This window comes from Burkholderia sp. SIMBA_062 (genome assembly GCF_046534765.1).
Taxonomy (GTDB): domain Bacteria; phylum Pseudomonadota; class Gammaproteobacteria; order Burkholderiales; family Burkholderiaceae; genus Burkholderia; species Burkholderia ambifaria.
This window is the reverse complement of record NZ_JAWRYD010000006.1, coordinates 1-114,139: the sequence shown is the minus strand read 5'-3', so window position 1 is coordinate 114,139 and position 114,139 is coordinate 1. Positions and strand designations below refer to the sequence as shown.

The 114,139-nt window shown below is 67.7% G+C and carries 107 protein-coding genes, 1 tRNA gene, 2 pseudogenes and 1 riboswitch (1 of these 111 cut by a window edge); of the genes and pseudogenes, 62 read left to right on the top strand and 48 right to left on the bottom strand.

All coding sequences use genetic code 11. The features are described 5' to 3' along the window. The 6 genes in view from SB786_RS08480 to SB786_RS08455 are tightly spaced (at most 60 nt apart) and all read right to left on the bottom strand, a layout consistent with a single transcriptional unit that may run on beyond the window. Positions 1-2,502 carry the 5' portion of a glycosyltransferase gene (locus SB786_RS08480; protein WP_410727084.1) on the bottom strand. 285 nt of this gene lie to the left of the window's left edge, so 2,502 of the gene's 2,787 nt are visible here — the first part of the coding sequence; it begins with the start codon at positions 2,500-2,502; its stop codon lies off the left edge, out of view. Beyond that, positions 2,499-3,707, bottom strand: a complete 1,209-nt coding sequence (rffA, locus tag SB786_RS08475) for a dTDP-4-amino-4,6-dideoxygalactose transaminase (protein ID WP_410727083.1) — start codon at positions 3,705-3,707, stop codon at positions 2,499-2,501. The genes SB786_RS08480 and rffA overlap by 4 nt, the downstream gene beginning before the upstream one ends. Before the next feature lie 60 nt (positions 3,708-3,767). Next, a complete protein-coding gene (locus SB786_RS08470) occupies positions 3,768-4,418 on the bottom strand; it encodes a class I SAM-dependent methyltransferase (protein ID WP_410727191.1) in 651 nt (216 codons plus the stop codon). Positions 4,419-4,426: 8 nt separating this feature from the next. Then, positions 4,427-5,134 (bottom strand): WbqC family protein, encoded by a 708-nt coding sequence (locus tag SB786_RS08465; RefSeq protein WP_410727082.1) that lies wholly within the window; start codon positions 5,132-5,134, stop codon positions 4,427-4,429. Between the two features lie 5 nt (positions 5,135-5,139). Beyond that, on the bottom strand, positions 5,140-6,525 hold the full coding sequence (locus SB786_RS08460; protein WP_410727081.1) for an NAD(P)/FAD-dependent oxidoreductase: 1,386 nt from the start codon (positions 6,523-6,525) through the stop codon (positions 5,140-5,142). Continuing rightward, positions 6,522-7,307 (bottom strand): class I SAM-dependent methyltransferase, encoded by a 786-nt coding sequence (locus tag SB786_RS08455; RefSeq protein WP_410727080.1) that lies wholly within the window; start codon positions 7,305-7,307, stop codon positions 6,522-6,524. The genes SB786_RS08460 and SB786_RS08455 overlap by 4 nt, the downstream gene beginning before the upstream one ends. 405 nt (positions 7,308-7,712) lie before the next feature. On the opposite strand from SB786_RS08455, the gene SB786_RS08450 reads away from it, so the two are divergent. The 6 genes from SB786_RS08450 to SB786_RS08425 are packed head-to-tail and all read left to right on the top strand — an operon-like array spanning position 7,713 to position 18,907. After that, the gene (locus SB786_RS08450) at positions 7,713-9,509 is read left to right on the top strand and encodes a tetratricopeptide repeat protein (RefSeq protein WP_410727079.1); all 1,797 of its coding nucleotides are present in this window, start codon (positions 7,713-7,715) and stop codon (positions 9,507-9,509) included. Beyond that, positions 9,506-10,447, top strand: a complete 942-nt coding sequence (locus SB786_RS08445) for a UDP-glucuronic acid decarboxylase family protein (protein WP_006760568.1) — start codon at positions 9,506-9,508, stop codon at positions 10,445-10,447. Before SB786_RS08450 ends, SB786_RS08445 begins: the two co-directional genes overlap by 4 nt. Next, entirely contained in the window at positions 10,444-11,649 is a 1,206-nt protein-coding gene (locus SB786_RS08440) for a class I SAM-dependent methyltransferase (RefSeq protein ID WP_410727078.1), read from the top strand. Before SB786_RS08445 ends, SB786_RS08440 begins: the two co-directional genes overlap by 4 nt. A 12-nt stretch (positions 11,650-11,661) precedes the next feature. After that, positions 11,662-14,163, top strand: a complete 2,502-nt coding sequence (locus SB786_RS08435) for a tetratricopeptide repeat protein (protein ID WP_410727077.1) — start codon at positions 11,662-11,664, stop codon at positions 14,161-14,163. Beyond that, entirely contained in the window at positions 14,160-16,646 is a 2,487-nt protein-coding gene (locus SB786_RS08430) for a tetratricopeptide repeat protein (RefSeq protein WP_410727076.1), read from the top strand. The genes SB786_RS08435 and SB786_RS08430 overlap by 4 nt, the downstream gene beginning before the upstream one ends. After that, positions 16,643-18,907: a tetratricopeptide repeat protein gene (locus SB786_RS08425; protein ID WP_410727075.1), complete on the top strand. Its 2,265-nt coding sequence runs from the start codon at positions 16,643-16,645 to the stop codon at positions 18,905-18,907. Before SB786_RS08430 ends, SB786_RS08425 begins: the two co-directional genes overlap by 4 nt. 147 nt (positions 18,908-19,054) lie before the next feature. Here the strand turns inward: SB786_RS08425 and SB786_RS08420 are convergent, their stop codons facing one another. The 3 genes from SB786_RS08420 to SB786_RS08410 form a co-directional block, all read right to left on the bottom strand. Then, positions 19,055-19,351, bottom strand: coding sequence for a flagellar protein FliT (locus SB786_RS08420; protein WP_006760451.1), 297 nt, complete (start codon positions 19,349-19,351; stop codon positions 19,055-19,057). Between the two features lie 35 nt (positions 19,352-19,386). After that, on the bottom strand, positions 19,387-20,808 hold the full coding sequence (gene fliD / locus SB786_RS08415; RefSeq protein ID WP_410727074.1) for a flagellar filament capping protein FliD: 1,422 nt from the start codon (positions 20,806-20,808) through the stop codon (positions 19,387-19,389). A 187-nt stretch (positions 20,809-20,995) separates the two neighbouring features. Next, entirely contained in the window at positions 20,996-21,820 is an 825-nt protein-coding gene (locus tag SB786_RS08410) for a flagellin domain-containing protein (protein WP_006760453.1), read from the bottom strand. Positions 21,821-22,360: 540 nt separating this feature from the next. On the opposite strand from SB786_RS08410, the gene rpsU reads away from it, so the two are divergent. After that, positions 22,361-22,573 (top strand): 30S ribosomal protein S21, encoded by a 213-nt coding sequence (rpsU, locus tag SB786_RS08405; protein WP_006401410.1) that lies wholly within the window; start codon positions 22,361-22,363, stop codon positions 22,571-22,573. Between the two features lie 98 nt (positions 22,574-22,671). On the opposite strand, the pseudogene SB786_RS08400 reads toward rpsU, so the two are convergent. Both SB786_RS08400 and SB786_RS08395 read right to left on the bottom strand, forming a co-directional pair. Beyond that, positions 22,672-22,884: pseudogene (locus SB786_RS08400) on the bottom strand (hypothetical protein); the annotation flags it as partial. A 5-nt stretch (positions 22,885-22,889) separates the two neighbouring features. Next, complete coding sequence (locus SB786_RS08395) at positions 22,890-23,495, bottom strand: DNA-3-methyladenine glycosylase I (RefSeq protein ID WP_410727073.1); 606 nt, start codon at positions 23,493-23,495, stop codon at positions 22,890-22,892. A 141-nt stretch (positions 23,496-23,636) separates the two neighbouring features. On the opposite strand from SB786_RS08395, the gene SB786_RS08390 reads away from it, so the two are divergent. Next, a complete protein-coding gene (locus tag SB786_RS08390) occupies positions 23,637-24,518 on the top strand; it encodes a BadF/BadG/BcrA/BcrD ATPase family protein (protein ID WP_410727072.1) in 882 nt (293 codons plus the stop codon). 272 nt (positions 24,519-24,790) lie between these two features. Further along, positions 24,791-25,624: a Cof-type HAD-IIB family hydrolase gene (locus SB786_RS08385; RefSeq protein WP_410727071.1), complete on the top strand. Its 834-nt coding sequence runs from the start codon at positions 24,791-24,793 to the stop codon at positions 25,622-25,624. 105 nt (positions 25,625-25,729) lie between these two features. On the opposite strand, the gene aqpZ is transcribed toward SB786_RS08385, so the two are convergent. Then, positions 25,730-26,470 (bottom strand): aquaporin Z, encoded by a 741-nt coding sequence (gene aqpZ, locus SB786_RS08380; RefSeq protein WP_006760459.1) that lies wholly within the window; start codon positions 26,468-26,470, stop codon positions 25,730-25,732. A gap of 298 nt (positions 26,471-26,768) precedes the next feature. Between aqpZ and SB786_RS08375 the strand changes: the two genes are divergently transcribed. Continuing rightward, positions 26,769-27,065: an H-NS histone family protein gene (locus SB786_RS08375; protein ID WP_410727190.1), complete on the top strand. Its 297-nt coding sequence runs from the start codon at positions 26,769-26,771 to the stop codon at positions 27,063-27,065. A 104-nt stretch (positions 27,066-27,169) separates the two neighbouring features. On the opposite strand, the gene SB786_RS08370 is transcribed toward SB786_RS08375, so the two are convergent. Next, positions 27,170-28,234, bottom strand: a complete 1,065-nt coding sequence (locus SB786_RS08370; RefSeq protein ID WP_410727070.1) for a glycosyltransferase family 4 protein — start codon at positions 28,232-28,234, stop codon at positions 27,170-27,172. A gap of 666 nt (positions 28,235-28,900) precedes the next feature. Here SB786_RS08370 and flhD point away from each other — a divergent pair. The 29 genes from flhD to metF all read left to right on the top strand — a co-directional run bounded on the left by flhD (position 28,901) and on the right by metF (position 56,865). Continuing rightward, positions 28,901-29,221 (top strand): flagellar transcriptional regulator FlhD, encoded by a 321-nt coding sequence (gene flhD, locus SB786_RS08365; RefSeq protein WP_006751074.1) that lies wholly within the window; start codon positions 28,901-28,903, stop codon positions 29,219-29,221. A gap of 94 nt (positions 29,222-29,315) precedes the next feature. Further along, entirely contained in the window at positions 29,316-29,870 is a 555-nt protein-coding gene (flhC, locus tag SB786_RS08360) for a flagellar transcriptional regulator FlhC (protein ID WP_006760462.1), read from the top strand. Between the two features lie 179 nt (positions 29,871-30,049). Continuing rightward, complete coding sequence (motA, locus tag SB786_RS08355; RefSeq protein ID WP_006755770.1) at positions 30,050-30,910, top strand: flagellar motor stator protein MotA; 861 nt, start codon at positions 30,050-30,052, stop codon at positions 30,908-30,910. A 13-nt stretch (positions 30,911-30,923) separates the two neighbouring features. Beyond that, complete coding sequence (gene motB / locus SB786_RS08350; RefSeq protein WP_006762547.1) at positions 30,924-31,943, top strand: flagellar motor protein MotB; 1,020 nt, start codon at positions 30,924-30,926, stop codon at positions 31,941-31,943. 179 nt (positions 31,944-32,122) lie between these two features. Continuing rightward, a complete protein-coding gene (locus SB786_RS08345; protein WP_006762548.1) occupies positions 32,123-32,500 on the top strand; it encodes a response regulator in 378 nt (125 codons plus the stop codon). A 33-nt stretch (positions 32,501-32,533) separates the two neighbouring features. Then, on the top strand, positions 32,534-34,765 hold the full coding sequence (gene cheA, locus SB786_RS08340; protein WP_410727069.1) for a chemotaxis protein CheA: 2,232 nt from the start codon (positions 32,534-32,536) through the stop codon (positions 34,763-34,765). Between the two features lie 48 nt (positions 34,766-34,813). Then, complete coding sequence (gene cheW, locus SB786_RS08335; RefSeq protein ID WP_410727068.1) at positions 34,814-35,329, top strand: chemotaxis protein CheW; 516 nt, start codon at positions 34,814-34,816, stop codon at positions 35,327-35,329. A 37-nt stretch (positions 35,330-35,366) separates the two neighbouring features. Beyond that, a complete protein-coding gene (locus SB786_RS08330) occupies positions 35,367-37,310 on the top strand; it encodes a methyl-accepting chemotaxis protein (protein WP_410727067.1) in 1,944 nt (647 codons plus the stop codon). A gap of 3 nt (positions 37,311-37,313) precedes the next feature. Beyond that, entirely contained in the window at positions 37,314-38,279 is a 966-nt protein-coding gene (locus tag SB786_RS08325) for a CheR family methyltransferase (protein WP_410727066.1), read from the top strand. Then, positions 38,276-39,034 carry a chemoreceptor glutamine deamidase CheD gene (gene cheD, locus SB786_RS08320; protein ID WP_410727065.1) on the top strand — a complete coding sequence of 253 codons (759 nt, stop codon included), beginning with the start codon at positions 38,276-38,278 and terminating at the stop codon, positions 39,032-39,034. Before SB786_RS08325 ends, cheD begins: the two co-directional genes overlap by 4 nt. After that, positions 39,031-40,122, top strand: a complete 1,092-nt coding sequence (locus tag SB786_RS08315) for a chemotaxis response regulator protein-glutamate methylesterase (RefSeq protein WP_006761752.1) — start codon at positions 39,031-39,033, stop codon at positions 40,120-40,122. The genes cheD and SB786_RS08315 overlap by 4 nt, the downstream gene beginning before the upstream one ends. Before the next feature lie 67 nt (positions 40,123-40,189). Further along, the gene (cheY, locus tag SB786_RS08310) at positions 40,190-40,585 is read left to right on the top strand and encodes a chemotaxis response regulator CheY (protein WP_006754880.1); all 396 of its coding nucleotides are present in this window, start codon (positions 40,190-40,192) and stop codon (positions 40,583-40,585) included. A gap of 1 nt (position 40,586) precedes the next feature. Next, positions 40,587-41,318: a protein phosphatase CheZ gene (cheZ, locus tag SB786_RS08305; RefSeq protein ID WP_410727064.1), complete on the top strand. Its 732-nt coding sequence runs from the start codon at positions 40,587-40,589 to the stop codon at positions 41,316-41,318. Between the two features lie 289 nt (positions 41,319-41,607). After that, positions 41,608-42,111 (top strand): DUF2844 domain-containing protein, encoded by a 504-nt coding sequence (locus SB786_RS08300; RefSeq protein ID WP_410727063.1) that lies wholly within the window; start codon positions 41,608-41,610, stop codon positions 42,109-42,111. 16 nt (positions 42,112-42,127) lie between these two features. Beyond that, positions 42,128-43,369: a DUF3443 domain-containing protein gene (locus SB786_RS08295; protein WP_410727062.1), complete on the top strand. Its 1,242-nt coding sequence runs from the start codon at positions 42,128-42,130 to the stop codon at positions 43,367-43,369. 202 nt (positions 43,370-43,571) lie between these two features. After that, a complete protein-coding gene (locus tag SB786_RS08290) occupies positions 43,572-43,817 on the top strand; it encodes a type II toxin-antitoxin system RelE family toxin (RefSeq protein ID WP_410727189.1) in 246 nt (81 codons plus the stop codon). Beyond that, the gene (locus tag SB786_RS08285) at positions 43,801-44,127 is read left to right on the top strand and encodes a helix-turn-helix domain-containing protein (protein WP_410727061.1); all 327 of its coding nucleotides are present in this window, start codon (positions 43,801-43,803) and stop codon (positions 44,125-44,127) included. Before SB786_RS08290 ends, SB786_RS08285 begins: the two co-directional genes overlap by 17 nt. A 17-nt stretch (positions 44,128-44,144) precedes the next feature. Continuing rightward, complete coding sequence (locus tag SB786_RS08280) at positions 44,145-45,230, top strand: acyltransferase family protein (protein ID WP_410727060.1); 1,086 nt, start codon at positions 44,145-44,147, stop codon at positions 45,228-45,230. 146 nt (positions 45,231-45,376) lie between these two features. Further along, positions 45,377-45,586, top strand: a complete 210-nt coding sequence (locus SB786_RS08275) for a recombinase family protein (RefSeq protein ID WP_410727059.1) — start codon at positions 45,377-45,379, stop codon at positions 45,584-45,586. Further along, entirely contained in the window at positions 45,567-45,869 is a 303-nt protein-coding gene (locus SB786_RS08270; protein ID WP_410727058.1) for a helix-turn-helix domain-containing protein, read from the top strand. Before SB786_RS08275 ends, SB786_RS08270 begins: the two co-directional genes overlap by 20 nt. A 159-nt stretch (positions 45,870-46,028) precedes the next feature. Beyond that, positions 46,029-46,526: a VOC family protein gene (locus SB786_RS08265; protein ID WP_410727057.1), complete on the top strand. Its 498-nt coding sequence runs from the start codon at positions 46,029-46,031 to the stop codon at positions 46,524-46,526. A 583-nt stretch (positions 46,527-47,109) separates the two neighbouring features. Beyond that, entirely contained in the window at positions 47,110-48,309 is a 1,200-nt protein-coding gene (gene flhB, locus SB786_RS08260) for a flagellar biosynthesis protein FlhB (RefSeq protein ID WP_410727056.1), read from the top strand. Continuing rightward, positions 48,306-50,408: a flagellar biosynthesis protein FlhA gene (gene flhA / locus SB786_RS08255; RefSeq protein ID WP_410727055.1), complete on the top strand. Its 2,103-nt coding sequence runs from the start codon at positions 48,306-48,308 to the stop codon at positions 50,406-50,408. The genes flhB and flhA overlap by 4 nt, the downstream gene beginning before the upstream one ends. Then, positions 50,405-52,177, top strand: coding sequence for a flagellar biosynthesis protein FlhF (flhF, locus tag SB786_RS08250; protein ID WP_410727054.1), 1,773 nt, complete (start codon positions 50,405-50,407; stop codon positions 52,175-52,177). Before flhA ends, flhF begins: the two co-directional genes overlap by 4 nt. Next, positions 52,170-52,988 (top strand): MinD/ParA family protein, encoded by an 819-nt coding sequence (locus SB786_RS08245; RefSeq protein ID WP_410727053.1) that lies wholly within the window; start codon positions 52,170-52,172, stop codon positions 52,986-52,988. The genes flhF and SB786_RS08245 overlap by 8 nt, the downstream gene beginning before the upstream one ends. 14 nt (positions 52,989-53,002) lie before the next feature. Beyond that, a complete protein-coding gene (locus SB786_RS08240; protein WP_006760814.1) occupies positions 53,003-53,737 on the top strand; it encodes an RNA polymerase sigma factor FliA in 735 nt (244 codons plus the stop codon). Between the two features lie 195 nt (positions 53,738-53,932). Next, positions 53,933-54,048, top strand: a riboswitch (S-adenosyl-L-homocysteine riboswitch). A gap of 34 nt (positions 54,049-54,082) precedes the next feature. Beyond that, positions 54,083-55,501, top strand: coding sequence for an adenosylhomocysteinase (gene ahcY, locus SB786_RS08235; RefSeq protein ID WP_166726097.1), 1,419 nt, complete (start codon positions 54,083-54,085; stop codon positions 55,499-55,501). Between the two features lie 155 nt (positions 55,502-55,656). Next, positions 55,657-56,010 carry a phage holin family protein gene (locus tag SB786_RS08230; protein ID WP_006477367.1) on the top strand — a complete coding sequence of 118 codons (354 nt, stop codon included), beginning with the start codon at positions 55,657-55,659 and terminating at the stop codon, positions 56,008-56,010. A 24-nt stretch (positions 56,011-56,034) separates the two neighbouring features. Beyond that, entirely contained in the window at positions 56,035-56,865 is an 831-nt protein-coding gene (gene metF, locus SB786_RS08225) for a methylenetetrahydrofolate reductase [NAD(P)H] (protein ID WP_006760812.1), read from the top strand. 96 nt (positions 56,866-56,961) lie between these two features. Here the strand turns inward: metF and SB786_RS08220 are convergent, their stop codons facing one another. Both SB786_RS08220 and SB786_RS08215 read right to left on the bottom strand, forming a co-directional pair. Further along, a complete protein-coding gene (locus SB786_RS08220) occupies positions 56,962-58,440 on the bottom strand; it encodes an amidase (RefSeq protein ID WP_410727052.1) in 1,479 nt (492 codons plus the stop codon). A gap of 81 nt (positions 58,441-58,521) precedes the next feature. After that, positions 58,522-59,214: a dienelactone hydrolase family protein gene (locus SB786_RS08215; RefSeq protein WP_410727051.1), complete on the bottom strand. Its 693-nt coding sequence runs from the start codon at positions 59,212-59,214 to the stop codon at positions 58,522-58,524. Between the two features lie 270 nt (positions 59,215-59,484). On the opposite strand from SB786_RS08215, the gene SB786_RS08210 reads away from it, so the two are divergent. Together SB786_RS08210 and SB786_RS08205 are read left to right on the top strand one after the other, a co-directional pair. Next, the gene (locus tag SB786_RS08210) at positions 59,485-60,564 is read left to right on the top strand and encodes an NAD(P)H-dependent flavin oxidoreductase (RefSeq protein WP_410727050.1); all 1,080 of its coding nucleotides are present in this window, start codon (positions 59,485-59,487) and stop codon (positions 60,562-60,564) included. Between the two features lie 450 nt (positions 60,565-61,014). Continuing rightward, on the top strand, positions 61,015-62,157 hold the full coding sequence (locus SB786_RS08205) for a branched-chain amino acid ABC transporter substrate-binding protein (protein WP_006760807.1): 1,143 nt from the start codon (positions 61,015-61,017) through the stop codon (positions 62,155-62,157). A 113-nt stretch (positions 62,158-62,270) separates the two neighbouring features. Here the strand turns inward: SB786_RS08205 and SB786_RS08200 are convergent, their stop codons facing one another. Together SB786_RS08200 and SB786_RS08195 are read right to left on the bottom strand one after the other, a co-directional pair. After that, positions 62,271-63,485 (bottom strand): MFS transporter, encoded by a 1,215-nt coding sequence (locus SB786_RS08200; protein WP_410727049.1) that lies wholly within the window; start codon positions 63,483-63,485, stop codon positions 62,271-62,273. A 70-nt stretch (positions 63,486-63,555) separates the two neighbouring features. Further along, positions 63,556-63,948, bottom strand: a complete 393-nt coding sequence (locus SB786_RS08195) for a hypothetical protein (protein WP_410727048.1) — start codon at positions 63,946-63,948, stop codon at positions 63,556-63,558. A 144-nt stretch (positions 63,949-64,092) separates the two neighbouring features. Between SB786_RS08195 and SB786_RS08190 the strand changes: the two genes are divergently transcribed. Beyond that, complete coding sequence (locus SB786_RS08190; protein WP_410727047.1) at positions 64,093-64,752, top strand: HugZ family protein; 660 nt, start codon at positions 64,093-64,095, stop codon at positions 64,750-64,752. A 355-nt stretch (positions 64,753-65,107) separates the two neighbouring features. Next, complete coding sequence (locus tag SB786_RS08185; protein WP_011655705.1) at positions 65,108-65,401, top strand: H-NS family nucleoid-associated regulatory protein; 294 nt, start codon at positions 65,108-65,110, stop codon at positions 65,399-65,401. Positions 65,402-65,409: 8 nt separating this feature from the next. Here the strand turns inward: SB786_RS08185 and SB786_RS08180 are convergent, their stop codons facing one another. Further along, on the bottom strand, positions 65,410-65,640 hold the full coding sequence (locus SB786_RS08180) for a hypothetical protein (RefSeq protein WP_410727046.1): 231 nt from the start codon (positions 65,638-65,640) through the stop codon (positions 65,410-65,412). Between SB786_RS08180 and SB786_RS08175 the strand changes: the two genes are divergently transcribed. Then, a complete protein-coding gene (locus SB786_RS08175) occupies positions 65,639-66,796 on the top strand; it encodes a cation diffusion facilitator family transporter (RefSeq protein WP_410727045.1) in 1,158 nt (385 codons plus the stop codon). The two genes, SB786_RS08180 and SB786_RS08175, sit on opposite strands and share 2 nt — an antisense overlap. A 27-nt stretch (positions 66,797-66,823) precedes the next feature. On the opposite strand, the gene SB786_RS08170 is transcribed toward SB786_RS08175, so the two are convergent. The 3 genes from SB786_RS08170 to SB786_RS08160 all read right to left on the bottom strand — a co-directional run bounded on the left by SB786_RS08170 (position 66,824) and on the right by SB786_RS08160 (position 68,674). Continuing rightward, complete coding sequence (locus SB786_RS08170) at positions 66,824-67,294, bottom strand: Lrp/AsnC family transcriptional regulator (RefSeq protein ID WP_006477376.1); 471 nt, start codon at positions 67,292-67,294, stop codon at positions 66,824-66,826. 79 nt (positions 67,295-67,373) lie between these two features. Further along, entirely contained in the window at positions 67,374-68,033 is a 660-nt protein-coding gene (locus SB786_RS08165) for an exonuclease (RefSeq protein WP_410727044.1), read from the bottom strand. After that, positions 68,030-68,674 (bottom strand): MBL fold metallo-hydrolase, encoded by a 645-nt coding sequence (locus SB786_RS08160; protein WP_006760443.1) that lies wholly within the window; start codon positions 68,672-68,674, stop codon positions 68,030-68,032. The genes SB786_RS08165 and SB786_RS08160 overlap by 4 nt, the downstream gene beginning before the upstream one ends. A 658-nt stretch (positions 68,675-69,332) precedes the next feature. On the opposite strand from SB786_RS08160, the gene SB786_RS08155 reads away from it, so the two are divergent. Continuing rightward, positions 69,333-69,944 carry a septal ring lytic transglycosylase RlpA family protein gene (locus tag SB786_RS08155; RefSeq protein WP_006760442.1) on the top strand — a complete coding sequence of 204 codons (612 nt, stop codon included), beginning with the start codon at positions 69,333-69,335 and terminating at the stop codon, positions 69,942-69,944. A gap of 96 nt (positions 69,945-70,040) precedes the next feature. Here the strand turns inward: SB786_RS08155 and rsmI are convergent, their stop codons facing one another. Continuing rightward, entirely contained in the window at positions 70,041-70,931 is an 891-nt protein-coding gene (gene rsmI / locus SB786_RS08150; RefSeq protein ID WP_410727043.1) for a 16S rRNA (cytidine(1402)-2'-O)-methyltransferase, read from the bottom strand. 46 nt (positions 70,932-70,977) lie between these two features. Between rsmI and SB786_RS08145 the strand changes: the two genes are divergently transcribed. The 5 genes from SB786_RS08145 (at position 70,978) to SB786_RS08125 (ending at position 73,431) form a co-directional block, all read left to right on the top strand. Next, on the top strand, positions 70,978-71,406 hold the full coding sequence (locus tag SB786_RS08145) for a YraN family protein (RefSeq protein ID WP_410727188.1): 429 nt from the start codon (positions 70,978-70,980) through the stop codon (positions 71,404-71,406). A 126-nt stretch (positions 71,407-71,532) separates the two neighbouring features. Continuing rightward, complete coding sequence (locus tag SB786_RS08140; RefSeq protein WP_105832030.1) at positions 71,533-72,117, top strand: SIS domain-containing protein; 585 nt, start codon at positions 71,533-71,535, stop codon at positions 72,115-72,117. A gap of 17 nt (positions 72,118-72,134) precedes the next feature. Further along, complete coding sequence (locus tag SB786_RS08135) at positions 72,135-72,932, top strand: BON domain-containing protein (RefSeq protein ID WP_166723906.1); 798 nt, start codon at positions 72,135-72,137, stop codon at positions 72,930-72,932. Then, a complete protein-coding gene (locus tag SB786_RS08130) occupies positions 72,929-73,288 on the top strand; it encodes a c-type cytochrome (RefSeq protein ID WP_410727042.1) in 360 nt (119 codons plus the stop codon). Before SB786_RS08135 ends, SB786_RS08130 begins: the two co-directional genes overlap by 4 nt. A gap of 67 nt (positions 73,289-73,355) precedes the next feature. Continuing rightward, a tRNA-Ala gene (locus tag SB786_RS08125) sits at positions 73,356-73,431 on the top strand. A 60-nt stretch (positions 73,432-73,491) separates the two neighbouring features. Here the strand turns inward: SB786_RS08125 and SB786_RS08120 are convergent. Further along, positions 73,492-74,172: a CGNR zinc finger domain-containing protein gene (locus SB786_RS08120; protein ID WP_410727041.1), complete on the bottom strand. Its 681-nt coding sequence runs from the start codon at positions 74,170-74,172 to the stop codon at positions 73,492-73,494. Positions 74,173-74,251: 79 nt separating this feature from the next. Here SB786_RS08120 and SB786_RS08115 point away from each other — a divergent pair, with 79 nt between their 5' ends. The 3 genes and pseudogenes from SB786_RS08115 (at position 74,252) to SB786_RS08105 (ending at position 76,291) form a co-directional block, all read left to right on the top strand. Then, positions 74,252-75,244 (top strand): arginase family protein, encoded by a 993-nt coding sequence (locus SB786_RS08115; protein WP_410727040.1) that lies wholly within the window; start codon positions 74,252-74,254, stop codon positions 75,242-75,244. 220 nt (positions 75,245-75,464) lie between these two features. Then, positions 75,465-75,869 carry a hypothetical protein gene (locus SB786_RS08110; protein WP_410727039.1) on the top strand — a complete coding sequence of 135 codons (405 nt, stop codon included), beginning with the start codon at positions 75,465-75,467 and terminating at the stop codon, positions 75,867-75,869. After that, positions 75,859-76,291 (top strand): annotated as a pseudogene (locus SB786_RS08105) (DUF4279 domain-containing protein). The gene SB786_RS08110 and the pseudogene SB786_RS08105 overlap by 11 nt, the downstream one beginning before the upstream one ends. Positions 76,292-76,395: 104 nt before the next feature. Here the strand turns inward: SB786_RS08105 and SB786_RS08100 are convergent. Then, positions 76,396-77,793 carry an enolase C-terminal domain-like protein gene (locus tag SB786_RS08100; RefSeq protein WP_410727038.1) on the bottom strand — a complete coding sequence of 466 codons (1,398 nt, stop codon included), beginning with the start codon at positions 77,791-77,793 and terminating at the stop codon, positions 76,396-76,398. A 67-nt stretch (positions 77,794-77,860) separates the two neighbouring features. After that, positions 77,861-79,201, bottom strand: coding sequence for an MFS transporter (locus SB786_RS08095; protein ID WP_410727037.1), 1,341 nt, complete (start codon positions 79,199-79,201; stop codon positions 77,861-77,863). Positions 79,202-79,492: 291 nt separating this feature from the next. Between SB786_RS08095 and SB786_RS08090 the strand changes: the two genes are divergently transcribed. Together SB786_RS08090 and SB786_RS08085 are read left to right on the top strand one after the other, a co-directional pair. Beyond that, on the top strand, positions 79,493-80,119 hold the full coding sequence (locus tag SB786_RS08090) for a DUF2239 family protein (RefSeq protein ID WP_410727036.1): 627 nt from the start codon (positions 79,493-79,495) through the stop codon (positions 80,117-80,119). Between the two features lie 15 nt (positions 80,120-80,134). After that, entirely contained in the window at positions 80,135-81,472 is a 1,338-nt protein-coding gene (locus SB786_RS08085) for a carotenoid oxygenase family protein (protein WP_410727035.1), read from the top strand. Positions 81,473-81,485: 13 nt separating this feature from the next. On the opposite strand, the gene SB786_RS08080 is transcribed toward SB786_RS08085, so the two are convergent. Genes SB786_RS08080 through SB786_RS08065 form a run of 4 tightly spaced genes read right to left on the bottom strand, consistent with a single transcriptional unit; the run spans position 81,486 to position 85,748 of the window. Next, entirely contained in the window at positions 81,486-82,652 is a 1,167-nt protein-coding gene (locus tag SB786_RS08080) for an ABC transporter permease (protein WP_410727034.1), read from the bottom strand. Positions 82,653-82,660: 8 nt separating this feature from the next. Continuing rightward, positions 82,661-83,815, bottom strand: a complete 1,155-nt coding sequence (locus tag SB786_RS08075) for an ABC transporter permease (RefSeq protein ID WP_410727033.1) — start codon at positions 83,813-83,815, stop codon at positions 82,661-82,663. Positions 83,816-83,833: 18 nt separating this feature from the next. Continuing rightward, on the bottom strand, positions 83,834-84,532 hold the full coding sequence (locus SB786_RS08070) for an ABC transporter ATP-binding protein (RefSeq protein ID WP_410727032.1): 699 nt from the start codon (positions 84,530-84,532) through the stop codon (positions 83,834-83,836). A gap of 10 nt (positions 84,533-84,542) precedes the next feature. Beyond that, the gene (locus SB786_RS08065) at positions 84,543-85,748 is read right to left on the bottom strand and encodes an efflux RND transporter periplasmic adaptor subunit (protein ID WP_410727031.1); all 1,206 of its coding nucleotides are present in this window, start codon (positions 85,746-85,748) and stop codon (positions 84,543-84,545) included. A gap of 369 nt (positions 85,749-86,117) precedes the next feature. On the opposite strand from SB786_RS08065, the gene SB786_RS08060 reads away from it, so the two are divergent. Further along, positions 86,118-86,357, top strand: a complete 240-nt coding sequence (locus SB786_RS08060; protein WP_006757901.1) for a hypothetical protein — start codon at positions 86,118-86,120, stop codon at positions 86,355-86,357. 75 nt (positions 86,358-86,432) lie between these two features. On the opposite strand, the gene SB786_RS08055 is transcribed toward SB786_RS08060, so the two are convergent. Continuing rightward, positions 86,433-87,200: a Mut7-C RNAse domain-containing protein gene (locus SB786_RS08055; protein WP_410727030.1), complete on the bottom strand. Its 768-nt coding sequence runs from the start codon at positions 87,198-87,200 to the stop codon at positions 86,433-86,435. Between SB786_RS08055 and SB786_RS08050 the strand changes: the two genes are divergently transcribed. Both SB786_RS08050 and SB786_RS08045 read left to right on the top strand, forming a co-directional pair. Further along, on the top strand, positions 87,090-88,166 hold the full coding sequence (locus SB786_RS08050) for an NAD(P)-dependent oxidoreductase (protein WP_410727029.1): 1,077 nt from the start codon (positions 87,090-87,092) through the stop codon (positions 88,164-88,166). The genes SB786_RS08055 and SB786_RS08050 overlap by 111 nt on opposite strands. Before the next feature lie 71 nt (positions 88,167-88,237). Then, a complete protein-coding gene (locus SB786_RS08045) occupies positions 88,238-88,873 on the top strand; it encodes a LysE family translocator (RefSeq protein WP_410727028.1) in 636 nt (211 codons plus the stop codon). A 443-nt stretch (positions 88,874-89,316) separates the two neighbouring features. On the opposite strand, the gene SB786_RS08040 is transcribed toward SB786_RS08045, so the two are convergent. The 7 genes from SB786_RS08040 to SB786_RS08010 all read right to left on the bottom strand — a co-directional run bounded on the left by SB786_RS08040 (position 89,317) and on the right by SB786_RS08010 (position 96,875). Further along, on the bottom strand, positions 89,317-90,150 hold the full coding sequence (locus tag SB786_RS08040; protein ID WP_410727027.1) for an OmpW/AlkL family protein: 834 nt from the start codon (positions 90,148-90,150) through the stop codon (positions 89,317-89,319). Between the two features lie 16 nt (positions 90,151-90,166). Then, positions 90,167-91,408, bottom strand: a complete 1,242-nt coding sequence (locus tag SB786_RS08035; protein WP_410727026.1) for a DUF2957 domain-containing protein — start codon at positions 91,406-91,408, stop codon at positions 90,167-90,169. Between the two features lie 155 nt (positions 91,409-91,563). Next, on the bottom strand, positions 91,564-92,997 hold the full coding sequence (locus tag SB786_RS08030) for a DUF2957 domain-containing protein (RefSeq protein ID WP_410727025.1): 1,434 nt from the start codon (positions 92,995-92,997) through the stop codon (positions 91,564-91,566). 427 nt (positions 92,998-93,424) lie between these two features. Next, positions 93,425-94,375, bottom strand: a complete 951-nt coding sequence (argC, locus tag SB786_RS08025) for an N-acetyl-gamma-glutamyl-phosphate reductase (RefSeq protein WP_410727024.1) — start codon at positions 94,373-94,375, stop codon at positions 93,425-93,427. A gap of 185 nt (positions 94,376-94,560) precedes the next feature. Continuing rightward, on the bottom strand, positions 94,561-95,133 hold the full coding sequence (locus SB786_RS08020) for a flavodoxin family protein (RefSeq protein WP_006757892.1): 573 nt from the start codon (positions 95,131-95,133) through the stop codon (positions 94,561-94,563). Positions 95,134-95,346: 213 nt separating this feature from the next. Continuing rightward, positions 95,347-95,949, bottom strand: coding sequence for a YbhB/YbcL family Raf kinase inhibitor-like protein (locus SB786_RS08015; protein WP_410727023.1), 603 nt, complete (start codon positions 95,947-95,949; stop codon positions 95,347-95,349). A gap of 239 nt (positions 95,950-96,188) precedes the next feature. After that, a complete protein-coding gene (locus tag SB786_RS08010; RefSeq protein WP_006752465.1) occupies positions 96,189-96,875 on the bottom strand; it encodes an orotate phosphoribosyltransferase in 687 nt (228 codons plus the stop codon). 459 nt (positions 96,876-97,334) lie between these two features. Here SB786_RS08010 and SB786_RS08005 point away from each other — a divergent pair, with 459 nt between their 5' ends. After that, positions 97,335-99,605: an NADP-dependent malic enzyme gene (locus SB786_RS08005; RefSeq protein ID WP_410727022.1), complete on the top strand. Its 2,271-nt coding sequence runs from the start codon at positions 97,335-97,337 to the stop codon at positions 99,603-99,605. A gap of 136 nt (positions 99,606-99,741) precedes the next feature. Here the strand turns inward: SB786_RS08005 and SB786_RS08000 are convergent, their stop codons facing one another. After that, positions 99,742-103,332, bottom strand: coding sequence for an indolepyruvate ferredoxin oxidoreductase family protein (locus SB786_RS08000; RefSeq protein ID WP_410727021.1), 3,591 nt, complete (start codon positions 103,330-103,332; stop codon positions 99,742-99,744). Positions 103,333-103,652: 320 nt separating this feature from the next. On the opposite strand from SB786_RS08000, the gene SB786_RS07995 reads away from it, so the two are divergent. Beyond that, complete coding sequence (locus SB786_RS07995; RefSeq protein ID WP_410727020.1) at positions 103,653-103,847, top strand: hypothetical protein; 195 nt, start codon at positions 103,653-103,655, stop codon at positions 103,845-103,847. A 114-nt stretch (positions 103,848-103,961) separates the two neighbouring features. Here the strand turns inward: SB786_RS07995 and hppD are convergent, their stop codons facing one another. Then, complete coding sequence (hppD, locus tag SB786_RS07990) at positions 103,962-105,059, bottom strand: 4-hydroxyphenylpyruvate dioxygenase (protein ID WP_006752461.1); 1,098 nt, start codon at positions 105,057-105,059, stop codon at positions 103,962-103,964. Positions 105,060-105,270: 211 nt separating this feature from the next. Between hppD and SB786_RS07985 the strand changes: the two genes are divergently transcribed. After that, complete coding sequence (locus SB786_RS07985) at positions 105,271-105,795, top strand: Lrp/AsnC family transcriptional regulator (protein WP_006757887.1); 525 nt, start codon at positions 105,271-105,273, stop codon at positions 105,793-105,795. A gap of 68 nt (positions 105,796-105,863) precedes the next feature. Here SB786_RS07985 and SB786_RS07980 read toward each other — a convergent pair whose 3' ends face one another. The 8 genes from SB786_RS07980 to paaA form a co-directional block, all read right to left on the bottom strand. After that, positions 105,864-106,511 carry a GNAT family N-acetyltransferase gene (locus tag SB786_RS07980; protein ID WP_410727019.1) on the bottom strand — a complete coding sequence of 216 codons (648 nt, stop codon included), beginning with the start codon at positions 106,509-106,511 and terminating at the stop codon, positions 105,864-105,866. A gap of 234 nt (positions 106,512-106,745) precedes the next feature. Beyond that, complete coding sequence (locus SB786_RS07975; protein ID WP_006757885.1) at positions 106,746-107,351, bottom strand: TetR/AcrR family transcriptional regulator; 606 nt, start codon at positions 107,349-107,351, stop codon at positions 106,746-106,748. 22 nt (positions 107,352-107,373) lie between these two features. Continuing rightward, positions 107,374-108,189, bottom strand: a complete 816-nt coding sequence (locus SB786_RS07970; RefSeq protein ID WP_410727018.1) for a DUF1835 domain-containing protein — start codon at positions 108,187-108,189, stop codon at positions 107,374-107,376. A 130-nt stretch (positions 108,190-108,319) separates the two neighbouring features. After that, a complete protein-coding gene (gene paaE / locus SB786_RS07965) occupies positions 108,320-109,408 on the bottom strand; it encodes a 1,2-phenylacetyl-CoA epoxidase subunit PaaE (protein WP_006757883.1) in 1,089 nt (362 codons plus the stop codon). Positions 109,409-109,410: 2 nt separating this feature from the next. Continuing rightward, positions 109,411-109,974, bottom strand: coding sequence for a 1,2-phenylacetyl-CoA epoxidase subunit PaaD (gene paaD / locus SB786_RS07960; RefSeq protein ID WP_410727017.1), 564 nt, complete (start codon positions 109,972-109,974; stop codon positions 109,411-109,413). Positions 109,975-109,999: 25 nt separating this feature from the next. Next, the gene (gene paaC / locus SB786_RS07955; protein WP_410727016.1) at positions 110,000-110,803 is read right to left on the bottom strand and encodes a 1,2-phenylacetyl-CoA epoxidase subunit PaaC; all 804 of its coding nucleotides are present in this window, start codon (positions 110,801-110,803) and stop codon (positions 110,000-110,002) included. A gap of 10 nt (positions 110,804-110,813) precedes the next feature. Next, positions 110,814-111,098, bottom strand: coding sequence for a 1,2-phenylacetyl-CoA epoxidase subunit PaaB (paaB, locus tag SB786_RS07950; RefSeq protein WP_410727015.1), 285 nt, complete (start codon positions 111,096-111,098; stop codon positions 110,814-110,816). 36 nt (positions 111,099-111,134) lie between these two features. After that, positions 111,135-112,133 carry a 1,2-phenylacetyl-CoA epoxidase subunit PaaA gene (gene paaA, locus SB786_RS07945; RefSeq protein WP_410727014.1) on the bottom strand — a complete coding sequence of 333 codons (999 nt, stop codon included), beginning with the start codon at positions 112,131-112,133 and terminating at the stop codon, positions 111,135-111,137. Positions 112,134-112,333: 200 nt separating this feature from the next. Here paaA and SB786_RS07940 point away from each other — a divergent pair, with 200 nt between their 5' ends. Next, positions 112,334-113,605, top strand: a complete 1,272-nt coding sequence (locus SB786_RS07940) for an SGNH/GDSL hydrolase family protein (protein ID WP_410727013.1) — start codon at positions 112,334-112,336, stop codon at positions 113,603-113,605. A gap of 186 nt (positions 113,606-113,791) precedes the next feature. On the opposite strand, the gene SB786_RS07935 is transcribed toward SB786_RS07940, so the two are convergent. Then, positions 113,792-114,139, bottom strand: a 348-nt coding sequence (locus SB786_RS07935; RefSeq protein ID WP_410727012.1) for a hypothetical protein, incomplete at its 5' end; no start/stop codon positions are given.

The following is a 114,139-nucleotide window of genomic DNA, read 5'->3' as shown; positions in this document are numbered from 1 at the left end:
GAGGATCAGCGCACCGGGAATCGGCGCATCCCGCGGCGGCAACCGCACGGCCGTGCCTTCGAGTTCGGCGCACATCCGGTAGATCTCGCGAACGAGCGGCAGGCGCGCCTGCAGCGCGTCGTGCTTGCGCACGCGTGCCTGCGCGGTACGCGCGATCCGCCGGCGCAGCGCCGGCTGCGTGACCACGCGCTCGAGCGCGTCGTCCCATGCGTGCGCGGTATCGGCGGCGAGCAATGCATCGTCGCCGTCGTTCAAGGTGATGCGCAGGGCCGGCCGGTCGCTCGCGACGACGGCGATGCCGGCGGCCGCGAATTCCTGCCGCTGGATCGCGCTGGCCGCGCCGTCGTCGGTATCGGCGAGCGGTATCAGCGCGACGTCCCAGTCGAGCGCGCGCAACTGCTGCGCGTAGGCGCGGTATCCGTCGGGCGCCGGCCGGAACTCGGCCGCCGGATGATGCGCCCAGCCGGCCGGCACCTGTGCGCCGAGGAACTGCACGGCGATGCGGCCGGCATGGCGCTCGCAGAGCGCGCGCAGCGCGGCGTCCACCCGCGCGAAATTGGCCGGCAACAGCGACGCGCCGGCGACGCCGATCGTCACGCGTGCGTCGCCGCGTGCCGGCACCGCGCGCAGGAACAGGTCGAGATCGACGCTGTCGGGCAGCACGAACACGTTCGGATTCCACGGCCGGTACTGGCGCGCGAGATCCGGCGTCGGGACGATGATCGCGTGCGCGTTGCCGAGCGTGAACGCGATGCCGGTCCACGTCGCGTCGGCCTGCGTCGTCGGCTGCGCGGCGAGCGGAAGATCGGTCGCGTAGATCACGGGCTTGTCGAACTCGAAGATCGCGCTCAGCGCCTTCAGCGGCAGCAGGCCCGGCGTGTGGCGATCGAGCAGCACGGCATCGGCCGTGGCGATCGCCGCGCTGTCGGCCAGGCCGCTGACGAGCGCCCAGTCGTCCTCGAGCCGCGCGAACGGCAGCGCGAGACGGCGCTGCACGGACGCACCGTCGACCGGATCGATCGCGTACGCGACGAGCCGCTTCTTCTGCCGCGCGCGCATCGCGGGCGGTTCGCCGGGTGCCGCAACCGCGGCGGCCGGCCGCCGGCCCTGTTCGGCGAGCCGCGCATACAGCGCGCCGTGGCGGGCGGGCTCGGCGTCGACGGGCAGCGCGTGTACCGCCGCATTCACGTGACGATACGTGGCGGCCATGGCGTCCGAGCGCACCACCAGCGCATCGGCGCGGCGGATCGCGTCGCGCATGGCGGCGAGCCGGCGCGCGCTGCTGGCGATGTGCGGATCGTCGAGCGAGAACGCATCGAGCGGGCGGTCGAGGTCGCAGACGACCGGCTTGCCCAGCGCGAACATCTGCTCGAGCGCGGCGCCCGACAGCAGGCTCGGCGTCGCGCCGTGCAGGACGATCAGGTCGGCCCGTTGCAGCACGTCGAGGTCGATGCCGTTCGCGCCGACGGGAAAGTCCACGGTCCATTCGCGGCGAGGCAGCGCGAACCGCGCCGCGATCTGCGCTTGCACGGCCGGCTCCGCGCACACGACGGCCATGCGTCGCGTCGCGGGCGCGGTCGGTCGCGCGGCGGCCGCACCGTTCGGGCCGGCGCGCACATCGAGCTCATCGGCGCGTGCCTGGGTCTTGTCGACGAACTGCCGCAATTGCCGCCAGAACGTCGTCTCTTCTTCCCGATACACGTCGCGCGCTGCGTGCACGGTCGCCTTCGCGTGCGCGATTTCATGCGGATCCAGCCCCCACGCGATGCCCTTGCCGCCCATCACCCAGCGTTCCGGGTTCGGCATCGACGCGTCGTTCAGGATGCAGACGACCGGGCAGCCGCACAGCAGCGCCTCGAAGGCCGCGGTGGACCACTCGTACAGGTACAGGCATTCGACGCGGCGAAACAGCTCGGCGAGCTCGTGCGCGGAGCGCGGCGCCACGCGGCCCGAGATCTCGATCGAGTCGGCCGTCGCCGGATGCAGGCTGCCGCCGCGGCGCAGATGCCGGTTCAGGAACACGGCCGTGCCGCTGCGGGCCGCATCGTCGACACCATCGCAGTGGAAGATGCGCGTATCGACGAGCGGCATTCTCAGCAGGTCGGCTTGCCATCCGTCGGGCACGATCGACGGCCCGAACGCGAATACGAGATCGGTCGGCGCGAGCGCGATCGGCTTCGCGTTGATGCGGCCCGGCTCCGCGAGCAGATAGCGCGCGACGCAGCGCGCGTTGAACGGGTTCTCGTCGACGATTTCCGGATAGACGGCGACCGGACTGCGACCCGCGGCGCCATGCGCGTGCGCGACTTCCGGGGTCAGCAACGGCGTGCGCAGCTCGCCGTGCACGACCGTCGTGTTGACATAGGCCTCGCAGCCGAGCAGGTTCAGCGCGTGGCACAGGTAGTGCATCGCGCGCACGCCGCCGGAGGTCTGCAGGTACGGCGGCGCGAAGACGTAGTACGGATGGCCGAGCGACGCGAAGATGCGGGGTGAGTCGTTCATGAAATGGAGGGCTCGAGGTGCGGCGAAGCAGGGCGGACGGCCGGTCGCGCGCCGCTCCGGTAGAAGTCGGATACCACCTGAACGACGCGGTCCTGCTCGGCGTCGCTCATCGCGTGGTACAGCGGCAGGCGCACGAGCCGCTCGGCGACGTCGTCGGTCACCCGCATGCCGGAGCCGCAGCGGCCGTAGCGGCGGCCTGCCGGCGAACTGTGCAGCGGCACGTAATGGAACACGGCGAACACGCCGGCTGCGCGGATCCGCTCGAGCAGCGCCGTGCGCTCGCCGAGGTCGCGCGCGAGGAAATAGAACAGATGGCCGTTGCCGGCTTCGCTCAGCGGCGTCGCGGGCAGCGTCAGGTGGCCGGCGTCGTGCAGCGGCCGCAGCGCATCCTCGTAGCGCTTCACGGTCGCGCGCCGCTGCGCGGTGATCACGTCCGCGTGCTCGAACTGCGCGTACAGGAACGCGGCGATCAATTCGCCGGGCAGATAGGACGAACCGAGGTCGACCCACGTGTACTTGTCGACCTGGCCGCGAAAGAACTGGCTGCGATTGGTGCCTTTCTCGCGGATGATCTCCGCGCGCTCGACGAGCCGCGCGTCGTTGACGAGCAGCGCACCGCCTTCGCCGGCGATCACGTTCTTGGTCTCGTGGAAGCTGAGACACGCGAGGTGGCCGAGGCTGCCGAGCGGCTTGCCTTTCCACGTCGACTGGATCGCCTGCGCGGCGTCCTCGACGACCCATAGCCGGTAGTCGTCGGCGAGGTGCGCGATCGTGTCCATGTCGCACGACACGCCTGCATAGTGGACCGGGACGATCGCGCGCGTGCGCTCGGTGATCGCGGCGGCAACCAGTTTCTCGTCGAGGTTCAGCGTATCGGGGCGGATGTCGACGAACACGGGCGTCGCGCCGCGCAGCGCGAACGCATTGGCGGTCGACACGAACGTATAGGACGGCATGATGACTTCGTCGCCCGGGCCGACGTCGGTGAGGATCGCCGCCATCTCCAGCGCGGCCGTGCACGAGTGCGTGAGCAGCGCGCGATGGCAGCCGATGCGCGCTTCCAGCCACTGATGGCACAGCTTCGTGAATGCCTGGTCGCCGGCGAGTCCGCCCTGTTCGACCGCCTTCGCGATGTAGTAAAGCTCCTTGCCGACGATGAACGGACGGCCGAACGGAATGCGGTCGAGATTGGGAGGAGCGAACATGACGGAACTCCGCGAAGGCGTGAAGAGGGGCAACGGGGCCGGCGGCTGGCGCGTGCGCGCTCAGCCATCCTTCCGGACGAGGATCGTGAATTCGTACAGCCCGTAGTCGTGCAGCAGCGCGACGTGGCGCGAATAGCGGCGCTTGCAGCGATCGAACAGCGCGCACGGATCGGCGTAATACAGCCGTTCGGGGCGCATGTGCGGCGGATCGGAATACGACGTCAGGCAGTTGAACGCGAAGCCGAGGCGGCTTGTCGCATGCAGCGTGTCGAGTGTTGCGTGGATGTAGTCGAGCCACGCGTCGTCGCCGTGGCCGCGATGCACGTTGAAGATGCCCGATGCGATGCCGTAGTCGGCGACCGACGGCGGCGTGTCGCCGACGTGGAACGACACGTCGCCGCGATCGCGATAGCGCTGCCGGGCCGCGTCGATCATCTCCGGCGACACGTCGTTGCCCGCATACGCATGGCGGCGCCCGGCCGCGTGCTCGTCGAGAAAATCCACCAGCGCGCCGTAGCCGCATCCGAGGTCGTTGACCGAGAAGCCGTCGGCGGCAGGCGCGACGATCTTCGTCAGCTGCGCGAACCGCAGCCGTTGGCCGTCCTCGCCGTTCCAGTCCACGCCGCGCGCGGTCTGCCCGTGCTCCGCCAGGCGCGCGCCGTAATAGGCGGCGACGTCTGCCAGCAGGCCCGAGTGTCGGGAATCATGCATCGTCATCCTCAGTTTCCGCCGGTCACGACATGCCGGCGCGCATCCGGCCCGCAATGAAACAGCACGTCGAGCACCGTCACGCCGTGCACGAACTCGCCCCACAGCTGCGCGTACGGCGGGTAGGCCGGATAGTCGAACCAGCGCACCGCGACCTGCGCGGCGGCGAACCGGCTTTCGTCGAGATAGTCGCGTGCGGCGGGGCCGGACAGGTATTCGGTCGCGCCGGCCTGCAGGCACAGGTTCAGCAGCTTGTCGGTGCGATCGCCTTCCAGCGTGTAGTCGGACGACGACGACATGCGCGTGGCGATGCCGAGCTGCCGGTTGACCCAGGTCAGCATCGCGAGATTCAGCGCGCTCAACGTGTCGTGACGGCCCTGCAGGTAGAGCGCTTCGAGCTCCGGCGCGTAGCGCGCGAAATGCGGCGCGCGCGCGTAGTTCTGGCGCAGCCGCGTCCAATGCTGTTCGGCCCAGTCCGTGCCGTCGATCTCGGTTTCGCGAATGCTCTGGTGATAGCGTCCCTTCACCCGGACCGGCACGGTCAGCCACTGCACGCCTTGCGGCGTCTTGATCTGGTTGCGGTTGCGCCAGTCGCGCCGCGTGTACTGCGCGTCGTCGTACAGGATGAATTCGTCGGTCGCGGCGATCAGGTCGAAGTAGCCCTTCCACGGGATGTAGTTCGACTGGACGATCGCGATGCGTTTGGGCTGCGCAGTCATGTCGCTCAGGCCGGAATGTGACCGTACCGGTACATGTCGACGAGCTCCGGCGGAATCCCCCAGTTGGTCGCGCCGAGCCGGTCGTGCAGCGCCTCGAGATCCGCGCGGATCGCGCGTTCGAGCTGCTCGACCATGCGGTTGCGCGCGGGCACGAAGTCGTGCTGGTAAGCGGCGTTGATCTGGTGGCGGACCGTCTTCGCGATCGCCGCGTCGCGCGACAGGTTGCGGATCAGCGGCCGCTCGGGCGCCAGCTGCGCATAGCGCGGATCGATCGGCAGCCCGCGCATCGCGGCGACGAGGTCGCGGCACAGCACCGGCGACAGGTGGAAACCGTCGCGCTTGGTGCCGCCGAGAATCCACAGGTCGCGCACGCTGGTTTCGCCGATCAGCGGATACAGGTCGGACGTCGTCGGCCGCCAGCCGACGTTCACGTTGACGAGATTCGCCCGCGAGAACCGCGAATTGATCTGGTCCATCGCGGATTTGAGCAGCGTGTACGCGCTGCCGGCGTGCCCGTGCTCGTGCGGCACCGGGCTGATGTAGTTGCTGGCGCCGACGAGCGTGCGGTCGGGGCCGTACGGCGCCGAATAGACGCCGCACGCGAGGCCGCGATTGGTCGTGCGCACGCAGTGCGTATGCACGTTCTCGCTGCTCTGCAGCTCGATCGACATGCCGATCCCGTAGAACAGCCGTTGCACCGGCAGCTCGGGCACGCTCGCCTGCAGCACGCGCGTCAGGTTCGCGCCGTTGCAGAGCACGAACCGGTCGGCGTCGAGCGTCGTGCCGTCGCTCAGGCGTGCACCGGCGACGCGCCCGCCCGCGACGTCGATGCGCTCCACTTCGGCCGACACGAACGTGACGTTGCCGGCCGCGGCCACGCTGGCCTGGAGCGCATCGAGAAACTGTTTCGGGTTCGCCCAGCCTTCGCGCTTCAGATACACCGCGTTCAGCGCGCGAAACTGCGGCAGCGGCTGGTAGTTCGGGATGCCGGCCGGATCGACGGCCTCGCACGGCTCCTCGAACTCGCGGCAAAAGCGCCGCATCGCCGCGAAGTTCTCGTCGTCGAGCGCGTCGGTCGCCGCGTTGTTGAGCACGTAGGTGCCGAAGCCGTGCGCGACCGCGCGATCCGGCGTGCAGATCTCTGCAAATACGTCGGGCCACGCGGCGGTCGCCGCGCGGCTCAGTTCGAACTTGAAGCGGTCGATCGGCGTGCCGAGCGAATCGCCTTCCAGTTCGGTAAACGAGTTGAGCATCGCGGCGGCCGCGCGCGTCGCCGACCCGGGGCGCTGCGCCGGGCCGACGACGACGAGCTCGATGCCCGGCTCGGCGCGTTGCCAGGCACGGGCCGTCATCAGCCCGAGGATGCCGTTGCCGAGGATCGCGATCTTCATGTGCGCACCCCGCCGCCTTCCGGGAAGCTCAGGTAGCAGAGCGACGGATACGACTTCGCCTTGTGGATCCGGTGCGGATGCTTGCCGAGCAGCTCGCGCACGTAGTGGATCCCCTCGGCCGGCGTCTGGCCGCCGCGCGTGAGCTGCCAGAACGCGACCACGCCGCCCGGCACGAGGCGCTTCATCACCGTCTCGAACGCCTGCCGGGTCGGGCCCGGCACGTTCAGGTCGAACCACGCGAGCGCGACCGGTTCGCCCGGATGCGCTTCCTCGTAGGCGGCCAGCGTGTCGCGGCAATCGCCTTCCCACACATGGTGCTTGCCGTTCACGTGGCCCATCGCGTTGTTGCGCTCGTGCAGCGACAGCAGGTTGCGCAGCAGGTCCGCATAGTCGCCGGCGAGCGAGTACGTGCCGTCGGAGAACAGCTTGCGGTCGCGCGAATCGCCGTCGGAGAAGCCCGCGTAGCCGGTGAACGTATCGAACGCGTGAATCCGGCGCTGGAAGTTCAGCGGCTCGAGGATCGCGCGGAAGTTTTCGCACAGCACGGCAGTCTGGCCGCGCCAGGTGCCGAGGTCGAGGATCGAACCCGGCAGCGGCACGATCTGCTGGTAGACCTCGAACGTCGCGAGCATCCGCGCGAGCAGCGAGCCGCGCACGAACAGGCCGAGCGAGCGTTCGAACTCCTCTTGCGTCGCGGGATAGGTCTGCATCAGGTCGAACAGTTCGCGTCGTGCGGCGAGCTGGTCGTCGTTCGAGTTGGAGATGATTGAGGACTCGTGCATACACATGGCTCCAGGCGCTGAGGGTGGCTTCGGGGCATCCCCAGCCGCGGGCCGGCAAGCGGCTTGCGCCCTGCGCGATCGTCCGCGCGGTGGACGCCTCCAAGTCTGTGACCGAGTCTAGCGACCCGCGCGCCAATCAAATGCCGGATTAGCGGGCCGTTTCCCCCCGCATTTCGTGGAATGCCGGCACACGCCGGGGGCCGGGGGCGAGCCGCGAACTCGATCGTCGTCAGGCCGCCGATCGCACCGTCACATGAAAAGCGACCAAATCCGCCACCTGCTCCGCCGATTGGAACGGCGAACCCCCGCCGAGAATGCTGGCATGTCGAGGGCCGTCCGCGCGTGTGCGATGCCGGCCTGCGCGCGGTTGCGCGCTCCGTACCGAACTCACGCTGGCTTACCACGATGACTGATCTCACGCTGTCCGACTCCCCCGTCGCCACGATCGAAGCGGCGCTGGCGCTCCACCAGGCCGACCGGCTCGAGGAAGCCGAGACGCTGTACCGCCGGATCCTCGACGCCGAGCCGCGGCACGCGGACGCGCTGCACCTGCTCGGCCTGATCGGTCACCAGTACGGGCGGTATCGCGAGGCGACGGAACTGATCATGGCGGCGATCGAGATCAAGCCCGACGCGACCTACTACTACAACCTCGGCAACGTGATGCAGGCGAACAACCGCCCGGCCGCCGCCGCCGAGTGTTTCCGCCTCGCGATCGAGCTGCGGCCCGGCTACGTCGACGCCTACAACAACCTCGGCAACGCGCAGCGGCTCGCGGGCCACGCACGCGAGGCCGTCGACGCGTTCTGCCAGGTGATCGCGCTGCAGCCCGACCACGGGCAGGCATACAACAACCTCGGCAACGCGCTGCTCGACCTGAACGAGATCCCGGCCGCGCTCGAGGCATACCAGCACGCGGTCGCGCTGCGTCCGGAGCTGCCGGAGCCGCGCAGCAACCTGCTGTTCGCGTATCACTACAGCGACGCGTTCGACCCGCACGCGTACCTCGACGAAGCCGCGCGCTTCGATGCGCTCGTCACGCAGCGCGCGCAGCCGTACTCGACGTGGCAAGTCGACCTGAGCGCGCGCATCGGGCGGCCGCTGCGGGTGGGCATCGTGTCGGGCGACCTGAAGGCGCACCCGGTCGGCTACTTCATCGAAGGGATGCTCGCGCACGTGAAGCGCGAGCGCGTCGAACTGCATGCGTATCCGACGCGCGAGATCGAGGACGACGTGACCGCGCGCATCAAGCCGCGCTTCGCGTCGTGGACGTGTGTCGCCGGCCTCGACGATGCGGCGGCTGCCGCGCGTATTCACGACGACGGCATCGACGTGCTGATCGACGCATCCGGCCACACGATCCACAACCGCCTGCCGCTGTTCGCGTGGAAGCCCGCGCCGTTGCAGGTGAGCTGGCCCGGTTACTTCGCGAGCACCGGCATGCGCGCGATCGACTACGTGCTCGGCGATCGCCACGTGATGCCGGCCGACGAGGCCGCGCATTTCGTCGAACGCGCGTGGCACCTGCCCGACAGCTATCTGTGCTTCACGCCGCCGGCCGTCGAACTCGACGGCGGCCCGCTGCCGATGCTCGCGAACGGTTATCCGACCTTCGGCTATTTCGGCAAGCTCGCGAAGCTCACCGATCGCGTGATCGATGTGTGGTCGCGCGTGCTGCGCGACGTGCCGAACGCACGACTGTTCGTGAAGGCGCCGCATCTCGACGACCCGCGCGAGCAGGACGCGCTCGCGGCCCGCTTCGCCGCGCACGGCATCGACGCGGCGCGCCTGCTGTTCGAAGGCCGCTCGCCGCGCGACGAATATCTGGCGGCCTACCGGCGCGTCGACCTGATGCTGAGCCCGTTCCCGTACCCCGGCGGCACGACGACGGCCGAGGCGCTGTGGATGGGCGTGCCGGTGCTCGGCCGGCACGGCGCGCGGTTCCTGTCGCATATCTGCGAAAGCCTGCTGCAGGCGGCGCGCCTGCCCGAATGGATCGCGGACGACGACGACACGTATGTCGCGAAGGCCGTCGCGTTCGCGCGCAATCCGGCCGAGCTCGCCGTGCTGCGCACGACGCTGCGTGCACAGGTGCTGGCGTCGCCGCTGTGCGACGCGCCCCGCTTCGCGCGTCATTTCGAGGAGGCGCTGCACGAAATGTGGGTGCGCCGCGTCGACGCCGCACCGGGAGCCGCAGCGTGAACGGCCAGTCCGTCCTCGTCACCGGCGGCGCGGGCTTTCTCGGCTCGCACCTCTGCGAGCGGCTCGTGCACGCCGGCTACGACGTGATGTGCGTCGACAACTTCCACACCGGCAGCAAGCGCAACATCGAACACCTGATCGGCCAGGTCAATTTCGAGGTGATCCGCCACGACGTGTGGCTGCCGCTCTACGTCGAAGCGGACCGCGTGTTCAACATGGCCTGCCCGGCGAGCCCCGTGCACTACCAGAGCGACCCGGTGTCGACGGTGAAGACGGCCGTGCTCGGCGCGATCAACATGCTCGGTCTCGCGAAGCGCTGCGGCGCGCGCATCCTGCAGGCGTCGACGAGCGAGGTATACGGCGACGCGCAGCAGCATCCGCAGCAGGAAAGCTACTGGGGCAACGTGAACCCGAACGGGCTGCGCGCGTGCTACGACGAAGGCAAGCGCTGCGCCGAGACGCTGTTCTTCGACTATCACCGCCAGCATGGCGTCGATATCCGCGTGGTGCGGATCTTCAATACCTACGGGCCGCGCATGCGCGCCGACGACGGGCGGGTCGTGTCGAACTTCATCATGCAGGCGCTGCGCGGCGAGCCGATCACGCTGTACGGCGACGGCAGCCAGACGCGCTCGTTCTGCTACGTCGACGATCTCGTCGAGGGCCTGTTGCGGATGATGGAGCAGGACGACGACACCGGCCCGATCAACCTCGGCAACCCGAGCGAGATCACGATCCGCGAGCTGGCCGAATGCGTGCTGCGGCTCACCGGTTCGAAAAGCCGCATCGAATATCGCCCGCTGCCGGCCGACGATCCGCTGCAGCGCCGTCCCGACATCGGCCGCGCGCGCCAGCGCCTGGACTGGCAGCCCGGCATCGCGCTCGAGGATGGCCTGAAGGAGACGATCGCCCATTTCCGCAAACAGGTGAATGCATGAGTCACGACCTGATCGACGCCCCCTGCCCCGTCTGTGCGCATACGGTTGCCGCGCCGTTCTTCCCGGCCGGCGAGCGCACGCTCGCGACGCTCGCCTGGCCCGCATCCGCCGAAGCGGCGCGCGGGCTGCCGCGCCATGCGCTCGACTTCGTCCAGTGCCCGCAGTGTTCGCATGTGTGGAACCACCGCTTCAGCTACGACGCGATTCCGTATCAGCGCAACCCGAACCGGATGTTCAACAGCGGCGGGATCTGGAAAGGCCATCTCGCGGCCACGCGCGACCTGCTGCTCGGCGCGCTGCCGGCCGAACCGACGGTCGTCGAGATCGGCTGCGGCGAAGGCCATTTCGTGCGCGGCCTCGCGCAGGCGAGCCGCGGCGGGCGTTTCGCCGGCTTCGATCCGAACGCGAGCGCGGGCACCGGCAACGGCATCGAATTCCACGCGCGGCTGTTCGAACCCTTGGCCGACATGCCAGCGTTCCGTCCCGATGCGATCGTGATCCGGCACGTGCTCGAACACCTGACCGAACCGGCGAAGCTCGTCGAGCAGCTCGCATGGGGCGCGTCGCGCCAGCCGAACGCATGCTGGCTGTTCGCGGAAGTGCCGTGCATCGACCGCGTGTTCGAGACCGATCGCCTCGCCGACTTCTTCTACGAGCACGTATCGCAGTTCACGACGGAATCGTTCCGCACGCTGATGGCGCGCGCCGGCGAGATCGTGACGCTTGCGCACGGCTACGACGGCGAAGTCGTCCATGCGCTGGTGCGGCTCGGCGTGCCCGCGCACGCGCGCACGCGCGCCGACGCATCGCTGCGGTTCGCGGCGCGCTCGGTCGAGAACCGCGCGGCGATCGCCGGGCAGCTCGCGGCGCTCGCCGGGTCGGGGCGGCGCGTCGCGATCTGGGGCGGCACGGGCAAGGCCGCCGCGTTCATCCATCACTTCGAGGCCGATGCCGCGCGCTTTCCGCTCGTCGTCGATTCCGATCCCGACAAGGTCGGCACCTATGTGCCGGGCACCGGCCAGAAGATCGAATTCCGCGACGCGCTGAAGGCGGCGCCGGCCGACGTGATCATCATTCCGACGCAATGGCGCGCACGCGACATCGTCGCCGAGATGTCGCGCGAAGGAATCGCGGCGGCGGCCGTGATGATCGAGCACGACGGCCGACTGATCGACTTCGGGCGCGAACCGCATCCGTATTGAGCGGCGCGCGCCATGGAGTCGATCGAACTGCAGCTGCGGGCGGCGCTCGCGCATCATGAGGCCGGGCGTCTCGGGGAAGCGAAGACGCTGTACGACGCGATCCTGCACGCGCAGCCCGGGCAGCCGGACGCGATGCACTTCCTCGGGCTGCTCGCATGCCAGTTGAAGCAGTACGACGCGGGCCTCGCGTTGATGGAGCGCTCGCTCGCTGCGCGGCCGGATGCGTCGTATTTCAACAACCTCGGCAACATGTTGCGCGAATGCGGGCGGCTCGACGACGCGATCGCGCACTACCGTCGCGCGGTGGCGTTGCGTCCCGACTACCCGGAAGCGCACAACAATCTCGGCAACGCGCTGCGCGACGCGCGCGATCCGGCTGAGGCGATGCAGAGCTGTTCGCGCGCGATCGAACTGCGCCCCGGCTACGCGGAGGCGTACAACAACCTCGGCAACGTGCTGCAGGACGTGGGCGAGCTGGATGCGGCCGCGGCGAGCTACGGCAAGGCGATCGCATTCCATTCCGCGTACGCGGAAGCACACAGCAACCTCGGCAACGTGCTGCGCGCACAGGAGCGGCACGCGGACGCGATCGTGCACTACCGTCGCGCGATCGAACTGACCCCCGCGCTGCCCGCTGCGTGTCACGGCCTTGGCCTGTCGCTGTGGGCGCTCGGCGAACTGAGCGAAGCCGTGAGCGCGCTGGGCGCCGCCGCGGCGGGTTCCAGCGACGCGAGCCTGCACAACAACTACGCGGGCGTGCTGCGCGACGCGGGCGACCTCGACGCCGCCGCGGCGCACTACGCCCGCGCGATCGCGCTCGATGCGTCGCTGGCCGTCGCGCATGCGAACTTGAGCGGCGTGCGCCGCCGTCAGGCGCGTTATGCGGAAGCACTCATGCATGCGCAGGAGGCGATCCGCATCGCGCCGGATCTGCCCGATGCACACAACCAGGCGGGCAACGCTCACCACGGCCTGGGCGATCTCGTCGCGGCGCAAGCGTGCTATCGCACCGCGCTCGAGCTGAATCCGGCCGACAGCGGCGCGTGTCACAACCTGTCGGTCGTGCTGCTCAAGCGCGAGCGGCACGCCGAGGCGCTCGCGTATTGCCGGCAGGCGCTGGCGGGCGGCTATCCGACCGTATCGAAGTACGTGAATCTTGGCGACATCCTGCGCGCGCAGGGCAACGTCGACGCGGCTGTGCCCGCGTATCGCGACGCGCTCGCGCTGGTGCGCGACGACGCGAGCGATGAGGCGGCGGAGGTGCTCGGCCGCCTGCTGTTCGCCGCCGCGGCATCGGCGAACGTATCCCCCGCCGACTATCTGAACGACGCGCGCCGCTACGGCCGTCACCTCGCGGCGCGTTCGACGCGCTATACGCATGACGTGCGCGCACGCGCGGCCGACGCGCTGCATCGCCCGCTGCGGGTCGGCTTCGTATCGGGCGACCTGCGGCAGCACCCGGTGGGAATCTTCGTCGAAAGCGTGTTCGCGCATCTCGATCGCACGCGCATTGCGCCGTACGTGTACACGACGTCGGACGAAGCGGACGCGATCACCGCGCGACTGAAGCCGCACGCGGCCGTCTGGCGTTCGATCGCCGGTTGCGATCCGCAGGCGGCCCCCCGCACGATTCACGACGACGGCATCGACGTGCTCGTCGACCTCGCCGGCCATACGCAGGCGAGCGGCCTCGCCGCATTCGGCTGGAAGCCGGCGCCCGTGCAGGCGAGCTGGCTCGGCTTCTTCGCGTCGACGGGCAGCGACGCGATCGACTATTTCATCGGCGACGCGCGGACGTTGCCGGCCGACGAGGCCCATCACTTCGTCGAGCAGCCGTGGCGGCTGCCCGACAGCTACCTGTGCTTCACGCCGCCGGCTTACGACGTCGCCGTCGGCCCGCTGCCGATGGCCGCGAACGGCCACGTCACGTTCGGCTGTTTCGGCAAGCTCGTGAAGCTCGGCGACGACGTCGTGCGCGTGTGGTCGCGCGTGCTGGATGCGCTGCCCGGCGCACGGTTGTTGCTGAAGGCGCGCGAACTCGAACAGGCGGCGGTGCGCGACGTGACCGCCGCGCGCTTCGCACGGCACGGGATCGACCCGAGCCGGCTGCTGTTCGACGGCGCATCGGCGCGCGCCGACTATTTCGCGGCGTACAACCGGATCGATGTCGCGCTGAGCCCGTTCCCGTACCCGGGCGGCACGACGACGGCCGAGGCGCTGTGGATGGGCGTGCCGGTGCTCGGGATGAAGGGCGGACGGTTCGTCACGCACATCTGCGAGAGCCTGCTGCACGCGGCCGGGATGCCCGACTGGATCGCCGGCGATGAGGACGACTATGTCGCGAAGGCGGTCGCGGCCGCGCAGGACGGCGCGCGGCTGGCGGCGTTGCGCGCGACGCTGCGCGAACGCACGCTCGCGTCGCCGCTGTGCGATGCGGCACGCTTCGCCCGCAATCTCGAAGATGCCTTCGTCGGCATGTGGACACGCTATACGGAAACGGCACAGACAGCATGAACGATATCCAGCAGGCGCTGCAAGAGGCACTCGCCCACCACCAGGCCGGGCGTCTCGGGGAAGCAAAGACGCTGTACGACGCGATCCTGCACGCGCAGCCCGGGCAGCCGGACGCGATGCACTTCCTCGGGTTGCTCGCATGCCAGTTGAAGCAGTACGACGCGGGCCTCGCGTTGATGGAGCGCTCGCTCGCCGCGCGGCCGGACGCGTCGTATTTCAACAACCTCGGCAACATGCTGCGCGAATGCGGGCGGCTCGACGACGCGATCGCGCACTACCGTCGCGCGGTGGCGCTGCGTCCCGACTACCCGGAAGCGCACAACAACCTCGGCAACGCGCTGCGCGACGCGCGTGACCTGGCCGAGGCGATGCAGAGCTGTTCGCGTGCGATCGAACTGCGCCCCGGTTATGCGGAGGCGTACAACAACCTCGGCAACGTGCTGCAGGACCTGGGCGAACTGGATGCGGCCGCGGCAAGCTACGGCAAGGCGATCGCATTCCATCCCGCGTACGCGGAAGCGCACAGCAACCTCGGCAACGTGCTGCGCGCGCAGGAGCGGCACGCGGACGCGATCGCGCACTACCGTCGCGCGCTCGAACTGAACCCTGCGCTGCGCGTCGCGCATCGCGGGCTCGCCATTGCGCTGCGGGCGACCGACGATTTCGACGGCGCGCTCGAGCATGCGCGCGCGGGGCTCGAGCCGGACGATGCGGAAGGCCACTGCGCGCTCGGGCGATCGCTGCGCAGCATGAACGACTTCGACGGCGCGGCGCGCTTGTTCGAGCGCGCATGCGAGATCGATCCCGGCTACGCGCCGGCATGGTGCCGGCTCGGCGAGCTGCGCTGCCAGCAGGGCGAATACGAGGAATCGCTGCGCCTGTGCCGGCACGCGATCGAACTCGATCCCGAGCTCGCGGATGCGTACAACTTCCTCGGTCTCGCGTATCACAACCTCGACCGGATGGCGGCGGCGGAGCTGAGCCATCGCCACGCGATCGACCTGAATCCGGACGACGCGGACGCGCACCACAATCTCGCGGCCGCGCTGTTCCGTCTCGACAAGCTCGACGAGGCGATGAGCGAATACCGGATCGCGCAGGAACTCGGCGTCGATCCGGTGAAGATCCAGCTGACGCTCGGCGACATCCTGTGGGCCAAGCGCGATTTCGCCGGTGCGGTCGCGGCGTTCCGCGAAGCCGTCGAACACGATCCGCACCGCGCTTACGCGCGACTGCTGTTCAACATGTCGAGCTCGCCGGCGTTCGCGCCCGAGGAGTGGGTCGTCGATGCGCAGCGCTATGGAGACTACCTGGCGCGCGACGCGCGGCTGCTGTCGCATGATCGCGAACAGCGTGCGCGGCAGGCGCGCGGCCGGCCGCTGCGCGTGGGCTTCGTGTCCGGCGACCTGCGTCAGCATCCGGTCGGGATTTTCCTCGAAAGCGTGCTCGCGCATCTCGATCGCAAGCGCATCGAGCCGCATGCATACGTGACCTTCGTGGTGGAGGACGACGTGACCGCGCGGCTGAAAACGGGCTTCGCGAGCTGGAAGAAGCTCACGTGCCTGAATCGCGACCAGGCCGCGCGGATGATCCACGACGACGGCATCGACGTGCTCGTCGACCTGGCCGGCCACACCAACTGGAGCGGGCTGCCCGTGTTCGCGCACCGGCCCGCGCCGGTGCAGGCGAGCTGGCTCGGCTTCTTCGCGACGACCGGCTGCCGCGCGATCGACTACTTCATCGGCGATCCGCATACGCTGCCGGCCGACGAGGCGCATCACTTCGTCGAGCAACCGTGGCATTTGCCGGACAGCTACCTGTGCTTCACGCCGCCGGCCTACGACGTCGCGGTCGGCCCGCTGCCGATGGCCACCAACGGTGGCGTGACGTTCGGCTGCTTCGGCAAGCTCACGAAGATCAGCGATGACGTGATCGCGCTGTGGTCGCGCCTGCTGCACGCGCTGCCCGACGCGCGGCTGATGCTGAAGGCGCACGAGCTCGGCGCGAGCGACCTGAACCGCGCGACGCTCGAGCGCTTCGCGCGGCACGGCATCGGCGCGCAGCAGCTGATTCTCGAAGGCGGTTCGCCGCGCGCGGAGTATTTCAACGCGTACAACCGGATCGACATCGCGCTGAGCCCGTTCCCGTATCCGGGCGGCACGACGACGGCCGAAGCGCTGTGGATGGGCGTGCCGGTGATCGGGATGAAGGGCGGCCGCTTCGTCACGCATATCTGCGAAAGCCTGCTGCATGCGGCCGGGATGGGCGACTGGATCGCCGCCGACGAGGACGCGTATCTCGCGAAGGCGATCGCGTTCGCGCGCGATCGCGACGCACTGGCGGCGTTGCGCGCGACGCTGCGCGAACGCACGCTCGCGTCGCCGCTGTGCGATGCGGTGCGTTTCGCCCGCAATCTCGAGGATGCCTTCCACGGGATGTGGGCCCGCTACGTGGCCGGCGACACCGACGGAACACGCACATGACGGGCGCTGTCGTGGAACGGCTGAACGCGGCATTCGTGCACCATCAGGCCGGGCGCTTCGACGACGCCCGCGTGCTGTACGAGGCGATCCGGCGCGACGAGCCTGAGCAGCCGGATGCGACGCATTTCCTCGGGCTGCTCGCGTGCCAGCTCGGCCAGTTTCCGGCCGGCCTCGCGCTGATGGAGCGCGCGATCGCGCTGCGCGCCGATCCTGTCTACCTGAACAACCTCGGCAACATGCTGCGCGCGCACGGCCGGCTCGACGATGCGATCGGCGCGTACCGGCGTGCGATCGCGCTCGCGCCCGACTATGCGGAAGCGCACAGCAACCTCGGCAACGCGTTGCGCGACGCGGGCGACGCGGATGCCGCGATGCTCAGCTGCGCGCAGGCGCTCGCGCTGCGTCCCGATTACGCGCCGGCGTTCAACAACCTCGGTAACGCACTGCAGGACAAGGGCGAACTGGACGCCGCGGCGCGCGCATACGAGAAGGCGATCGCGCTCGATCCCGGCTACGCGCAGGCCCGCTTCAACCAGGGCAACGTATTGCGCGCGCAGCGCCGGCCCGACGAGGCGATCGCGTGCTACCGCCACGCGATCGCGCTGCAACCGGATCTGCACGCCGCGCATCACGCGCTCGGCGCGCTGCTGTTCGAGCGCGATGATCTCGATGCGGCGATCTTGAGCCTCACCCGCGCGGCGGAATCGGGCGAAGCGGACTGTCTGTTCCATCTCGCCGCCGCGCTCGAGCGTGCGGGCGATCTCGACGGCACGGTGGCGAGCCTGCGGCGTGCGCTGTCCGCGGCGCCCGATCGCGCGGACCTGCATCACCACCTCGCGCAGACGCTGGTCCGGCAGGGCAAGCGCCGTGAAGCGCTCGACAGTTGCCGGATCGCGCTGTCGCTGCCGAACCCGACCGCGCAGATGCATGCGGTGATGGGTGACATCCTGTGCGCGATGTGGCACCTCGATGCGGGGCTCGCGAGCTACGATCGCGCGCTCGAAATCGATCCCGCATTCCGCAACGCACATTCGGGCCGGATGTTCCATGCGGCCGGCACCGATCGGCTGTCGGCCGCGCAACTGCTCGAGCGCGCACGCGAATTCGGCGCGCGGATGGCCGCGCAGGCGTCGCCGCGCACGCACGTGCCGCAGCCGGCCGCAGGGCGCGTGTTGCGTGTCGGGTTCGTGTCCGGCGACCTGAAGTCCCATCCGGTCGCGGTGTTCCTGCTGAGCGTCGTCGCGGCGTTCGATCCGTCGCGCATCGAGGCGGTGGCCTACGCGACGCAGTCGGTGGAGGACGACACGACCGCGGCGCTCAAGCACCATTTCGCGCTGTGGCGCGACATCACCGCGCTCGACGACCGCGCGGCCGCCGACCTGATCGCCAACGACCGCATCGATGTGCTGGTCGACCTGAGCGGCCATACCGCGTCGAACCGGCTGCCGTTGTTCGCATGGAAGCCGGCGCCGGTGCAGGCGACCTGGCTCGGCTATTTCGCGACGACCGGCATCGCCGCGATCGACTACGTGATCGGCGATCGCCACGTGCTGCCCGACGACGAAGCGCATCACTTCGTCGAGCGGCCGTGGCGGTTGCCCGACAGCTATCTGTGCTTCACGCCGCCCGCGCAGCCGCTCGACGTCGGGCCGCTGCCGGCCGGGCGCGAAGGTGTCGTCACGTTCGGCTGCCTGAACAATGCGAACAAGATCGGCGATGCCGTCGTCGCGCTGTGGTCGCGCGTGCTGCATGCGGTGCCCGGTTCGCGCCTGTTGCTGAAGTCGGCGCAGCTCGACGAAGCCGCGCTGCGCACGAGCCTCGCCGCGCGCTTCGCGGCACACGGCATTCCGGTGGAGCGCCTGCTGCTGCGCGGCGGATCGAAGCGGCTCGCACACATCGCCACGTACAACGACATCGACATCGTGCTCGATCCGTTCCCGTATCCGGGCGGCACGACGAGCATGGAAGGACTGTGGATGGGCGCGCCGTTCATCACGCGACGCGGTGACCGCTTCCTGTCGCATATCGGCGAAAGCATCCTGCATACGCTCGGGATGCCCGAATGGATCGCGGACAACGACGACGACTATGTCGCGAAGGCGGCCGCGTTCGCGCAGGGCCTGCCGCACGTCGCGGCGGTGCGGGCCGGGCTGCGCGAGCGGCTGCTGCGCTCGCCGCTGTGCGATGCGCCGCGCTTCGCCCGCCATCTCGAAGCGGCGTTCGCGCAGATGGTCGACGCGGCGGCCGCCGCCGCGCCCTAGTCGATTCGCGCAGCCGATCCGGCCCGGTGCGGATTTGCATCCGTGCCGTTTCTTCTTCCGTCACGCAAAAAAATAGCCGCCCGAAGGCGGCTCGACGTGACGACATCGGCGCACGCTCGACGGCGGCGCGCGTTGTTGTTCGTGGGCTTACAGCATGCCAGTCGCCTGATAGAGGCCGGCCGCGCGAATCCGTTCGCGCGATGCGGTGAATTGCTGTGCGAGCTGATCGCGATCGGCCTGCGCGTGCTGCGCGATCGACGCGTCGATCTCCATGATCCGCCGGATCGTGTCGAGCGCCTCCGGCGTCTGCTCGGGCGACAGTCCCATCAACAGCGGCGAGCGCGCGTCGGCCAGCGCCGCGACGCGTTCCCAGTCGCGCAGCGCGGTGGCCGACTGCATTGCCTGGGTCAGGTGGAGTGCTTGATTCAGCGTATCGGTCGTCATGGTCGTCGTCCGGATGCATCCCGCGAAAACGCGGCTTACTTGTTGGTGGCGAGCGCACCGGCGCTGTTCGTGCCGCCGAACAGCTGGGTCAGGTACTTCGTGTTGTTCGCCATCGTCGCCATCAGGTTGTTCAGCGCGGTGAACTGCGCGTTGTACTGCGCGGTCAGCTGATCCGAGTAGTTCTTCAACTGCGTCGCCTGGCTGGACAGGTTCTTCAGGTCCGCATTGAGCGCCGTGGTGCGCTGGTCGATCAGGCCGTTCGCCTGCGTGTACGTGTTGACCAGCTTGTTCAGCGTCTGGCCGACGCCGTTCGTCGTGTTGAACAGCGCGGCGACGGCCGGGCTGTTCGACGTGAGCGCGGTGTTCAGCGTGGTGGAGTCGACCTGCAGCGTTCCGTCGGACTGCAGGTTGATGCCGATCGCCGCGAGCGAATAGGTCGTGCTCGGGCTGCCCGTCTTGACGCCGCCGCTGATCGCGGTCGCGAGACCGCTCGAGATCGTGTTGAGCATCGCGTCGCCGAGCAGCGGGCCTGCCGTCGACGTGTTCGGATCGTACGACGACAGCGACTTCGCGGTCGTCACGTAGCCGTTGTAGGCGTTGACGAATGCGTTGATCGCGCTCGTCGTGGCCGTCGTGTCGGGCGACAGCGTGACCGTCTGGGTCGTGTTCAGCGCGGCCGGCGTCAGGTTCAGCGTGACGCCCGTCAGCACGCCCGACACGCTGTTGGACGCGCTGCTCACCGGCGTGCCGTCGACGGTCAATTTCGCGTCCGCGGCGTTGGTCACGGTCGAGTAGCCCGACGTCAGCTTCGCGTTCACGCCGGTGCCGCTCACCGACACCGTGTTGGCCGCACCGGTGTTGTTCGACTGGATCACGAGATGCTGGCCGTCCGAGCCGGTGATGACCGACGCGGTGACGCCCGGGTTGCCGGCCGTCGTATTGATCGAGGTTGCGATGTCGGACAGCGACGCGCCGGCCGCGACGTTGACGTTGAATGCCGCATTGCTGCCGAGCGTGATGCTCAGCGAGCCGGCCGCGATCGTGTCCGCCGACGTGATGCCCGCCGACGACAGCTTGTTCGCGCTCGCGAGCTGCGTGACGTTGACCGAGTACGAGCCGGCCACCGCCCCGCCGCCGCTCTTGACCGACGCGGTGATGCCGTTGCCGCTCGCGCTCGCCGCGAGGCCGCTCAGCGTCGAGCCGTTCGCGAGACCGGCGATCGCGGTCTGCAGCGCGGACAGCGCCGATTTCAGTTTGCCGACCGCGGACAGCTCGGTGTTGTCGCGCGTCTGCTTGGTCGTGAGGGTTTGTGTCTGACCGGCTGTCTTGGCCGTGACCAGCGCGGACACCAGCGAACTGACGTCGAGCGTCGAATTGGTCGCGCCGCTGATGATCGATTGTCCGGCCTGCGCCAGAAGACTGCCGATATCGGTCGTGCCTGTGCTCGTCGTGGTCATGCGGGTGCTCCAGTCGTTTGCGCGGTCGCGCGCGTTCCGGCGGGTCGCCGTGCTTCGATTTCAATGCAAGCAGGGAGGCAAGCCTCCCTGGAGTGTCGGGTCCGGTGTACCGAACCGGCGCCGTCGCGCGCCGCAACGCGGACGACGCCGTGCGCGCGGGCGGCGAGCCCGGCGCGGATGTTCCCGATTACTGCAGGAGCTTCAGGACCTGCTGCGGCAGCGAGTTCGCTTGCGCGAGCACCGAGATGCCGGCTTGCTGCAGCACTTGCGCCTTGCTCAGGTTCGCCGTTTCCGTCGCGAAGTCCGCGTCGGTGATCTGCGAACGCGCTGCGCTCATGTTGGTTGCCTGCGTTTGCGTCGTCGTGATTGCAGCCTGGAACGTGTTCTGTGCTGCACCCAGCGTTGCCTGGAACGTGTTGACGTTCTTCAGTGCCGTGTCGATTGCCGTGATCGCCGACTGTGCGCTCGTCTGGTCGCTGACCGTCAGGCCGCTCAGGCTCAGGCCTGCGCCCGTGCTCGTCCACACGGTCGCGCCGAAGTTGACGGCAACGGTCTGGTTCGCCGATGCGCCGACCTGGAACGTGACGTTGCCGGCGTTGCTCAGGATGGTCTGGCCGTTGAACGTCGTTTGCGTTGCCACGCGGTCGATTTCGCCCAGACGCGTCGTGACTTCAGCTTGCAGGTTTGCACGTGCGTTCGAGTCCAGCGAGCCGTCGCCGGATTCGACTGCCAGCGTACGGATACGCTGCAGGTTGTCGACGGTCGACTGCAGCGCGCCGGCTGCGGTCTGGATCATCGAGATACCGTTGTTCGCGTTCGAGACGCCTTGCGTCAGCGCGTTGATCGCAGACGTTTGCGTCGTCGAGATCGCGAGGCCTGCCGCGTCGTCGGCTGCCGTGTTCACGCGCTTGCCCGACGACAGGCGGTTGATCGCTTGCGACAGTGCGCTTTGCGAGCCCGACAGATTCGTCTGCGTCGTCAGCGAAAGGATGTTGGTATTGATGTTCAGCATTTGCTTCCTCTTTTTGGAAAATGCCTGAGTACAGACAGGGTCGTTTTCGGCGTTGCGCTTTATCGCGAGTGGCGCTGCCCGCCTTTCCTGGTTGACGGCGGCACCCGGCGAAAACTTTAGAGGGATGTTCGAGGAAATTCGGGACCGAAGGGTCGCGCCGCCGCGAAATCCGCGTCCGGCGTGGCCGGCAGCGATTTCGGCCGGGCCGCGCGCCGGCCTCGTGGGCGGCTTGTGTGGCCGCGCCGCGTCGGAGGGCCAACCGGGATCGACAAAAGGATGGTTTTGTCTGTGATTTCCTGATATGATGGCGGGCTGAATTGAGATTTTCTGTCAAGCCTGTGCCGCCTCGGCATTCTTGCTGGCAGTCAAACGCGGCGCTGCACGTGGCTTGTGAAGCGTACCCGCGGTGCTTTCCGCCTCTCTTTTCCGGCCTCCGAGGCCGTATTTCCGCTCGTTTCGCCTGTTGTGGGGACGCCCGGATGGCCGGTGCGTGGCGCTTGGCCGCTACGTTTTTGACCGTTTAAGCAATTTAGGAACGACATGACGACGATTCTTCTGAAAGAAAACGAGCCGTTCGAAGTGGCGATTCGCCGCTTTCGCCGTGCTATCGAAAAAAATGGCCTGATCGCTGAACTGCGCGAACGCCAGTCCTACGAAAAGCCGACCGCAGTCCGTAAGCGCAAGAAGGCAGCAGCCGTCAAGCGCCTGCACAAGCGCCTGCGCAGCCAGATGCTGCCGAAGAAGCTCCACTAAGAGCGTCTGTCGGTTCGCCGCGAAACGGCGGAGCGTGCTTCGAAAGAAGCCGCTCCGCCGTTTTGCTTTTTGGGGATGGAAAATGGGCTGCGGGACTGGACCTTCGCGCTCGGGCTCATCGCGCGCGGGTGGCCCGGCTTCACGTAATCGGCGTACTGGTTTTCCCGATAGCGGCGGTTCAGCGGGTTGTCGAGCGATGCGCGCGGCGTCACATCGTGGAGGCCGACGCGCGTCAGGTAGCGCGCGCCGGCATCAGACGACCAGGAAGCCCGGTGCGGCGAGCTCCCGCCGGCCGCGCGCAGCGGCTGCGTCGCCGTCAGCCTGCCTTGCGGTGCCGTGCCGGCTGCTGCTTGCCGCCGAGGGCCGCGCATTTGGCGTGACACGGGCAGCCGGCCTCGTGATCGTTGACCATCCCGGTTGCCTGCATCAGCGCATAGCAGATCGTCGAGCCGACGAATTTGCAGCCGTACGCCTTCAGCGCCTTGCTGAGCGCGTCCGACTGGGCGGTCGACGCGGGCGCGTCCCGATACGACCGCCATGCGTTCTGCACCGGCATGTGATCGACGAACGACCACAGGAAGTGCGCGAGCGACCCGTGTTCGTCGCGAATGCGCTGCACGGCCAGTGCATTGGTCACCGCGGATTGGACCTTCGCGCGATTGCGCACGATGCCGGGATTCTCGAGCAGCTTCTCGATGTGCTTCGGCGTGAAGCGCGCGACGGCGTCGACATCGAAGTCGGCGAACGCCTCGCGATAGCCGGCGCGTTTGTTCAGGATCGTCGACCACGACAGCCCCGCCTGCGCGCCTTCCAGAATCAGCATCTCGAACAGGTGGCGATCGTCATGTGACGGCACGCCCCACTCGGTATCGTGATAGTGAGCATCCGCTTCCGTCTTTACCCAGTTGCACCGCTGCGACATCATCCGCCTCGTTCCAGTGTCGATTCGATCGTGCCAGCATAGCGGAAGGCCCATTCACGGCATAGCTGGCCGAACGGCAGATGGGCGCACGGCGCCGATCCGGTTAAGCTTGGCGCCTGTTCGAATCAGCAGGATCAACGCATGACGGCATTACTTTTTGCGATCGGCATCGACGGCGGCGGCACCGGCACCCGCGCGGTGCTGGCCGACCGGCACGGGCGCGAGCTCGCGCAGGGGCGCGGCGGCCCGTCGGGCCTCGGCCTCGGCATCGAGCGGGCGTGGGCGTCGATCGGCGCGGCCTGTGCCGACGCGTTCACGCGGGCGGGGCTCGCGTTCGACTGGGCGCAGTGCGCGCTCGGCTGCGGGCTGGCGGGCGTCAACAATGCCGCGTGGCTCGCCGCGTTCCGCGCGCAGGCGCCGCTCGGCGCGCTTGCGATCGAGAGCGACGCCTACACGACCGTCGTCGGCGCGCACGGCGGTGCGCCCGGGCTCATCGTCGCACTCGGCACGGGCAGCATCGCGGCGGCGCTCGACGCGGCGGGCGACTGCCGCATCGCGGGCGGTTTCGGCTTTCCGTCCGGCGACGAGGCGAGCGGTGCGTGGCTCGGGCTGCGCGCGCTGGCGTACGCCCAGCAGGCGCTCGACGGCCGCGCGCCGCGCGATGCATTCGCCGGCGCGCTGCTCGCGGAGACGGGTGCGCACGATCGAGACGCACTCGTCCAGTGGTCGTGCGACGCGAACCAGACGATCTATGCGCGCCTCGCACCGATCGTGCTCGCGCACCGCACCCATCCGTATGCGGCCGCGCTGATCGCGCAGGCCGGCGACGAGATCGCCAAGATGATCGACGCGCTCGATCCGCAGCAGGCGCTGCCGGTCGCGCTGTGCGGCGGGTTGGCCGACGCGCTTGCACCGGCCGTACCGGCACGTCACGCGGCGCGGCTGCGCGCGCCGCTCGACGATTCCGCACACGGCGCGTTGCGGCTCGCGCTGCAGGCGTTGCGGGCGGCTGAAGCGGGGTGAGTGGTTTGAGGGGGCCGGGCGCGGTGCGAGGGCTGAGCTGGCCGGGTAGAACAGGTCGGGCAAGTTGAGCGGATAACGCGGACCGAGCGAACTGAGCGGACTGAACAGAGACCGAGCAAGCTGGCCAGTCCAAACCAGCAACGCGCCGAAGGCTGAACGGCTTGAACCCGCCACCTCGCCCCAGCCCCCGTTCCCCAACCGCCCGACGCCCCACCGGGCACGACGTTAAAATGGCGGTTCCGCAGCATCCTGCGCGCCATTTCCCCGTTCCCATGTACAAAGTCATCGCCACCGATCTCGACGGCACCCTGCTGAACAGCGACCACCAGCTCGATCCGTACACGATCGAGACCGTCCGCCGGCTCGACCGCGACGGCCTGCAGTTCGTGATCGCCACGGGGCGCCACTACGCGGACGTCGCCGGCATCCGCGACGTGCTCGGCATCCGGCCGTACCTGATCACGTCGAACGGTGCGCGCGTGCATGCGCCGGACGATACGGCGATCCATGCGCAGGACATCGATCCCGCGATCGTCCGCGGCCTCGTGCAGCCGGGCGTGACCGGCGCGCACGGGCGCGTGATCGTCAATCTGTTCACCGACCGAGGCTGGCTGATCGACCGCGAAGCGCCGCACCTGCTCGAATTCCACCAGGATTCGGGTTTCCGGTACGACGTGATCGACATGGCCGCGCACGACGGCGCGGACATCGCGAAGGTGCTGTACATCGGCGAGCCGGCCGATCTGGCGGTGGTCGCCGAGCAAATGCGCGCGCAGTTCGGCGATGCGCTGTACGTCACGTACTCGCTGCCCGACTGCCTCGAAGTGATGACCGCGAACGTGTCGAAGGGCCGCGCGCTGCGCGCGGTGCTCGCGCGGCTCGGCGTCGATGCCGGCCACTGCATCGCGTTCGGCGACAACATGAACGACATCGACCTGCTCGAAACGGCCGGTCACGCGTTCATGATGAACAACGCGAATCCCGACTTGGTCGCGCAGCTGCCGCACATCCCGCGGATCGGCAACAACTTCGACGCGGGCGTCGCCCGCCACCTGCGCACGCTGTTCTCGCTCCAGGACACCCTCGACGGCGTCGTCGCTTCCTGAGCGCAAATGAAAAACGGGCGCCAGCGGCGCCCGTTCAAATTACCTGCCTCGATGTTGTTCGACAGCGTGAGGCTCGCTGTTCTGCTCGCGTAACCCCGTAGTGTTTTATTCGCTTGTGCGAGCGGATGCGGGCAGCAGGCCGACGGCGTCGTCGCGCCCCGCGACCAGCGGATAGATGATCCCGGCGATGGCCGCACCGATGATCGGCGCGATCCAGAACAGCCACAGCTGGCCGATCGCCTCGCCGCCCACGAACAGCGCGGGGCCGGTCGAGCGGGCCGGGTTCACCGACGTGTTGGTGACCGGGATCGAGATCAGGTGGATCAACGTCAGGCACAGGCCGATCGCGATCGGCGCGAAGCCGGCCGGCGCGCGCTTGTCGGTGGCGCCGAGAATCACGAACAGGAAGAAGCCCGTCATCACGACTTCGCAGATGAACGCCGCGCCGAGCGAGTAGTGGCCGGGCGAACGCTCGCCGAAGCCGTTCGTCGCAAAGCCGCCGCCGACGAGGTCGAAGCCCGGCTTGCCGGTCGCGATCAGGTACAGCACGAATGCACCGAGCGTCGCGCCGACCACCTGCGCGACGATGTACGGCGCGAGATCGCGCGCCGGGAAGCGGCCGGCGACCGTCAGGCCGACACTCACGGCCGGATTCAAATGGCAACCCGAAATATGGCCGATCGCGAATGCCATCGTCAGCACGGTCAGGCCGAATGCAAGTGCGACGCCGGCAAAGCCGATGCCGAGGCCCGGAAAGGCGGCGGCCAGCACGGCGCTTCCGCACCCGCCGAGCACCAGCCAGAACGTGCCGAATGCCTCTGCAGCCAGGCGCTGAGAAAGATTCATGTAGGGATCTCGTTCAAGTGGGTTGAAGACAAACGGCCGGGCGGATGATTTATTCCGCCGTCCGGAATTGGTCTGGATTATAGGAAATGAATCGGGTACAAGAGGGTCAACGATTGTTAAATTTGAATGCTGGCGAATGGCCTTTATTAGAATAAGTCCGCATTCTCCATATAGCCGAATCGGTTAAAGATGGCAGCATTAATTTTGAAGAGCAGGGCGGCAGTGCGGACGACGTAACCGGTGTTGGTGTTCCGGCCGGACTCGCCGGAGCCGCATCATGGAAAAAGGGAGTCGAAAAATGTCTCAATACGCGAAACTCAAGGCGCAGATCGCCGATCTGCAGGCTCAGGCGGATGACGTGCGCCGTCAGGAAGTGGAGACGGTGATCGCCGAAGTCCAGCGAATGATTGCCGAATATGGCCTCACGGCCCAGGATCTGGGCTTCGTGGAGCGCGCGCGGCGCGGCCGTCCACCGAAAAAGGCGCCGCTGCCGCCGAAGTACCGCGATCCGAAGTCGGGTGCAACCTGGAGCGGCCGCGGCAAGCCGCCGAATTGGATCGTCGGGAAAAACCGCGATCGTTTCCTGATCGAATGACCGCGCAAAAAGAAAGAGCCGCATCGACGATGCGGCTCTTGGGGTTTTCCGCGCCGATTTCGACGCGAATTTTACGGAATATTTCCTGACGAATTTCGCGGCCGTCAGGCGCCCGCGACCTGGCGCAAGGTCGGCCGTTTTGCCGCCGTGCAAAGCGATTCGTAGGTTTCGACGTAACGTCGCGCCATCGCTTTCGAGCTGAAACGCGTATCGAAGCGCGCGCGAATCGCGTCGCGCGACAGGCTGTCGATCCGGTGCAGCGCCCCGACGGCGCCCTGCACGTCCTCGACGATGAAGCCTGTCACGCCGTCCTCGATCACTTCCGGCACCGAGCCGCGGTTGAACGCGACGACCGGCGTGCCGCAGGCCATCGCCTCGATCATCACCAGGCCGAACGGCTCCGGCCAGTCGATCGGGAACAGCAGCGCCTTCGCGCCGGACAGGAACGCCGGCTTCTGCGCCTCGTTGATCTCGCCGATGAATTCGACATGCGCTTCGCCGAGCAGCGGCTCGATCACTTCCTTGAAGTAGTCGGCGTCGGCCTTGTCGACCTTCGCGGCGATCTTCAGCGGCAGCCCGCTTTTCGCGGCGATCCGGATTGCGGTGTCGACCCGCTTTTCGGGACAGATCCGGCCGAGGAACGCGAGGTATTCGGGCTTCACGTCCGGTTGCGGCGCAAGCAGCGTGTCGGGCAGCCCGTGATACACGGTGCCGGCCCAAGCGGCCTGCGGCAGCGGCTTGCGCTGCGAGTTCGAGATCGAGACGACCGGCGAATTCGGGAACGCGTCGAACACCGGCTGCAGCTCCGGCAGGTCGAGGCGGCCGTGCAGCGTCGTCACGTAAGGCGTGTCGAGGCGCGACATCAGCGAGAACGGCAGGTAGTCGAGGTGAAAGTGCAGCACGTCGAATTCGTGCGCGACACGGGCGACCTGCTCGATCAGGCGCATATGGGGCGCCATCGAATCGCGGATCGACGGGTCGAGCCGCAGGGCGCGCGGCCATGCCGCCTCGAGACGCGCCGACGTGACGGAGTCGCCGCTGGCGAACAGCGTCACATCGTGGCCGAGCTCGACGAGCGCCTCGGTGAGGTAGGACACGACACGCTCGGTGCCGCCGTAGAGTTTCGGCGGGACAGCTTCGTAAAGGGGCGCGATCTGGGCAATACGCATTGGCGTTCTCCGGTGTCGACCGGCGTGGGCGCTCGAGTGCGCATGCCGGTCCGATACAAGGTTGCGGAACTCGCCGACGCACGCTTTGGGCGGTACGTGGCCGGCTCCGGGGCGCGGTGCGCCGGACGCCGGGCGGCAAGCTGCGGGGCGGGACGGTGCGCCTCACGCCGCCGCCCATTTGAGTCCATTATCGATATCGGCTTGAGGGGGTTCGAGTGTTTTTTCAAACACTTAAGGCTTGTTACACCGTGAAATACGAGAAAACCCCGATAAAAAGGGTCCGGAAACATGATGCGAGACAGACGCAACTATTGTTGCGCTATCGTGAAAAACCACTATAATTTTTACCGATTCACACGCCGGCAGCCTTGCCGGACGGCCTCCAGCCGGATTCGTCCCATGCGGCCCCGTATCGCCGACGAATTCGCGCCCCGATTTGCCCCCCCTTTTGTCCCCTTTCAATTCGCCTTGTCAGAAAAATTCCTACACGGTTTACAGACAAATCCTGCGCGGCATACGCCACTTCGCTGATACCGACATAAATGGCGTTTGGCCAAAATTCGCCCTGTAAGACTGATAAACGTGCCGGCGGAGGCCAATAGGGCCCGACCGAGCAAACGTTTTCATAACACGAAGGCCAACAGCAAAGCTCTTAACGGGGGAATCATGAGCGCCACCAGTGAAATGCTCAGTGAGATCAAAGAGGTCAACCTGTCGTACCTCCTCCTCGCGCAACGCCTGCTGCGGGAAGACAAAGCGATGGGCATGTTCCGCATGGGCGTTTCCCAGGAACTGGCCGACGTACTCGCGAACCTCACGCTCGCCCAGACCGTGAAGCTCGCCGCGTCGAACCAGATCCTGTGCCGTTTCCGCTTCGACGATCACGCGTTGCTGTCGTCGCTCGCCGACAAGGGTCGCAGCGACGTCGTCACGCACGCGCACTCGGCCATCCTGATGGCCGGCCAGCCGGTCGAAAGCGTCCGCTGATCCTTTTTTCGCCTGCGTTCGTCCTGGCGCGCCGCGCCGGCGGGCGGCGTATTGGCCCCTCATCCGAACAACGTCACGCGGACAGTTATTCACCATGGCAAGCAAAAGCGTCGTGATCGAGGTGAAGGAAATCACCCTCGCCATCGAACTGATCGAACTGGGCGCCCGCCTGCAGCTGCTGGAGGCGGAGACGAGCCTGTCGCGCGATCGCCTGATCAAGCTGTACAAGGAGCTGAAGGGCGTGTCGCCGCCGAAGGGGATGCTGCCGTTCTCGACCGACTGGTTCATGACGTGGCAGCCGAACATCCACTCGTCGCTGTTCTACAACATCTACCGGTTCATGCAGGACCACGGCCGCTGCGATCCGATCCAGTCGATCGTGAAGGCGTACCGGCTCTACCTGGAACACGTGAACCTGTCAGGCGACGAAGCCGCGCTGAGTCTCACGCGCGCGTGGACGCTCGTGCGCTTCTTCGACTCGGGGATGCTGCAGATGACCCCGTGCTCGCGCTGCGGCGGCCACTTCGTCGCGCATGCGCATGATCCGCATCAAGGTTTCGTGTGCGGCCTGTGCCAGCCGCCGTCGCGCGCCGGCAAGACCCGCAAGGCCGCCGCCGCGCGCGCCGAACTGGCTGCCGCCGCGGCCTGAACGGCGCCGGGCGGGGCCGAACGGGAGCCGGACGGCTGCCGCGCGCCGCGCGAACCGGCCGGGGCTTGCTGGTAAACACCGCCGCGCCGCCGCGGCGCTGCCGCGAAAGTTTTCCTGCCGACTGCCGTAAACCTGATTAACGGCGGTCTCCCCGCCGGTTCTTTCGTGAGGGACAGGCAGTGCTGATTATCGTGGGAACACTCGTGACGCTGTTGTCCGTCTTCGGCGGTTATGCGCTGGCAGGCGGGCATCTGGGCGCATTGGTCCAGCCGCTCGAGATCCTGATGATCACCGGCGCGGGCGTCGGCGCGTTCATCCTCGGCAACGGCATGAAGACCATCAAGGCGACGCTGCGCGTGCTGCCGACGCTCTTCAAGGGCTCGAAGTACACGAAGGATGTCTATATGGAGCTGATGGCGCTCCTCTACGTGCTGCTCGCGAAGGCGCGCAAGGAAGGCACGCTGACGCTCGAAGCCGACATCGACGATCCGGACAAGAGCCCGATCTTCACGCAATACCCGAAGATCCTCGCCGATCGCCACATCGTCGAATTCCTGACCGACTACCTGCGCCTGATGGTGGGCGGCAACATGAACGCGTTCGAGATCGAGAGCCTGATGGACGAGGAGATCGAGACGCACCACACGGAAGGCGAAGGCCCCGCGCACGCGCTGATGCGCGTCGGCGACGCGATGCCGGCATTCGGGATCGTCGCGGCCGTGATGGGCGTCGTGCACACGATGGCGTCGGCCGACAAGCCGCCCGCGGTGCTCGGCGCGATGATCGCGCAGGCGCTGGTCGGCACGTTCCTCGGGATTCTGCTGTCGTACGGGCTGATCGGGCCGCTCGCGAGCCTCGCGGAGCAGCGCGTCGCCGAGTCCACCAAGATGTTCCAGTGCATCAAGGTGACGATCCTCGCGAGCCTGAACGGCTATGCGCCGGCGATTGCGGTGGAGTTTGGCCGCAAGGTGCTGTTCTCGACCGAGCGTCCGTCGTTCACGGAGCTCGAAGAGCACGTGCGCCGCGTGAAGGCAAAGTGACGCGGAGCGTTCGATGAGCAATGGCAAGGATCGCGCGATCGTCGTGAAACGGGTGGCCCCGCAGAAGAAGGGCCATCACGGCGGCGCATGGAAACTCGCGTATGCGGACTTCATGACCGCGATGATGGCGTTCTTCCTGCTGATGTGGCTGCTGAGTTCGGTCACGCCGGTGCAGCTGAAGGGGATCGCCGAGTACTTCAACACGCCGCTGAAGGCCGCGCTGTTCGGCAGCGGCGATCGCAGCTCGCAGGACTCCAGCATCATCAACGGCGGCGGCCGCGACCTGTCGAGCGCCGACGCCGGCACGCTGCGCCGCACCGACGGCACGACGTCGCTGGCCGACCGTGTCGCGAAAGCGGGCGACCAGAATTCGCGCTCGCAGGCGCAAGGCGCGCAGGACCGGCTCGAACAAACACGCCTGCACGACCTGCAGATCAAGCTGATGGCGGCGATCGAGGCGAACCCGACGCTGCGCCAGTTCAAGCAGCAGATCCGCATCGATTCGACGCTGATGGGGCTGCGCATCGAGATCGTCGATTCGCAGAAGCGGCCGATGTTCGCGATGTCGAGCGACCACGTCGAGCCGTACATGCGCGACATCCTGCGCGAGATCGGCAAGACGCTGAACGACGTGCCGAACCGGATCATCGTCCAGGGCCACACCGACGCGGTGCCGTACGCGGGCGGGGAAGGCGGCTACAGCAACTGGGAGCTGTCGGCCGACCGCGCGAACGCGTCGCGCCGCGAGCTGATCTCGGGCGGCATGGACGAGGCGAAGGTGCTGCGCGTGCTCGGCCTCGCATCGACGCAGAACCTGAACAAGGCCGATCCGCTCGATCCGGAAAACCGCCGGATCAGCGTGATCGTGCTGAATCGCAAATCCGAAGACGCGCTGATGCGCGACGACGCGACGACCACGACGCTGTCGGCCGACGCGGCGGGCTCGAAGCTGCTGGCCCAGCAGCTCGGCGGCCCGACGCCGGCGGCGCGACCGGCGCTCGCGAGCGCCGTCGCCGTGGCGCCGAAACCCTGACGTTTCCCCGATTCTGAGACACGCATGAAACGATCGACACGCTCACTTTGTTCGCTGCCCCCCGAGGGGGCGCTCAGCCGCCCACGGCCGGCTCTGCAAAGCCGGCCGGCCGCGCAGGCGCGAAGCGATGCTTCGCGCATTCCCTGCTGCGCCGTCGGGGCGGCTCCGCGGAGGCTGACATGATCCGGACCATTCTCGCGATCGACGACTCCGCGACCATGCGTGCGCTGCTGCAGGCGACGCTCGCGCAGGCCGGCTACGACGTGACGGTGGCGCCGGACGGCGAAGCCGGCTTCGACCTGGCGGCCACCGTGCCGTACGACCTGGTGCTGACCGACCAGAACATGCCGCGCAGGAGCGGGCTCGAGGTGATCGCCGCGCTGCGCAAGCTGAGCGCGTACGCGGACACGCCGATCCTCGTGCTGACGACCGAAGGCAGCGATGCATTCAAGGGCGCCGCGCGCGAAGCGGGCGCGACCGGCTGGATCGAAAAGCCGATCGACCCGGCCGTGCTGGTCGAGCTGGTCGCGACGCTGTCCGAGCAGACCGCCTCCTGACATGAACGCGACGAATACAACCGGTGACCGGGCATGACTCTCGACATCACGCAGTTCTACCAGACCTTTTTCGACGAAGCCGACGAGCTGCTCGCGCAGATGGAGCAGCTGCTGCTGAACCTCGACGTCGGCTCGCCCGACCCCGAGGACCTGGCCGCGATCTTCCGCGCCGCGCACTCCATCAAGGGCGGCGCGGCGACGTTCGGCTTTTCCGCGCTGACCGAGACGACCCACATCCTCGAGTCGCTGCTCGACCGCGCACGCAACCATGAGTTGACGCTGACCAAGGAAATGGTCGACGCGTTCCTCGAGACCAAGGACGTGCTGTCCGACCAGCTGGTCGACTATCGCGCGAGCGCGGAACCGGACGCGGCGGCCGCCGCGACGATCTGCGCGAAGCTCGAACGCCTGAAGGCCGAGAGCGGCGCGGATGCGCCCGCGGCCGCCGACGTTGCGCCGGCCGCGCCTGCCGTGGCGGCTGCACCGTCGCCGGCACCGGCCGCCGGCAGCAACGGCGCGCCCGATCACGTGGTCGAACAGGCCGTCGCCGCCGCCCATCCGGCGGCCGACGTCGGCGCGGACGGCCCGCACCTGAAGATCACGCTGGTCGGTGTCGACCCGAAGGACCAGGCGCTGCTCACCGAGGAACTCGGCAATCTCGGCCGGATCGTCGGCCGCGAGGAAGCGGGCGCCGACCTCACGCTGTGGCTCGAATCGGACGTGACGTCCGACGACATCGTCGCCGTGTGCTGCTTCGTGATCGACGACAGCCAGATCCGCATCGCGCGCGGCACCGCGCCGGCAGCCGCGGCGGCGCCTGCCGCCACGCCGGCCGCCGAACCGGTAGCCGAACCGGCCGCCGCGCCGGAGCCGGCCGCGCGGGTCGAGGTATTCGCGCAAGCCGCCGGTGCACCGGCCGCCGCGGCGCCGCAGGCCCAGCCGAGCGCCGCCGCGCAACCGGCGCCGCAACCGGCACAGCAGCCGCACGCCGAACCTGCGGCGCCGGCCGCCGCGCACCACGACGACAAGCGTCCGCGCCCGGCTGCCGCCGCATCGGGCGCCGAAGGCAGCTCGATCCGGGTCGGCGTCGAGAAGGTCGACCAGCTGATCAACCTGGTCGGCGAGCTCGTGATCACGCAGGCGATGCTCGCGGAAACCGCGAGCGCGTTCGATCCGGCGCTGCACGACCGCCTGTTCAACGGGATGGCGCAGCTCGAGCGCAACGCGCGCGACCTGCAGGAAGCGGTGATGTCGATCCGCATGATGCCGATGGACTACGTGTTCAGCCGCTTCCCGCGGCTCGTGCGCGACCTCGCCGGCAAGCTCGGCAAGCAGGTCGAGCTCGTCACGTTCGGCCAGGCGACCGAGCTCGACAAGAGCCTGATCGAGCGGATCATCGACCCGCTCACGCACCTCGTGCGCAACAGCCTCGATCACGGGATCGAAACCGTCGACAAGCGCGTCGCCGCCGGCAAGGACGCGGTCGGCCAGCTCGTGCTGTCGGCCGCGCATCACGGCGGCAACATCGTGATCGAGGTCAGCGACGACGGCGGGGGCCTGAACCGCGAGCGGATCCTCGCGAAGGCGGCGAAGCAGGGCATGCAGGTGTCCGACAACATCAGCGACGACGAAGTCTGGCAGCTGATCTTCGCGCCGGGCTTCTCGACCGCCGAGACCGTGACCGACGTGTCGGGCCGCGGCGTCGGGATGGACGTCGTGAAGCGCAACATCCAGTCGATGGGCGGCCATGTCGAGATCTCGTCGCAGGCCGGCCGCGGCACGACCACGCGGATCGTGCTGCCGCTCACGCTCGCGATCCTCGACGGAATGTCGGTGAAGGTCGGCAGCGAGATCTTCATCCTGCCGCTGAACTTCGTGATGGAGTCGCTGCAGCCGTCGAACGACGATATCTACACGGTCGGCAACGGCGAGCGCGTGGTGCGCGTGCGCGGCGAATACCTGCCGCTCGTCGCGCTGCACGAGGTGTTCTCGGTCGAGGACGCGCGCACCGATCCGACCCAGGGCATCGTCACGATCATGGAAACCGAGGGGCGCCGCTTCGCGATGCTGATCGACGAGCTGGTCGGCCAGCAGCAGGTGGTCGTGAAGAACCTCGAAACCAACTACCGCAAGGTGCACGGCATCTCGGCGGCGACCATCCTCGGCGACGGCAGTGTCGCGCTGATCGTCGACGTCGCGGCGCTGAACCGCGAAACCCGTGCGATGCACGGCGCCCGAGTCGGCGCCGAGCTCGCGATCTTCTGACTCTCGCCATTCAACCGATTGGGGGCACACGTGTCTGCTGAAGTCCAAATGATCAATCCGGCCGCGGCGAACGCGGCTACCAGCCGCCGCGCCGCCGAGCATGGCGATGCGACGGGGCAGGAATTCCTCGTCTTCACGCTCGGCGACGAGGAATACGGGATCGACATCCTGAAGGTGCAGGAAATCCGCGGCTACGACAGCGTCACGCGCATCGCGAACGCCCCGGACTTCATCAAGGGCGTGATCAACCTGCGCGGCATCATCGTGCCGATCGTCGACATGCGGATCAAGTTCCATCTTGGCCGCGTCGAGTACGACCACCAGACCGTCGTGATCATCCTGAACGTGTCGAACCGCGTGGTCGGGATGGTGGTCGACGGCGTGTCGGACGTGCTGACGCTGCAGACGGACCAGATCATGCCGGCGCCGGAGTTCGGCGCGACGCTGACGACCGAGTACCTGACGGGCCTCGGCACCGTCGACGGCCGCATGCTGATCCTGATGGACATCGAGAAGCTGATGTCGAGCCGGGAAATGGCGCTGATCGAGACGCTCGGCGGATAAGTGCGCCGCGCACGCAGCAATTTCGGGAGAATCTGCAATGTTGCATAACTGGTCGATCCGCACGACGCTCACGGCGGTCGGACTCATCCTCGTGGGCCTGGCCGCCGCGGTCGGCGGCCTCGGCCTTTACGCGCTCGATCACGCGAGCCGTTCGCTCGACGAGATCGCGCACGTCGATCTGCCGGCGATCCACACGCTCGACGACACGTCGTCGTACCTGCTGCGCTCACGCGTGTCGCTCGATCGCTTCCGCTCGCTGACCGAGGCCGGCAACACGGCCGACGCGAGCAAGGTGCTCGAGCGCGCGCAGGAGCTGTATACGAAGTCGAGCCAGAACTGGCAGGCGTTCCAGTCGACGCCGAAGCTCGGCATCGAGCAGGCGCTCGTCGACGATCTCGCCGCGCGCTACGCGACGATCGTGAAGGAAGGCGTCGAGCCGGAATTCGCGGCCGCGCGCGCGGGCGACATGGCGGCCTATCACGCGGTCGCCGACACCAAGATCAGCCCGATGTTCGTCGCCTACGACCAGGCGGCGGCGGCCGTGATCGCGTCGCTGCAGAAGCGCGCGGAAGACCGCCAGGCCGCGACGCAGTCGCGGATCTCGATGATGATCGGCCTGATCGCGGCCGGCGTCGCGATCGCATTCGTCGTCGTGATCGCGATCCGCTTCGCGCTGCGCGGGCTGATCATCAATCCGCTCGAGGACGCGATCGCGCACTTCGAGCGCATCGCCGGCGGCGACCTCACGCAGCCGGTGAACGTGTCCAGCACCAATGAGATCGGCCGCCTGTTCGGCGGCATCAAGCGGATGCAGGACGCCGTGACGACGATGGTGCAGGCCGTGCATCGCGGCACCGAGTCGATCGACGTCGGCGCGCGCGAGATCTCGACCGGCAACACCGACCTGTCGCAGCGCACCGAGGAGCAGGCCGCGTCGCTGCAGGAAACCGCATCGAGCATGGAGCAGCTGACGGGCACCGTGCGCCAGAACGCGGAGAACGCGCGCCAGGCGAGCCAGCTCGCGGTGAACGCGTCCGACATCGCGACGCAGGGCGGCGACGTCGTCGGCCAGGTCGTGTCGACGATGCAGGACATCGCGGCGAGCTCGGGCAAGGTCGTCGACATCATCGGCACGATCGAAGGCATCGCGTTCCAGACCAACATCCTCGCGCTGAACGCGGCGGTCGAGGCCGCGCGCGCGGGCGAGCAGGGCCGCGGCTTCGCGGTGGTCGCGGGTGAAGTGCGCTCGCTGGCCCAGCGCAGCGCGAGCGCCGCGAAGGAAATCAAGCAGCTGATCGGCGATTCGGCCGGGAAGGTCGAAAGCGGGTCGGCGCTCGTCGCGCGGGCCGGTTCGACGATGGACGAGATCGTGCAGGCCGTGCGTCGCGTGACCGACATCATGGGCGAGATCAGCGCCGCGTCGGACGAGCAGTCGACCGGCATCGAGCAGGTCAATCGCGCGGTCGGCCAGATGGACTCGGTCACGCAGCAGAACGCGGCGCTTGTCGAGCAGGCCGCGGCGGCGGCCGCGTCGCTCGAGGAGCAGACGCGCCAGATGAAGGCGATCGTGTCGGGCTGGCGCGTCGCGGGCGGCATCGCGATCGCGCCGGTGCGCGGCGCCGCGCGCCCGGCCGCCCATGCCCCGGCCCCGGCGTCGTCGGAGAGCCGTCACGAAGCCGCGCCGGCCGCGCACGCATCGCATGCACCGCAGGCCGCCGCCCAGCCGGCCCGCCGCGCGGCGCCCGCGCCGCATGCCGCGGCGCCGGCGACGCGCCACGCGGCGAAGCCCACGTCGGATTCCGCCGCGCGCGCATCGAAGGAAGCGCCGGCCGCTGGCGGCTACGGCCCGCGTCTCGCGAAGGCGGCCGCGGCAGCCCCGAAGCCGGCGGACAAGCCCGCACTGGTGCGCCCGGCGCTGAACGGCGAGAAGCCGGCGCTGGCCGCGGCCGGCGCCTCCGACGACGATTGGGAGACCTTCTAAGCCATGCCGTCCGCGCGCGCACCGTTTCGACCCGATGCACCGGATACCTCGCCCCGCGCGGGCGAGCCGGGGCGCGACTTCGCGTTTACCGGCGCGGATTTCGCACGCATCCGCGCGCTGATCCATCAACGCGCAGGCATCTCGCTGTCCGAGCACAAGCGCGACATGGCGTACAGCCGGCTGGCACGCCGGCTGCGCGCACGCGGCCTCGACACGTTCCGCGACTACCTCGACCTGCTCGAGCGGGAGGACGATCCGCTCGAGTGGGAGGCGTTCACCAACGCGCTGACGACGAACCTGACCGCGTTCTTCCGCGAGTCGCACCATTTCCCGATCCTGGCCGACTTCGTGAAGGGGCGTGCGGCGCCCGTGTCGGTGTGGTGTTCGGCGGCATCGACCGGCGAGGAACCTTATTCGATCGCGATCACGCTCATCGAGGCGCTCGGCGAATCGGCCGCGCGCGGCGCGTCGATCCTCGCGACCGACCTCGACACGCAGGTGCTCGCGAAGGCCGAGGCCGGCATCTATACGTACGACCAGGTGAAGCACCTGAGCCCGGAGCGGCTCAAGCGCTTCTTCCTGAAGGGCACCGGCGCGCAGGCCGGCCGCGTGAAGGTGCGCCCGGAACTGCGCGCGATGATCCGCTTCGAGCAGCTGAACCTGACCGATGCCGACTACGGGATCGCGAAGCCGTTCGACGCGATCTTCTGCCGCAACGTGATGATCTATTTCGACAAGCCGACGCAAGGGCAGGTGCTGTCGCGCTTCGAGCCGCTCGTGAAGCCGGGCGGGCTGCTGTTCGCCGGGCATTCGGAGAATTTCACGTACGTCTCGCAGGCGTTCCGGCTGCGCGGGCAGACGGTGTACGAACTGACGCGCGATACCGCGCAAGGCTCGCGCCCGCGCGGCGCGGCGCCGGCCGCGGCAGCGCCGCCGCATGCCGCGCTCGCTTACGGAGAACGCGGATGAGCGGCCTGCCGATCGCGACCAATCGCTACTTCGACAACCACTTCGAACGCCCGGGCGTGAAGCTGCTGCCGAACGAGTTCTACACGACGTCCGAGGACATGGTGCTGATGACCGTGCTCGGCTCGTGCGTCGCCGCGTGCCTGCACGACCCGCTCGCGGGCATCGGCGGGATGAATCACTTCATGCTGCCCGACGACGGCGCCGATGCCGGCGCGGCCGCGTCGGATTCGATGCGTTACGGCGCGTACGCGATGGAAGTGCTGATCAACGAACTGATCAAGGCCGGCGGGCGCCGCGAGCGCTTCGAGGCGAAGGTGTTCGGCGGCGCGGCCGTGCTGGCCGGGATGACGACGATCAACATCGGCGATCGCAACGCGGATTTCGTGCGCCGCTATCTCGCGCTCGAACGCATCCGCATCACCGCGGAGGATCTGCAGGGCGTGCACCCGCGCAAGGTCGCGTTCATGCCGCGCACCGGGCGCGCGATGGTGAAGAAGCTGCGGCTGCAGGTGCCTGGCGTGACCGAGCGCGAAGCCGCGCTGGCGCGCGAGGCCGACCGCGTGCGGGCCGGCCGGCAGCGCGCGCACGTCGAGCTGTTCGCGGCGAAGCGGCCGGCCGCGCCGCCGCCGGCGCGCCCGCGCATCGAGCTGTTCGGCGCACAGACGACTAACACGAAGGCCGCCAGCCCATACGCCGGTAGCCCGAGCGCCGGCAGCCCGTATGCGGCCAACCTTTCGAGAAAGCAGGAGGCATGACCGCAGTGCAGAAGATCAAAGTGTTGTGCGTCGACGATTCGGCGCTGATCCGCAGCCTGATGACGGAGATCATCAACAGCCAGCCCGACATGACGGTGTGCGCGACCGCGCCCGATCCGCTCGTCGCGCGCGATCTCATCAAGCAGCACAACCCGGACGTCCTGACGCTGGACGTCGAAATGCCGCGCATGGACGGGCTCGACTTCCTCGAGAAGCTGATGCGCCTGCGGCCGATGCCGGTCGTGATGGTGTCGTCGCTGACCGAGCGCGGCTCCGAGATCACGCTGCGCGCGCTCGAACTCGGCGCGGTGGATTTCGTCACGAAGCCGCGCGTCGGGATTCGCGACGGCATGCTCGACTACGCGGAAAAGCTCGCGGACAAGATCCGCGCGGCATCGCGCGCCCGCGTGCGACAGACGCCGCAGCCGCAGGCCGCCGCGGCCACGGCGAGCGGCCAGGCGGCCGCGCCGATGCTCAACAACCCGCTCGTCAGTACCGAGAAGCTGATCATCATCGGTGCGTCGACGGGCGGCACCGAGGCGATCCGCGAGGTGCTGACGCCGCTGCCGCCGGATGCGCCGGCGGTGCTGATCGCGCAGCACATGCCGCCCGGCTTCACCAAGTCGTTCGCGCAGCGGCTGAACGGCCTGTGCCGGATCGCGGTGAAGGAAGCCGAGCACGGCGAACGCGTGCTGCCGGGCCATGCGTACATCGCGCCGGGCCATGCGCACCTGCTGCTCGCGCGCAGCGGCGCGAACTACATCGCGCAGTTGTCGGACGAGCCGCCGGTGAACCGTCACCGGCCGTCGGTCGACGTGCTGTTCCGCTCCGCGGCGCAGCACGCGGGCAAGAACGCGATCGGCGTGATCCTCACGGGGATGGGCCGCGACGGCGCGGCCGGCCTGCTGGACATGAAGCGCGCGGGCGCGCACACGTTCGCGCAGGACGAGGCGAGCTGCATCGTGTTCGGGATGCCGCGCGAGGCGATCGCGCTCGGCGGTGCGGACGAGGTCGTCTCGCTTGCCGAGATGAGCCGGCGTGTAATGGCGCGCCTGGCGACGATGGGCGATCGCGTGCAGCGCGTCTGAATCAAATGTCACGGGGCACGTGCGTTGCCGCGGGCCCTGACGGTAACGAATCTGCAAAGGAACGACGATGGACAAGAGCATGAAAATCCTGGTGGTGGACGATTTCCCGACGATGCGCCGGATCGTCCGCAACCTGCTCAAGGAACTGGGCTATACGAACGTCGACGAAGCCGAGGACGGCGCGGCCGGCCTCGCGCGGCTGCGCGGCGGCGGCTTCGACTTCGTGATCTCCGACTGGAACATGCCGAACCTCGACGGCCTCGCGATGCTGAAGGAGATCCGCGCGGACGCGACGCTCACGCACCTGCCGGTGCTGATGGTCACGGCCGAGTCGAAGAAGGAGAACATCATCGCGGCCGCGCAGGCGGGCGCGAGCGGCTATGTCGTGAAGCCGTTCACGGCCGCGACGCTCGACGAGAAGCTGAACAAGATCATCGACAAGATGGCGAAGGCCGGGAGCTGACGTGAACGAGCCGATCCATGCGGCGCTCGCCGGCACGGGGTTCAGTGCCGACAGCCACGCCGAAGGCGCCGATTTCGCGAGTGACCGGATCCTCGCGCGCATCGGCCAGGTCACGCGCGCGCTGCGCGACTCGATGCGCGAACTGGGGCTCGACAAGCATGTCGAGCGCGCGGCGGAAGCCGTGCCCGATGCGCGCGACCGGCTGCGCTACGTCGCGACGATGACCGAGCAGGCGGCCGAGCGCGTGCTGAACGCGATCGAGATCGCGAAGCCGGTGCAGGAGCGCATCCAGAACGAGGCCGAGGCGCTCGACGCGCGCTGGACGCAGTGGTACGCGGCGCCGATCGAGCACGCGGAAGTGCGCGAGCTGATGGACGACACGCGCACCTTCCTGCACGCGCTGCCCGACGCGACGTCGGCGACCAGCGCGCAGCTGCTGGAGATCATGCTCGCGCAGGATTTCCAGGACCTGACCGGGCAGGTGATCAAGAAGATCATGGAGATGGTCTACCTGATCGAGCAGCAACTGCTCACCGTGCTCGTCGAGAACATCGCGCCCGAGCGGCGCGAGCAGTTCGCGGCGACCGCCGCCGCGCTCGCGGCCGAGCAGATCAGCGCGACCGGCAGCCCCGAGTCGCTGCTGAACGGGCCGCAGATCGCGCCGGAAGGCAAGTCCGACGTCGTTCAGGACCAGGGGCAGGTCGACGACCTGCTCGCCAGCCTCGGCTTCTGACGCTGCCCCGCTGCTTCGCATCGCATCGGCGCCGCTCCCGTCTCGCGGAGTGGCCCGACGCGCCTGGCTTTCGCCGGTTTCCCCTCCACCGGGCGGGAGCGGGCCGGTGCGCACGTTGCGCCCGTCGTGCCCTTCGTGCCGCGACGATTTGACACTCCGGCACGCTCCGCAGGCATACTACGCGTCAGCAGTAACGACGCGTCATTCTTACGACTTTCATATGTTGGCCGGTGGCGCCGAGCCTGATGGGGGCCCGCCGGCAACGAAGCCAGTCCCTTTGGGGGGGAACGTGAAGCTGAAACGCTTGGGCTGGGCCGCCGCGCATGCGGCGGCTGCAATGGGTGTGCTGTGGAGCGTCCACGCACACGCCGAACTGGGCGGCGCGCCGATGTCGCCGCCGGCGGACGATCACGCCGCCACCGTGCGCGCGATGCAGCGCGCGATGCGCTCGGCCGACGGCGCGCAGGCGAGCACGGCCGCCTACACCGTCCGCGAGATCACGCTCGGATCGGGCACCGTCATCCACGAATACACGAGCGCCGCGGGCACCGTGTTCGGCCTTGCCTGGCGCGGTCCGAGCATGCCGGACCTCGCGTCGCTGCTCGGCAGCTATTTCCCGCAGTACACCGCCGGCGTCCAGGCCGCGCACGCGGCGCGCGGCTGGCGCGCGCCCGTGTCGGTCGATACGAGCGGGCTCGTGATCCGCACCGGCGGCCACATGGGCGCCTTCGCGGGCCAGGCGTGGCTGCCGGCCGCGCTGCCTGCCGGCCTGTCCGGCACCGACATCCAGTGACAGCGGGAGAGCGATCTTGAGAATTCCTCGTACCTTCAAGCGCTGGGTCGGCGTGCTGGGCCTGGCGGCTGCCACGGCCATGCTCGTGACCGCATGCGGCGGCGGCGACGACAACAACGGCGGTGGTGGCAATGGCGGTGGCAGCGTATCGGACGGCAACACCGCGAACACGGCCGTGATCACGGTCGGCACCGGCGTCGCGCGCGTGATCAACATCCCGACCGTCAACGTGAAGATCTGCGCGCCGGGCACGTCGAACTGCCAGGTGGTCAACAACGTGCTCGTCGACACCGCGTCGTACGGGCTGCGGCTGGTCAGCAGTGCGCTGTCGTCGGGCGTGTTGAGCAATCTGCCGCGGACGACGAGCGGCGGCGCGCCGGTCGTTGAATGCGGGAAGTTCGTGTCGAGCTACACGTGGGGCACGGTGCGTACCGTCGACCTGACGATCGGCTCCGAGCAGGCGGGTTCGCTGCCGGTGCAGATCATCGGCGACCTCGGCACGAGCAACGTGCCGAGCTCGTGCACGAACGGCGGGGCGTCGGCCAACACGGCGAGCGACCTCGGCGCGAACGGCATCCTCGGCATCGGGCCGGCGCCGGTCGATTGCGGCACCAACTGCGCGACGTCGACGTCGGCCACGTACAACAACTACTACGCGTGCCCGAACGGCAATTCGAGCTGCACGGTGGCGCTGGTGCCGGTCGCGCAGCAGGTGGCCAACCCGGTCCATCGCTTCGCGACCGACAACAACGGCGTGATCGTGCAGATGCCGACCATCTCGAACAGCGGGCAGGGCAGCGCGACGGGCCTGCTGGTGTTCGGGATCGGCACGCAGAGCAACAACGCGCTTGGCGCGTCGACGGTGTTGACGTCGTCGACGACGGGCGACGTGAGCGCGACGTTCCTCGGCAGCAGCGCGACCGCGTTCTTCGATACGGGCTCGAACGCGTACTTCTTCAACGATTCGTCGCAGACGAAGTGCTCGACCAATACGCAGTTCTACTGCCCGTCGTCGTCGACCACCTATACGGCGACGCTGACCGGCAGGAACGGTGCGTCGGGCGGCGTGTCGATGCCTGTCGTGAACGCGGATTCGCTGTTCGCGAACGCGTCGACGTTCGCGTTCAACGACATCGCCGGCCCGTTCGGCGCGGCCGGCTGGCTCGATCTCGGCATGCCGCACTTCTACGGCAAGACGATCTACTTCGGGATGGACAAGACGTCGACCGGTGGCGCGCAGCCTTACGTCGCGTTCTGAGCGCGCGCGAACGGCTGCAGCAAGAGGGGGGCGAGCGATCGCCCCCTTTTTTTATCCTGCCGGCGTCCCTTCCCCCCGGCCGTCACGGCCGACACTCGCCCCCGCGATCCAAACCCATATGTGCGCGTCGACGCACGCAGAAAACTAATAGTTCTGCTCGGTAAAGCTTATATTTGACTTATAATTGCATCCATGATGCGCGATCAACTGGACCCCGAAAGCCGCGAAGCAACTGCGCAAGCTCGACCGGCAGCACCAAGTCGCTATCCGCGACGGCGTTAGCACCTTGGCCTCGATGCCGGAATGCCAGAACGTTAAAGCGCTGACAAACCATGAGTACGGGTATCGCCTGAGAGTCGGCAACTACCGGGTTCTGTTCAACTGGGACGGCGTGATTCGAGTCGTCGAAATCGAAGAAGTGAGGAAACGCGATGAACGCACCTATTAACATTCAAGTCATCAATGGGCCGGACGGGACGCCGGCCTTTGTCGTAATCCCCTACGCTGATTACGTCGCCGAGCATCAAGGCGCGCACGGCACGATCCCGCATGCTGTCGTGAGCCGCACCGTCGACGGTGCAACACCTGCGCGCGCATGGCGCGAACACCTTGGCCTCACACAAGCCGAAGTCGCCGAACGCCTCGGCGTGTCTCAATCTGCGTACGCACAGCAAGAAGCGAGCGAACGCTTGCGCAAGTCGTCACGTGCGAAGATAGCGGCCGCGCTCGGTATCGCCGACGAACAGCTCGATTTCTGACGGGGAACGAAACTAAGATGAAAAAACTGGTATTTGCGGACCAACTACGCAGTATCGCCGCACTGTCTGTCGTGTTTGTGCATCTTTGCGGGGGGTATTGGGCATGGCGGGACGTGATCGCGGGCCGCATCATGGCCCCGCCTCTTGATGGCCCCGGCTCGATTCAAGAGGCCATTGTCGGCACCTTCAATTTCGGCCCGTTTGGCGTTTCGTTGTTCTTCCTGATAAGCGGCTTTGTCATCCCGTTCTCGCTCGACAAGATGCGCCCCGGCCGCTTCCTTCTGGCTCGCGCATGCAGGATCTATCCGACCTATATCGCGTGCCTCATGCTTGGCCTATTCGGCGCGTGGCTCTCGTCGCTGTACTGGCACCACCCCTTCACCGTAAAAGGCGAAGAATTCCTCTATAACGCGCTGCTGATCCAGAACATCAAGGGCACTACGAGTCTAGACCTCGTGAATTGGACACTCTCGATCGAGATCAAGTTTTACATCGTCATGGCGGCATTGGCCGCGGTCGGTGCGCATCGACACGTTCGCGCTTTTCTGGCTCTTTCTGGCGCAATCGTTATAGCGAACTACTTCGCGCCGCGCGGCTCGGCGGGCTTCGCACTCGTTCGCGATCTGGCGTTCATGCCTTACATGCTGATCGGCACGGTCATTAATCTGCACATGCGGGGCAACCTTACGGCACGTCAAGCGCTTGCGTCTATCGCGGGCCTCGCCGCGATGTTTCACTGCATCGCTTTTTTTGCGAACATCGCCGGCCGGCCAATGCCAATTTCTCTGGATATCTATCAGCTAAACATCGCCGCGTTCGCTCTGGCATACGTCGCGCGCGACAAGTTTCGACCGAATCGCATCGTCGACTTTCTGGCGAGCATCAGTTACCCACTCTATGCCGTGCATTCGATCGTCGGCTATGCGACGCTGCGCGCATCGATGTCGCTCGGCGTGCCCGAGCTGCCTGCCCTTTTCATCGCGGTCGCGCTCGTCGTCTCGCTGGCGTATGCCGTACATCGCTTGATCGAACTGCCGTCGACGCAGCTCGGCAAACGTCTAGCACTGCCAAGCTCGCCGCGACTGTCGACGAGCCAATCGTGACCAAGAAATAAGACGACCGTATGCACACGTGTCGACGGTCGATCAAAACCTCGAGCTGCAACACGACGCGCTCGCGCGCGCCGGCTGCGGTCAGGTCTATGAGGAAAGGCGAGCGGGAAGTCGGCGGCCGGCCCGAGCTGGCGAACATGATGCACTCGCTTCGCAAGGGCGACACGCTGATCGTTTGGCGACTCGATCGGCTCGGCCGCTCGCTCGTCGACCTCGTGCAGATAGTCGACGAGCTTGCGCATCGCGGCGTCGCGTTCGAAAGCCTGTCGGAGAAGATCGACACGAGCACCGCGCAAGGCCGCATGTTTTTCCGGCTTCATGGCGGCAATGGCGCAGTATCAGCGTGATGTGATCGGCGAGAACACACGCGCCGGCCTGAAACCGGCCCGCGCGTGCGGTCGCAACGGCGGCCGGCAGCCTGCCATTGACTATTCCGCGATCAAGGAGATTCGCGCGCTGATGCGAAGCCCTGATATCTCGATCGTGAGCATCGCGAAGCGCTACGGCGTGAGCAAGCCAACGCTTTACAACTCCCTCAAGCGGGCCGAGAAAAACGAGGCCGAAAAGCCCGCGCAGGCGCGCAAGAACGCTACCTCACGCAGCGAAGGTGCGCGAAGCAAAACCCGATGAATTCAACGGCGTCGACCTCATCGGCGCCGATGGTTTCATTCGCAAGGTCGGGTTGTCCGTGAGTAAGTGCAGCGCGCCTGCGCGGCCGCGCCGCGCCGACACAGCGCCTACGATATAAGGCCGGCACCGGTGCCGGCACGACATCGAGGAGACAGCGCCATGAGTCAGCGCATTCAACGCATCACGCCGTTTCTGTGGTTCGACCAGGACGCCGAGGCGGCCGCCCGCTTCTACGTGTCGGTGTTCGACGACGCGCGCATCCTGCACGTCGCCCGCTACGGCAAGTCCGGCGCGCAGGCGTCGGGCCAGGCCGAGGGCGCGGTGATGACGGTGTCGTTCGAACTGGACGGGCAGGCGTTTCTCGCGCTCAACGGCGGCCCGGCGTTTCCGCTCACGCCGGCCGTGTCGTTCGTCGTCAATTGCCGCGACCAGCGCGAGATCGACCGCTACTGGACGGCGCTGGCCGAAGGCGGCGACGAGCGCGCGCAGCAGTGCGGCTGGCTGCGCGACCGCTTCGGCGTGTCGTGGCAGGTGGTGCCTGTACAGATGTCCGAGCTGATGGCGGGCGATCCGGCACGCGCCGAACGCGTGATGGCGCAGGTGATGAAGATGAAGAAGCTCGATCTCGATGCGCTGCAGCAGGCGGCGGCCGGCTAGCGCGAACGCCGGCCGGGAGGCGGTATTTTCGACTCGCGAAGCGATTCCCGGCCGGCCGGTAAATCGAGCGCCGAACGATCTGTTCGATTATCGACCGTGATCCGATTCCGGCGATCTGAGCGCCGCCCGCTCCGACGCGCGGCCGTCGCGTCGGGGGTGGGCCGGTCATCGCTTCACGGTTGCCTCGATTTACCGCCTCACCGCCTCACCGTCTCACCCGCCTAACCCGCCTAACCCGCCTAACCCGCCTAACCCGCCTCACCGCCTCACCGCCTCACCGCCTCACCGCCTCACCGCCTCACCGCCTCACCGCCTCACCCGCCTCACCCGCCTCACCGCCTCACCCGCCTCACCGCCTCACCGCCTCACCGCCTCACCCGCCTCACCCGGCCCTCCACACACGCGTTTCCCCCACCGTCTTCCGCCTGCCGCACCCGCCCGCCGTCTCTCGCCGCACCGGCTTGCCCGATTCCCCGAAATACCCCCCTTTCCCGGCTTTGCTCGACCGATCGGCGTTTGACCCGCGCATGAATAATCGGTGTCACTGGAAAGCGGCATTTCGCCGTACCCGACTGGAGGCCCCGTGGCAGACGAGAGCGATCTCGACAGAACCGAAGCCGCCACTCCGAGGCGCCGCGAAAAGGCGCGCGAGGAGGGGCAGGTCGCGCGTTCGCGCGAGCTGGCTTCGTTCGCGCTGCTCGCGGCCGGGTTCTACGGCGCGTGGCTGCTCGCGGCTCCGTCGGGCGCCCATCTCCAGGCCATGCTGCGCGGCGCGTTCGCGTTCGATCGCGCCACCGCGTTCGACACGCACCGGATGCTGTCGGCGGCCGGCAGCGCGAGCATCGAAGGGCTCGCCGCGCTGCTGCCGATCCTCGCGCTCACCGGCGTGGCCGCGCTGCTCGCGCCGATGGCGCTCGGCGGCTGGCTGATCTCGCAGAAGACCTTCGAGTTGAAGTTCGACCGCCTGAACCCGATCTCGGGCCTCGGCCGCATCTTCTCGATCCAGGGGCCGATCCAGCTGTTGATGTCGCTCGCGAAGACGCTGGTCGTCGGCGGGATCGGCGGCATCGCGATCTGGCGCAGCAAGGACGAGCTGCTCGGTCTCGCGACCCAGCCGCTCGGCTCGGCGCTCGCCGATGCGATGCATCTGGTCGCCGTGTGCTGCGGCACGACGGTCGCCGGGATGCTGGTGGTGGCCGCGCTCGACGTGCCTTACCAAATCTGGCAGTACAACAAGAAGTTGCGCATGACGAAGGAAGAAGTGAAGCGCGAGCATCGCGAGAACGAGGGCGATCCACACGTGAAGGGCCGCATCCGCCAGCAGCAGCGCGCGATCGCGCGGCGCCGGATGATGGCCGCCGTGCCGAAGGCCGACGTGGTCGTCACGAACCCGACCCACTTCGCCGTCGCGCTGCAATACACGGACGGCGAGATGCGCGCGCCGAAGGTCGTCGCGAAAGGCGTGAACCTCGTCGCCGCGCGCATCCGCGAACTCGCGGCCGAGCACAACGTGCCGCTGCTCGAAGCGCCGCCGCTCGCGCGTGCGCTGTATCACAACGTCGAAATCGAACGCGAGATTCCCGGCTCGCTGTACTCGGCCGTCGCCGAGGTGCTCGCGTGGGTTTACCAGCTGCGGCGCTTCCGCTCGGAAGGCGGCGCCTTCCCGGCCGCGCCGGTCGATCTCGACGTGCCGGCCGACCTCGACAAGGGGACGTCGGTATCGCCCGACGACGCGCGTGAAGAAGCCGAGGACACGCTCGGCAAGCAAGGGAACGCAGCATGAGCACCCCGACCACCGGCCTGTTCGCCAAACGCACGAACCCGTTCGCGGGCACCAACCTGCGCTCGCTCGCGGGCCCGGTCCTCATCTGCATGATCCTGGGGATGATGATCCTGCCGCTGCCGCCGCTGCTGCTGGATCTGCTGTTCACCTTCAACATCGCGCTGTCGGTGATGGTGCTGCTCGTCAGCATGTACACGATGAAGCCGCTCGACTTCGCGGCCTTCCCGAGCGTGCTGCTGTTCTCCACGCTGTTGCGCCTGTCGCTGAACGTCGCGTCGACGCGCGTCGTGCTGCTCGAGGGCCACACCGGCCCCGACGCGGCCGGCCAGGTGATCGAGGCGTTCGGCCACTTCCTCGTCGGCGGCAACTTCGCGGTCGGCATCGTCGTGTTCGTGATCCTGATGATCATCAACTTCATGGTGATCACGAAGGGCGCGGGGCGGATCGCCGAAGTGTCCGCGCGCTTCACGCTCGACGCGATGCCCGGCAAGCAGATGGCGATCGACGCCGACCTGAACGCGGGCCTCATCAACGAAGAGCAGGCCCGCAAGCGCCGCCTGTCCGTGTCGCAGGAAGCCGAGTTCTACGGGTCGATGGACGGCGCGTCGAAGTTCGTGCGCGGCGACGCGATCGCGGGCCTGATCATCATGGCGATCAACGTGATCGGCGGGCTGATCGTCGGGATGGTGCAGCACGACATGAGCTTCGCGGCGGCCGGCACCAACTACACGCTGCTGACGATCGGCGACGGCCTCGTCGCGCAGATCCCGTCGCTCGTGATCTCGACGGCGGCCGGCGTGATCGTGTCGCGCGTGGCGACCGACGAGGACATCGGCACGCAGATCACCGGCCAGCTCTTCACGAACCCGCGCGTGCTGAACATCACCGGCGCGATCATCGTGCTGATGGGGCTGATCCCGGGCATGCCGCACTTCGCGTTCCTCGCGCTCGGCGCCGGCGCGCTCTGGCTGGCCCGCACGCAGAGCCGCCGCGCGGCGGCCCGGCTGGCCGCCGGCGACGTGACCGAGGTCGCGCCGCCCGCCGCGTTGCCGGGCGACAGCCACGAGGCGACCTGGGACGACGTGCAGCTGATCGACCCGCTCGGCCTCGAAGTCGGCTACCGGCTGATTCCGCTCGTCGACAAGAACAGCGACGGCGAACTGCTCAAGCGCATCAAGAGCATCCGCAAGAAGTTCGCGCAGGAAATCGGCTTCCTGCCGCCGGTGATCCATATCCGCGACAACCTCGAGCTGCGGCCGAACGCGTACCGGATCGCGCTGAAGGGCGTGGAGATCGGCGTGGGGGAAGTGTTCCCGGGCCAGTGGCTCGCGATCAACCCGGGCCAGGTGACGGCCGCGCTGCCGGGCGCCACGACGCAGGATCCGGCGTTCGGACTGCCGGCCGTGTGGATCGACGTCGCGATGCGCGAGCAGGCGCAGGTGTACGGCTACACGGTGGTCGATGCGAGCACGGTCGTCGCGACGCACCTGAATCATCTGGTCGTCCAGCATGCGGCCGAACTGCTCGGCCGCCAGGAAGTGCAGGCGCTCGTCGAGCGCACCGGCAAGGATGCGCCGTCGCTCGTCGAGGACCTCGTGCCGAAGACGATCTCGCTGACGACCCTGCAGAAAGTGCTGCAGAACCTGCTCGAGGAAGGCGTGCCGATCCGCGACATGCGCACGATCCTCGAGGCCGTGTCCGAACACGCCGGCCGCGGCGACGCATACGAGATCACCGCCGCGGTGCGGCTGTCGCTCGGCCGCGCGATCACGCAGCAGTGGTATCCGGGCGCGGGCGAGATGCAGGTGATGGGCCTCGATTCGAATCTGGAGCGCGTGCTGTCGCAGGCGCTCGCCACCGGCGCGAATCCGGGCCTCGAGCCCGGCCTCGCGCACAACCTTCTGACCGGCACGCAACAGGCGATGCTGCGTCAACAGAATCTCGGGCTGCCGCCCGTGCTGCTGGTGCAGCACGCGCTGCGCGCGATGCTCGCGCGTTTCCTGCGCCGCAGCCTGCCGCAACTGAAAGTGCTGTCGTATGCCGAAGTGCCGGACACACGCACGATCAAAGTCGTTAACGTCATCGGGGGTTCCGCTTGAACATTCGCAAATTCACTGGCGCGACCAGCCGCGACGCGCTTCGCCTCGTGCGAGAGGCCCTGGGCGCCGACGCCGTCGTGCTGTCGAACCGCACGCTCGATGACGGCAGCGTCGAAATCGTCGCACTCGCCGACTCGGATCTCGCCGCGGTTACGCCGCCGGCCGCCGCGCGCCCGCGCACCGTCGCGTCGCGCGCACCGGAATCCGTGCCGGCCGCGGCCGTCCCGGGCATCGTGTCGCGCCCCGGCGCCGCGCTCGCGCGCCCGGCCGTGAATCCGTATGCAGCAGGCGACGGTGGGCTGCCGGACGTGTTCTCGTCGGTGTTCGGCGCAAGCGCCGAAGCGACGGAGCCGGTCGCGGAGCCGGCCGCCTTCGATGCCGACGCGCACGCAACTGAGTCGGCTGCGCCCGCGCCCGCCGCCGCCGCATCGGCAGCACCGTCCGAACCCGCGCCGTGGCTCGTCGAACACGCGAAGCGCCTGACGCAGCAGCGCGAAGCGCTGATCGCCCGCGCGCAGGCGTCGTCGGCCGCGCCGCAAGCACCGGCCGCGGCCCGCATGCAGCAGGACGCGGCATCCGCGACGCCGGCCGGCTGGGCGCGCGACATCGTGCGCAACGCCGAACGCCGGATGCCGTCCGCGGCCGCCGCCGTCCGCGCGAGCGAAACCAGCGAAAGGAGCGCCGCGAAGCCCGCCGAACGCACGCGCCTGTCCGCCGACGCGACCGCCGCGGTGGCCGACGCGGTGAACGCACGCATCGAGAGCATCGTCAACGACACGGTGATGCACGAGCTCGGCGCGATGCGCGGGATGATGGAAGAGCAGTTCGACAGCCTGATGTGGCACGACCGCCAGCGCCGCAGCCCGGTGCACGGCGCGCTGACCAAGCACCTGTTCTCGGCCGGCTTCTCCGCGCAGCTGGTGCGCATGATGGTCGACAACCTGCCGTCCGGCGACGGCGAGCAGACCTTCGAGCAGGCTGCGGAATGGGCGCAGTCGGTGCTCGCGGCGAACCTGCCGGTGCTCGAGAACGAAGACGCGCTGATGGAGCGCGGCGGCGTGTTCGCGCTGATGGGGCCCACCGGCGTCGGCAAGACGACCACCACGGCGAAGCTCGCGGCGCGCTGCGTGATGCGCTTCGGCGCGAGCAAGGTCGCGTTGCTGACCACCGACAGCTACCGGATCGGCGGCCACGAGCAGTTGCGCATCTTCGGCAAGATCCTTGGCGTGCCAGTGCACGCGGTGAAGGACGCCGGCGACCTCGAGCTCGCGCTGTCCGAGCTGCGCAACAAGCACATCGTGCTGATCGACACGATCGGCATGAGCCAGCGCGATCGCGCGCTGTCCGACCAGATCGCGATGCTGCACGGCGCGAACGCGCCGGTGCAGCGCCTGTTGCTGCTCAACGCGACGAGCCACGGCGACACGCTCAACGAGGTCGTCCAGGCCTACCGCAGCGCGGCCGAGTATCCGCAGGCGGCAACCCCGGATCTCGCCGGCTGCATCCTGACGAAGCTCGACGAGGCGACGCACCTCGGCGGCGTGCTCGACACCGTGATCCGCTACAAGCTGCCCATTCACTACGTGTCGACCGGCCAGAAGGTGCCGGAGAACCTGTACGTCGCTTCGACCAAATTCCTGCTGAAAAGCGCGTTCTGTGTGCCGCGCGACGGTTCGCCCTTCGTGCCCGGGGACGACGACATGCCGACGCTGCTTTCCGCACTGACCGCCCGTTCCACCGCCGATCTGCACGAGGTGCGATTTGGATAAACGGATCATCGATCAGGCAGAAGGGCTGCGGCGCCTGCTGGCCGGGCGCGCGTCGCGCATCGTCGCGGTGACGGGCGGGCCGGCGGGCGTCGGCTGCACGACCACCGTCGTGAACGTCGCGGCCGCGCTGGCCGCGCTCGGCAAGGACGTGCTCATCGTCGACGAGCGTGCCGACGTGCATTCGGCCTCGGCGACGCTCGCGGGCGCATGGCTGCGCGACGGCGAACGCACGCGCGTGGCCGCCGGGTTCGGCCTGTGCGCGGCCGCGCGGTTCGCGCGCGACGGCTACAGCGACACGCAGCTGAGCGACTTCATCGACGGCCAGGCCGACATCGTGCTGGTCGACGCGCAGCTCGGTGCGGACGGCGCGTTCTCCGCGCTCGCGCGCGAGGCGCACGACGTGCTGATCGTCACGCGGGTTGCCGCGCAGGCGATCACCGAGGCGTACGCGTGCATGAAGCGGCTGCATTTCGCGCACGCGGTCGCGCAGTTCCGCGTGCTGACCAATCACGTCGGCAGCCACGCCGACGCCAGGACCGCCTTCGACAACCTCGCGGGCGTCGCGAGCCGCTACCTGACGGTGTCGATCGCCGACGCCGGCTGCGTCAGCGCCGATCCGCTCGCCGAGCATGCGCGCGACCTGATGCATACCGTGGTCGACGCGTTCCCGTCGTCGGCGGCGGCGCGCGATTACCGGCAGATTGCCGCCGATTTGCTGTACTGGCCGATGCGCCCGAGTTCGGGGGCGGGGCGTGCCGTGCATGCGGGCGGCAAGCCGTCGTACGAGGCGGGTGCGGCTCACGCCGCGTGAGGAAGGAGAGAGCCATGATGTACAACGCTCAAGGCAAGATGACCCAGGCCGACGTGCTCGCGCAATACGCGCCGCTCGTGCGGCGCCTGGGGCTGCAGCTCGTCGCGAAGATGCCGGCGAGCGTCGACCTCGACGACCTGATCCAGGCCGGCATGATCGGCCTGATGGACGCGGCCGGCCGCTACAAGGAAGACCAGGGCGCGCAGTTCGAGACCTACGCGACCCAGCGTATCCGCGGCGCGATGCTCGACGAGCTGCGCAGCAACGACTGGCTGCCGCGCAGCCTGCGCAAGACCTCGCGCGAGGTCGAGTACGCGGTGCACCAGGTCGAGCAGCAGCTCGGCCGCTCGGCGAGCGAGACCGAGATCGCGGAGCACCTGAAGATGCCGCTCGACGAATACCAGGGGATGCTGCAGGACCTGCACGGCAGCCAGCTCATCTACTACGAGGATTTCGACCGCGCGGCCGACGACGAGCCGTTCCTCGACCGCTATCGCGTCGATCACGCCGATCCGTTGTCGGCGCTGCTCGACGACCACCTGCGCGAGGCGCTCGTCGACGCGATCGACCGGCTGCCCGAGCGCGAGAAACTGCTGATGTCGCTGTACTACGAGCGCGGGCTGAACCTGCGCGAGATCGGCGCGGTGCTCGAGGTCAGCGAGTCGCGCGTGTGCCAGCTGCACAGCCAGGCGGTTGCGCGCCTGCGCGCGCGGTTGCGCGAACAGGCGTGGGTCGGCGCGGAGAACTGAACGTGCCGGCCGACGGCGGCGCGGCCCGTCATCCGCCCGGCAGGTCTTCCGTCAAAGGCGGGCCGCTCAATTGCAGCGTGATCGGATAGCGCTCGTCTCAATAAAAGGGCGCGCATCGGGCGGCGCGTCGCCGCGTACCGCATTCAACGGTCCGACACGAGAAATTTTCGTCGCGATTTGCTACAATCCCTCCCGTTTTCCGAGGAGCGTTGCGACGGACCTTCTGCGTCCGCCAGGCTCGGAAAGCTTCACCAAGCAGCCGTGCGGCGAGATTCGCGCCGGCCCCGCTTCCTGAACGGCGCTCACGTCACCAATTTCTAGAACTTTTTTAGAAAGGAGGGCGTGATGAACGCCATTATCGATTCGCAAGCTTCCAAGGATTACGTCGTCGCCGACATGGCGCTTGCCGGCTGGGGCCGCAAGGAACTGAACATCGCCGAGACCGAAATGCCCGGCCTCGTGCAGATCCGCGACGAATACAAGGCGCAGCAGCCGCTGAAGGGCGCGCGCATCGCGGGCTCGCTGCACATGACGATCCAGACCGGCGTGCTGATCGAGACGCTGAAGGCGCTCGGCGCCGATGTCCGCTGGGCGTCGTGCAACATCTTCTCGACGCAGGACCACGCCGCTGCCGCGATCGTCGAAGCCGGCACGCCGGTGTTCGCGTTCAAGGGCGAGTCGCTCGACGAATACTGGGAGTTCTCGCACCGCATCTTCGAATGGCCGAACGGCGAATTCGCGAACATGATCCTGGACGACGGCGGCGATGCAACGCTGCTGCTGATCCTCGGTTCGAAGGCCGAGAAGGACCGTTCGGTGATCGCGAAGCCGACCAACGAGGAAGAAGTCGCGCTGTACAAGTCGATCGCGAAGCACCTCGACGCCGACCCGACCTGGTACTCGACGCGCCTCGCGCACATCAAGGGCGTGACCGAAGAAACCACGACCGGCGTGCACCGCCTGTATCAGATGGAAAAGGACGGCCGCCTGCCGTTCCCGGCGTTCAACGTGAACGACTCGGTCACGAAGTCGAAGTTCGACAACCTGTACGGCTGCCGTGAATCGCTCGTCGACGGCATCAAGCGCGCGACCGACGTGATGATCGCGGGCAAGGTCGCGGTCGTCGCGGGCTACGGCGACGTGGGCAAGGGCTGCGCGCAGTCGCTGCGCGGCCTCGGCGCCACCGTGTGGGTCACCGAAATCGATCCGATCTGCGCGCTGCAGGCGGCGATGGAAGGCTACCGCGTCGTGACGATGGAATACGCGGCCGACAAGGCCGACATCTTCGTGACGGCGACCGGCAACTACCACGTGATCAACCACGATCACATGAAGGCGATGCGCCACAACGCGATCGTCTGCAACATCGGCCACTTCGACTCGGAAATCGACGTCGCGTCGACCCGCCAGTACCAGTGGGAAAACATCAAGCCGCAGGTCGACCACATCATCTTCCCGGACGGCAAGCGCGTGATCCTGCTGGCCGAAGGGCGCCTCGTGAACCTCGGCTGCGCGACCGGTCACCCGTCGTTCGTGATGTCGAACTCGTTCGCGAACCAGACGCTCGCGCAGATCGAGCTGTTCGTGCGCGGCGCCGAGTACGAGAACAAGGTGTACGTGCTGCCGAAGCATCTCGATGAAAAGGTGGCGCGCCTGCACCTCGCGCGCATCGGCGCGAACCTGTCCGTGCTGTCGGACGAACAGGCTTCGTACATCGGCGTGCAGAAGGACGGCCCGTTCAAGCCGAACCACTACCGCTACTGATGCGCCGCCGCCGTGCCGTGCGCGTCCCGCTTCGGGCGTGCGCGGCATCGCGGCATGGCGCCGGATCGCCGGCCGTCGCGCCGTGCCCGCGGGCACGCGTGGCGGCCGGCGGCGGCCACTGACCGTACAGATCGACAACCGAACCGGAGCCCTCCATGAGCGTCATCCTCACCTGGGTCATCAACGCTCTCGCGCTGCTGATCATCACGTATCTCGTGCCGTCGATCCACATCAAGAGCTTCGGCACCGCGCTGATCATCGCGGTCGTGCTCGGCCTGATCAACACGGTGATCCGTCCGGTGCTGATCCTGCTGACGCTGCCCGTCACGATCGTCACGCTCGGGGTGTTCATCCTCGTCGTGAACGCGCTGTGCTTCTGGTTCGCGTCGTCGCTGCTCAAGGGGTTCGAGGTGTCGGGTTTCTGGTCCGCGTTCTTCGGTTCGATCCTGTACAGCATCGTGTCGTGGCTGCTGTCCGCGCTGATCTTCGGGCAGCGCGACATCGGCTGACGGCCGGGCCCACTCTTGCGAATCATGAAACCGATCGAACTCTCGTTTGAATTCTTCCCGCCGAAGACGGCGGAAGGCGTCGAGAAGCTGCGCGCGACGCGTGCGCAGCTGCTGCCGCTGAAGCCGAAATTCGTCTCCGTGACGTTCGGCGCCGGCGGCTCGACGCAGCAGGGCACGCTCGATACCGTGCTCGACATGCAGAAGGACGGCCTCGAAGCCGCGCCGCACCTGTCGTGCATCGGCTCGTCGCGCGCCGACCTGCGCGCGATCCTCGACCAGTACCGCTCGCACGGCATCCGCCACATCGTCGCGCTGCGCGGCGACCTGCCGTCGGGGATGGGCGCGGTCGGCGAGCTCCGCTATGCGTCGGAACTCGTCAGCTTCATCCGCGCCGAGCATGGCGACTGGTTTCACATCGAAGTCGCCGGCTATCCGGAGTACCACCCGCAAGCGCGCTCCCCGAAGGCCGATCTCGAGAATTTCGCGCGCAAGGTGAAGGCCGGCGCGAATTCCGCGATCACGCAGTACTTCTTCAACGCCGACGCGTATTTCCGCTTCGTCGACGATGCGCGCAAGCTGGGTGTCGACGTGCCGATCGTGCCGGGCATCATGCCGATCACGAACTTCACGCAACTGATGCGCTTCTCGGAAATGTGCGGCGCGGAAGTGCCGCGCTGGGTCGCGCGCCGGCTCGAGAGCTTCGGCGACGATCGCGACGCGATCCGCGCGTTCGGCGCGGATGTCGTCACGAGCCTGTGCCAGCGCCTGGTCGACGCGGGCGTGCCGGGGCTGCATTTCTATACGCTGAACGCGGCGTCCGCGACGCGGACCATCTGCGAACGGCTCGCGCTGTAAGCGCCTTCGCGCGGTTGCATGCGAGAAAACCCCGCCGGCCAACACCGGCGGGGTTTTTTTCGCCGCCGGCCGAGGGCGGCGGCAATGGTGCTTGCGTCAGCGCTGCGCCTGCATCAACGGCGGGCGCCGGTCGGACCACGGCCGCGCCTGTTCGAGCTGGCGTGCGAGCTTCAGCAGCAATGCGTCGTCGGTATGGCGCGCGACGAACTGCACGCCGATCGGCAGCCCGCGCGCATTCCAGTAGAGCGGCACCGACATCGCCGGCTGCCCCGTCAGGTTGAACAGCTCGGTGCAGCCGGCCCACGCGAACGCTTTCTCCGATGTCTTCGCCAGCATTTCCCGCAGCAGCGGCTTCACCGGCAGCGCGCCGAGCAGCTTCATCTGCGCGGCTTCGAACGGCGTCGGCTGCAGCGCGCCGATCTTGACCGGCGGCCCCGCGAGCGTCGCGCACAGGACCACGTCGTAGCGCGACACGAGGCCCGCGACCTGCACGGTGAGCTGGCGCTGCCATTCGAGCACGTCCTGCAGCCGCGCGCGGGCGACGCGCCGCCCGATCACGGCCATCGCCCACGTTGCCGGTTCGAATTCGGCGCGCTTCGGCGTGCGGCCGGTGATCGTGCGCGCGCCGAGCACCAGCTCCTCGGCGATCGTCGCCCACAGCGTGAGAAAGGTCTCGGCCGCGCGCGCATAGTCGATGTGCAGCGTCGCCGGTTCGACGTGATGGCCGAGCGATTCGACGAGCGCGGCCGCGTCGTCGAGGGCCGCGCGCGTGTCGTCGTCGAGCGCCGGGGCGAGCATCGGGTCGGTGACGAGGCCGACCCGCAGCGGGCCGGGCGGCGTGTCGAGCGCGCCGAGAAAGGTGCCGGGCGCGCTGGGCGGCAGCGTCTGGCCGGTCGTCACGTCGAGCAGCAGCGCGCTGTCGCGCACGCTGCGCGATACCGCGTGCTGGACCACCAGCTCGCCGTTCGACGGCAGGTCGACCAGCACCGGGTTGCGGCTCGGCTTCAGGCCGAACAGCCCGCAGCACGACGCGGGGATCCGGATCGAGCCGCCGCCGTCGGACGCATGCGCGAGCGGCACGATGCCGGCCGCGACGGCGGCTGCCGCGCCGCCGCTCGAGCCGCCGGGCGTGTGATCGAGGTTCCACGGATTGCGGCACGCGCCGAACAGCTCGGGCTCGGTGTACGGCATCTGGCCGATTTCCGACGTGTTGGTCTTGCCGAACACGTTGAGCCCCGCCGCGCGGCTGCGCGCGATCAACGGCGAATCGTCGGCGGGAACGAAGTAGCGGTAGTGCCGGCTGCCCATCGACAGCGGCAGCCCGGCGACCGCCGCGCCGAGATCCTTGACGAGATATGGGACGCCCGCGAACGGCGCGTCCGTGCCGCCGTCGACGGCCGATTCCGTCCGCTTGCGCGCGGCGTCGTAGTCCTGCAGCACGATCGCGTTGACCGCGCCGTTTACCGCTTCGGCCTGGCCGATCGCGGCGTCGAGCAGCTCGCGCGGGCTCGCCTTGCGTTCGCGCACGAGTGCGGCGAGGCCGATCGCGTCATGCGCCAAGTAGTCCGAGTGCATCGCAGTCACCCCCGTTGTGACCTGTGGCGATGAAAGGAGGATAACGCGGGCCCGGCGGGCCGGGCCCGTTACCGGTCGCCTTTACAGGTGCTCGGCGAGGAACGTCAGCGTGCGGCCGTGCGCGAGGGCCGACGCGCGCTGGTTGTAGGACGCGCGGTCCGTGCAGTTGAAGCCGTGCTCGGCGCCCGGGTACACGTGGAACGACGCGTTGTGGCGGCCCGCGAACGCGCCCTTCACCTGTTCGACGGCGTCGAGCGGGATCGCGTGGTCGTTCTCCGCGTAGTGGAACAGGATCGGCTGCGTGACCTTGCCGGCGAGGTCGAGCGCATTCTGGATGCCGCCGCCGTAATAGGCGACCGCCGCATCGACCTTGGCCGCGGCGGCCGTGCGGTACGCGAGCTGGCCACCGAAGCAGTAGCCGATCGCGGCGACCTTGCCGGCGACCTCGGGGCGTGCGCGCAAGGCGTCGGCGGCCGCGCCGATGTCCGCGACCGCGAGGCCGACGTCGGTCTTCTTCATCAGCTCGATGCCTTTATCGCGATCGGCGCCTTCGTAGGTCAGCTCGACGCGCGGCTGCGTGCGCCAGAACACGTCCGGCGCGAGCGCGACGAAGCCGTCGGCCGCGTACTGGTCGGCGACCGCGCGGATATGCGCGTTCACGCCGAAGATCTCCTGGATGATGATGACGGCGGGGCCCTTGCCGCGCTTGGGCAGCGCGAGATAGCCGCCGAAGCTGTCGTTACCGGTCGGGATGTCGATCCATTGGGCAGTCACGTTTGAACTCCTGGCGAACGGGCGCGCGACGGGCGCGCCGCGGATGGAAAAAGGGGCGGCCTAGTGTGCCACCAATCCTGTGGCGCTGCAGCGCGCGCAGGCGCGTGCGTGCCGGGTGTCAGCGCGGGTCGGAGCCGCGCCCGGACCCGCTTCTCGTGCAGCGATCGTTTCGATCTCGATTATTCATTTTTCGGCGGTGCGGGGCTTCGATAGAGTCGATGTGTCAGCCTTTACAAAGCGCTTTCGCGCGTCGTCATCGAAGGATTCGCCATGTCCGCCCGTGCATTTTCCACCCCGTTTTCCGAACGCTTCGGCCTGCGCCTGCCGCTCGTGCAGGCGCCGATGGTTGGCGCCACCACGGCCGCGATGGTCGCGGCCGCGTCCAATGCCGGCGCGCTCGGCAGCCTCGGCGCCGGCGCGTTCGAGCCGGAGCGTCTCGCGACCGAAGTCGACGCGATTCGCGCGGTGACCGCGCGGCCGTTCGCCGTGAACCTGTTCGTGTTGTCCGAGGTCGCGCCCGATGCGGCGAGCGTCGCCCGCGCGCTCGCCGCGATCGATCCGCTGAACGCGGCGCTCGGGCTTCCGCCCGGCACCGCGCCCGCGCGCTTCGCCCCCGACTTCCGCGCGCAGCTCGATGCGCTCGTCGCGCTGCGGGTGCCGGTCGCGAGCTTCACGTTCGGCGTGCTCGACGCGGCCGACGTCGCGCGCCTGAAGGCGGCCGGCACCTACGTGATCGGCACCGCGACGCACGTCGCCGAAGGGCTCGCATGGCAGGCGGCCGGCGCCGACGCGCTGTCCGCGCAGGGCGCCGAAGCCGGCGGCCATCGCGGCACCTTCATCGGCTCGGCCGACGATGCGCTGATCGGCACGCTCGCGCTGGTGCCGCAGCTCGTCGACGCGACCGGCCTGCCCGTGCTCGCCGCGGGCGGCATCATGGATGGCCGCGGGATCGCCGCCGCGCTCGCGCTCGGCGCGCAGGCCGCGCAACTCGGCACCGCGTTCCTGACGTGCGCGGAAAGTGCGATCGCGGCGGACTGGAAGGCGCGGCTGCTCGCGAGCGCCGATACGTCGACGCAGGTCACGCGCGCGATCACCGGGCGTCATGCGCGCGGATTGCGCAACACGCTGATGGCGCGGCTCGGCGAACGCGTGGCCGATGCCGCACCGTACCCGGTGCAGAACGCGCTGACGCAGCCGCTGCGCCAGGCGGCCGCGCGCGCGAACGACGGCGACTACCTGTCGCTGTGGGCCGGGCAGGGCGCGCCGCTCGCGCGGCGGCGCGGCGCCGCGCTGACGACGTCGCAACTCGTCGACGCGCTCGACGCCGAATGGCGCGCAATCGCCGTATGAATGGGTCGACGGCCGTGTGAGCGGTTCGTGTCGACGCCTCTGTCGCGTGAAGAAACGCGCGTGCTGTCACGCGCGTTTCATTCAATGATCCTGTGCACAAAATACCGAATCGAAATGACACGGGAATGCTTTAAATCTGCCTTCCCTGCGGCCGTCCGTAATTAGCGGAAACCCTTATCGGGCGGGGCTTGCGGCGATATTCGAGGAGTCATTCCAAAGCGCCCGTATCGGTAGTGTTACCACTACCCCAAAAAAGTCCCACAAATTAATTTGATCACCTACACTTGCGCGCAAGTACGGACGGGGGGCCGCTAAAAGCGGCTGTCTTCACGTGCTTGAGGCCAAGTGCATGAACGATGCAACCGGCGAATCGTCCAGTGATGCAAACACAGGGATGGCAGCGGGGCACCGGGCGATGGCGTTTTATTGGGACCGAAACTGGAGACTTACATGAATATCAAGATGCAAAAGCTGCTGCCGATCACCGCCGCGGCGATGCTGTGCGTTGCAGCTGCAGGCAACGCGGCCGCCGATCAAGTCGTCAAGATCGGCCACGTCGCGCCCTTGACGGGCGGCATTGCACACCTGGGGAAGGACAACGAAAACGGTGCGCGTCTCGCAGTCGAGGAGATCAACGCCAAGGGTCTCACGGTCGGCGGCCAGAAAGTCACGCTGCAACTCGATGCGCAGGATGACGCGGCCGACCCGCGCCAGGCCACGCAGGTTGCGCAGAAGCTCGTCGACGACAAGGTCGTCGCGGTGGTCGGCCACCTGAACTCGGGCACGTCGATCCCGGCCTCGAAGATCTACAGCGATTCGGGCATCGTGCAGATCTCGCCGTCGGCGACCAACCCGGTTTACACGCAGCAAGGCTTCAAGACCACGTATCGCGTGGTGGCGACCGATGCGCAGCAGGGTCCGGCACTCGCGAACTACGCGCACTCGAAGGGCATCAAGAGCGTCGCGGTGGTCGACGATTCGACCGCATACGGCCAGGGTCTCGCGAACGAGTTCGAGAAGAAGGCGAAGGCGCTGGGTCTGAAGGTCGTGTCGCACGATGCGACGAACGACAAGGCGGTCGACTTCCGCGCGATCCTGACCAAGATCAAGGGCGAGAATCCGGACGCGATCATGTACGGCGGCATGGACGCCACCGGCGGCCCGTTCGCGAAACAGGCGAAGCAGCTCGGCCTGCGCGCGAAGATCTTCGCCGGCGACGGCGTGTGCACGGAGAAGCTGGCTGACCTGGCCGGCGATGCGACCGACAACGTCGTGTGCTCGGAAGCCGGTGCATCGCTCGAGAAGATGCCGGGCGGCAGCGCGTTCAAGGCGAAGTACGAGAAGCGTTTCGGCCAGCCGATCCAGATCTACGCACCGTTCACGTATGACGCCGTGTACATCATCGCCGACGCGATGAAGCGCGCGAACTCGACGGACCCGGCGAAGATCCTCGCCGCGATGCCGGCGACGAACTACACGGGCGTGATCGGCACGACGACCTTCGACGCGAAGGGCGACCTGCGGCACGGCGTGATCTCGCTGTACAACTACAAGAGCGGCAAGAAGACGCTGCTCGACGAAGTGAAGATGTAAGCTGACAAGCGGTCGACAGAAGGGGTGAGGGCGCGCCCGCGGCAACGCGGGCGCGCCTTCTTTTTGGCGGGCTCGCGGCAGGCGGCGCGCTTCGTGCCCCGTGCCCCGTGCGCTCAGATCTTCAGGTGCGCGAGCACTCTCGGCGCGATCACGGCGACGAGCGCCGCGCACAGCGCGACGACCGACAGGCCGACCGTCAGGTTCGCGGTTTGCGCGACCGCGCCGATCACGACCGGACCGAACAGCAGTCCGAAGTACGCGAGCCCGGCCACGTGCGCGAGACCTTCGGCCGCGTGGATGCCTTTCACGCGCGCGGCGGCGGCGAACAGCACGGGCATCATGTTCGCGAGGCCGAGGCCCATCAGGGTGAAACCCGTGAGCACGGCGATCGGGTTCGGCAGCAGCAGCGCGCCGATCATCCCGGCGCACGCGAGCGACGCGCTCGCGAACACGAGCTGCGGCGCGCCGAACCGCGCGCGCACCGCGTCGCCCGCGAAACGCGCGATCGCCATTCCGCCGGAGAATGCCGCATAGGCGGCGCTTGCGAGCGCGGGGCTCGCCGCGACGACGTCGCGCATGTAGACCGTCGCCCAGTCGTACATCGCGCCTTCGGCGATCAGCGCGAGCAACGCGACGCCGCCGAGCATCCACAGCGCGGCCGAGCGCCAGCGGTTGGCGCCGCCGTGCGCGTGCTCGTGATGCGGGACGTGCGGGAGCACGGCCGGGATCGCGGCCAGCAGCACGGCCGCGTTGATGGCCGCCGCGAGCGCCAGATGCACGGCCGGCGCCATGCCGGCCGACAGCAGCGCGCCGCCGGCTGCCGCCCCCGACATCCCGCCGATGCTGAACATCCCGTGCAGCGACGACATGATCGGCTTGCCGAGCGCGATCTCGACCGCGCTCGCCTCGGCGTTCATCGCGACGTCGAGCGTCGCCATCGAGAAGCCGAACAGCGCGAGCACGACGAGCAGCATCCAGTAGTCGGGCACGACGAGGATCAACGCCGCGCACGCGGACATCACGAGCCCGCCGCCGAGGCACGCGGTGCGCGAGCCGACCCGCGCGATCCAGCGCGCGATCGTCAGCATCGCGGCGATCGAGCCGCCCGCGACCGCGAACAGCGCGATCGACAGCAGCCCGGGGCTCAACGCGAACTTGTCGCGTACGGTCGGCACATGCACGCCCCACGACGCGTACATCATGCCGGCGACGAAGAACAGCGCCATCGTGGCCGTGCGGGCGCGCTGCCGGACCGGCAAGGCCAGCGTGCGATGCGCGTCGGGCGGCGCGGCGAAGTCGGACGAGGATCGGGAGGAAGATTCGGACATGGAACACGCTTGAATGGACGATACGCGGGCGCGTCGCGCCCATCGGATTCGTCCGATTCTATCGAATCGCTTACGGTCTTGCCGGCGCGCTGGCCATTTGGCCGATCGCCACCTGCGCCACCTGCGCCATCTGCGCCACCTGCGCCACCTGAGCCACCTGCGGCACCTGCGCCACCTGCGCCACGTGCGCCACCTGCGCCACGTGCGCCACCTGCGCCACCTGCGCCACCTGCGCCACCTGCGCCACCTGCGCCACCTGCGCCACGTGCGGCACCTGCGCCACCTGCGCCACTTGCGCCATCTGCGCCGCCTGCGCCGCCTGCGCCGCCTGCGCCGCCTGCGCCGCCTGCGCCGCCTGCGCCGCCTGCGCCACCTGCGCCACCTGCGCCACCTGCGCCACCTGCGCCACCCACGCCACCCACGCCACCCACGCCACCCACGCCACCCACGCCACCCACGCCACCCACGCCACCTGCGCGGACCGCGTCGCCCAACCGGCCGATGCCCGGCTGGCCGCCGCCGCGGGTAACATCGATGCGCAGGCGGGGTGCCCGAAGCTTGCCCGTGCTGCGCGCCTTCGCCATCCTTGCCCACCGCAGGAGTCACCGTGAACATCGATCCCGCCCTTGCCCTGCACCTGCTGCACCGCTGCGCACTCGGCACGCTCGCAACCCACGCGCGTGACCCGCAAGGTTTTCCGTATCCGACGGTCGTGCCGTTTGCACCCGATGCGAATCATCGGCCCGTCATCCTTGTGAGCGGCCTCGCCGAGCACACGCGCAACCTCGCCGCCGATCCGCGCGCGGGCTTTCTCGTCGTCGACGCGCCGGGCGGCGACGTGCTGAACGCCGAGCGCGCGACGCTGCTCGGCCGCTTCTTGCCGCTCGGCGACAATCCGCATGTCGCCGCGCGCTACACGCGCTACGAGCCCGACGCCGCGCGCTATCTCGCGCTCGGCGATTTCGCGTTCTGGGCGCTCGAGATCGAGCGGCTGCGCTATATCGGCGGGTTCGGCCGGATGGGCTGGGTGGACGGCGCGGGCCTCGACGCGCTGCCGCCGCTCGGATTCGACGACGAGCGGGCATTGTGGGATGCGTACGAATCGAGCGGCGCGCGCCGCGACGGGCTCGACCTGCTCGGCGTCGACCGCCACGGCGCCGACTGGCGCTGCGACGGCCGGCGCGTGCGCACGCCGTTCGATCCGCTGCCGGGCGACGCCGGCGCGCTGCGCGAGCGGTTGATCGCAAGCGCGATGGATGTGACGTGACGCCGCGCATGCCAATTTGTCTGTATGGCGAACAACGCCATACGATTTACACAAACCTGTCGCGGGATGAAAGCTTTGATTTTCCGGAATGCAGGGTAATTGCGTATGTTGAGAGCCCTATTACCGGAATCGGTAATGTCCTAATCTCTATGCCAGCGCGTGAAAATTTGAGAAAAGGCCGTTGCCGGTCAAAATGACATGCGTGAATTACAATTGGCCTCGGGATTTTCGTGAATCCCGCTTCTATCAAATCTTTTTTGTGCTAATCTCTGCCTTCGAAAATCCGAGGCACAAATATTCCATGAATGGTGAGCTGGCTCAGACCGGCGCCATTGGTCATATAGAAAGGGAAACTATGTCTTCTTACAAGGACCTGCTGGCCCAGCGGGAAAAGCTGGAGAAGCAAATCGAAGAAGCGAAGTCGCGCGAATACGCCGAAGTGCTGAATGACGTGAAGCAGAAAATTGCCGACTACGGCTTTTCGCTCGCCGAACTCGGCCTCAACCGCGCGAAGGCAGGCAAGGTTGGTCGCCCGCGCGCAGGCGTGGCCGCCAAGTACCGCGATCCGGAAACGGGCGCGACGTGGTCGGGCCGCGGCAAGCCGCCGCGCTGGATCGCCGGCAAGAACCGCGAACAGTTCACGATTTAAACGTCTGTTTAAGTCGCCGCCTCAAAAAGAGCCGCGTGTCCGTCGAGGAGCGCGGCTTTTTGCATTGTGGCATCGGAATGGTTGCGCGTTGTCATGAAAATGTCAGAAACGGTGCGTGAATGAAAATGCGACCCGTTCGCATAAGCGGTTGATTTAAATGGAAAATTTTGTGTTACCGGAATGCCCTGCGGGCTCCGTTTGATAGAATTCCGTATCCCAACCGTTATCTCGTATTTCATGTCCACGTTTTCTGCCGACGCGCAAAGCGCGGATAAGCACACGGTCGCGCGCAAGAGCACCCTCGTCAGTATCGTGCTGAATGTGGTGCTGGCGACGTTTCAGATCGCCGTGGGTGTGGTTGCGCATTCGCAGGCATTGATTGCCGATGGCGTGCATTCGATTTCCGATTTGATCTCGGATTTTGTCGTACTGGTTGCGAATCGCCACAGTGGTGCATCGCCGGATGCCGATCACAATTACGGACACAGCCGCTACGAGACGGTCGCATCGCTGTTCCTCGGCGCGATCCTGATCGCGGTCGGCATCGGCATGCTATGGCGCGCCGGCAACCGTCTCGTGAACCTCGAGAACATCCCGGCCGTCCATTTCTCCGCACTGATCGTCGCGCTGACCGTGCTCGTGTCGAAAGAGGCGCTATTCCGCTACATGCTGCGCGAGGCGCGGCGCGTGCGTTCGGCGATGCTCGTCGCGAACGCATGGCATGCGCGCTCGGACGCCGCGTCGTCGCTCGTCGTGGCGATCGGCATCGTCGGCAGCCTCGCCGGCGTGCGACTGCTCGACCCGATCGCCGCCGCGATCGTCGGCTTCATGGTCGCGCGCATGGGCTGGACGTTCGGCTATGACGCGTTGCAGGACCTGTCGGATCGCGCACTCGACACCTCCGCTTCGGCCGAGATCCGCGCGCTGCTCGTGGCCACGCCGGGCGTGCGCGACGTGCACGAGCTGCGCACGCGCAAGATGGGCGATGCGGCGCTCGTCGACGCGCACATCCTCGTCGATCCGATGATCTCCGTATCCGAAGGGCACTACATCGCGGAAACCGCGCGTGCGCGGGTGCTGCGCGACCCGCGCGTGCTCGACGCGCTGATCCACGTCGACCCCGAGAACGACGTAGCGCGCCGTCCGGCGCTCGCGCTGCCGCCGCGCGCCGAGATCGCGACGCGGCTCGAGGCCGCGCTCGCGCAGCGCGGGCTGCATCCGGCCGCGATCAACCTGCACTACCTGAGTACGGGGCTCGAGATCGACGTGACGCTGGACGCGGCCGCAGGCGATACCGACGCGGCGCTGGCCGGCCGGCTCGATGTCGACGCGCTCAAGCGCCAGTTCGGCGCGCGCCGGATCGGTTTCACGCGCGAGCTGCCCGCGCAGCCGTGAGCGGCACAGGCGGGCGCGGGTCGCGCGTTACAGCGGCAACTGCGTGTCGAACTTGATTTCGCGGAGCACGACGCTCGTGCGTACCTGCGACACGGCCGGGATCTTGAAGATCCGTTCGTGCAGGAAGACGTCGTAGGCCTTGATGTCGGGGGCGACGATCTTGAGGATGTAATCGGCTTCGCCCGTCGTGCTGTAGCACTCGGTGACTTCCGGGCAGGTCGCGATTTCGCGTTCGAACTGCTCGACGCCGCCTTCGTTGTGGCGGGTCAGGTGCACGTGCGCGAGCGCACACACGTGCAGGCCGAGCTTCTCGCGATCGAGCAGCGCGGTGTAGCGCTGGATCACGCCGGACTGTTCCATGTCCTTGATGCGGCGCCAGCACGGCGTGCTCGACAGGCCGACCTGGTCGGAGATTTCCTGTACGGAACGGCGCGCGTCGAGCTGCAACAGGCGAAGGATTTTTTGCGAAAAGGAATCGAGCGTCACCTGCGCCTCCATGCGGCAGCTACAACACGCTCAATGTTAGAGGGCCGGGAAAGGAAAGGCAATCTGGCGGCGTGCCGGTGAGCGGGATTCTCTAATTTGCGCGCGGATCCGTGGGATTTTGTCCCGCCCCCGCCTGTTCCGACCGGTCGGTATCGGACACCGCGAGGCCCGCGAGCGCCGCCTGCTGGCGGCGCAGGTCGGCAAGCATGTTGCAGAACAGCGTGCCTTGCTCGATCGCGTCGTCGAGCGCGACGTGCGTGTGCGGATGATCGTCGAACCAGTGCTTCGGAAAGCGTGGCTTGATCGCCTTGCGGTACGGCAGGCCCGTCATCGCGAACGCGAGCGTCTTGATGTCGAGCGCCGACCACGAGAACGGGCAGCGCCCGGTGAAGCGCATCATGTACCAGAACATGAACGTGAAATCGAAGCCGGCCGGCATCGCGACGAACACCGGCTTGCCCGGCAGCGCCTCGACCCATTCGACGTACGCGACGAGCGCGGCCTCGGGCGCCTGCAGGTCGCGCCGGCACGCGGCCCACGCTTGCGGTTCGGTCTTCCACCACGCTTCCTGCACCGGATGGGCCTGGGCGCCGGGCAGCGTCTCGAGGTTCGCGGAGAACGTCGCGATCAGCCGCTTGTCCTCGGTATAAGCGGCCGACGCGAAGCTCAGCATCGAGTGCGGGCCGGGAATCGGGCCGTCGGCCTCGACGTCGGTGCTGACGTAGATTTCGGGAATGGCGGTCTGGTTCATCCGAACACCTTGTCGGACACGAACGGATTCGTGCGGCGCTCGTCGCCGAAGGTCGACACCGGGCCGTGGCCCGGCACGAACGTGACGTCGTCGCCGAGCGGCCACAGCTTCTCCTTGATCGAGCGTACGAGGTCCGCATGGTTGCCGCGCGGGAAATCGGTGCGGCCGATCGAGCCGGCGAACAGCACGTCGCCGACGATCGCGACGCGATGCGCGCGGCTGAAGAACACGACGTGGCCGGGCGTGTGGCCCGGGCAGTGATAGACCTCGAGCGTCTCGTCGCCGACCTGCACGGTGTCGCCGTCGTTGAGCCAGTGGTCAGGCTCGAACGTTTCGGCGGCCGGGAAGCCGAAGCGCTGGCTCTGCATCGGCAGTTGCTCGATCCAGAAGCGCTCGTCTTCCTGCGGCCCGACGATCGGCACGCCGTAGTGCGTCGCGAGCGCCTTCGCGCCCGCGCAGTGATCGACGTGGCCGTGCGTGAGCAGCACCTTCTCGACCTGCACGTTCTGCCGCGCGATCTCCTGTTCGATCCGTTCGAGATCGCCGCCCGGATCGACGACGGCGGCGCGGCCGGTCTTTTCGCAGACGACCAGCGAGCAGTTCTGCTGGAACGGCGTGACCGGAATGAGCGTGACTTTCATGGAGGCACCGGCGGCTAAAAGAAGCGATTGTACCGGTCGCGCGTACGGCCTGCCGCTCCTGCGGTGCAGCGTCGGACGCGCGCGTGCGGGCAATCCCGGAGCATCCCGATTGTTGCCGCCATAGTGAGAATCAATGGTCCGGGCGGGGGGCTTTTCGAGATCACCTTTTGATTTATGTATAATGCCGCCCATTGCGCGTGAATTTCACGCAATTCGCTGGTGTTTCGGCCCCGTTAAATGGGGGCGTCGGATTCACCGTCAAGCATCGACCGCCGGGGAGTCCGGCGGTGTATCCAGCACCGAGCATTCGGTGCTCACGTCTTGTCCGGCCGGGTGCTGCGCGCCCGTCTGCGGCCTTGCTGCCGCGCCGCCGGATGAGGCCTGTGCCGCCGTTCCTGTGCGTTGGCTGTACGCGACGCGCGCGAACGTGAGAGCCATGTTCGATGGCGGCATGTGGGGTCTGGTCAGGCTGCCGGGGACAGGTTGCGCCAGACGTGAAAACTAATCAGGACGGTTGCGGCAGAGACGAAAGCCGCGCCCATGCTAGCCGCCTGCTCGCATCCGAGCGGGGCGTGCCCGCATTTGCCGTCCGGGCCGCGTATCCGCGTTGTTGAGCAGCGTTGTATCGGTGCGGCCCGAACCACAAGGCGACACGTCGATGAATTTACGTTTTCCGACTCGATTCGGGACCATTGCATTATTTTTCGCGCTGACGGGCTGTGCGGTGCCATCCAGCCAGACCACCGGCAGCGCCAACCAGAAGAACGCGGTCAGCAAGACGGCCGCGGCCGCCAAGGCGGACGACGACAAGCAGCAACTGAGTTTCGATTCCGCGCTGGCATCGATGCCGGCTGCCGACAGCAAGGACGCGAAGAAGTCGTCGCTGGCGGACGCCGAGCCGATCGACGGCAAGGACGTGTCCGACTTCCGCCAGACGGGCCGGGCATCGTGGTATGGCCGGGATTTCCACGGCCGCCGCACCGCGAACGGCGAGCGCTTCAACATGAACGCGCTGACCGCCGCGCACCGCACGCTGCCGCTGTCCTCGTACATCAAGGTGACGAACTCGTCGACCGGCAAGTGGGTCGTCGTGAAGGTCAACGATCGCGGGCCGTACAAGCGCGGCCGCGTGCTCGACCTGTCGTATGCCGCCGCCAGGATGATCGGCCTCGTGCACTCCGGAACGGGGCGCGTGAAGATCGAAGGGCTGTCGCCGCAGGAAGCGCGCGACGCACGCGACGAAATGTTCGCGTCGCTGTCGTCGAAGTAACGCGGCGGTTCGTCCGCTCATGCAAAAAGGGCTGCCTTCGGGCAGCCCTTTTGCGTTTTCGCGGGCAGGGCGGCGCGTGCCGCCCGCGCTCGCCCGTCAGTCTTCCATCAAGCCTTCCTTCAGCACGAGCGCGCGCGCATACAGCGTGTTGCGCGACGCGCCCGTCAGCGCGGCCGCGAGCTTCGCCGCGCTCTTCACCGGCACTTCTTCCAGCAGCAGCTTGAGCAGCGCGTCGTGCGCGGTGTCGTCGGCTTCGCCGCTGTCGGCCGGCGCGCCTTCGACGATCAGCACGAACTCGCCGCGCTGCCGGTTCGCATCGCCATCGAGCCAGCTCTGTCCTTCGGCCAGGGTGCCCTGGAACAGTTGCTCGTGTAGCTTGGTGAGCTCGCGCGCGATCAGCACCCGGCGCGCGGGGCCGAACGCGTCGGCGAGTGCGGCGACGGTGTCGGCGATCCGGTGCGGCGCTTCGTAGAACACCAGCGCGTACGGGTGCCGCGCGAGCGCCTGCAGCGCGTTCGCGCGCTGCTTCGCCTTCGGCGGCAGGAAGCCCGCGAACGTGAACGCGCCGGCCCAGTCGCCCGCCACGCTCAGCGCGGTCACGGCCGCGCTCGGGCCCGGCAGCGGAATCACCGGGAAGCCGGCCGCGCGCACGGCATCGACGAGCCGCGCGCCGGGGTCCGAAATGCCGGGCGTGCCGGCGTCCGACACGTACGCCACGCGTTCGCCGGCGCGCAGCAGCTCGATCACGCGCAGCGCCGCTTCGCGTTCGTTGTGCTCGTGCACGGCGACGAGCGGTTTCGAGATCCCGTAGCGGGCCAGCAGCTGGCCCGTGTTGCGGGTGTCTTCGGCCGCGATGCGGTCGGCGAGGCCGAGCACGTGCAGCGCGCGCAGCGTGATGTCGGCGGTGTTGCCGATCGGCGTCGCGACCACGTAGAGCGCGGCGTCCGGGTAGTGCTGCGTTTGCGCGAGTTCGAGGAGGGCAGTCATGGCAGGCAATGCGCGCAATCGCGGCGCAAGCGGAACAAGGACGGCATTGTGCCACGCGGCGCCGGCCGCGCCGGGTAGCGGGCGCGGTTTGCCGACCGGCGGCGACAACTTTTCCGGCGCGGCGCGATCCAGATCGGTCGGCGCGACGTTCGAGCAGCGCGCGCGGCAGTTCCTTGAACGCCACGGTCTCGCGTTCGTCGCGGCCAACGTGACGATGCGCGGCGGCGAGCTTGATCTCGTGATGCGCACGCCCGACGGCACGCTCGTGTTCGTCGAGGTGCGCGCGCGGCGCAGCACTCGGCACGGCGGCGCGGCCGCGAGCGTCGGCTGGCGCAAGCGGCGGCGTCTGGTCGCGGCCGCGCTCCATTTCTGGGTGCGGCACGGCGCGGGTGCCGCGTGCCGTTTCGACGTCGTCGCGTTCGAGGCCGGCCGGCTCGAATGGCTGCGTGACGCATTTCGTGCCGACGATGTGTAGCCGCGAGCTGTGACGAGATGTAAAGAGTTCTTGCCATACCCCTGGAGACGGTGCCGGAGTGCGGTAAACTCGCCGCACCCATGACGTTGCGCGCTGCGTGCCACGCGCCCAGTTCACCAGGAATCGATGTCAGTCGAACGTATTCAGCAACATTTTCGCGACAGCGCGGCGCTTCACGCCGAAGCGGCCGATGCGCTGTCGCTGCCGATCGCAGCCGCGGTCGACGCGATGTTCGCCGCGCTGGCGAACGGCAACAAGATCGTTGCATGCGGTGACGGCCTGTCGGCCGCCGCCGCGCACTACCTCGCCGTGTCGCTCGTCGGCGGCTTCGAGCGCGAGCGTCCGGGCCTGCCCGCGATCGCGCTGGCCACCGATGCGTCGCAGGGCGGCCTCACCGGGGCAGCCGCTGCCGATCAGCTGTTCGCGCAGCAGGTGCGCGTGCTCGGGCAGACCGGCGACATCCTGCTGGTGCTCGACGCGAGCGGCGCGTCGCCGCGCGTGCTGGCCGCGATCGACGAGGCGCACGAGCGCGAGATGACCGTCGTCGCGCTGACGGGCGGCGATGGCCACGCCGTCGCGGCCGCGCTGTCCGATACCGATATTCCAATCAGCGTGCCCGCCTCGCGCGCGGCGCACGTCCACGAAGTCCATCTGCTGACCATCCACTGCCTGTGCGACGGCATCGACGCGATGCTGCTGGGTGAGGATTGAACGAAGGAGAGCCGTCGATGAATCAAAGCCGCGTCAAACAGACGCTCGTCAGAACCACGTTGCTTGCCGCGCTGACGGCGGGCCTCGCGATGTCGCTGCAGGGCTGCGTGCTCGGCGTGCTGGGTGCGGCGGCCGGCGGCGGCGCGCTGATCGCGACCGATCGCCGTACGCTCGGCGCGCAGACCGAGGATCGCGAGATCCAGGTCAAGTCGCTCACGCAGATCAACAACGGGCTGCCGGACCAGTCGCACGTGAACGTCACGGTGTTCAACCGCCGCGTGCTGCTGACGGGTGAAGTGCCGAACGACGCATCGAAGCAGCGCGCCGAGGAAATCGTGCGCGGCATCAACAACGTGAGCGCGATCGTCAACGAGCTGTCGGTCGAGCCGGCATCGTCGCTGTCGTCGCGCGCGAACGACTCGTACCTCGAAGGGCGCGTGAAGTCCGAGCTGATCGCGACGAAGGGGCTGTCGGCGAACTACTACAAGGTCGTCAGCGAGCGCGGCAACATCTACCTGCTGGGTCTCGTGACGGTCGACGAAGGCAATCGCGGCGCGGATGCGGCAAGCCAGGTGCCCGGCGTCGAGAAGGTCGTGAAGGTATTCCAGTACATCAAGCCGCAGGACGCGCAGGCGTTGCAGGCTGCATCGCCGAGCACTGCGTCCGGCGCGCAGGCCGCCGCCGCGCCCGCGGATGCCGCGACGGTCGGTGCGGTGCCCGACGCATCGGTCCAGTCCACTCCGCTGCAACCGCCCGCGCCGATCTCGAATTCGTCGAGCGTGCATCCGGGCAACCCGAAGGCAACGCCGCAATGAAGTCGACGCAGATGAGGATCACGCAATGGTTCGTGCAGGGCGCCGCGGCTGCGGCGCTCGTGGCCGGTGCGCTCGGCACGGCGCACGCGGACGTCGGCGACGGCCTGAAGGTCGCGCGCGGCAATGCGTGCATGGGCTGCCACACGGTGGACCGCAAGCTCGTCGGCCCGTCGTTCAAGGACATCGCCGCCCGCTACAAGTCCGATCCGCAGGCCGTTGCGAAGCTGTCGAAGAAGGTGAAGGACGGCGGCTCCGGCGTCTGGGGCGCGATTCCGATGCCGGCGCACCCGCGCCTGAGCGACGCGGATCTGCGTTCCGTGGTCGAATGGGTGCTGGCCGGCGGGCCGTCGAAGTGACGCGTCGGAGGTCGAGGCAAGCCCTATTGCCAAGCGCGGAAATGCATGTGTATGATGGTTGTCTGTTGGGGCGGTAGCTCAGCTGGGAGAGCGTCGCGTTCGCAATGCGAAGGTCGGGAGTTCGATCCTCCTCCGCTCCACCAACGGAATTCGAAGGGCTCGGTCGCAAGACCGAGCCCTTTTTGTTTTCCAGCAGCCCGCTCCTATTCGGCCGCGTCGCGATCCTGCGCCGGTCCCGCCACCCCGTGCTTCGTCGCGCGGTAGTGCCGTCGCGCCTTCGCGACGTTTCCGCAGGTTGCCATGTCGCACCACTTGCGACGCCCGGTCTTCGAACCGTCGATGAACAGCCACGCGCAATTTGGCCCCGCGCACATCCGGAGCCGGCCGTCCGGTATCGCTTCGAGAAGTTTCACGGTGTCGAGCGCAATGCGATCGGCTGGCAGGTGCAGATCCGCGTCGACGCGCGTATCCGGCGCGTAGCCGAACACCACTCGTCCGGCCGTCGCGACCAGCCGCTGCCTGCTTATCGCGCGCCGCCACGCGTGCTCCAGCGTGGCGAGATCCGCTGCGACCGGCGCTGCGCGGTGTGCGAGCGCATCGAAGATGCCGAACAACGCTTCACGCAGGCGCCTGGCATCGCGCAGCGCGCGGTCGGCCGCTGCGGGGGCTTCGGCCGCGCGGGCCGCGAGCCGCGTCAGGTCGAGCGCGGGGAGCAAGCTCGCCGACGCCAGCCACGACAGATACGCGTCGTAATCGGGCAACCAGTCGCGCGGCGTGTCGTCGCGGCCGGTCACCGTGTTGACGAAGTCGAGGACGGCGTGGCCGCCGATGAAATCGCGCGCGACGAACGTGTGCGCTTCCATAACCGGTGAAGTTTTTGACATGGGTTAAATCGATGCTAACCTTTGATGGCATTTTTACAGGTTATCACGCACGACGACCGCGATTGAGCGAGGAAAAGTCATGACGGAGCCGACCGCTTCATCCGACCTGCAGGCTGAACATTCGTCGACCGGCGTCGCTCGGCCGATAGAACTCGTCGCCGCGCCGAGCAGCCTCGGCCTCAAGCCGAACGGCGCCGGCCGCGAGCCCGACACGTGGCGCGGCCCGGACGCGCTGCTCGCCACCGGCCTCGCCGCGCGTCTGGACGCGCGCGTTGCGTGGCTCCCGCATCCTGCCTATGCGTTCGAGCCGCAACCGGGCACCCGCATCCGTAACGGCGTGTCGATCCGCGCGTTCTCGCTCGAACTTGCCGCGCACATCGCCGGAGCGCTCGAGCGGGGCGCCTTTCCGATCGTGCTCGGCGGCGATTGCAGCATCCTGCTCGGGTGCTTGCTGGGAAATCGGCACGCAGGCGGCAGCGGGCTCGTCCACGTCGACGGACACAGTGACTTCTTCCATCCGGGCAATTACGACACGTCGACGCGGCTCGGCTCCGCGGCAGGGATGGATCTCGCGCTGGCGACCGGCCGGGGCGAGCCGCTGCTGACGTGCTGGCCAGACCTGGACGGCCCGCTAGTCGACGATCGCGACGTGTGCCAGGTGGGCGAGCGCGACGCCGAAACCGCCGAGTTCGACGCTGCCTACGGCGATATCGTCCGAACGGCGATCACCCGCACAACGATCCAGCAGCTCCTCGCGCGAGGGCCTGCCGCCGTCGCTCGCGAACTCGTCGACTGGCTGCACGGGCGTGCGCTTCGGCGGGTGTGGTTGCACGTCGATCTCGACGTGCTCGATCAGTCGCAACTTCCGGCCGTGGATTCGCCCGGCTCGCCGGGGCTGGACTTCGATGGGCTCGATGCGTTGCTCGGGCCGCTCGTGGCATCCGGCCGCGTTGCGGGGATCGACTTCACGATCTATGACCCGCGGCTTGATCCGGGATTGGCGCATGCGGACCGGATCGCGCGCAGCATCGCGCGGAGCGCGGCTGCGCTGCCGGATGCGCGGAGCCGATAGTGCGCTCCGCCGGAGGGAAGACGCCTGGCCGCCGACGCGAACGCGTGCCTATTGGCGACACCCGAAACTCGGCCGCTTCCGACTCGCCGCGCGCTGAACACGCATAGCGTGCAGGAGCCGATCTGGGCGTACCGAACCGTAACGGTTGGGCGCACGTAATGGCGCTGTTGCCAATCAACCGTCGACGCGGCCGTTTTCACGGCCCCTTCGGCGCGCAAGCGTGCCGTCGGTCGCCGCATTGCCGGTAGACAAGCCGCTCCCGGACTGGGCTACGTGGAGCGACGTATCTGCCGACTCGTTGATCGATTATCTGGAAGGCGTTGTCGCTGAAGGGCGTACAGCCGAGTTTGCGCAACGTGCCGATACTTTGCTCGGGGATGCGCGTGCGTTCGATTACGTTGGTGGGGCAGCGAGCGATGGCGTCGAGTCATTGGCCGCCTCGACCAACAACCCGAACTTTGCGGCAAAGATGCTCGGGTACGATCGCAAGACGTTCGGGCAGATGCTGCATGTGCTGAAGCCGGCAAGCGGCTTGGGACCAGCCGACAATCTTATCTTTCACGACAGCGGAGACGTCGAGTTCAAAGGCGTAATTCTGGACAACATTCACGACTATGCACCCTGACTCTCTGGCGACTGCTGACAACATCCTTGCATACGCGACGTTCATCATTTCGTCGGAGAACACACATCCGGACACGTGGACCGCCTTTTTCGGCGTCTTCCCGAGTCGAACGATCACGCGAGGAAAGCCCTATTTGCTACCGTCGGGACGCCTCGGTTCCCGGAAAGCTCAATCTTTGGGCGTTGGAAAGCAAGTCTGCTGTTCATAGCGATCGACTGGAGCCGCATCTTCGGTACCTGATCGACCGCCTCTCGTTGCCCCGCGACGATCTCCGTGAGCGCATCGAACGGGTTGGCGCGCGCATGCGATTCTTCTGCTACTGGGACAACGAGACGGGTAATCGTGTGCCTTATGTGTCGGAGGCCACGCGCAAGCTCATTGAATCGATCGGGGGCGTGCTCGAAATCGATGAATACCGATAACGTGTAAGGGGTCGGCGCAAAGCGCAATGCAATGCATGGTGCATGTGCCGCCGAGCCGGCGACCGGCTCGCGAGGCTTGCGCATGAGGCCGGCTGCAGCAGCCATCACCCGCGCCCGAAACTCGGCCGCTTCGGATCATACGTCCATCCCGGCACCAGATACCGCATCGCCATCGCATCATCGCGCGCGGTGCCGCCGACCTCCCGGTACAGCGCATGCGCGGCCTCGACCTGCGCCATGTCGAGCTCGATCCCGAGCCCCGGCCGCTCGGGCACGGCCACCTGGCCGCCGACGATCTCGAGCGGTTCGCGCGTGAGCCGCGCGTCGCCTTCCTGCCAGATCCAGTGCGTGTCGATCGCGGTGATCGTGCCGGGCGCCGCCGCGGCCGCATGGGTGAACATCGCGAGCGACACGTCGAAGTGGTTGTTCGAGTGGGAACCCCATGTGAGCCCCCAGTCGCGGCACAGCTGCGCGAGCCGCACCGAACCCTGCATCGTCCAGAAGTGCGGATCGGCGAGCGGGATGTCGACCGCCTGCAGCCGCACCGCGTGATCCATCTGCCGCCAGTCGGTCGCGATCATGTTGGTCGCGGTCGGGATGCCGGTCGACCGCCGGAACTCGGCCATCACCTCGCGGCCCGAGTAGCCGGCTTCCGGCCCGCACGGGTCCTCCGCATACGCGAGCAGGTGGCCTTGCCCGCGGCACAGCGCGACCGCTTCGTCGAGCGACCACGCGCCGTTCGGGTCGAGCGTCGCGCGGGCGTCGGGAAAGCGCGCCTTGATCGCCGCGATCGCTTCCATCTCGTCCGCGCCGGCCATCACGCCGCCCTTCAGCTTGAAATCGACGAAGCCGTAGCGTTCGACCGCGGCCTCGGCCTGCCGCGCGATCGCGGCCGGCGTGAGGGCGGCTTCGTTGCGCAGGCGGAACCACGGATCGGTTGCATGCGTTTCGTCGCGATACGGCAGGTCGGTGCGGCGCCGCTCGCCGATGTAGAACAGGTACGCGAGCATCGGCACCGCGTCGCGCTGCTGGCCTTCGCCGAGCAACGCGGCGACCGGCACGTCGAGATGCTGGCCGAGCAGGTCCAGCAGCGCGGCCTCGATCGCGGTGATCACGTTGTCGAGCCGCAGATTGATCTCGTGCGGCTGGCGCAGCACGGCCGCCTCGCCGGCCGACGTCACTTCGTGCTGGATCGTGCGTCCGGCGCCCGCCCCCGCGCCGGACAGCGCCGCGCGCACCGCGTTGAGCGTCGCCTGGTAACGCCCGATCGACTGGCCGACCACGAGGTCGGTCATCCGTTCGAGCGCATGACGGATGCCTTCGCCGCCGGGCACTTCGCCGACACCCGTATGGCCGCTGCTGTCGTCGAGTATCACGAGGTTGCGCGTGAAATACGGCGCGTGCGCGCCGCACAGGTTCAGCAGCATGCTGTCGCGGCCGGCGACGGGGATCACCTGCATGCGCGTGACGCGCGGCGTGCCGGCACGGCGGGATTCGGACATCGGTTCGCTCCTGGTTCCGGTGAGGCACGGGCCGCCGGACGCGCCGGCGCGGCCCGCGCCGTTCAGTTCAGTTCAGCTCGACGCGGCGAATTTCGCCGACGACGAACAGGTAGCAGATCACGGCGACGAGCGCGTGCGCGACGACATACACGAGCGCGCCGTTGAACGAGCCGCTGCGGTCGACGATATAGCCGATCGCGATCGGCGTCGTGATGCTGGAAAGATTGCCGCAGGTATTGAGCAGCGCGCCGCTCAGGCCGGCGATCTGGCGCGGCGCGGTGTCGGCGTTGACGGCCCAGCCGAGCGCGCCGAGGCCCTTGCCGAAGAACGACAGCGCCATGAACAGCACGACGAGCACGTGCGAGTCGGTGTAGTTGCATACGATCATCGACATCGACAGCAGCATGCCGATCACGATCGGCACCTTGCGCGCGACCGACAGCGACCGGCCCTGCTTGAGCAGCCCGTCGGACACGATGCCGCCGAGAATCCCGCCGAGGAACCCGCACACGGCCGGGATCGACGCGACCAGCCCCGCGTTGAGGATCGACATCCCGCGCGCCTGCACGAGATAGACGGGAAACCACGTGATGAAGAAGTAGGTGAGCGCGTTGATGCAGTACTGCGCGACGTACACGCCGACGAGCATCCGGTTCCTGAGCAGCGCCTTCACGTGACGCATCGACGGGCCGCCGTCGCGCGCGCCGGTCGCCTGGTCGATGTTGACGAGCGCACCGCCTTCGGCGAGGTAGTCGAGCTCCGCATCGTTGACGCGCGGGTGCGCCTTCGGGTCGTACATCGTGCGATTCCACACCAGCACGAACGCGAAGCCGAGCATGCCCATCACCGCGAACACCGACTGCCAGCCGAATGCATGCACGAGCCAGCCCATCAGCGGCGCGAACACGACAGTCGCCGCGTACTGCGCGGCGTTGAAGATCGCCGATGCGGTGCCGCGTTCGGCGGCCGGGAACCAGGTGGACACGATCCGGCTGTTGGCCGGGAACGACGGCGCCTCGGCCGCACCGACCAGGAAGCGCAGCCCGAACAGCAGCGCGAACGCGGCCGCCCCGCTGAAGAAGCCGATGCCGCCCTGCAGCAGCGTGAACAGGGACCAGAAGAAGATGCTGAACGCATAGACGATGCGCGACCCGAAGCGGTCGAGCAGCCAGCCGCCCGGCAGTTGCGCGATCACGTACGACCAGCCGAACGCCGAGAAGATGAAGCCCATCTGCACATGGCTCAGGTGCATGGCGCGAGCGAGCGCCGGGCCTGCGATCGCGATCGCCGCGCGATCCGCATAGTTGATCGTCGTGACCGCGAACAGCACGGTCAGCACGAGCCAGCGCACGCGGGTGCGCCGGGCCGTTGCCGACACGGATGCCGGCAATGCGTGAAGCGGATTCATGACTGTCTCCTCCGAAGGGCGGAAGGTGCCGTCGTGCGGCGGCGCGTCGAGTGCGCGCGTTTTTTCGTGGTGGTATTGCCGGCCGGAGACCGGATGTCGATGCCCCCAGACGGGGCGTCCGGATCATTCTGTCATGGCGAAAATTGCACTTTCATGCCAATTGCTGACTTAATCGATTCAGGAATTGAATCGATCGGTCGCGCGTATATTTTTTACCCGGATAATATTGACAATCAATTTATACCCGGATAAAAATAGCGCCATTCTGATTCCAGCCTGCGGGCGACCACGATGACACTCTCCACGCTCCTTCCTTCGTACACGGCCTTCGACGGCCACCGGCGGCTCGTGTCGGGTCCGCTCGCGACGGTCGCGCTTGCGCTCCGTCAGGCTGCCGACGACGCAACGCCCGGCACGATCCTGATCTTCAACGACGCGACCGGCCGCTCGATCGACCTCGACCTGCGCGGCACGGCGGACGAGATCCGCGCGCGATACGCGGCGACGCCAGCCGATGCGTCCGCACCCGCCGGCGAGCCGTCCGGCGCCGGCGAACCGCGCGGCCGCGGCCGCCCGAAGCTCGGCGTCGTGTCGCGCGAAGTCACGCTGCTGCCGCGTCACTGGGACTGGCTCGCCGCGCAGCCGGGCGGCGCGTCGGTGGCGCTGCGCAAGCTCGTCGAGGACGCGCGGCGCACGCATGCGGCGGCCGACCGGCACCGCGACGCGCAGGCGCGCGCCTATCACTTCATGTCGGCGATGGCGGGCGACCTGCCCGGTTTCGAGGAAGCCGCGCGTGCGCTGTATGCGAACGATCTCGCGCGACTGGCCGAACTGATCGCCGGCTGGCCGGACGACGTGCGCGACCATGCGCTCGCGCTGGCGCGCGGCGATCTGCCGCCCGTCGCCGAAGTCTGTTGAAGGAGCGCCGACGCGATGACCGTATTCGACCTGAACCGCGGCGCGACCGCGCCGGTCGCCGACGAAGTCGACATCGTCGACCTGCGCGTGACGGGCGCCATTCCGCCAGAACTCCACGGCACGCTGCTGCGCAACGGCCCGAATCCGCCGGGCGGCCGCTTCGACGGGAGCGACGTACTATCGTGGTGGCCGGAAGCGGCGATGCTGCACGCGATCGCATTCGAAAACGGCCGCGCGGCCGGCTACCGGAACCGCTGGGCGCGCACGCGGCGCTGGGCCGCCGTGCATGCACCCGCGCACGCGCCGCACCTGTCCGACACCAATCCGAACGTGAACGTGCTGCAGCACGCAGGCGAATTGCTGGCGCTGGCCGAAGGCGGCGCACCGCTCGCGATCACGGCCGCGCTCGACACGCTCGGCGCACCCGCGCGGCACGCGGCACTCGGCGGCGCGATGACCGCGCATCCGAAGGTCGATCCGGTGACGGGCGAGCTGATCCTGTTTCGCGCAGACTGGCGCGAACCGTGGCTGCGCTACGGTGTCGTCGATGCGCAGGGCGTGCCGCGCGTCGATCTCGAGATCGAGCTGAGCGCGCCGTCGATGATGCACGACCTCGCGATCACCGAAACCCGCAGCCTGCTGTTCGACCTGAATGTCGGCTACGACTTCGCGATGCTGAAGCAGGGGCACCGGATGCCGCTGCGCTGGCACGACGACCGCGACGCACGGATCGGCGTGATCCCGCGCCACGGCGGCGACGTGCGCTGGTTCGGCATCGAGCCGTGCTTCATCCAGCACGTCGTGAACGCGTACGACTGCGACGCGTCGTGCATCGTGCTCGACGCGGTGCGCTATCCGTCGTTCCTGCGGCTCGACGCGCGCACCGGCCGCTTCGCCGACAACCCGGTCGGCGAGCTGTGGCGCTACGTGCTCGATACGGCGAACGGGCTGATCGACGAAGGGCCGCTCGCCGAGGGCGGCATCGAGCTGCCGCGCATCAACGAAAGCCGGACCGGGCGCCGCTACCGCTATCTGTATGCGGTCGAGCAGCCGAACAACGCGGAAATGCGCGGCGTGATGCGCTTCGATCACGCGCGCGGCACGACGATGCACTACGCGGTGCCGGCCGGCGACCAGAACGGCGAGCCGGTGTTCGTGCCGCGCCCGGGCCGTACCGACGAGGACGACGGCTGGCTGTTGGTGATCGTCTATCGCGCGGCGACGGATACGAGCGACGTCGTGATCCTCGATGCGCGCGCGATCGATGCGGAGCCGGTCGCGACGGTGCATCTGCCGCGCCGCGTGCCCGCCGGCTTCCACGGCGCGTGGCTGCCGCGCGAGCACCGGGTGTGACCGGCCGCGCGCGTCACCGCGCGCGCAGCGCGTCGACGATGTTCAGCCGCGCGGCGCGCATCGCCGGCAGGAACCCGCCGACGAGGCCCATCACCAGCGAGAACACGAGCGTCTTCACGACGATCGCGGGCGTCAGCACGAAACGGAACGACAGGTCGGAAAAGGTCTGGAAGTTGGTCGTCGAGAACGACGCGAACTCCATCAGCGACGCGCACGCGAGCCCCGCGACGCCGCCGACGAAGCCGAGCAGCAGCGCTTCCAGCAGGAACGCGGCGAGCACGTTCATGCGCTTGAAGCCGAGCGCGCGCAGCGTGCCGATCTCGGCGGTGCGGTTCGCGACCGATGCGTACATCGTGATCATCGCGCCGATCATCGCGGCGATCGAGAAGATCGTCGACAGCGTGATGCCGAGGATGTTGATGAACCTCGACAGCGCCTTCGACTGGTCGCCGTAGAAAGTCTGTTCGCGCTTTGCCTCGTCGGTCAGCCGCGGGTCGACGTCGATGTCGGCCTTGAAGCGCGCGAAGCCGTCGGCGCTCGGGATGCGCAGCACCATCGACGAGTAGCTCGTGCGCCGGAACGACTGCATCAGCTGGTCGACGTCGCCCCAGATCTCCGAATCGAAGCCGCTGCCGCCGGCGTCGAACACGCCGACCACGGTCCAGTCGCGCTGCGCGAAATGCAGGCTGTCGCCGAGCTGCGTGCCGCTGAAGCCTTTCGCGATCGCGCTGCCGACGACGATCTCCGCCGAACCCGGCGCGAACGTGCGGCCGGCCACGAGCTTCACGTGCGGCCGCAGCGCGAGGCCGGCCGGCGACACGCCGCGGATCACGACGTTCGACGGCTTGCCGGTCGACGTCTTCACGAGCGAGATCAGCACGACGGCTTCCTTCGACACCCGCGGCCGGCCGTCGGGACTGAGCGCGACGGCCGGATGCATCTCGAGCGCGTTGGCCTGCTGGTGATCGATCGAACTCTGGATCTCGGTTTCGGCGCCCTTGCGGATCACCACGGCGTTGTCGGGTTCGCCGGTCGACACGAGCGTCTTCGTGAGCCCCGCATCGAGCATCTGCACCGTCGCGAACACGAAGATCACGAGCGCCATCCCGCCTGCGGTGAGCGCGGTGGTGAGCCGCCGGGTCCACAGGTTGCGCGCGATGTAGGTCAACGGAATCGCCATGAGCTCGCCTAGCCGATCGCCCGCAGGCCTTCGACCACGCGCACGCGCGCGGCCTGCCACGCCGGCACGAGCGCGGCCGCGACGCCGACCGCGATCGAGCATGCGGCCTGCAGCGCCATCGTCTCGGTCGATACCTTGAATACCGGGAAGATGCCGCCCGCGGCCTGCTTGAAGAGGCTCGCGGCCGGCGGCGTCGCGAGTATCCCGAGGCCGCCGCCGGCCACCGCGATCACCACCGATTCGCCGAACACGATCAGCGCGAGAAAGCCGGGGCCGAAGCCGAGCGCCTTCAGCGTCGCGTATTCGGCGGTCCGTTCGCGCGCGCTCATCGCCATCGCGTTCGCCATCACGGCCATGATGATCAGGATCACCACGTACGACACGACGCGGATCGCCGCGATGATCTGGTTCGACATCGCGACGAAGCCGAGCTGGAATGCCTGCTCGGTCTCGGTCAGCGTTTCGGCGAGCGAGTTCTTGAATACCGCGTCGACGTTGCGCGCGATCGCGGCACCGTCGTCCGGATTCGCGACGCCGAGCACGAACACGCCGACCTGATCGGCCTGCTTCGGCGTGCGCTTGCGCACCGTCTCGTTCAGGTAGTCCCAGTGGAACACGAGCTGGCGCGTGATCGTCGAATCGTCGCGGCCGTCGAGAATGCCGCGCACGACGAAGTCCCACGTGCCCGGATAGATCGTGCCCTTCAGCGGAATCACGTCGCCGATCTTGAAGCCGAACTGCGTCGCGAGCTGGCGACCGACCAGGCAGCCGCGGCGGTCGCGGTCGTAGTCGGCGCGCTGCTGCGTGGGCAGGATGAATTCCGGATACAGGTCGAGATAGTTTTCCGATACCGCGAAGCTCGCGAAGAAGTTCTTCGGGTCGCGGTACACGCCGCCGAACCAGTTCGAGCGAACCACGGCCGTCACGCTGTCGACGCCGCGGATCCGGTTCTCGTAGCTGACCGGCAGCGGGAACACGAGCGAGATCGCGTTGCGCGTGACGAGCCGGCCGCTCGACGCGGCGGCCGCGCCCGCGTACCACGCGTCAACCACCGTGTGCAGCAGCCCGAACGCCAGCACCGCGATGGTCAGCCCGAGCACGGTCAAGAGCGTGCGCAGCCGGTGCCGCAACGCATTGCGCGCGATCAGCTTCAGCACGTACATCGCGTGCGCTCCCGCCGGTCAGACGGCGTGCCCATCGATCAGCTCCCCTTTTTCCAGATGCACGAGCGACTGCGCGGCGGCCGCCGCGTGCGCATCGTGGGTCACCATGATGATCGTCTTGCCGAGCTCGGCGTTCATCCGTTGCAGCATCGAGAGCACGTCGCTGGCCGACGCGCGGTCGAGGTCGCCGGTCGGCTCGTCGGCGACGATCAGCACCGGATCGGTGATCAGCGCGCGCGCGATCGCGACGCGCTGCTGCTGGCCGCCCGACAGCTCGGACGGGTAATGACTGGTCCGGTCGCCGAGGTTCACCATGTCGAGCACCAGCTCGACGCGCTCGCGCCGTTCGCGGCGCGACAGGTGCGTGAGCATCAGCGGCAGCTCGACGTTCTCGAACGCGGTGAGCACGGGCATCAGGTTGTAGAACTGGAAGATGAAGCCGACGTTCGCCGCGCGCCATTCGGCCAGCTGCGCCTCCTCGAGCCGCGAGATGTCGAGGCCGCCCACGCGCAGCTCGCCGCTGTCGGGCCGGTCGATGCCGGCGACGAGATTGAGCAGCGTGCTCTTGCCGGAACCCGACGGCCCCATCAGCGCGACGAAGTCGCCTTCGCCGATGTCGAGCGTGATGTCGGTGAGTACCGGCACGACCTGGTTGCCGCGCCGGTACGACTTCGCGACGTGGCTGATCTCGACGAGGGGAGGCGGGGCGTCGTTCACGCGCGCCACGCTACTTCTTCGCGACGGTCACTTTCGCGCCGTCCTTCAGCTTCGCGCCCGGCGCGAGCACGACCGTGTCGCCGGGCTTCACGCCGCGGATCGCGACGAGTTCGCCGATCCGCGTGCCGGCTGTCACCGTCGTTGCGTGCACGGTGTCGTCCTTCACGACGAACACGACCGGCCGGCTGTCGCGCTCGACCACGGCGCTTGCCTGCACGGCCGTCATCGGCTGCCGGTCCTGCGTCGACGCGGGCTTCGACAGGAACGCGATCTTCGCGCTCATGTCGGGCAGCACCCGCTCGTCGCGATCGACGAAGCGCACCTTCACGAGCACCGTCGCCTTCGAGCGGTCGACGGTCGGCACGATGCGCGACACGCGGCCCGCGAAGCGCATGTCGGGCAGCGCGTCGAGCTGGATCTCGCACGGCTGCTCCGCGCGGATCTTCGCGATGTTCGATTCCGCGACGTCGGCCTCGACCTCGAGCGTGTCCATGTCGGCGATCGTCACGACGGCGCCCTTGCTGTCCGACGCCGACGAGAACGGCGTGATGTTGTCGCCGACGTTCGCGTGCTTCGCGAGCACGATGCCGTCGAACGGCGCGCGGATCACCGTCTGGTCGACCGCCACCTGCGCGGCCTGCGCGTTCGCTTCGGCGGACGCGATCGCGGCCTGGTCGCTGCCGAGCGTCGCGCGCGCCTTGTTCGCGCGCGCCGTGTCGGTGTCGAGCTGGGCGGCCGGCACCGCGCCCTTCGGCGCGAGCACGGCGCTGCGGCGCAGCGCGATCTGCGCGTCCTTCAGTTCAGCCTGCGCGACGCCGAGGTTCGCGCGGGAGACCAGCACCTGCGCGCGGGCCTGCGCCAGCGAGGCTTCCACGTCGCGGCTTTCGAGCCGCGCGATGATCTCGCCCTTCTTCACGCGCGTGCCTTCGAGCACGCCGAGCCATTCGACGCGCCCCTGGCCCTTCGACGCGACCGCGGCCTTGCGCTGCGGCACGACGTAGCCGGTCGCATTGAGCTGGGTGTCGTTCTGGTACGGGTACGCGGACGTGACGGAGGTCGTGTCGACCGTCGGCCGGCCGGTGAGCGCGAGCGCGGCGACGATTGCGAGGATCACGAGCACGGCGGCGAGCGCATAGCGGACCCACCGGCGCCGGCGAGGCGCGGGCGCGAGCGGACGCCGGTCGATTTTCAGTTTGTCCAGATTGTGGTCGGGCAATTGGGCGCCTCGCTGCGGCGGCGGTATCGTGACCGGCCGCGATCCGGTTGGGACGGAAGGACGCCAGTATAGCGTCGCCGCGGTGGGCGCGAGAGCCGGTTTGCCGGACGATTGACGCCGGTCGCGGCGTCGCGTCGAGCGGCCCGCAAGCCCGTGCCTCCGGGAAAACCCGAGGGTTGCGGCCAACGTGTCAACGCGCGGTGCGGGCGGTGCGTTATGGACCGAGTGCGTCAGTATTTGCCGAGGCGAAGAGGCGAGAGCCGACCCGCCCGGCGGCGACCGCCAACCCGGCGCGACTGATGTCCCGATGCGGATGCCTCGCATCGCTTACCGGTACGTTTGACTTTTTTCTCCGCTAAAGGAAGAACAATGAAGAAGACGCTCGCTTCGATCATGACCGCAGCATTCGCTCTCGCATCGGTTTCGGCATTCGCACAGGAGACGGCTTCGGCGCCGGTAGGCGCCGCGACGGCTCCCGCCTCGGCACCGATGAAGAAGGATCACAGCAAGCCGAAGCACGCACTGAAGCAGCACGGTTCGGCAAAGGGCAAGGCGAAGGCCGCAGCCGCTTCGGCAGCCGGCACGAACGACGCAGGCGCAGCAAACTAAGCACGCTTCGTCGGGGCCGGCCCAGCCGGCCGCCCGTCGAGAAACCCCGCACGCTCCGGCCTGCGGGGTTTTTTTTCAGCCGTCCGCCGCATCCGCTGCGTCCGCCGCCCCGGGCGGCAGCGCGCGCATCGCGTCGACCACCGCGCGCATGCGCCGCCAGTGCGACCCTTCCCAGAACACGCGCCGGCACACGTCGCACGCGGCAAAGCGCCGGTGCCGCTGGCGGACGCCGGCCGGCACGCGCGGCGCGGCGTCGGCCGCATCGAGCGCGTGCAGCGGCGCGTTGCAGCGCAGGCACAGCCGGAACGGCCGCATGTGCGGCGCGAGGTCGAGCCGCGCGAACAGCTCGTGCAACTGTGCGTCCGGCTGCTGCGCGTGCAGGTAGCAGCCGCGTACGACCGCGCGGCGCTTCAGCAGCTCGCGGTCGCGGGTTAGCACGATCCGGTCTTCCCGTGCGGCGAGCGCGACGAGTTCGTCGTCGCGGTAGTGGTTGTCGTAGCAGGTGTCGAAGCCGGCGAGGCGCAGCAATTGCGCGAGGCCGCCGAGATGCGCGTCGGCGATGAAGCGCCAGCGCTCCGGTTGCGGCGGCGGCGATTCGGTGGCCGGCCGCGCGCGCTCCGGGTGGATGTCGACACGGTCGCCGTCGCCAAGCGGCCGGTCGAGCGCGGCCGGCGCGCCGTTCACGCAGAGCCGGCCGATTTCCGTATGCGGGACGCCGAGCGCCTCGACCGCGTGCTTGACCGTCGCATCGCGCGCAAACGCGTGCGCGAACGCGCGCTCGCGCTGCGCGCGCGCGAGAAACGCGTTCAGTTCGCCGTGGAAGCGGAAGGTCGCGGTCGCCATGCGCGCAGTATCGCACCGCGCGCGGCCGGTGGCGGGGGCTGCAGGCCGCCGCCATCTGTGTTTAACTCCCCGCTTCACGGGTCGAAGGAGCGGGAAATGGATCTTGGATTTATCGGACTGGGCGAAATGGGGCAGGCGATCGCGACGAACCTGCTGAAGGCCGGGCACGCCGTGCGGGTCTGGAACCGGTCGCGCGAGCGCGCCGAGCCGCTCGCCGCGTTGGGCGCGCGGATCGTCGATACCCCGGCCGATGCGTTTCGCGGCGATGCCGTGTTTTCGATGCTCGCCGACGATGCGGCCGCGCGCGAAGTATTCGACGACGCGCTGCTCGCCGACGCGCCGCGCGGCCTGATCCACGTGAACATGGCGACGGTGTCGGTCGCGCTCGCCGAATCGCTCGCGCACGCCCACGCGTCGCGCGGCCTCCAGTACGTCGCCGCGCCCGTGATGGGGCGCCCGGACGTCGCGGCCGCCGCACGCCTGACGATCATGGCCGGCGGCCCGGCCGAGGCGATCGACCGCGTGCAGCCGCTGTTCGACGCGATCGGCCAGAAGACCTGGCGGTTCGGCTCGCTGCCGCAGCATGCGAACGTCGCGAAGATCGCGGCGAACTTCACGCTTGCGTCGGCGATCGAGACGCTCGGCGAGGCGTCCGCGCTGCTCGGCGCGCACGGCGTCGCGATGCGCGATTTCCTCGACGTGATCACGAACAGCGTGTTTCCGGGGCCCGTCTACGAAGGCTACGGCGGGATGATCGCCGAGCGCAGCTACGAACCCGCACGTTTCAAGGCGCGCCTCGGGCTGAAGGACGTGCGCCTCGCGCTGCAGGCCGGCGACGCGGTGTCGGTGCCGCTGCCGGTGGCGAGCGTCGTGCGCGACAGCCTGCTCGACGCGCTCGCGCACGGCGGCGGCGAACAGGACTTCGCGGTGCTCGGCGAAGTCGCGCTGCGCCGCGCGGGCCGCTGAGCTGACGCGCGACAGCAACGCCGCGCGCACGGCATAATCGACATTTCGTTTCTCTTTCGGTCGGGGCGGTCATGAATCTGCATACGTGGTGGCTTTTCGTGGCGACGGTGTTCGTCGTGTCGGCGATTCCGGGCCCGAACATGCTGCTCGTGATGACGCACGGCGCGCGGCACGGGCTGCGCCGCTCGTCGTCGACGATGGCCGGCTGCCTGAGCGCGCTGGTGCTGATGCTGGCGGTGTCCGCGGCGGGGCTCGGGGCGGTTCTCGAGGCGTGGCCGGCGATGTTCGATGGATTGCGCCTCGCGGGCGCGGCCTATCTGATCTATCTCGGCGTGAAGGCGTGGCGCGCACGCGTCGACGACGCGCCGGCCGGCGACGTCGACGCAGTTTCGCAGGGCGCGTCGGCATCGCGCTGGGCGCTGTTCCGCAATGGTTTCCTGGTCGCGGGCAGCAACCCGAAGGCAATCCTGTTCGCGGCCGCGCTGCTGCCGCAGTTCATCAATGCCGCCGACCCGACGCTGCCGCAATTCGGCATCCTCGTCGTCACGTTCGCGGTGATCGAGGTGAGCTGGTATCTCGTCTATGCGTCGTTCGGCACGCGCATCGGCGCGACGCTGAAGAGCCAGAGCGTCGCGAAGGTCTTCAACCGGCTGACGGGCGGCATCTTCGTCGGCTTCGGCGCGATGATGGCGCTGGTTCGTCACTGATTTCGGCCACGCGGCCCGCCGCACGCCCCGCACCTCGTCAGAGGGCGGGGCGTGTTCACATCCGGGGCCGCGTCACGCGCGCGACCGCACGGTGACGCCGCTGCGGCGGCGGCCGCGCACGCGAACGCGAGCGGGCTGCCGGGCCGCCTGACGCGGCCGTTTGCGCTGCTGCGCGACGCGCTGGCAGACGTGCGCGACAGGGAAAACAGGAAGGGGTCGGAGTCGAACTAGCGATCTAGAGTGCGCATTCGAGGGAAAATCCTGATTTTCTCGACGGAAATGTTGCAATGCGGAAATCGATTCGCTATAGTTACACCTGTCTCCTCCATGTCTCCTCTGATATGGATTCAGCCCGCCTCTTAGGCGGGCTTTTTTTTGCCCGCGATTTTGCCGCGGGCCATCCATTCGTCCGTTCCTCCTTCGTCCCTTCCCCGTCGCCGGCGTCAGAACTTGTAGCTCATCCCGACATAGCTGATGATCGGATCGGCCTTCAGGTCCGATTTCGACTCGGAGAGCACCGTGCCGTCGGCCGCCTTGATCGTCACCGTCGACGTCGTCTTCAGCGGGATGTAGGTCACCGACGCGACCAGCCCGAAATGCTCGGTGATGTTGTACTGCAGGCCTGCGTTGAACACCGGCTGCCATGACGACGACGCCTTCGCCTCCACCGAGGTCGTACCCGGCTTGCCCGCGCCCGCCGCGAGAATCGCGCCGAGGTTGTCCTGCGTCTGCTTGATGAAGTTCGTGTTGAGCTGCAGGTCGCTGAACCAGTTGTACGACACGCCGAGGCCGAGGAACGGCCGGAACTTCGCGTTCGCCTGTGCGAAGTAGTACTGCAGGATCACAGCCGGGCTCCACTGCCGCACGCTCTTCACGATCGGGTTCACCGAGCCGAGCCCGATGTTCTGCGTGCCGAGCGCGCCGGCCGGGCCCGGCGGCCGGATCGTCCCCTGGCCCGATACCTTGAACACCGGCGGTACGCCGGCCACCGACGTGACCGCGATGTGATCGGTCAGGAAGTGACTGACCGTCAGGCCGACGGTATCCGCGCCGCTCGTGCGCAGCCCGGTGCCCTGCGACGTGAACGACGGCGGCAGCCGCAGCGGCGTGTTGATCGGCGTCGGCGCGACGTTGGTCGTCATCGGCGTGCTGCTCTGCTGCGGCATCACGTGGAACCAGCCCAGCGTGACGACGTTGCTGCCGGCGCTCTGCGCGTGCGCCGCGAGCGGCGCCACGGCGGCGGCGCCGGCCGCCGCGCAGAGAAGGGTCTTCTTCATCACGGCTTGCCTCCGCTTACTGGACGAACGCGCCGATCGTGAAATACGGCGTCGAACCCGCGTTGTCGAGGAAACCGAACACGCCACCCGTGAAGATGAACTTGCCGGTCGGCGACGTGCTGCCCGAACCCGTATGGATCGTCGTGACCGTGCCCGGCACCTTCTGCGTGTAGTCCAGGTCGAGCGGAGTCGCGAGCGAGGCCTGCGACGGCTGGAACGGATCGAGCAGCGTGGCCTGGTTGTTGATCAGCGCGGTGGTCCGGTAGTCGAACCGGCTGTCGACGCCGACGTACTCGCCGTTCTGCGAGCCGGCCGCGATCGCGGTCTGCGGCGCGAGGATCGAGATGCTCGATTCGTCGTCGGCGGTCAGCCCCGGCACGCCGTTGCTGTCGGGCGTCGGGTTCGGGTTCGCGACACCCGTGCGCACGAGGATCGGCACCAGCTGGTTGCGCAGCTTGCCGACGATCATGAAGCCGTTGCCCTGCGGCGTCGCCGACAGTGTCGGCTTCAGCTGGCTCGCGTAGTTGTTCGTCTGGAACGCGCCGCTGCCGTCGGCCGACTGCACGAAGTTCGTGCCCTGCTGCGTGCACGCGCCGCCGGCGAACTGGCCGGTCGAATCGCACTTGGTCCACGTGCCGTCGGCGTTGATCGTCACCTTCGCGTCGATCGACGCCGGCGCGAAGTTCTGCGACGGCACTTCGCCGAAGCCGACGTGGCTGTATGTGCCCGCGACCTTCGTGATGTCGGTTTCGATCGACGAGAAGCCGATGAACGGGTAGTACGGGAATTTCGTGTCTGGCACGGCAGCCTGGCCGAGCACGCCGGAGAACTGGATTTCCTTGCCGGGGATCGTGCCGCCCGCGACGCCGAAGCCGACGAAGATGCGCGCCGGACGCGACGCATCGAGGCTCGCACCATTCAGGCGGAACGCGCACTGGTTCAGCTTGTTGGTCGGCAGCATCGTTTCCTGCGTGAGCGTGCCGCTGTCGACGGTGCCCGCGCGGGTCGGCGTGACGGTGCCGGTCGTTCGCGGAACCGGCGATTCGACATAGGTGACCTGCCAGGTCATCTTGGTCGTGTCGAGCTGCACCTTGGCCAGTTCGCCGCTGCCGGCGCCGCCCGTGTAGACGGTGTTGTAGTCGAGCGACGCGGGGCAGAGCCGTTCTTCGACGAGCGGGGGCGGATTGTCGCTGCCGCCGCCGCAGGCGGAAAGAAGGGGGGCGGCAAAGGCCGCCGCCACAACGAGGTTGCGCTTCATGTTGCTCCTCCAGATTTGTCTTGTCCGGCGGCCAGTTCCCTGTCGACCGCTTCTATTGCTTGTGCTCGTGCTGCCCGCGCCGTGCCGTGCGCCGTCGCTTCGTGCCTTCCCTGCATCCCGCGGCGGCGAACCGGCCGCCGCCGCGTCCGCGATCGTTACTTGCTGATCTGCGCACCCACGCCGAAGTACGGTGTCGACGACGTGCTCGAGTTCGCCGACGTCGGCGTGACGCCGCCGTTCACCGTGCCCTGGATCAGTGCCGCGTACAGCCCGCCCGTCGCGATCACCACGCCTGTTGCGGACGGGTAGCTCGCCCCGCTCGGCGGCTTCGTCGTCGCGTTCAGCAGGCCGGCCGTCGTCTGGCCGTAGTCGAGCGTGAAGCCGTCCTCTTCAGCCTGCGTGGTCGGGTTGATGAACGACGCGTTGCTGCCACGGATCAGGGCGGCCGTGTACTTGAAGTTCGAGTCCGCCCCCGCGTAGCCGCCGTCGATCGCGCCCGACTGGATCGCACTCGCCGCGCCGAGCACAGCGATGCCCGATTCGTCGTCGACCTTCGCATCGGTATGCAGCGCGAGGTCGGTGCCCAGATAGACGGAGCCCGTGCGGACCACCACCGGGACGGTCGCGCCGTTGAGCTGGCCGATGACCATGTGCGCGGTCGCCGACTTGCCGGTCGCGCCGATCAGCGGCAGTTGCGTCTGCGGCAGGATCTGCGGTGCCTTCGCGCTGTCGAGATAGCCGCCGTTCGCGGTGTTGACGGTCCACGGATCGCCGGTCGTCTGGCAGCCGCCCGCACTCGTCGACGTACACGCGCCATTCGCATCGAACGTCTCGCTCGAATTCGTGCCCTTCGTCGCGTAGTTGCCCGACGGCACGAGGTGGTAGAGCAGCGCGTTGTACGTGCCCGGCAGCTTCGTGAGGTCGGTCGTCGTGTTCGCGAAGCCGAGGAACGGATAGAAGTCGAAGTGGCGGTTCGGCACCTGGCCGACGTTCTTGAAGACCGGGAGGCCGACCACGCTGATCGTCAGCCCGTCGTACTGCACCGTCGCGCCCGGAATCCCGCCGCCCGCGACACCCATGCCGACCAGCAGCATCGGCGGATTCGCATGGTTGAAATCGGCGGCCGTCGAATAGGTCGAGCCGTCCGGAGCCTTGCCCGAACCCGGCGTGAGGACGAACGCGCAGCGCGTCTGCTCCGCGGTCGGCAGCGTGCCGGTCGGCGGATGGATGACCTTGCCGGCGATCGTGGTGCCGGCGCGGGTCGGCGTGACCGTGCCGGTCGCGAGCGGAATCGGCGATTCGAGCCACTTCAGCGTGTAGGTCATCGCGACCGCGTCGATGTTGACGCTGACGATCTCGCCGCTACCGGCGCCACCGAGGTACGTGCTCTTCACGATGTCGGCATCGGCCGGGCACAGCGAGCCGTTGACGGGCTGCGACGGCGGCGGCCCTTGCGTGCCGCAGTTCGATCCGGAACATTGAGGGGCGTTGATCGGCGCGGGCGAGCCGCCGTCCCCTCCACCACAGGCAATCAGGAAAGGTGCGATGGCAAAGGCCGTTGCCACCCCCTTCGATAAGGCGTGCGACATGCCGCTGTCTCCAATCGTTTAATTGTGCGAGCTAATGTCGCTGCCCGGATTTTTGCTGTCAATTGATGAACTCGTCTAAAAAAGGCGATTTAAACAAAGCCAGCGTTAGGAATCCTTGCAGGATGGTGATTTCAGTAAGAATTAAAACGCGCGGAGGGCGCTAGAGTGCCGCTGAAGTTGGGCGATTGCCACGCGCGGCCGGCCCTCTGAGCCTTCACGCGTATAGCGGCACTGTTTAAAGCGATGGAATCCGGTTTATCCCTATTCGGGATTGACAGGAGAAAGCGGGGGGAATTAATTCACCGGTAATCGCGCAATGGAAAGCTTGTAAATATTTGTAAATGCGCGAACCGGATTTTATATATTGCTTGGCGCGGATAAATAAAAAGCCGGCCAGCGGCCGGCTTTGCATCGCATGCAAGCGGGATCAGCGCGTGAGGCCCGCATCCTCGGCGGCGCCGATGTTCAGGTTCATGCACTGGATCGCGGCGCCCGATGCGCCCTTGCCGAGGTTGTCGAGGCGCGCGACCGTGACGAAGCGCTCTTCGTTGCCGAACACGAACAGGTCGACGCGGTTCGTGTCGTTGTTCGCCTGCACGTCGAAGAAGCCGCTGTCGAGATTCGCGTCCGCGTTGAACGGCGCGACGCGCACGAACGGTTCGTCCGCGTAGTACTCGGCGAACACGCGCTGCACGTCTTGCGGCGTCGCGCGTTTCGCCAGCTGTTCGGGCGTGAAGTAGGTCGTCACGGCAAGGCCCTTCAGGAACGGCCCGACGATCGGCGTGAAGATCGGCGCGTGCGCGAGGCCCGTGTGTGCGGCCATTTCCGGCAGGTGCTTGTGCGCCAGCGCGAGCGCATACGGACGCGGGCTCGCGAGCTTGCCGCCCGGCGCCGCGCTTTCGTAGTCGGCGATCATCGACTTGCCGCCGCCGCTGTAGCCGGTGATCGAGTAGCTGTGCGCGGCGAAGGTCGGTGCGACGATGCCCGCGTCGACGAGCGGACGCATCGCGAGCACGAAGGCCGAAGCGTGGCAGCCGGGCACCGCGATGCGCTTCGACGTGCGAATCTTCTCGCGCTGCGCGCGGGTCAGCTCCGGCAGGCCGTACGCCCAGTCGGCGCTCGTGCGGAACGCGGTGCTCGCGTCGATCAGCGTCGTGTCCGGGTTCTCGACCAGCGATGCCGATTCGCGCGACGCGACGTCCGGCAGGCACAGGAACGTGACGTCCGACGCGTTGATCAGGCGGCGGCGCTCGTCGACGTCCTTGCGCTTCGCGTCATCGATGCGCAGGATCTCGATGTCGTTGCGCGCCGACAGGTATTCGAAGATCTTGAGGCCCGTCGTACCTTCCTGGCCGTCGACAAAAACTTTGGTGCTCATTTCGTTCTCGCTGAATGAAACGGGAGCCGCGGCGCCCTGAAACCGCCATTTTAAGACGTCATCCGGCGGACCTGCACCGCACGGGGCGAAAAAAGACGGCCCGCGGGCCGTCTTGCGTCCCTTTCACGCGCCTGCGCCGCGTCGCTCCGCGCCAGCGGCGCGAGCGGGCGGGCGCCCGGGCGCGTTCAGCGGCCGCCGGCCAGCCAGCGGGTCGCCGCTTCGGCGACGCGCGCGCCGAACGCCTTCGCGGTCTCGAGGTCGCCGGGCAGCGGGCCCTCGTCGGGCGTAGCGTCCGCCGGCGACTGCGCGAGCAGGCCCGTGAAGCCGCCGACGTAGTTGATGTCGTTGCGCGTGGCCGCCTTCGAGTTGGCCGGCATCATGCCCGTGCCGACCCATACCATCCCATGTTGCATCGCCAGCGTGACGAAATACTGAATCGTCGAGAACTTGTCGCCGTTCATCGTCGCGGAGTTCGTGAAGCCCGCGGCGATCTTGTCCTTCCACTTCTGCGTGAACCACGGTTTCGACGTGGCATCGGCGAACTGCTTGAACTGCGCGGACGGGCCGCCCATGTAGGTCGGCGCGCCGAAGACGATCGCGTCCGCCGCGTCGAGCGCGGCCCAGCCCGCGTCGTCGAGTTCGCCGACGGCGATCAGGCGTGCGGTGGCGCCGGCATCCTGCGCGCCCGCATGGACGGCTTCGGCCAGTTTCTGCGTGTGACCGTAGCCGCTGTGATAGACGATGACGATGTTCGACATGAAGCGTTCTCCGGAAGGGGACGAAAGGGCAGGCGCCGCGGCCTGCCGCGCCACGCGCCGCGTGGGCGGCGCGACCGATGCGCGGCGGGATGCCGCGAGCGGCGCAGCCGAGTCTAGCAAGCCGAAATGACGGGAGAAGAGCGCGCGTCGCGCACACGGGATTTCGCAGGCGCGGGCCATCGCGACGCCGGCCGTGCGGCCGCGCGTGACCGCTTACTGCCCGTAATTGACCGTGAGCCGGGCGGTGCCGATCGTCAGCGTGCCGATCTCGTGCTCGAACATCGGGGCGGGGCGGCCTTGAGCGACGCGCAGGTCCGTGCCCTTCAGCGCATAGACGGTGATCACGTAGCGGTGCGGCTTGCCGGGAGGCGGGCACGGGCCGCCGTAGCCGTCGATCCCGAAGTCGTTGCGCGCCTCGCTCGCGCCGATGCGCCGCAGGAAGCCCGACGCGCTCGCATCGGCCGGCACGCCCGTGACGCTCGCCGGGATGCCGGCGACGGCCCAGTGCCACCAGCCGTGCCCCGGCGCATCGGGATCGAAGATCGTGATCGCGTAGCTGCGCGTGCCGGGCGGCGGATTGCGCCAGTTGAGCTGCGGCGAACGGTTCTCGCCCTTGCAGTCGCCGCGGTCGAACACGTTCGCGGCGCGCACGCGGCCGCCGGGCGTCAGCTCGTCGCTCGACACGGTGAACGGGCCTTCCGCCCGCGTGGGCAGGGCGGCGAACGCAATGCAAGCGGCAGCGCAGAGAAGGGCGACGATGAACGCAGACGGACGACCCGGGCACGCAGGCGAAGTGATCCGGCGATCCACACGCATATGGCGCTTCTCCCGTCACGTGAACCGGATCGATGCTCCCGGCATTGTTGGCGTTGTACGTTGCCTGCGCAGCTGATGGCGGCGATGGATCAAGTCTAGCATTAGGGTTGGATGAGCGATGCACGCCGTTGCCCGGAGTCGGGAGCGGCCTGATGCGGATCGACGGACGAAAAAAAACCGCTCGCGATCAGGCGAGCGGCTTTTTCAGCCAGGGTGCCGGCCTGCGTGCCGGCGCGGCATCATTCCTTCGGAGCCGTGGCACCGCCGTGCGCGGCCGACCACTCGGCCGGCGCGTGCAGGAACTTCTCGACTTCGTCGAGCGTCTTGGTCTCGAAGTAGCCCGACGCCTTCGCGACGCGCAGCACGTCCCACCAGGTCGCCAGCGCGTGCAGGTCGACGTCGATGTCCTTCAGGACCGACACGCTTTCCTTGAAGATGTTGTAGTGGAACAGCACGAAGCAGTGGTTCACCGTCGCGCCCGCGGTGCGCAGCGCGTTGACGAAGTTGATCTTGCTGCGGCTGTCGGTCGTCAGGTCTTCCACCAGCAGCACGCGCGAGCCTTCTTCCAGATGACCCTCGATCTGCGCGTTGCGGCCGAAACCCTTCGGCTTCTTGCGCACGTACTGCATCGGCACCATCATGCGGTCCGCGAGCCATGCCGCGAACGGGATGCCGGCCGTCTCGCCGCCCGCCACCGAGTCGATCTGCTCGAAGCCGACGTCGCGCATGATCGTCGTTTCCGCCATTTCCATCAGCGCACGACGCACACGCGGATACGAGATCAGCTTGCGGCAGTCGATGTAGACGGGGCTTGCCCAGCCGGACGTGAAGATGAACGGTTTTTCGGCGTTGAAGTGCACCGCCTGCACTTCGAGCAGGATTTTGGCGGTCGTATCCGAGATCGACTGACGATCGTAGCCTGTCATGGGCATTCCTTGGGTGATGAGCGAAGAGCGGGCGCGGGCCCGGTGGCGCAGCAAGGGGAACCTGCCCGAGGGGCCGGGGTGCGATCGGCGGGCCAATCGCATCGCTGCGCGCGTAGCCGGCTATTTTACCCGATTCAGGCCGGTTTTCGGCGGAACTCGCGCAGGTTCGGCGCGCCGCTCACCACCGGCGAAACAAACGGGGCGCGATCACCCGGATGCCGATGCCAGCGATGCGGCGGTGCACCAACCTAGGTCATTTAGGGGGTGTACACTAGGCGACCCTTAGAAATCGTTCAGTACTTTGTACTTCCTCTTGCCACCCGCCAAGGTTCGGTGGCGTGCCGACCCGGTGCGTCGCGAGCCGTCTCGCAGTCGACCATCCCCTCGATCCAGGCAGACGCGGCTCAAGGTGCTGTGTGCTGAACCGTCAAAATCTCGCATGTCTCTCGCAGGTCAATCATGGACGAACAACTGAAGCAGGCCGCTCTCGCTTATCACCAGAATCCGAAACCCGGCAAGATTTCGGTCACCCCGACGAAGCCGCTGTCGAACCAGCTCGATCTGTCGCTTGCCTATTCGCCGGGCGTCGCCGCCGCGTGCGAGGCGATCCACGCCGATCCGCTCGACGCGCAGAAGTACACGTCGCGCGGCAACCTCGTCGGCGTCATCACGAACGGCACCGCCGTGCTCGGCCTCGGCAACATCGGCCCGCTCGCCGCGAAGCCGGTGATGGAAGGCAAGGGCTGCCTCTTCAAGAAATTCGCGGGCATCGACGTGTTCGACATCGAACTGTCGGAGTCCGACCCCGACAAGCTCGTCGAGGCGATCGCGATGCTCGAGCCGACGCTCGGCGGCATCAACCTCGAGGACATCAAGGCGCCGGAATGCTTCTACATCGAGCAGAAGCTGCGCGAGCGCATGAAGATCCCGGTCTTCCACGACGACCAGCACGGCACTGCGATCATCGCGTCGGCCGCGATCCTGAACGGCCTGAAGGTCGTCGGCAAGAAGCTCGCCGAAGTGAAGCTCGTGTGCTCGGGCGCGGGCGCGGCGGCGATCGCGTGTCTGGACCTGCTCGTGAACCTCGGCCTGACGAAGTCGAACATCCTCGTCGCCGACTCGAAGGGCGTGATCTACGAAGGGCGCGGCAACCTCGATCCGTCGAAGCAGCGCTATGCGGCCACCACCGACGCGCGCACGCTCGCCGACGCGATCGTCGGCGCGGACGTGTTCCTCGGCTGCTCGAGCGCGGGCGTGCTGAAGCAGGCCATGGTCAAGACGATGGGCGACCGGCCGCTGATCCTGGCGCTCGCGAACCCGGAACCGGAAATCCGCCCGGAAGACGCGAAGGCGGTGCGCCCGGACGCCATCGTCGCGACCGGCCGTTCGGACTACCCGAACCAGGTCAACAACGTGCTGTGCTTCCCGTTCATCTTCCGCGGCGCGCTCGACGTCGGCGCGACGACGATCACGGAAGAAATGAAGCTCGCGTGTGTGCGCGCGATCGCCGAACTGGCCGAGGAAACCGACCAGAGCGAGGAAGTCGCGAAGGCGTATGAAGGCCACTCGCTCGAATTCGGGCCGGAATACCTGATCCCGAAGCCGTTCGACCCGCGCCTGATCATCAAGATCGCGCCGGCCGTCGCGCAAGCCGCGATGGATTCGGGCGTCGCCACGCGCCCGATCCAGGACATGGACGCGTACCGCGAGCAGCTCGGCGCGACCGTCTATCGCACCGGCATGGTGATGCGTCCGGTGTTCGCGACCGCGAAGAAGCAGCAGGCGCGCATCGTGTTCGCCGAGGGCGAGGACGAGCGCGTGCTGCGCGCCGCGCAGTTCGTGCTGCTGGAAAAGATCGCGAAGCCGATCATCGTCGGCCGTCCGTCGGTCGTCGAGATGCGCCTGCAGAAGATCGGCTCGAAGCTGAAGGCCGGCGTCGATTTCGAGATCGTGAATCCGGAAGACGACACGCGCTACCACCGCTACTGGCAGGCGTACCACGAGATCGGCGCGCGCGACGGCGTCACGCCGGAAGTCGCGAAGGCCGCGCTGCGCAAGTTCAACACGCTGATCGGCGCGATGCTCGTGCATCTGGGCGATGCGGACGGGATGATCTGCGGGATGATCGACACGTACCACACGCACCTGAAATTCATCGAGCAGGTGCTTGGCCGTGCGAACGGCGCCGAGCACTACGCGGCGATGAACCTGCTGATGCTGCCGGGCCGCAACCTGTTCCTGTGCGACACGTACGTGAACGAAGTGCCGAGCGCGGAACAGCTCGCCGACATGACGATCCAGGCAGCCGCCGAGATCGAGCGCTTCGGCATCACGCCGAAGGCCGCGCTGCTGTCGAACTCGAACTTCGGCAGCGCGCCGTCGTCGTCGTCGCGCCGGATGGCGGAAGCCCGCAAGCTGATCAGCGAGCGCGCACCGAACCTCGAAGTCGACGGTGAAATGCACGGCGACGCGGCGTTGTCCGAAGCGGTCCGCAAGGCCGCGTTCCCGGGCACGACGCTGTCGGGCGAAGCGAACCTGCTGATCATGCCGAACGTCGAAGCGGCGAACATCGCGTACAACCTGCTGAAGATGGTCGGCGGCGAAGGCGTGACGGTCGGCCCGTTCCTGCTCGGCGCGGCGAAGCCGGTCCACATCCTGACGCCGGCCGCGACGGTGCGCCGGATCATCAACATGACGGCGGTTGCCGCCGCGAACGCGAACACGAAGTAAGTTCGCGCCCGCGTGGGCCGCGCATCACGCGCGGCGCCATGAAAAACGCCACGGAACTTGCGTTCCGTGGCGTTTTTTTGTGTCCTGCGTGCCGCACGCGGCGGGCGTTCCGACCGCGAACGCCCGCCGCGTACCGTTACGCGACCTGCTGGCTCGTCTGCCCGGCCGTCGGCGAACGCCACTGCGCGAGCAGCGTGTTCCACTTCTGGCGCACCGCGCGCAGGTTGTTCTCCTTCACGTGGCCGTAGCCGCGAATGCCGTCCGGCAGCGCCGCGAGCTCGAGCGCGAGCGGGCGGTTGGCCGCGTTGAGCTTGCCGAGCACTTCGCCGATCAGCGCTTCGTACTCGCCGATCAGTGCGCGCTCGGTGCGGCGCTCCTCGGTGCGGCCGAACGGGTCGAGCCCCGTGCCGCGCAGAAACTTCGCCTTCGCGAGCAGCCGGAACGCGGACATCATCCACGGGCCGTACGCCTTCTTCACGAGATGGCCGTGTGCGTCCGTCTTCGCGAACAGCGGCGGCGCGAGGTGGAATTTCAGCTTCCAGTCGCCTTCGAACTGCGACGACAGGCGCGCGAGGAAGGCCGGATCGGACTGCAGCCGCGCGACCTCGTATTCGTCCTTGTACGCCATCAGCTTGAACAGATTGCGTGCGACCGCTTCGGTCAGCGGCTCCTGCACGGCGTCGCCGTCCGCCAGCGCGCGTTCGGCCGCCCGCACCCGGTCGACGAAGGCGGCATAGCGCGCTGCGTACGCGGCATTCTGGTACGCGGTGAGGAACTCCACGCGCTTCGCGATCAACGCATCGACCGCCTTCTTCGTGTGCAGCGCGATCACCGTCGCGCCCTGCGCGGGGCGCGCGTCGCCGGCCGCGGCCTGCTTCACGCTCGCGAGGTCGTGCGCGGCGCGGCGACCCCAGTCGAACGCCGCCCGGTTCTTCTCGACCGACACCGCGTTCAGCTCGATCGCGCGTTCGAGCGACGCGAGCGTGAGCGGCAGCCAGCCTTTCTGCCACGCGTAGCCGAGCACGAACGGGTTCGTGTAGATCGCGTCGCCGAGCAGCGCGACCGCGAAGCGGTTCGCGTCGATGAAGTCGACGGCCGTGCCTGCCGCCGCGCGGATGTCGTTTTCGGCGGACACGCCTGGGAACGCCCAGTTCGGGTTCTTGATGAACTCGGCGGTCGGCGTCTGCGCGCTGTTGACGACCACGCGCGTCGTGTCGTGCCGCATCCGCGACGTGCATTCGTCGCCGGCCGTGACGATCGCGTCGCAGCCGATCACGAGGTCGGCTTCGCCCATCGCGATCCGCGTCGCGTGGATGTCGGTCGGCGCGTGCGAGATCTGCACGTGGCTCATCACGGCGCCGCCTTTCTGCGCGAGGCCCGTGACGTCGAGCACGGTCACGCCCTTGTTCTCCAGGTGCGCGGCCATGCCGAGCAGCGCGCCGATCGTGACGACGCCCGTGCCGCCGACGCCCGTGACGAGCACGCCGTAGGCACGATCGATCGCCGGCAGCGCCGGCTCCGGAATCGGCGGCAGCGCGCCGCCGTCGACCGACACGGCCTTCGGCTTCTTCAACTGGCCGCCCTCGACCGTGACGAAGCTCGGGCAGAAGCCCTTCAAGCACGAGAAGTCCTTGTTGCAGCTCGACTGGTTGATCTGGCGCTTCGTGCCGAATTCGGTTTCAAGTGGCTCGACCGACAGGCAGTTCGACTGCACCGAGCAGTCGCCGCAGCCTTCGCACACCGCGTCGTTGATCACGACGCGCTTGGCCGGATCCGGATACGTGCCGCGTTTGCGGCGGCGGCGCTTCTCGGTCGCGCAGGTCTGGTCGTAGATCAGGATCGTCGTGCCGGCGATCTCGCGCAGCTCGCGCTGCACGTCGTCGAGCTGGTCGCGGTGATGGATCGTCACGCCCGGCGCGAGCAGCGCCTTCTGGCCGTCGTACTTTTCCGGCTCGTCGGTGACGATCACGATCTTCTTCGCGCCTTCGGACGCGAGCTGGTGCGTGATCTGCGGCACCGTCAGCACGCCGTCGACCGGCTGGCCGCCCGTCATTGCGACGGCGTCGTTGTAGAGGATCTTGTAGGTGATGTTCGCCTTCGACGAGATCGCCGCGCGCACCGCCAGCAGGCCCGAGTGGAAATAGGTGCCGTCGCCGAGGTTCGCGAACACGTGCTTTTCGTCCGTGAACGGCGCCTGGCCGATCCACGGCACGCCTTCGCCGCCCATCTGGCTGAAGGTGCTCGTGCTGCGGTCCATCCACACCGTCATGTAGTGGCAGCCGATCCCGGCGATCGCGCGCGAGCCTTCCGGCACGTTGGTCGACGTGTTGTGCGGGCAGCCCGAGCAGAACCACGGCTTGCGCTCCGTCTGCACGTGCGGCTTCGCGAGCGCCATTTCCTTCGCGTTGATCACCGCGAGCCGCGCGGCGATGCGCGCGCGCACGTCGGACGGCAGCTCGAACTTCTCGAGGCGCGTCGCGATCGCCTTCGCGATGATCGCGGGCGACAGCTCGTAGTGCGCGGGCAGCAGCCAGTTGCCCATCGGCACCGACCATTCGCCGCCGGCGCCGTCCTTCTCGTCGAACTTGCCGAATACGCGCGGGCGCTGCGCATCCGGCCAGTTGTACAGCTCTTCCTTGATCGCGTATTCGAGGATCTGGCGCTTTTCCTCGACGACGAGGATTTCGTCGAGACCGCGCGCGAAGGCCTGCGCGCCTTGCGCTTCGAGCGGCCACACGCAGCCGACCTTGTAGAGGCGGATGCCGATCCGGGCGCAGGTTTCGTCGTCGAGGCCGAGGTCGCTCAGCGCCTGGCGCACGTCGAGGTATGCCTTGCCGCCGGTCATGATCCCGAAGCGCGCGGTTGGCGAGTCGATCTCGATCCGGTCGAGCTTGTTCGCGCGCACATAGGCGAGCGCCGCGTACCACTTGTAGTCCAGCAGCCGCGCTTCCTGCACGAGCGGCGGGTCGGGCCAGCGGATGTTCAGGCCGCCTTCCGGCAGGATGAAGTCGGTCGGCAGCACGATCTCGGTGCGATGCGGGTCGATGTCGACCGACGCCGACGATTCGACCACGTCCGTCACGCACTTGAGCGCGACCCACAGGCCCGAGTAGCGGCTCATCGCCCAGCCGTGCAGGCCGAAGTCGAGATATTCCTGCACGTTGGACGGGAACAGCACCGGCAGCCCGCAGGCCTTGAAGATGTGTTCGGACTGGTGCGCGAGCGTCGACGACTTCGCCGCGTGGTCGTCGCCGGCGAGCACCAGCACGCCGCCGTGCCGCGACGAGCCGGCCGAGTTCGCGTGCTTGAAGACGTCGCCGGTGCGGTCCACGCCCGGGCCCTTGCCGTACCACATGCCGAACACGCCGTCGTGCTTCGCGCCGGGGTACAGGTTCACCTGCTGCGAGCCCCACACGGCGGTGGCGGCGAGATCTTCGTTGAGACCGGGCTGGAAGACGATCTGGTGGGCGGCGAGATGCTGCTTGGCCTTCCACAGCGAAAGGTCGAGGCCGCCAAGCGGCGAACCGCGATAACCGGAGATGAAGCCGGCCGTGTTGAGTCCGGCGGCGCGGTCGCGTTCCTGCTGGAGCATCGGCAGGCGCACGAGCGCCTGGATGCCGCTCATGTACGCGCGGCCGCGTTCGAGCGTGTATTTGTCGTCGAGCGTGACGGACTTCAGCGCGGCTTCGAGCGAAGCGCGTTGGTCGGCGTCTAGCGGGGCATTCATTGAACTGTCTCCTCCACCCAGTTTGGGATCACCAAAACTTCAATTGCGTCGACGTCTTGTGAACGTCTCGGCAGTGGCCGGCATATTGGCCGGTTTTAAGCGATGGTAGCACTGGGATAAACCCGTCGCCCACCGGCCGTTTGGCCACGGCGCATCGACGAAACGGCGTGCCGCGATGCGTTACATCATGTAAAAGCATGTAAAGCCGGCCCCATCTTCGTACAAATGCCGTTAATCTTGTCGGCCTGCCGGAGGTGCCCGGCCGCGTCGGCCCGTTTCGACGCAACCGGGGAGGCGCCGGCAGTTTTAAAGGAGGTGCAATGAACACACGTCATATCCAGAGTTTCCTGATCGTGTCCGCGGCGTTTTTCGCGATGACCGGCCCGGTGCACGCGCAAGGCGCGAGCGCACTGGCGGCAGCCGGCGCGCAGATGCGTCAGATCGCGCCGGGGCAGCACGCCGACGCGCAGTCGGCGGGCGAGCGCGCCATCGCAGCGAAGGCGAACGTGCGTTGATCCGTTCGCGCGGCCGCCGGGCCGCGCCGAAACGAGCAGAACGACAAAAGGGCGGGAATCGCAAGATTCCCGCCCTTTTTTCTTGTGCCGCCGATGTGCGCGCGGCCCTCCGCGTCAGGCCTTGTCCTGCACCACGCCGCGGCGGATCTGGTCGAGCTCGATCGATTCGAACAGCGCCTTGAAGTTGCCTTCGCCGAAGCCCTGGTTGCCCTTGCGCTGGATGATCTCGAAGAAGATCGGGCCGATCTGGTTCTCGGTGAAGATCTGCAGCAGCAGGTCGTCGCGGGCGCCGTCGATCAGGATCTTGCGCTTCTTCAGCTCGTCGAGCGATTCGCCGTGGTTCGGCACGCGGCGGTCGACCAGCTCGTAATACGTGTCGATCGTGTCGAGCAGCTTCACTTCCTTGCCGCGCAGGCCGTCGACCGCGCCGTAGATGTCGTTCGTGCCGAGCGCGATGTGCTGGATGCCCTCGCCGTGGTACGCGTCGAGGTATTCCTGGATCTGGCCGGCCGTGTCCGAGCCTTCCTCGTTGATCGGGATCCGGATCTTGCCGCACGGCGACGTCATCGCCTTCGACTTCACGCCCGTCACCTTGCCTTCGATGTCGAAGTAGCGCACTTCGCGGAAGTTGAACAGGCGCTCGTAGAACTCGGCCCATTCCTGCATGCGGCCGCGATGCACGTTGTGCGTCAGGTGGTCGATGTAGGTGAGGCCGTGGCCGGCCGGGTTCGGGTTCGCGCCGGCGATCGGCTCGAAGTCGACGTCATAGATGCTGATGTCGCCGATCGCGCCCGGCTGCGCGCCGTTCTTGCCGCGCCAGCGGTCGACGAAATAGATCAGCGAATCGCCGATGCCCTTGATCGCCGGGATGTTCAGCTCCATCGGGCCCGTCTTGTTGTCGAAGCCCCACGCGCCGAGGTCGAGCGCGTGCTGGTACGCCTTCGCGGCGTCCTGCACGCGGAACGCAATTGCGCAGATCGACGGGCCGTGCAGGCGCGCGAAGCGTTGTGCGAACGAATCGGGTTCGGCGTTGATGATGAAGTTAATGTCGCCCTGGCGGTAGACCGTCACGTCCTTGTGGCGATGGCGTGCGATCGCGGTGAAACCCATCCGCTCGAACAGCTGTCCGAGCGCTTTCGGATCCGGTGCGGTGTATTCGATGAATTCGAAGCCGTCGGTGCCGACGGGATTCTCCCAGTTGGGGATCTGCATGCCGTGTCTCCTGTGTGCTGTGCGAGCGGCCGGGCGAGGTGGGGAGCCCGGCCGGTTTCAAGTCGAAGGTGATGCATGTCGCGGCGCGCGCAACGCATCGTCCATGCGACAAAGTGTAGCGGGCAGGGCGGAGCGTAAACTTGCGAACTTGATTGTCCGTGCCTACGATGGCGCAATTTCAAGTCTCGAAATAATCATCGGAGGGCAGGAAATGGCGCAAGCCGAATTGGATGCCATCGACCGGCGGATCCTCGCGATCCTGCAGGAGAACGGCCGCCTGTCGAACCAGGAGATCGCCGAGCGCGTGAACCTGTCGCCGAGCCCGTGCCTGCGGCGAATCCGGCGGCTCGAGGAAATGGGTGTGATCACCGGCTACGTCGCGCTGCTCGATCCGCAGAAGCTCGGGCTCGACCTGCTCGCCTATGTGAGCGTGCGGCTCGAGAAGCGCGGCGGCCTGGCGCCGGTGCGTGCCGACGAGACGTCGGCGCGCGCGGGCGCGACCCACGCGGAACTGTTCCGCGCGGCCGTGCAGACCTGGCCGGAAGTGGTCGCGTGCCATGCGATGACGGGCGACATGGATTACCTGCTGCGCGTGCAGGTCGAGGACATGGCGCACTTCTCCCGCTTCGTGCAGGAGCATTTGCTGCACCATCCGTCCGTGATCGACGTGAAGACGAGCTTCTCGCTCGAGTGCTTCAAGGAGACGACGGCGTTGCCGATCCGGTCGGTGCGCTAGCGCGCGGCGCCGGAAGAAGGGGGCGAGGAAGGACCGGGCGCCCCGCGGGGCAACCCGGTCGGCCAATGTCAGGCCGTCAGCGCGGCGGGCATCAGCGATTCGAGGAACTTCGACGTGCGGTGCGTCTGGCGCTTCAGCGCATAGTCGAACACCGCGGCCTGTTCCTGCAGCATCTCGGCGAGGATCGTCGAGTGGTCGGCCGGCGGCAGCGACAGGTACGCATCGGCTTCGCCGTACGCGTATTCGATCCGCATTCCGGACTTCTTCGCGATGTGCATCATCGTCGCGTTGCGCGACAGGCAATGCATGTACAGCATCGTCACGTGGGTGTTGCGGCTGCGGATCGCCGCGCGCTCGAACAGCTTCGAGCCGACGCCGCGGCCGCGGGCGCTTTCGAGCACCGACACGCCGAATTCGGCCGTGCGCTTGTCGCCTTCGACCGGCAGGTACGCCAGATGGCCGACGCCAATCAGTTCGAGCGCATGGTCGAACACGCCGAATACGGTGTCGCGGCCGAAGTCGATCGTCCGGACATAGTTCTCGATCACGTGGTCGGGCACCATTTGGCCGAAGCGCAGCAGGCGGTCCTCTTCGTCGAGCGAGAGAAAGTGGGTGAGCATGCGCTCACGGTCTTTGGAAGCCAGTTCCCTGACGAGAACCGGCGCAGTACCGGCGTGGCCGACGGCATCGGCACGGCGGTTGGGTTGCGTGTTCATCGTGGGTTCCTCAGTGTGTAGCTGCACAAGTGTGTTGTGCGACGCAACGCATTTTACCCGAGCGGGGTTGGGGAAAACCCGTATTTGACGTTATTTGTCCTGAGTGGAAATTCTAAATCCGCTTAGTTCATTTTCTATCTATTTGATTTTTAACGGATAAAAAATTCATCATATGAAATGCGCGGCGGCATGTCGCAGTGTGCCCGCCACGCAACGCATGCTGCTGCGCGGCAATCAGGCGCCGGGCGACAGCCCGCGCTCCATCAGATCGATCACCTGTTCGGCGAAGTCGCGGTAGCCGAGGCGGCCGCCCGGCTTGAGCCACGTGAACGTCCAGTTGATCATCCCGAACACCATCATCGTGACCGACGTCTGGTTTTCCTTGGAGATGCGGTCCGGATAGGCGCGCGCGAGCTGGCGCGCGAATGCCGCGACGATGTCGCGCTGGCGGTCCAGCACGATTTCGCGCTGCGCATCCTCCAGATACTTCACGTCGTTGAGCAGCGCGACGTGGCGGCTGTGCGAGGTCTCGTACTCGGCGAGGAAGGCCCGCACCAGTTCGGCGAACGCGTCGCGCTCGCTGAGGCCGCGCCGCTGGCTTGCGCCTTCGACCTCGGCGATGATCAGCATCAACCGTTTCGTGTAGCGGTCGAGCAGGTCGAACAGGATCGCTTCCTTGCTCTCGTAATAGTGATAGAGACGCGCCTTCGACGTGCCGCTCGCGGTCGCGAGATCGGACATCGACGTGCTCGGATAGCTCGTTTGCGCGAATTTCTCGGCGGCGAGATCGAGGATCTGCTCGCGCTGGGATTCGTGGTCGGGCGCTCGGGTACGGGCCATGGTCGAATGCGAAAGAGTAGCGTTAGCGGGGCGCGGCTGGCGCGCGTACCTGCGTGAAAGAGAGGGCGGCCGGCGCGTCGTCCTGCAGCTCGAGGCGGCCGGCTGCCGCGAGCTCGCGGCAGCGCCACCACGCGATCGAGTCGCTGACGAACAGCCCGCCGCGGTCCGCGCCGGCCATGATGCCGCCGACGACGCGTTGCGCGGGCTGCCAGCCGGTTTCCGCGTGCGCGGCGATCAGTGCGTCGAGGTCGGCGTACTGGCCGCTCTTGATCGTGTTGCTCACCCAGTAGCGCAACTCGGCATTCAGGTGCTTGGCTTCCTGCCATTCGAGCGCGAGGCGGCCGATGCGCAGCACCGAGACCGGCGCGGCCATCGGCCGTTTGCGGGCGAGCGCCGCCGGCGAGAACATCCCGGTCGAACATGCCTGGTCGGTGCGGGTCAGCGCCGCGCGCTGCGGCGCGTCGAGGTCGGCGGCCGACAGCCGCACCTCGTTCAGGCGCTGCGGCACGTTGCGCAGGTAATAGGCGACGCGGCGTAGCAGCAGTTTGTCGCCGACGCTCGGCGCGTGCCAGACGACCACCTGGTCCGTCTCCATCGCGAGCTGGTCGAGGCGGGCGAACTCGCCTTCGATTTCCGCGTTCCAGTCGGGAATCCGATCGCCGAGCACGCGCTGCCAGAAGGCGGCGCGCGTGTCGGGCGTCTCGTCGGCGCCCTTCAGCGGCCCGACCGCGAGATCGTCGAGCAATCCGACGACGCGCTCGTCGCGTCCGGCTTGCGCGAGCGCCTCGCGCAGCGACGCGGCGGCGGTGCCGCCCTGAATCACGTGAATGGTACTCATCGGCCTGTCATCACACAAAAGAAAACCGCCGGACGGGCGGACGCGATGACGTCCAGCCGGCCGGCGGCCCCTAGTGTAAGCGAGATGTGTGACGACGAGAAACCGGCACGCCGCGCCGGTACGACGCCGTTCAACGCTCGTCGAAGCTTACGACGACCTTGTCGCTGATCGGGTGGCACTGGCACGTGAGCACGAAGCCGTCCTTCACTTCGTGTTCCTCGAGCGTGTAGTTCTTTTCCATCCGCACTTCGCCTTCGACCACCTTCGCGCGGCACGTGCAGCACACGCCGCCCTTGCACGCGTAGGGCAGCGCGAGGCCCGCGCGCAGGCCGACGTCGAGCAGGCTCACGCCTTCGTACGGCAGACGCAGCTTGCGCTTCTTGCCGTCGAGCACGATTTCGAGGTCCGCGGCCGGCGTCGTGTCGGTGATTTCGACGACGGGTGCGCCGGCCTGCGGCAGCGGCGTGCCGAAGCGTTCGACATGCACCTTCGCCTGCGGCACGCCGGCAGCCTTCAGCGCGGCTTCGGCTGCGTCCATCATCGGCGCTGGGCCGCAGATGAACGCTTCGTCGATCGCGTCCGCCGGCATCAGCGTGGCGAGGAATTCCGCGCATTTCGCCTGGTCGAGGACGCCATTGAACAGCTCCACGTCCTGCTGGTCGTCCGACAGCACGTGATACAGGACGAAGCGGTTCATGTAGCGGTTCTTCAGGTCCTCGAGCTCCTCCGCGAACATGATCGCGTCGACGCTGCGGTTGCCGTAGATCAGCGTGAACGTGCTGCGCGGTTCGAGCTCGAGCGTCGTCTTCACGATCGCGAGCACCGGCGTGATGCCCGACCCGCCGGAGAACGCGACGTACTGCTGGCCGTGATCGGCGTTCAGGTGCGTGAAGAAGCGGCCGTCCGGCGTCATCACGTCGATCGTGTGGCCCGGCTTCAGCGTGTCGAACGCGAAGTTCGAGAAACGGCCGCCGCGCACGCGCTTGATGCCGATGCGCAGTTCGCCGTCACGGTCGTAGTCGGTCGTGCCGACACAGATCGAGTACGAGCGACGTGTTTCCTCGCCGTCGATATGGGTCTTCAGCGTGACGAACTGGCCCTGCGTGAAACGATACGCGTCGCGCAGCTCCGGCGGCACGTCGAAGGAGACGGTAACGGCGTCGGCGGTCTCGGGGCGCACGTCGCGGATACGCAGCGGGTGAAATTGCGGAGTCGCCATGATCAATAGGGTTTGAAGTAGTCGAAGGGTTCGCGGCAGTCGACGCAGCGATACAGCGCCTTGCAGGCCGTGGACGCGAATTGCGCGAGACGCTCGGTGCGGGCTGAGCCGCAGCGCGGGCAAGCGGGCGCCGCGACCGGCCGCGGCACGAAACGCACGACGGTTTCGCGTGGCGCCGCGCTGCCGCACTGACCGACGGGCGGCGCGATGCCGTAGGCGCGCAGCTTCTCGCGCGCTTCCTGCGTGATCCAGTCGGTCGTCCACGCGGGCGCGAGCACCGTCTCGATCCGGTGCGGCGGCAGGTCGGCGGCCTGCAGCGCGGCTGCGATGTCCTCGGCGATCTGCGACATGGCCGGACAGCCGGAGTAGGTCGGCGTGATCACGACTTCGAGCAGGCCGTCGTCCGCGCGACGGACGTCGCGCAGGATGCCGAGCTCGCGAATCGACACGACCGGGATTTCGGGATCGGGCACCGCTTCGAGCACATCCCACGCACGCGCGAGCAATGGATCGTGGCGGTGCGCGGCGGGCGCGGCGTCGGCGGGTGTGGCGGTCTGGACGGACATCGTCGGGCTCCGTTGGGTCGGCCGGTTACCAGTTCGCGCCGGGGTGCTGGCGCGCGAGGCTCTGCATTTCCGCGAGCAGGTAGCCCATGTGCTCGGAGTGCTCGCCCCGCTTGCCGGTCGTCACGTGCTGGACGGGCGCCGGCATGGTGAGCGTCGCCTCCGCGAGCGCATCGTCCACGTCCGCGCGCCACGCAGCTTCGAGCGCGGCCGGAGCCGGGCCGATGCCCGGTGCGGCGACGGCGTCGTCGATTGCGTCGGCCGCGAAGAATTCGCGCGTGTACGGAATCAGGTAGTCGAGCGCGGCCTGCGCGCGGCGATGCGATTCGTCGGTGCCGTCGCCGAGGCGCACCAGCCATTCGCGCGCGTGCTGCACGTGATAGCGGGTCTCCTTCACCGATTTCGCGGCGATCGCGGCGAGGTGCGCGTCCGTCGACGTTTCGAGCGCCGTCCACACGTGCAGCATCAGCGTCGCGTAGAGGAAGTTGCGCACGATCGTCACCGCGTAGTCCTTGTCGGCGTGCGCGGTGCCGGCTATCGGGCCGTAGTGCGGCAACTCGGCGAGCGTGAAGTTCGCGAATTCGCGCTCGGTGCGGAAGTACGCGTAATCGTCTTCCGTCTTCGCCGCGCCGTTGAGCTGGCGCTCGAGTTCGGCTGCGTGCGTATACAGCATGCGGGCCTGGCCGATGAGGTCGAGGCTCATGTTGGTGAGCGCGATGTCTTCCTCGAGGATCGGGCCGTGGCCGCACCATTCGGCGTTGCGCTGACCGAGGATCAGCGCGTTGTCCGCAAGGCGCAGCACGTAGGAGAGGTGTTCGGGCGTGATCGTCATGGCGCGGGCGTTACATGTGGTTGACTTCGTCGGGCAGTGTGTAGAACGTCGGGTGACGATAGATCTTGTCGCCCGCCGGTTCGAACAGCTCGGCCTTCTCGGCCGGATCCGACGCGGTGATCGCCGACGACGGCACCACCCAGATGCTCACGCCTTCCTGGCGGCGCGTATAGACGTCGCGCGCCATGCGCAGCGCCATCGACGCGTCGGCCGCGTGCAGGCTGCCGCAATGCTTGTGGTCGAGGCCCTGCTTGCTGCGCACGAACACTTCCCAGATCGGCCATTCCTTCTTCATCACTCTCTCCTGAATCCTGTATTCGATGGTTGCCGCTCAGGCGGCGTGCTGTTCGGCGCGGGCGCGGCGCTTTGCTTCGTGCGCGAGCGCGGCTTCGCGTACCCACGCGCCGTCGTCGTGCGCCTTCACGCGGGTCGCGAGGCGTTCCTTGTTGCAAGGGCCGTCGCCGTTGACGACGCGCCAGAATTCATCCCAGTCGATCGTGCCGTAATCGTGGTGGCCGCGCGCCTCGTTCCATTTCAGGTCCGGATCGGGCAGCGTCACGCCGAGTACCTTCGCCTGGTCGACCGTCGCGTCGACGAACTTCTGCCGCAGGTCGTCGTTCGAGATCCGCTTGATGCCCCACTTCGCGGATTGGCTGCTGTGGACCGAATCGGCGTCGCTCGGGCCGAACATCATCAGCACCGGCCACCACCATCGGTTCACGGCCTGCTGGACCATCGCGCGCTGCGCGTCGGTGCCCTTCATCATCGACAGCAGCGCATCGAAACCCTGGCGCTGGTGGAACGACTCTTCCTTGCACACGCGGATCATCGCGCGCGCATACGGGCCGTACGTGCAGCGGCACAGCGGAATCTGGTTCATGATCGCGGCGCCATCGACGAGCCAGCCGATCACGCCGACGTCGGCCCAGGTCGGCGTCGGGTAGTTGAAGATGCTCGAGTATTTCGCCTTGCCGGCGTGCAGCGCGTCGATCAGCGAATCGCGCGATACGCCGAGCGTTTCGGCTGCGCTGTAAAGATAGAGGCCGTGGCCGGCTTCGTCCTGGACTTTCGCGAGCAGGATCGCCTTGCGCTTCAGGCTCGGCGCGCGCGAGATCCAGTTGCCTTCCGGCAGCATGCCGACGACTTCCGAGTGCGCATGCTGCGAGATCTGGCGGACCAGCGTCTTGCGATAGGCGTCCGGCATCCAGTCCTGTGGTTCGATCTTGCCGTCCGCGGCCATGACCGCGTCGAACCGCGCTTGCTCGGGCGACTCGGCTGGGGCGTCCAGCGGCGCGACGTTGCGGGGGATGTCGAGGGATTGCGTGTACATGGCGGAGATTCCCGTCCGGTTGAATGTGTGCGAAGTATAAACCAACCGACCGGTCGGTTAATAAATTTCTTGTGCATTTGCGGCGGGACTCGGGTAAACGAGCGGCGTTGGGGTGCGATCGCTGCGCGGGAAGGCGGTTCGGCGCGTGTGATCGGCGGCTTCTGCGGCACAATGCCCGCTTTCCGATGAGGATTTCGCCGATGTCATTTCGAAGCAGCTTCGTCGCGACCGTGCTGGGCGCGTCCATGTTCCTGTCGCCGCTGGCGGCTTCGGCCGCGCCCGCGCCGGCCGGGTGGGTCGCCGCGTGGGCGACTGCCTTGCAGCCGATTCCCGACCTGGCTGCGCCGCCGCCGCTCTATCGTGCGCCGGACGTGGCCGGGCGGACCGTTCGGCAGATCGTCTATCCGACCGTATCGGGACATGCCGCGCGGATTCGCGTGAGCAATGCATACGGTCGCGCGCCGCTGGTGATCGACGCTGCGGGTCTTGCGCGCGCGGGTGACGGTGCGGCGCTTGCCGATGGGGCGAGCACGGCCGTGCGCTTCGGCGGGAAAGTATCGGTGACGCTCGGGCCGGGCGAGGAGCTCGAAAGCGACCCGGTGACGATCGACGTGACGGCCGGGCGGCCGTACGCGATCAGCCTGCGGATGGGGGCGAACCAGCGGATGACCGTGTGGCACCGTGTTTCCAACCAGTTCAATTACGTATCGACGCCGGGCGATCACGTGAACGACCCGGGTGCCGACGCATTTCGCACGCGCTTTACCCAGTATGCGTGGGTGACCGAATTGGCCGTCGAGGCCGGTGCCGGTCGGGCGAGTGTCGCGGCGATCGGAGACTCGATCACCGACGGGCTGCGCTCCAGCCTGAACCGCAACCGTCGTTGGCCGGACGCGCTGTCGCTCCGGCTGGCCGCGGCAGGTTCGAATACGCTCGGCGTGGTGAATCTCGGGATCAGCGGCAACCGGCTGCTCAGCGATTCGGCGTGTTACGGCACGTCGCTCGCGTCGCGGTTCGAGCACGATGCGCTTTCGCGCGCGGGGGTGAAGGCGGCGATCGTGCTGATCGGCATCAACGACATCAACTTCGCGGCGATGCCGCCGCGCGCGGGGCTCGATTGTGACAGCCCGCATACGCAGGTCACGGCTGCATCGCTGATCGACGGCTACCGCCGGTTGATCCAGGCCGCGCACCGCCAGGGCGTGAAGGTCTTCGGTGCAACGCTCACGCCTGCGGCATTGCCGGCCGGGCGCGAGGCGATCCGGCTCGAGGTGAACCGGTGGATTCGGAGCGGCGGTGGGTTCGACGGCGTGGTCGACTTCGACGCTGTGCTGCGCGATCCGGCGCGCCCAAGCGTGCTGCTGCGCCGATACGACAGCGGTGACGGCATTCATCCGAGCGACGCCGGCTACACGGCGATGGCCGACGCGGTGCCGATGGAGCGGCTGCAGGCCGCGGCTGGCGGCAAGTGAAATCGCCTAATACATATATAGAGACGCATATATAGAGAGCGTGCGACCAGCTACCGGCTGCTTGCGGATCGCGGGTGGTGGTGCGTAGTCCGTCGACCCCCCAGCCCCCGTGCGCGGCAGCGCCCGGGGGCTTTTTCAAAATATTTTCACAAGGGGGCTTGCGAAGACGGGATGGGGTGCTTAGAATCACGCCTCTTTCGCGCTAACGGAAACGCAGCGCGGGAGGAAGGGAAGCGGTGCTGTCGAGGGTGGGTTGCAGGAGCCCCGGCGCACACGAAGTTGAACCCCGCCGTCGCAACGAAGCAGTTCAGAAAGTTGTTGACGAGCGAAGAAGGATGGTTCATAATTCCGCTTCTCTGCTGCTGAAAACGCAGCGCTGCTGGGAAACAGAAGGTTTCTCGCAGAATGCTCTTTAAAAATTAACAGCCGATAAGTGTGGGCGCTTGATGGAAGCGAACTGATCCTCGGATCAGATAGCGAAAGTATCAAGAGTCTCACACTAAAGTAAGTCAGGTTTATGAAGTGATTCATATT

Coding starts and splice junctions, on each gene's coding strand:
- rffA (WP_410727083.1), bottom strand. CDS start 3,707: ATGTTCGCTCCTCCCAATCTCGACCGCATTCCGTTCGGCCGTCCGTTC.
- SB786_RS08470 (WP_410727191.1), bottom strand. CDS start 4,418: ATGCATGATTCCCGACACTCGGGCCTGCTGGCAGACGTCGCCGCCTAT.
- SB786_RS08465 (WP_410727082.1), bottom strand. CDS start 5,134: ATGACTGCGCAGCCCAAACGCATCGCGATCGTCCAGTCGAACTACATC.
- SB786_RS08460 (WP_410727081.1), bottom strand. CDS start 6,525: ATGAAGATCGCGATCCTCGGCAACGGCATCCTCGGGCTGATGACGGCC.
- SB786_RS08455 (WP_410727080.1), bottom strand. CDS start 7,307: ATGCACGAGTCCTCAATCATCTCCAACTCGAACGACGACCAGCTCGCC.
- SB786_RS08450 (WP_410727079.1), top strand. CDS start 7,713: ATGACTGATCTCACGCTGTCCGACTCCCCCGTCGCCACGATCGAAGCG.
- SB786_RS08440 (WP_410727078.1), top strand. CDS start 10,444: ATGAGTCACGACCTGATCGACGCCCCCTGCCCCGTCTGTGCGCATACG.
- SB786_RS08435 (WP_410727077.1), top strand. CDS start 11,662: ATGGAGTCGATCGAACTGCAGCTGCGGGCGGCGCTCGCGCATCATGAG.
- SB786_RS08430 (WP_410727076.1), top strand. CDS start 14,160: ATGAACGATATCCAGCAGGCGCTGCAAGAGGCACTCGCCCACCACCAG.
- SB786_RS08425 (WP_410727075.1), top strand. CDS start 16,643: ATGACGGGCGCTGTCGTGGAACGGCTGAACGCGGCATTCGTGCACCAT.
- SB786_RS08420 (WP_006760451.1), bottom strand. CDS start 19,351: ATGACGACCGATACGCTGAATCAAGCACTCCACCTGACCCAGGCAATG.
- fliD (WP_410727074.1), bottom strand. CDS start 20,808: ATGACCACGACGAGCACAGGCACGACCGATATCGGCAGTCTTCTGGCG.
- SB786_RS08410 (WP_006760453.1), bottom strand. CDS start 21,820: ATGCTGAACATCAATACCAACATCCTTTCGCTGACGACGCAGACGAAT.
- rpsU (WP_006401410.1), top strand. CDS start 22,361: ATGACGACGATTCTTCTGAAAGAAAACGAGCCGTTCGAAGTGGCGATT.
- SB786_RS08395 (WP_410727073.1), bottom strand. CDS start 23,495: ATGTCGCAGCGGTGCAACTGGGTAAAGACGGAAGCGGATGCTCACTAT.
- SB786_RS08390 (WP_410727072.1), top strand. CDS start 23,637: ATGACGGCATTACTTTTTGCGATCGGCATCGACGGCGGCGGCACCGGC.
- SB786_RS08385 (WP_410727071.1), top strand. CDS start 24,791: ATGTACAAAGTCATCGCCACCGATCTCGACGGCACCCTGCTGAACAGC.
- aqpZ (WP_006760459.1), bottom strand. CDS start 26,470: ATGAATCTTTCTCAGCGCCTGGCTGCAGAGGCATTCGGCACGTTCTGG.
- SB786_RS08375 (WP_410727190.1), top strand. CDS start 26,769: ATGTCTCAATACGCGAAACTCAAGGCGCAGATCGCCGATCTGCAGGCT.
- SB786_RS08370 (WP_410727070.1), bottom strand. CDS start 28,234: ATGCGTATTGCCCAGATCGCGCCCCTTTACGAAGCTGTCCCGCCGAAA.
- flhD (WP_006751074.1), top strand. CDS start 28,901: ATGAGCGCCACCAGTGAAATGCTCAGTGAGATCAAAGAGGTCAACCTG.
- flhC (WP_006760462.1), top strand. CDS start 29,316: ATGGCAAGCAAAAGCGTCGTGATCGAGGTGAAGGAAATCACCCTCGCC.
- motB (WP_006762547.1), top strand. CDS start 30,924: ATGAGCAATGGCAAGGATCGCGCGATCGTCGTGAAACGGGTGGCCCCG.
- SB786_RS08345 (WP_006762548.1), top strand. CDS start 32,123: ATGATCCGGACCATTCTCGCGATCGACGACTCCGCGACCATGCGTGCG.
- cheA (WP_410727069.1), top strand. CDS start 32,534: ATGACTCTCGACATCACGCAGTTCTACCAGACCTTTTTCGACGAAGCC.
- cheW (WP_410727068.1), top strand. CDS start 34,814: ATGATCAATCCGGCCGCGGCGAACGCGGCTACCAGCCGCCGCGCCGCC.
- SB786_RS08330 (WP_410727067.1), top strand. CDS start 35,367: ATGTTGCATAACTGGTCGATCCGCACGACGCTCACGGCGGTCGGACTC.
- SB786_RS08325 (WP_410727066.1), top strand. CDS start 37,314: ATGCCGTCCGCGCGCGCACCGTTTCGACCCGATGCACCGGATACCTCG.
- cheD (WP_410727065.1), top strand. CDS start 38,276: ATGAGCGGCCTGCCGATCGCGACCAATCGCTACTTCGACAACCACTTC.
- SB786_RS08315 (WP_006761752.1), top strand. CDS start 39,031: ATGACCGCAGTGCAGAAGATCAAAGTGTTGTGCGTCGACGATTCGGCG.
- cheY (WP_006754880.1), top strand. CDS start 40,190: ATGGACAAGAGCATGAAAATCCTGGTGGTGGACGATTTCCCGACGATG.
- SB786_RS08285 (WP_410727061.1), top strand. CDS start 43,801: ATGAACGCACCTATTAACATTCAAGTCATCAATGGGCCGGACGGGACG.
- SB786_RS08280 (WP_410727060.1), top strand. CDS start 44,145: ATGAAAAAACTGGTATTTGCGGACCAACTACGCAGTATCGCCGCACTG.
- SB786_RS08275 (WP_410727059.1), top strand. CDS start 45,377: ATGATGCACTCGCTTCGCAAGGGCGACACGCTGATCGTTTGGCGACTC.
- SB786_RS08270 (WP_410727058.1), top strand. CDS start 45,567: ATGGCGCAGTATCAGCGTGATGTGATCGGCGAGAACACACGCGCCGGC.
- SB786_RS08265 (WP_410727057.1), top strand. CDS start 46,029: ATGAGTCAGCGCATTCAACGCATCACGCCGTTTCTGTGGTTCGACCAG.
- flhA (WP_410727055.1), top strand. CDS start 48,306: ATGAGCACCCCGACCACCGGCCTGTTCGCCAAACGCACGAACCCGTTC.
- SB786_RS08240 (WP_006760814.1), top strand. CDS start 53,003: ATGATGTACAACGCTCAAGGCAAGATGACCCAGGCCGACGTGCTCGCG.
- ahcY (WP_166726097.1), top strand. CDS start 54,083: ATGAACGCCATTATCGATTCGCAAGCTTCCAAGGATTACGTCGTCGCC.
- SB786_RS08230 (WP_006477367.1), top strand. CDS start 55,657: ATGAGCGTCATCCTCACCTGGGTCATCAACGCTCTCGCGCTGCTGATC.
- metF (WP_006760812.1), top strand. CDS start 56,035: ATGAAACCGATCGAACTCTCGTTTGAATTCTTCCCGCCGAAGACGGCG.
- SB786_RS08220 (WP_410727052.1), bottom strand. CDS start 58,440: ATGCACTCGGACTACTTGGCGCATGACGCGATCGGCCTCGCCGCACTC.
- SB786_RS08210 (WP_410727050.1), top strand. CDS start 59,485: ATGTCCGCCCGTGCATTTTCCACCCCGTTTTCCGAACGCTTCGGCCTG.
- SB786_RS08205 (WP_006760807.1), top strand. CDS start 61,015: ATGAATATCAAGATGCAAAAGCTGCTGCCGATCACCGCCGCGGCGATG.
- SB786_RS08200 (WP_410727049.1), bottom strand. CDS start 63,485: ATGTCCGAATCTTCCTCCCGATCCTCGTCCGACTTCGCCGCGCCGCCC.
- SB786_RS08185 (WP_011655705.1), top strand. CDS start 65,108: ATGTCTTCTTACAAGGACCTGCTGGCCCAGCGGGAAAAGCTGGAGAAG.
- SB786_RS08175 (WP_410727045.1), top strand. CDS start 65,639: ATGTCCACGTTTTCTGCCGACGCGCAAAGCGCGGATAAGCACACGGTC.
- SB786_RS08180 (WP_410727046.1), bottom strand. CDS start 65,640: ATGAAATACGAGATAACGGTTGGGATACGGAATTCTATCAAACGGAGC.
- SB786_RS08170 (WP_006477376.1), bottom strand. CDS start 67,294: ATGGAGGCGCAGGTGACGCTCGATTCCTTTTCGCAAAAAATCCTTCGC.
- SB786_RS08165 (WP_410727044.1), bottom strand. CDS start 68,033: ATGAACCAGACCGCCATTCCCGAAATCTACGTCAGCACCGACGTCGAG.
- SB786_RS08160 (WP_006760443.1), bottom strand. CDS start 68,674: ATGAAAGTCACGCTCATTCCGGTCACGCCGTTCCAGCAGAACTGCTCG.
- SB786_RS08155 (WP_006760442.1), top strand. CDS start 69,333: ATGAATTTACGTTTTCCGACTCGATTCGGGACCATTGCATTATTTTTC.
- rsmI (WP_410727043.1), bottom strand. CDS start 70,931: ATGACTGCCCTCCTCGAACTCGCGCAAACGCAGCACTACCCGGACGCC.
- SB786_RS08140 (WP_105832030.1), top strand. CDS start 71,533: ATGTCAGTCGAACGTATTCAGCAACATTTTCGCGACAGCGCGGCGCTT.
- SB786_RS08135 (WP_166723906.1), top strand. CDS start 72,135: ATGAATCAAAGCCGCGTCAAACAGACGCTCGTCAGAACCACGTTGCTT.
- SB786_RS08130 (WP_410727042.1), top strand. CDS start 72,929: ATGAAGTCGACGCAGATGAGGATCACGCAATGGTTCGTGCAGGGCGCC.
- SB786_RS08120 (WP_410727041.1), bottom strand. CDS start 74,172: ATGTCAAAAACTTCACCGGTTATGGAAGCGCACACGTTCGTCGCGCGC.
- SB786_RS08115 (WP_410727040.1), top strand. CDS start 74,252: ATGACGGAGCCGACCGCTTCATCCGACCTGCAGGCTGAACATTCGTCG.
- SB786_RS08100 (WP_410727038.1), bottom strand. CDS start 77,793: ATGTCCGAATCCCGCCGTGCCGGCACGCCGCGCGTCACGCGCATGCAG.
- SB786_RS08095 (WP_410727037.1), bottom strand. CDS start 79,201: ATGAATCCGCTTCACGCATTGCCGGCATCCGTGTCGGCAACGGCCCGG.
- SB786_RS08090 (WP_410727036.1), top strand. CDS start 79,493: ATGACACTCTCCACGCTCCTTCCTTCGTACACGGCCTTCGACGGCCAC.
- SB786_RS08085 (WP_410727035.1), top strand. CDS start 80,135: ATGACCGTATTCGACCTGAACCGCGGCGCGACCGCGCCGGTCGCCGAC.
- SB786_RS08080 (WP_410727034.1), bottom strand. CDS start 82,652: ATGGCGATTCCGTTGACCTACATCGCGCGCAACCTGTGGACCCGGCGG.
- SB786_RS08075 (WP_410727033.1), bottom strand. CDS start 83,815: ATGTACGTGCTGAAGCTGATCGCGCGCAATGCGTTGCGGCACCGGCTG.
- SB786_RS08060 (WP_006757901.1), top strand. CDS start 86,118: ATGAAGAAGACGCTCGCTTCGATCATGACCGCAGCATTCGCTCTCGCA.
- SB786_RS08055 (WP_410727030.1), bottom strand. CDS start 87,200: ATGGCGACCGCGACCTTCCGCTTCCACGGCGAACTGAACGCGTTTCTC.
- SB786_RS08045 (WP_410727028.1), top strand. CDS start 88,238: ATGAATCTGCATACGTGGTGGCTTTTCGTGGCGACGGTGTTCGTCGTG.
- SB786_RS08040 (WP_410727027.1), bottom strand. CDS start 90,150: ATGAAGAAGACCCTTCTCTGCGCGGCGGCCGGCGCCGCCGCCGTGGCG.
- SB786_RS08035 (WP_410727026.1), bottom strand. CDS start 91,408: ATGAAGCGCAACCTCGTTGTGGCGGCGGCCTTTGCCGCCCCCCTTCTT.
- SB786_RS08030 (WP_410727025.1), bottom strand. CDS start 92,997: ATGTCGCACGCCTTATCGAAGGGGGTGGCAACGGCCTTTGCCATCGCA.
- argC (WP_410727024.1), bottom strand. CDS start 94,375: ATGAGCACCAAAGTTTTTGTCGACGGCCAGGAAGGTACGACGGGCCTC.
- SB786_RS08020 (WP_006757892.1), bottom strand. CDS start 95,133: ATGTCGAACATCGTCATCGTCTATCACAGCGGCTACGGTCACACGCAG.
- SB786_RS08015 (WP_410727023.1), bottom strand. CDS start 95,949: ATGCGTGTGGATCGCCGGATCACTTCGCCTGCGTGCCCGGGTCGTCCG.
- SB786_RS08010 (WP_006752465.1), bottom strand. CDS start 96,875: ATGACAGGCTACGATCGTCAGTCGATCTCGGATACGACCGCCAAAATC.
- SB786_RS08005 (WP_410727022.1), top strand. CDS start 97,335: ATGGACGAACAACTGAAGCAGGCCGCTCTCGCTTATCACCAGAATCCG.
- SB786_RS08000 (WP_410727021.1), bottom strand. CDS start 103,332: ATGAATGCCCCGCTAGACGCCGACCAACGCGCTTCGCTCGAAGCCGCG.
- SB786_RS07995 (WP_410727020.1), top strand. CDS start 103,653: ATGAACACACGTCATATCCAGAGTTTCCTGATCGTGTCCGCGGCGTTT.
- hppD (WP_006752461.1), bottom strand. CDS start 105,059: ATGCAGATCCCCAACTGGGAGAATCCCGTCGGCACCGACGGCTTCGAA.
- SB786_RS07985 (WP_006757887.1), top strand. CDS start 105,271: ATGGCGCAAGCCGAATTGGATGCCATCGACCGGCGGATCCTCGCGATC.
- SB786_RS07980 (WP_410727019.1), bottom strand. CDS start 106,511: ATGAACACGCAACCCAACCGCCGTGCCGATGCCGTCGGCCACGCCGGT.
- SB786_RS07975 (WP_006757885.1), bottom strand. CDS start 107,351: ATGGCCCGTACCCGAGCGCCCGACCACGAATCCCAGCGCGAGCAGATC.
- SB786_RS07970 (WP_410727018.1), bottom strand. CDS start 108,189: ATGAGTACCATTCACGTGATTCAGGGCGGCACCGCCGCCGCGTCGCTG.
- paaE (WP_006757883.1), bottom strand. CDS start 109,408: ATGGCGACTCCGCAATTTCACCCGCTGCGTATCCGCGACGTGCGCCCC.
- paaD (WP_410727017.1), bottom strand. CDS start 109,974: ATGTCCGTCCAGACCGCCACACCCGCCGACGCCGCGCCCGCCGCGCAC.
- paaC (WP_410727016.1), bottom strand. CDS start 110,803: ATGACGATCACGCCCGAACACCTCTCCTACGTGCTGCGCCTTGCGGAC.
- paaB (WP_410727015.1), bottom strand. CDS start 111,098: ATGAAGAAGGAATGGCCGATCTGGGAAGTGTTCGTGCGCAGCAAGCAG.
- paaA (WP_410727014.1), bottom strand. CDS start 112,133: ATGTACACGCAATCCCTCGACATCCCCCGCAACGTCGCGCCGCTGGAC.
- SB786_RS07940 (WP_410727013.1), top strand. CDS start 112,334: ATGTCATTTCGAAGCAGCTTCGTCGCGACCGTGCTGGGCGCGTCCATG.